Source organism: Pseudoalteromonas sp. SG43-3 (assembly GCF_014164385.1).
Lineage (GTDB): Bacteria > Pseudomonadota > Gammaproteobacteria > Enterobacterales > Alteromonadaceae > Pseudoalteromonas > Pseudoalteromonas distincta.
This window is the reverse complement of sequence record NZ_JACJFC010000002.1, coordinates 1-115,343: the sequence shown is the minus strand read 5'-3', so window position 1 is coordinate 115,343 and position 115,343 is coordinate 1. Positions and strand designations below refer to the sequence as shown.

The 115,343-nt window shown below is 39.1% G+C and carries 103 protein-coding genes and 2 pseudogenes (1 of these 105 running past the window's edge); 67 read left to right on the top strand and 38 right to left on the bottom strand.

The window, feature by feature from the left end; translation table 11 throughout:
- The 8 genes from H5157_RS02370 to H5157_RS02335 all read left to right on the top strand — a co-directional run.
- Positions 1 to 135 carry the 3' portion of a PAS domain-containing protein gene (locus H5157_RS02370; protein ID WP_182724042.1) on the top strand. 4,629 nt of this gene lie to the left of the window's left edge, so the window shows 135 of its 4,764 coding nt (coding positions 4,630–4,764); the start codon falls outside the window, past its left edge; the stop codon is at positions 133 to 135.
- A gap of 12 nt (positions 136 to 147) precedes the next feature.
- The gene (locus H5157_RS02365; RefSeq protein ID WP_002958990.1) at positions 148 to 630 is read left to right on the top strand and encodes a GNAT family N-acetyltransferase; all 483 of its coding nucleotides are present in this window, start codon (positions 148 to 150) and stop codon (positions 628 to 630) included.
- A 79-nt stretch (positions 631 to 709) separates the two neighbouring features.
- Complete coding sequence (locus H5157_RS02360) at positions 710 to 1,216, top strand: hypothetical protein (RefSeq protein ID WP_182724041.1); 507 nt, start codon at positions 710 to 712, stop codon at positions 1,214 to 1,216.
- A 22-nt stretch (positions 1,217 to 1,238) separates the two neighbouring features.
- Positions 1,239 to 1,850, top strand: a complete 612-nt coding sequence (locus H5157_RS02355) for a superoxide dismutase (protein WP_182712358.1) — start codon at positions 1,239 to 1,241, stop codon at positions 1,848 to 1,850.
- Positions 1,851 to 1,924: 74 nt separating this feature from the next.
- Positions 1,925 to 3,277 carry a DNA-3-methyladenine glycosylase 2 family protein gene (locus H5157_RS02350; protein WP_182712357.1) on the top strand — a complete coding sequence of 451 codons (1,353 nt, stop codon included), beginning with the start codon at positions 1,925 to 1,927 and terminating at the stop codon, positions 3,275 to 3,277.
- Entirely contained in the window at positions 3,277 to 3,747 is a 471-nt protein-coding gene (locus H5157_RS02345; RefSeq protein ID WP_182681574.1) for a methylated-DNA--[protein]-cysteine S-methyltransferase, read from the top strand. Before H5157_RS02350 ends, H5157_RS02345 begins: the two co-directional genes overlap by 1 nt.
- Before the next feature lie 72 nt (positions 3,748 to 3,819).
- Positions 3,820 to 4,614, top strand: coding sequence for an amino acid ABC transporter substrate-binding protein (locus tag H5157_RS02340; protein ID WP_182724040.1), 795 nt, complete (start codon positions 3,820 to 3,822; stop codon positions 4,612 to 4,614).
- Positions 4,615 to 4,707: 93 nt separating this feature from the next.
- The gene (locus H5157_RS02335) at positions 4,708 to 5,292 is read left to right on the top strand and encodes a thymidine kinase (protein ID WP_154902930.1); all 585 of its coding nucleotides are present in this window, start codon (positions 4,708 to 4,710) and stop codon (positions 5,290 to 5,292) included.
- Here H5157_RS02335 and ltaE read toward each other — a convergent pair.
- A complete protein-coding gene (ltaE, locus tag H5157_RS02330) occupies positions 5,275 to 6,279 on the bottom strand; it encodes a low-specificity L-threonine aldolase (RefSeq protein WP_182724039.1) in 1,005 nt (334 codons plus the stop codon). The two genes, H5157_RS02335 and ltaE, sit on opposite strands and share 18 nt — an antisense overlap.
- 40 nt (positions 6,280 to 6,319) lie before the next feature.
- A complete protein-coding gene (gene rlmF, locus H5157_RS02325) occupies positions 6,320 to 7,252 on the bottom strand; it encodes a 23S rRNA (adenine(1618)-N(6))-methyltransferase RlmF (protein ID WP_182724038.1) in 933 nt (310 codons plus the stop codon).
- 128 nt (positions 7,253 to 7,380) lie between these two features.
- Here rlmF and H5157_RS02320 point away from each other — a divergent pair, with 128 nt between their 5' ends.
- On the top strand, positions 7,381 to 8,283 hold the full coding sequence (locus H5157_RS02320) for an alpha/beta fold hydrolase (protein WP_182712354.1): 903 nt from the start codon (positions 7,381 to 7,383) through the stop codon (positions 8,281 to 8,283).
- A 267-nt stretch (positions 8,284 to 8,550) separates the two neighbouring features.
- Here the strand turns inward: H5157_RS02320 and H5157_RS02315 are convergent, their stop codons facing one another.
- The 3 genes from H5157_RS02315 to H5157_RS02305 all read right to left on the bottom strand — a co-directional run bounded on the left by H5157_RS02315 (position 8,551) and on the right by H5157_RS02305 (position 13,307).
- A complete protein-coding gene (locus H5157_RS02315; protein ID WP_154902926.1) occupies positions 8,551 to 9,984 on the bottom strand; it encodes a sulfotransferase in 1,434 nt (477 codons plus the stop codon).
- 249 nt (positions 9,985 to 10,233) lie between these two features.
- Entirely contained in the window at positions 10,234 to 12,816 is a 2,583-nt protein-coding gene (locus tag H5157_RS02310) for a TonB-dependent siderophore receptor (RefSeq protein WP_024595720.1), read from the bottom strand.
- Positions 12,817 to 13,133: 317 nt separating this feature from the next.
- Complete coding sequence (locus H5157_RS02305; protein ID WP_154902924.1) at positions 13,134 to 13,307, bottom strand: oxidoreductase-like domain-containing protein; 174 nt, start codon at positions 13,305 to 13,307, stop codon at positions 13,134 to 13,136.
- Between the two features lie 103 nt (positions 13,308 to 13,410).
- Here H5157_RS02305 and H5157_RS02300 point away from each other — a divergent pair, with 103 nt between their 5' ends.
- Complete coding sequence (locus H5157_RS02300; RefSeq protein ID WP_002959004.1) at positions 13,411 to 13,833, top strand: hypothetical protein; 423 nt, start codon at positions 13,411 to 13,413, stop codon at positions 13,831 to 13,833.
- An 87-nt stretch (positions 13,834 to 13,920) separates the two neighbouring features.
- The gene (locus tag H5157_RS02295) at positions 13,921 to 15,285 is read left to right on the top strand and encodes a M17 family metallopeptidase (RefSeq protein WP_154902923.1); all 1,365 of its coding nucleotides are present in this window, start codon (positions 13,921 to 13,923) and stop codon (positions 15,283 to 15,285) included.
- 34 nt (positions 15,286 to 15,319) lie between these two features.
- Here the strand turns inward: H5157_RS02295 and H5157_RS02290 are convergent, their stop codons facing one another.
- Together H5157_RS02290 and H5157_RS02285 are read right to left on the bottom strand one after the other, a co-directional pair.
- On the bottom strand, positions 15,320 to 15,706 hold the full coding sequence (locus H5157_RS02290) for a VOC family protein (protein ID WP_182724037.1): 387 nt from the start codon (positions 15,704 to 15,706) through the stop codon (positions 15,320 to 15,322).
- Positions 15,707 to 15,776: 70 nt separating this feature from the next.
- The gene (locus tag H5157_RS02285; protein ID WP_154902922.1) at positions 15,777 to 16,856 is read right to left on the bottom strand and encodes a ketoacyl-ACP synthase III; all 1,080 of its coding nucleotides are present in this window, start codon (positions 16,854 to 16,856) and stop codon (positions 15,777 to 15,779) included.
- 153 nt (positions 16,857 to 17,009) lie between these two features.
- On the opposite strand from H5157_RS02285, the gene H5157_RS02280 reads away from it, so the two are divergent.
- The 8 genes and pseudogenes from H5157_RS02280 to H5157_RS02245 form a co-directional block, all read left to right on the top strand.
- Positions 17,010 to 18,317, top strand: coding sequence for an amidohydrolase family protein (locus H5157_RS02280; protein WP_182724036.1), 1,308 nt, complete (start codon positions 17,010 to 17,012; stop codon positions 18,315 to 18,317).
- Between the two features lie 8 nt (positions 18,318 to 18,325).
- A complete protein-coding gene (locus tag H5157_RS02275) occupies positions 18,326 to 18,730 on the top strand; it encodes a DUF4440 domain-containing protein (RefSeq protein WP_024595765.1) in 405 nt (134 codons plus the stop codon).
- A 61-nt stretch (positions 18,731 to 18,791) separates the two neighbouring features.
- Complete coding sequence (locus H5157_RS02270) at positions 18,792 to 20,033, top strand: HAMP domain-containing sensor histidine kinase (RefSeq protein ID WP_182724035.1); 1,242 nt, start codon at positions 18,792 to 18,794, stop codon at positions 20,031 to 20,033.
- A complete protein-coding gene (locus H5157_RS02265; RefSeq protein ID WP_182724034.1) occupies positions 20,030 to 20,557 on the top strand; it encodes a response regulator transcription factor in 528 nt (175 codons plus the stop codon). Before H5157_RS02270 ends, H5157_RS02265 begins: the two co-directional genes overlap by 4 nt.
- 27 nt (positions 20,558 to 20,584) lie before the next feature.
- A complete protein-coding gene (locus H5157_RS02260) occupies positions 20,585 to 21,007 on the top strand; it encodes a thiol-disulfide oxidoreductase DCC family protein (protein WP_182724033.1) in 423 nt (140 codons plus the stop codon).
- A gap of 102 nt (positions 21,008 to 21,109) precedes the next feature.
- Positions 21,110 to 21,388, top strand: a complete 279-nt coding sequence (locus tag H5157_RS02255; RefSeq protein ID WP_002959014.1) for a peptidylprolyl isomerase — start codon at positions 21,110 to 21,112, stop codon at positions 21,386 to 21,388.
- Between the two features lie 355 nt (positions 21,389 to 21,743).
- Positions 21,744 to 22,136 carry an ankyrin repeat domain-containing protein gene (locus tag H5157_RS02250; RefSeq protein ID WP_033037352.1) on the top strand — a complete coding sequence of 131 codons (393 nt, stop codon included), beginning with the start codon at positions 21,744 to 21,746 and terminating at the stop codon, positions 22,134 to 22,136.
- 91 nt (positions 22,137 to 22,227) lie between these two features.
- Positions 22,228 to 22,332, top strand: a pseudogene (locus H5157_RS02245) (peptidylprolyl isomerase); the annotation flags it as partial.
- 80 nt (positions 22,333 to 22,412) lie between these two features.
- Here H5157_RS02245 and H5157_RS02240 read toward each other — a convergent pair.
- The 6 genes from H5157_RS02240 to H5157_RS02215 all read right to left on the bottom strand — a co-directional run bounded on the left by H5157_RS02240 (position 22,413) and on the right by H5157_RS02215 (position 26,759).
- A complete protein-coding gene (locus tag H5157_RS02240) occupies positions 22,413 to 22,760 on the bottom strand; it encodes an energy transducer TonB (protein WP_182681587.1) in 348 nt (115 codons plus the stop codon).
- A 167-nt stretch (positions 22,761 to 22,927) separates the two neighbouring features.
- Complete coding sequence (locus tag H5157_RS02235) at positions 22,928 to 23,587, bottom strand: DsbA family oxidoreductase (protein WP_182724032.1); 660 nt, start codon at positions 23,585 to 23,587, stop codon at positions 22,928 to 22,930.
- A 114-nt stretch (positions 23,588 to 23,701) separates the two neighbouring features.
- Positions 23,702 to 24,922 carry a Xaa-Pro peptidase family protein gene (locus H5157_RS02230; RefSeq protein ID WP_182724031.1) on the bottom strand — a complete coding sequence of 407 codons (1,221 nt, stop codon included), beginning with the start codon at positions 24,920 to 24,922 and terminating at the stop codon, positions 23,702 to 23,704.
- Between the two features lie 101 nt (positions 24,923 to 25,023).
- On the bottom strand, positions 25,024 to 25,632 hold the full coding sequence (locus H5157_RS02225; protein ID WP_182724030.1) for a flavin reductase family protein: 609 nt from the start codon (positions 25,630 to 25,632) through the stop codon (positions 25,024 to 25,026).
- Between the two features lie 9 nt (positions 25,633 to 25,641).
- A complete protein-coding gene (locus H5157_RS02220; RefSeq protein WP_182724029.1) occupies positions 25,642 to 26,364 on the bottom strand; it encodes an SDR family NAD(P)-dependent oxidoreductase in 723 nt (240 codons plus the stop codon).
- Entirely contained in the window at positions 26,361 to 26,759 is a 399-nt protein-coding gene (locus H5157_RS02215) for a thiol-disulfide oxidoreductase DCC family protein (protein WP_182724028.1), read from the bottom strand. The genes H5157_RS02220 and H5157_RS02215 overlap by 4 nt, the downstream gene beginning before the upstream one ends.
- Before the next feature lie 120 nt (positions 26,760 to 26,879).
- On the opposite strand from H5157_RS02215, the gene ppc reads away from it, so the two are divergent.
- Complete coding sequence (ppc, locus tag H5157_RS02210; protein WP_154902911.1) at positions 26,880 to 29,525, top strand: phosphoenolpyruvate carboxylase; 2,646 nt, start codon at positions 26,880 to 26,882, stop codon at positions 29,523 to 29,525.
- Positions 29,526 to 29,661: 136 nt separating this feature from the next.
- On the top strand, positions 29,662 to 30,588 hold the full coding sequence (gene cdd / locus H5157_RS02205; protein ID WP_182716333.1) for a cytidine deaminase: 927 nt from the start codon (positions 29,662 to 29,664) through the stop codon (positions 30,586 to 30,588).
- 94 nt (positions 30,589 to 30,682) lie between these two features.
- Here cdd and udp read toward each other — a convergent pair whose 3' ends face one another.
- Complete coding sequence (udp, locus tag H5157_RS02200; protein WP_007375563.1) at positions 30,683 to 31,438, bottom strand: uridine phosphorylase; 756 nt, start codon at positions 31,436 to 31,438, stop codon at positions 30,683 to 30,685.
- 454 nt (positions 31,439 to 31,892) lie between these two features.
- On the opposite strand from udp, the gene H5157_RS02195 reads away from it, so the two are divergent.
- The 7 genes from H5157_RS02195 (at position 31,893) to H5157_RS02165 (ending at position 42,032) form a co-directional block, all read left to right on the top strand.
- Complete coding sequence (locus tag H5157_RS02195; protein ID WP_024605708.1) at positions 31,893 to 33,002, top strand: arginase family protein; 1,110 nt, start codon at positions 31,893 to 31,895, stop codon at positions 33,000 to 33,002.
- 129 nt (positions 33,003 to 33,131) lie between these two features.
- Entirely contained in the window at positions 33,132 to 33,821 is a 690-nt protein-coding gene (locus tag H5157_RS02190; protein WP_039488472.1) for a transporter substrate-binding domain-containing protein, read from the top strand.
- Positions 33,822 to 33,968: 147 nt separating this feature from the next.
- Entirely contained in the window at positions 33,969 to 35,270 is a 1,302-nt protein-coding gene (locus tag H5157_RS02185) for a hemolysin family protein (RefSeq protein WP_002959027.1), read from the top strand.
- A gap of 307 nt (positions 35,271 to 35,577) precedes the next feature.
- A complete protein-coding gene (locus H5157_RS02180) occupies positions 35,578 to 36,747 on the top strand; it encodes an efflux RND transporter periplasmic adaptor subunit (protein WP_182716335.1) in 1,170 nt (389 codons plus the stop codon).
- A gap of 12 nt (positions 36,748 to 36,759) precedes the next feature.
- Positions 36,760 to 39,894: an efflux RND transporter permease subunit gene (locus tag H5157_RS02175; protein WP_182716336.1), complete on the top strand. Its 3,135-nt coding sequence runs from the start codon at positions 36,760 to 36,762 to the stop codon at positions 39,892 to 39,894.
- On the top strand, positions 39,891 to 41,309 hold the full coding sequence (locus tag H5157_RS02170) for an efflux transporter outer membrane subunit (RefSeq protein ID WP_182712339.1): 1,419 nt from the start codon (positions 39,891 to 39,893) through the stop codon (positions 41,307 to 41,309). Before H5157_RS02175 ends, H5157_RS02170 begins: the two co-directional genes overlap by 4 nt.
- Positions 41,310 to 41,405: 96 nt before the next feature.
- Positions 41,406 to 42,032: a TetR/AcrR family transcriptional regulator gene (locus H5157_RS02165; protein WP_002959031.1), complete on the top strand. Its 627-nt coding sequence runs from the start codon at positions 41,406 to 41,408 to the stop codon at positions 42,030 to 42,032.
- Positions 42,033 to 42,098: 66 nt separating this feature from the next.
- Here H5157_RS02165 and H5157_RS02160 read toward each other — a convergent pair whose 3' ends face one another.
- The 6 genes from H5157_RS02160 to H5157_RS02135 form a co-directional block, all read right to left on the bottom strand.
- Positions 42,099 to 43,211, bottom strand: coding sequence for a HupE/UreJ family protein (locus H5157_RS02160; RefSeq protein WP_182724027.1), 1,113 nt, complete (start codon positions 43,209 to 43,211; stop codon positions 42,099 to 42,101).
- Entirely contained in the window at positions 43,208 to 44,233 is a 1,026-nt protein-coding gene (locus H5157_RS02155) for a hypothetical protein (RefSeq protein WP_182720163.1), read from the bottom strand. Before H5157_RS02155 ends, H5157_RS02160 begins: the two co-directional genes overlap by 4 nt.
- Positions 44,234 to 44,287: 54 nt before the next feature.
- Complete coding sequence (locus H5157_RS02150; protein WP_024600513.1) at positions 44,288 to 44,797, bottom strand: Ig-like domain-containing protein; 510 nt, start codon at positions 44,795 to 44,797, stop codon at positions 44,288 to 44,290.
- A gap of 11 nt (positions 44,798 to 44,808) precedes the next feature.
- Positions 44,809 to 46,401, bottom strand: coding sequence for a DUF4331 domain-containing protein (locus H5157_RS02145; protein WP_154902904.1), 1,593 nt, complete (start codon positions 46,399 to 46,401; stop codon positions 44,809 to 44,811).
- Between the two features lie 158 nt (positions 46,402 to 46,559).
- The gene (locus H5157_RS02140; RefSeq protein WP_182724026.1) at positions 46,560 to 47,243 is read right to left on the bottom strand and encodes an anti-sigma factor domain-containing protein; all 684 of its coding nucleotides are present in this window, start codon (positions 47,241 to 47,243) and stop codon (positions 46,560 to 46,562) included.
- Positions 47,240 to 47,770: a sigma-70 family RNA polymerase sigma factor gene (locus tag H5157_RS02135; RefSeq protein ID WP_008171354.1), complete on the bottom strand. Its 531-nt coding sequence runs from the start codon at positions 47,768 to 47,770 to the stop codon at positions 47,240 to 47,242. The genes H5157_RS02140 and H5157_RS02135 overlap by 4 nt, the downstream gene beginning before the upstream one ends.
- Before the next feature lie 349 nt (positions 47,771 to 48,119).
- Between H5157_RS02135 and H5157_RS02130 the strand changes: the two genes are divergently transcribed.
- On the top strand, positions 48,120 to 49,739 hold the full coding sequence (locus H5157_RS02130; protein WP_182724025.1) for a diacylglycerol kinase family protein: 1,620 nt from the start codon (positions 48,120 to 48,122) through the stop codon (positions 49,737 to 49,739).
- A 51-nt stretch (positions 49,740 to 49,790) separates the two neighbouring features.
- Here the strand turns inward: H5157_RS02130 and H5157_RS02125 are convergent, their stop codons facing one another.
- Together H5157_RS02125 and H5157_RS02120 are read right to left on the bottom strand one after the other, a co-directional pair.
- A complete protein-coding gene (locus tag H5157_RS02125; RefSeq protein WP_024591820.1) occupies positions 49,791 to 50,099 on the bottom strand; it encodes a VF530 family DNA-binding protein in 309 nt (102 codons plus the stop codon).
- Between the two features lie 54 nt (positions 50,100 to 50,153).
- The gene (locus H5157_RS02120) at positions 50,154 to 50,456 is read right to left on the bottom strand and encodes a DUF1496 domain-containing protein (RefSeq protein ID WP_002959040.1); all 303 of its coding nucleotides are present in this window, start codon (positions 50,454 to 50,456) and stop codon (positions 50,154 to 50,156) included.
- 126 nt (positions 50,457 to 50,582) lie between these two features.
- Between H5157_RS02120 and H5157_RS02115 the strand changes: the two genes are divergently transcribed.
- Positions 50,583 to 50,816: a TIGR02647 family protein gene (locus H5157_RS02115; RefSeq protein ID WP_007375551.1), complete on the top strand. Its 234-nt coding sequence runs from the start codon at positions 50,583 to 50,585 to the stop codon at positions 50,814 to 50,816.
- 11 nt (positions 50,817 to 50,827) lie between these two features.
- On the opposite strand, the gene maiA is transcribed toward H5157_RS02115, so the two are convergent.
- Complete coding sequence (gene maiA, locus H5157_RS02110; RefSeq protein WP_182724024.1) at positions 50,828 to 51,457, bottom strand: maleylacetoacetate isomerase; 630 nt, start codon at positions 51,455 to 51,457, stop codon at positions 50,828 to 50,830.
- A gap of 2 nt (positions 51,458 to 51,459) precedes the next feature.
- Entirely contained in the window at positions 51,460 to 52,761 is a 1,302-nt protein-coding gene (gene hmgA, locus H5157_RS02105) for a homogentisate 1,2-dioxygenase (RefSeq protein WP_039488481.1), read from the bottom strand.
- Between the two features lie 151 nt (positions 52,762 to 52,912).
- Here hmgA and H5157_RS02100 point away from each other — a divergent pair, with 151 nt between their 5' ends.
- Positions 52,913 to 53,344, top strand: a complete 432-nt coding sequence (locus tag H5157_RS02100; protein ID WP_182720169.1) for a MarR family winged helix-turn-helix transcriptional regulator — start codon at positions 52,913 to 52,915, stop codon at positions 53,342 to 53,344.
- A 51-nt stretch (positions 53,345 to 53,395) separates the two neighbouring features.
- Here the strand turns inward: H5157_RS02100 and H5157_RS02095 are convergent, their stop codons facing one another.
- The 3 genes from H5157_RS02095 to H5157_RS02085 all read right to left on the bottom strand — a co-directional run bounded on the left by H5157_RS02095 (position 53,396) and on the right by H5157_RS02085 (position 60,953).
- Positions 53,396 to 56,512 carry a TonB-dependent receptor gene (locus tag H5157_RS02095; protein WP_182720170.1) on the bottom strand — a complete coding sequence of 1,039 codons (3,117 nt, stop codon included), beginning with the start codon at positions 56,510 to 56,512 and terminating at the stop codon, positions 53,396 to 53,398.
- A 336-nt stretch (positions 56,513 to 56,848) separates the two neighbouring features.
- Complete coding sequence (locus tag H5157_RS02090) at positions 56,849 to 60,055, bottom strand: TonB-dependent receptor (RefSeq protein WP_182724023.1); 3,207 nt, start codon at positions 60,053 to 60,055, stop codon at positions 56,849 to 56,851.
- A 43-nt stretch (positions 60,056 to 60,098) separates the two neighbouring features.
- Complete coding sequence (locus H5157_RS02085; RefSeq protein ID WP_024594577.1) at positions 60,099 to 60,953, bottom strand: S1/P1 nuclease; 855 nt, start codon at positions 60,951 to 60,953, stop codon at positions 60,099 to 60,101.
- Between the two features lie 251 nt (positions 60,954 to 61,204).
- On the opposite strand from H5157_RS02085, the gene H5157_RS02080 reads away from it, so the two are divergent.
- Both H5157_RS02080 and H5157_RS02075 read left to right on the top strand, forming a co-directional pair.
- A complete protein-coding gene (locus H5157_RS02080; RefSeq protein ID WP_084324632.1) occupies positions 61,205 to 62,071 on the top strand; it encodes a hypothetical protein in 867 nt (288 codons plus the stop codon).
- Entirely contained in the window at positions 62,064 to 63,008 is a 945-nt protein-coding gene (locus H5157_RS02075; protein ID WP_024594579.1) for a hypothetical protein, read from the top strand. Before H5157_RS02080 ends, H5157_RS02075 begins: the two co-directional genes overlap by 8 nt.
- A gap of 29 nt (positions 63,009 to 63,037) precedes the next feature.
- Here H5157_RS02075 and ushA read toward each other — a convergent pair whose 3' ends face one another.
- Positions 63,038 to 64,669, bottom strand: coding sequence for a bifunctional UDP-sugar hydrolase/5'-nucleotidase UshA (gene ushA, locus H5157_RS02070; RefSeq protein ID WP_024594580.1), 1,632 nt, complete (start codon positions 64,667 to 64,669; stop codon positions 63,038 to 63,040).
- Positions 64,670 to 64,756: 87 nt separating this feature from the next.
- Complete coding sequence (locus tag H5157_RS02065) at positions 64,757 to 64,942, bottom strand: hypothetical protein (RefSeq protein WP_024594581.1); 186 nt, start codon at positions 64,940 to 64,942, stop codon at positions 64,757 to 64,759.
- A gap of 250 nt (positions 64,943 to 65,192) precedes the next feature.
- Between H5157_RS02065 and H5157_RS02060 the strand changes: the two genes are divergently transcribed.
- A complete protein-coding gene (locus H5157_RS02060) occupies positions 65,193 to 65,942 on the top strand; it encodes a peptidylprolyl isomerase (RefSeq protein ID WP_182724022.1) in 750 nt (249 codons plus the stop codon).
- Between the two features lie 71 nt (positions 65,943 to 66,013).
- Here H5157_RS02060 and H5157_RS02055 read toward each other — a convergent pair whose 3' ends face one another.
- Positions 66,014 to 66,430: an MAPEG family protein gene (locus tag H5157_RS02055; protein ID WP_076925639.1), complete on the bottom strand. Its 417-nt coding sequence runs from the start codon at positions 66,428 to 66,430 to the stop codon at positions 66,014 to 66,016.
- Positions 66,431 to 66,666: 236 nt separating this feature from the next.
- On the opposite strand from H5157_RS02055, the gene H5157_RS02050 reads away from it, so the two are divergent.
- Entirely contained in the window at positions 66,667 to 69,549 is a 2,883-nt protein-coding gene (locus H5157_RS02050) for an insulinase family protein (protein ID WP_182724021.1), read from the top strand.
- Positions 69,550 to 69,796: 247 nt separating this feature from the next.
- Here the strand turns inward: H5157_RS02050 and H5157_RS02045 are convergent, their stop codons facing one another.
- Positions 69,797 to 71,179 (bottom strand): Na+/H+ antiporter NhaC family protein, encoded by a 1,383-nt coding sequence (locus H5157_RS02045; protein ID WP_182724020.1) that lies wholly within the window; start codon positions 71,177 to 71,179, stop codon positions 69,797 to 69,799.
- Between the two features lie 323 nt (positions 71,180 to 71,502).
- Between H5157_RS02045 and H5157_RS02040 the strand changes: the two genes are divergently transcribed.
- Complete coding sequence (locus H5157_RS02040) at positions 71,503 to 71,730, top strand: hypothetical protein (protein ID WP_370626123.1); 228 nt, start codon at positions 71,503 to 71,505, stop codon at positions 71,728 to 71,730.
- A gap of 200 nt (positions 71,731 to 71,930) precedes the next feature.
- Positions 71,931 to 72,272, top strand: a complete 342-nt coding sequence (locus tag H5157_RS02035; RefSeq protein ID WP_310736825.1) for a GNAT family N-acetyltransferase — start codon at positions 71,931 to 71,933, stop codon at positions 72,270 to 72,272.
- On the opposite strand, the gene H5157_RS02030 is transcribed toward H5157_RS02035, so the two are convergent.
- From H5157_RS02030 to H5157_RS02020, 3 genes are read right to left on the bottom strand one after another with little or no spacing between them, the layout of a single operon-like run.
- A complete protein-coding gene (locus H5157_RS02030) occupies positions 72,269 to 72,877 on the bottom strand; it encodes a PqiC family protein (RefSeq protein ID WP_024595769.1) in 609 nt (202 codons plus the stop codon). The genes H5157_RS02035 and H5157_RS02030 overlap by 4 nt on opposite strands.
- Positions 72,877 to 74,532, bottom strand: a complete 1,656-nt coding sequence (gene pqiB / locus H5157_RS02025) for an intermembrane transport protein PqiB (RefSeq protein ID WP_182695179.1) — start codon at positions 74,530 to 74,532, stop codon at positions 72,877 to 72,879. The genes H5157_RS02030 and pqiB overlap by 1 nt, the downstream gene beginning before the upstream one ends.
- Positions 74,529 to 75,695 (bottom strand): paraquat-inducible protein A, encoded by a 1,167-nt coding sequence (locus H5157_RS02020; protein WP_024595565.1) that lies wholly within the window; start codon positions 75,693 to 75,695, stop codon positions 74,529 to 74,531. Before H5157_RS02020 ends, pqiB begins: the two co-directional genes overlap by 4 nt.
- A 164-nt stretch (positions 75,696 to 75,859) precedes the next feature.
- Here H5157_RS02020 and H5157_RS02015 point away from each other — a divergent pair, with 164 nt between their 5' ends.
- Positions 75,860 to 76,606, top strand: a complete 747-nt coding sequence (locus H5157_RS02015) for an ABC transporter substrate-binding protein (RefSeq protein ID WP_182724019.1) — start codon at positions 75,860 to 75,862, stop codon at positions 76,604 to 76,606.
- Here the strand turns inward: H5157_RS02015 and H5157_RS02010 are convergent.
- A complete protein-coding gene (locus H5157_RS02010; protein ID WP_182724018.1) occupies positions 76,595 to 77,410 on the bottom strand; it encodes a thioesterase family protein in 816 nt (271 codons plus the stop codon). The genes H5157_RS02015 and H5157_RS02010 overlap by 12 nt on opposite strands.
- A gap of 241 nt (positions 77,411 to 77,651) precedes the next feature.
- Between H5157_RS02010 and dnaK the strand changes: the two genes are divergently transcribed.
- The 12 genes from dnaK (at position 77,652) to H5157_RS01950 (ending at position 90,974) form a co-directional block, all read left to right on the top strand.
- Complete coding sequence (gene dnaK, locus H5157_RS02005; protein WP_182724017.1) at positions 77,652 to 79,568, top strand: molecular chaperone DnaK; 1,917 nt, start codon at positions 77,652 to 77,654, stop codon at positions 79,566 to 79,568.
- 202 nt (positions 79,569 to 79,770) lie between these two features.
- Positions 79,771 to 80,910 (top strand): molecular chaperone DnaJ, encoded by a 1,140-nt coding sequence (dnaJ, locus tag H5157_RS02000; RefSeq protein ID WP_002959065.1) that lies wholly within the window; start codon positions 79,771 to 79,773, stop codon positions 80,908 to 80,910.
- A 101-nt stretch (positions 80,911 to 81,011) separates the two neighbouring features.
- Complete coding sequence (ybaK, locus tag H5157_RS01995; RefSeq protein ID WP_182716874.1) at positions 81,012 to 81,473, top strand: Cys-tRNA(Pro) deacylase; 462 nt, start codon at positions 81,012 to 81,014, stop codon at positions 81,471 to 81,473.
- Between the two features lie 150 nt (positions 81,474 to 81,623).
- Complete coding sequence (locus H5157_RS01990) at positions 81,624 to 82,028, top strand: DUF1761 domain-containing protein (RefSeq protein WP_002959069.1); 405 nt, start codon at positions 81,624 to 81,626, stop codon at positions 82,026 to 82,028.
- Between the two features lie 92 nt (positions 82,029 to 82,120).
- Entirely contained in the window at positions 82,121 to 82,489 is a 369-nt protein-coding gene (locus tag H5157_RS01985; protein WP_182724016.1) for a response regulator, read from the top strand.
- 303 nt (positions 82,490 to 82,792) lie between these two features.
- Positions 82,793 to 83,044, top strand: coding sequence for a hypothetical protein (locus tag H5157_RS01980; protein WP_024595559.1), 252 nt, complete (start codon positions 82,793 to 82,795; stop codon positions 83,042 to 83,044).
- 161 nt (positions 83,045 to 83,205) lie between these two features.
- Positions 83,206 to 83,469, top strand: coding sequence for a hypothetical protein (locus H5157_RS01975; protein WP_024595558.1), 264 nt, complete (start codon positions 83,206 to 83,208; stop codon positions 83,467 to 83,469).
- A 190-nt stretch (positions 83,470 to 83,659) separates the two neighbouring features.
- Positions 83,660 to 85,390, top strand: coding sequence for an ATP-binding protein (locus H5157_RS01970; RefSeq protein WP_182724015.1), 1,731 nt, complete (start codon positions 83,660 to 83,662; stop codon positions 85,388 to 85,390).
- Entirely contained in the window at positions 85,383 to 86,747 is a 1,365-nt protein-coding gene (locus H5157_RS01965) for a sigma-54 dependent transcriptional regulator (RefSeq protein ID WP_002959078.1), read from the top strand. The genes H5157_RS01970 and H5157_RS01965 overlap by 8 nt, the downstream gene beginning before the upstream one ends.
- Before the next feature lie 176 nt (positions 86,748 to 86,923).
- Positions 86,924 to 87,880, top strand: a complete 957-nt coding sequence (locus H5157_RS01960) for a porin (protein WP_182693761.1) — start codon at positions 86,924 to 86,926, stop codon at positions 87,878 to 87,880.
- A 9-nt stretch (positions 87,881 to 87,889) separates the two neighbouring features.
- Positions 87,890 to 89,365 carry an SLC13 family permease gene (locus H5157_RS01955; RefSeq protein WP_182695174.1) on the top strand — a complete coding sequence of 492 codons (1,476 nt, stop codon included), beginning with the start codon at positions 87,890 to 87,892 and terminating at the stop codon, positions 89,363 to 89,365.
- A gap of 214 nt (positions 89,366 to 89,579) precedes the next feature.
- A complete protein-coding gene (locus H5157_RS01950) occupies positions 89,580 to 90,974 on the top strand; it encodes a coniferyl aldehyde dehydrogenase (RefSeq protein ID WP_182716876.1) in 1,395 nt (464 codons plus the stop codon).
- Positions 90,975 to 91,110: 136 nt separating this feature from the next.
- Here H5157_RS01950 and H5157_RS01945 read toward each other — a convergent pair whose 3' ends face one another.
- Positions 91,111 to 91,836, bottom strand: a complete 726-nt coding sequence (locus H5157_RS01945) for a tetratricopeptide repeat protein (RefSeq protein WP_024595553.1) — start codon at positions 91,834 to 91,836, stop codon at positions 91,111 to 91,113.
- Between the two features lie 780 nt (positions 91,837 to 92,616).
- Here H5157_RS01945 and H5157_RS01940 point away from each other — a divergent pair.
- The 7 genes from H5157_RS01940 (at position 92,617) to H5157_RS01910 (ending at position 100,505) form a co-directional block, all read left to right on the top strand.
- A complete protein-coding gene (locus H5157_RS01940; protein WP_182724013.1) occupies positions 92,617 to 93,480 on the top strand; it encodes a DUF6279 family lipoprotein in 864 nt (287 codons plus the stop codon).
- A gap of 84 nt (positions 93,481 to 93,564) precedes the next feature.
- On the top strand, positions 93,565 to 94,593 hold the full coding sequence (locus H5157_RS01935) for an XdhC family protein (protein ID WP_182724012.1): 1,029 nt from the start codon (positions 93,565 to 93,567) through the stop codon (positions 94,591 to 94,593).
- Complete coding sequence (locus tag H5157_RS01930; protein ID WP_182724011.1) at positions 94,587 to 95,198, top strand: nucleotidyltransferase family protein; 612 nt, start codon at positions 94,587 to 94,589, stop codon at positions 95,196 to 95,198. The genes H5157_RS01935 and H5157_RS01930 overlap by 7 nt, the downstream gene beginning before the upstream one ends.
- A 171-nt stretch (positions 95,199 to 95,369) precedes the next feature.
- A complete protein-coding gene (locus tag H5157_RS01925) occupies positions 95,370 to 95,858 on the top strand; it encodes a (2Fe-2S)-binding protein (protein WP_007582016.1) in 489 nt (162 codons plus the stop codon).
- A gap of 12 nt (positions 95,859 to 95,870) precedes the next feature.
- On the top strand, positions 95,871 to 98,162 hold the full coding sequence (locus H5157_RS01920) for a xanthine dehydrogenase family protein molybdopterin-binding subunit (RefSeq protein WP_182724010.1): 2,292 nt from the start codon (positions 95,871 to 95,873) through the stop codon (positions 98,160 to 98,162).
- A gap of 186 nt (positions 98,163 to 98,348) precedes the next feature.
- Positions 98,349 to 99,320, top strand: coding sequence for a GTP 3',8-cyclase MoaA (moaA, locus tag H5157_RS01915; protein WP_024595548.1), 972 nt, complete (start codon positions 98,349 to 98,351; stop codon positions 99,318 to 99,320).
- 147 nt (positions 99,321 to 99,467) lie between these two features.
- Positions 99,468 to 100,505, top strand: coding sequence for a GGDEF domain-containing protein (locus H5157_RS01910; protein WP_182724009.1), 1,038 nt, complete (start codon positions 99,468 to 99,470; stop codon positions 100,503 to 100,505).
- Between the two features lie 10 nt (positions 100,506 to 100,515).
- On the opposite strand, the gene H5157_RS01905 is transcribed toward H5157_RS01910, so the two are convergent.
- The gene (locus H5157_RS01905) at positions 100,516 to 101,454 is read right to left on the bottom strand and encodes a LysR family transcriptional regulator (protein ID WP_002958690.1); all 939 of its coding nucleotides are present in this window, start codon (positions 101,452 to 101,454) and stop codon (positions 100,516 to 100,518) included.
- A 119-nt stretch (positions 101,455 to 101,573) separates the two neighbouring features.
- On the opposite strand from H5157_RS01905, the gene H5157_RS01900 reads away from it, so the two are divergent.
- From H5157_RS01900 to H5157_RS01880, 5 genes are all read left to right on the top strand, one after another.
- On the top strand, positions 101,574 to 102,743 hold the full coding sequence (locus H5157_RS01900; RefSeq protein WP_002958689.1) for an efflux RND transporter periplasmic adaptor subunit: 1,170 nt from the start codon (positions 101,574 to 101,576) through the stop codon (positions 102,741 to 102,743).
- A gap of 9 nt (positions 102,744 to 102,752) precedes the next feature.
- On the top strand, positions 102,753 to 105,905 hold the full coding sequence (locus H5157_RS01895; protein WP_182724008.1) for an efflux RND transporter permease subunit: 3,153 nt from the start codon (positions 102,753 to 102,755) through the stop codon (positions 105,903 to 105,905).
- The gene (locus H5157_RS01890) at positions 105,898 to 107,310 is read left to right on the top strand and encodes a TolC family protein (RefSeq protein WP_010553923.1); all 1,413 of its coding nucleotides are present in this window, start codon (positions 105,898 to 105,900) and stop codon (positions 107,308 to 107,310) included. The genes H5157_RS01895 and H5157_RS01890 overlap by 8 nt, the downstream gene beginning before the upstream one ends.
- Before the next feature lie 10 nt (positions 107,311 to 107,320).
- Positions 107,321 to 108,349: a zinc-binding dehydrogenase gene (locus tag H5157_RS01885; protein ID WP_182724007.1), complete on the top strand. Its 1,029-nt coding sequence runs from the start codon at positions 107,321 to 107,323 to the stop codon at positions 108,347 to 108,349.
- 652 nt (positions 108,350 to 109,001) lie between these two features.
- A complete protein-coding gene (locus tag H5157_RS01880) occupies positions 109,002 to 111,257 on the top strand; it encodes an acyl-CoA dehydrogenase (protein ID WP_149603631.1) in 2,256 nt (751 codons plus the stop codon).
- A gap of 192 nt (positions 111,258 to 111,449) precedes the next feature.
- Here the strand turns inward: H5157_RS01880 and H5157_RS01875 are convergent.
- Positions 111,450 to 112,417, bottom strand: a pseudogene (locus H5157_RS01875) (integron integrase).
- Positions 112,418 to 112,655: 238 nt separating this feature from the next.
- Between H5157_RS01875 and H5157_RS01870 the strand changes: the two are divergent.
- The 5 genes from H5157_RS01870 (at position 112,656) to H5157_RS01850 (ending at position 115,120) form a co-directional block, all read left to right on the top strand.
- Positions 112,656 to 113,042, top strand: coding sequence for a hypothetical protein (locus H5157_RS01870; RefSeq protein ID WP_182724006.1), 387 nt, complete (start codon positions 112,656 to 112,658; stop codon positions 113,040 to 113,042).
- A gap of 103 nt (positions 113,043 to 113,145) precedes the next feature.
- Complete coding sequence (locus tag H5157_RS01865; protein WP_259399341.1) at positions 113,146 to 113,472, top strand: low molecular weight protein tyrosine phosphatase family protein; 327 nt, start codon at positions 113,146 to 113,148, stop codon at positions 113,470 to 113,472.
- Positions 113,473 to 113,874: 402 nt separating this feature from the next.
- Entirely contained in the window at positions 113,875 to 114,105 is a 231-nt protein-coding gene (locus H5157_RS01860; RefSeq protein WP_131692412.1) for a hypothetical protein, read from the top strand.
- 120 nt (positions 114,106 to 114,225) lie between these two features.
- Positions 114,226 to 114,687 (top strand): hypothetical protein, encoded by a 462-nt coding sequence (locus H5157_RS01855; protein ID WP_182675886.1) that lies wholly within the window; start codon positions 114,226 to 114,228, stop codon positions 114,685 to 114,687.
- A gap of 85 nt (positions 114,688 to 114,772) precedes the next feature.
- Entirely contained in the window at positions 114,773 to 115,120 is a 348-nt protein-coding gene (locus H5157_RS01850; RefSeq protein ID WP_024597877.1) for a hypothetical protein, read from the top strand.
- Positions 115,121 to 115,343 lie beyond the last annotated feature (223 nt).

The window sequence follows — 115,343 nt, the reverse complement described above, 5'->3', positions numbered from 1 at the left end:
ATTAGGATCATTGCTATTACGGCTAACGCAATGGACTCTGATAAAGAGCGTTGTATAACCGCTGGAATGGATGACTACTTGAGCAAACCGATTCAATTAGATATTTTAAAAGATAAATTAGAGCAGTATATTTAAGGTAAAAATACAATGAGCCAACCCGTTATAATACGTGATGCAAAACCAAGTGATGCGAAAACAATTTTGCACTTTATTACCGAACTTGCCATATATGAAAAAGAACCGGATGCAGTTAAAACAGACGAACAGGCTATTTTAGATACGCTGTTTAGCGACGGTGCTACTGCGCACAGCATAATTTGTTTAGAAGGTGATGAGCCAATTGGTTTTGCGGTCTATTTTTATAATTACTCTACATGGTTAGGTAAAAATGGCCTATACCTTGAAGATTTATACGTAAGCCCAGATAGCCGTGGCAATGGTGCAGGTAAAGCCATTATGAAGCACTTAGCTAATAAGGCGATTAGTAATGACTGTGGTCGTTTTGAATGGGTAGTGCTTGATTGGAATAAACCCGCTATCGATTTTTACAATAGCATTGGTGCAAAGCCGCAAAACGAATGGATTATATATCGCTTAACAGGGCAGGAATTACTAGACTTTGCTAAATAGTTAATGAAAATCATTTGCATTTGGGTTTGTGGGTGTGTAAGTTAAGTACACGCCCATAAATAAACGTGCAGATGATTATATGATCTCAAATCAAAAACAATCCCACTCAGATTTACTTTGTCTTGATCAAGCATTAAGCCCTTGGCAGTCGAATATAATGCAAGGTAATTATGCATTTGAACAAGGTGCACTTCTCGAAGCCCGCGATAAATACTTATTAGCTAAAACACTTGCAGATCATCTTCTTCAGCAGTTTTTATATGCTCAGATTAATAACAATGTCATCCATGCTATTGAGCATTGCATACCTGCACTTGTTGTTGCGTCGCATAATTTAGCTGATACCTATATAGCTATGCAACAGCCTGAAAATGCATGCAAATGGCTATGCGAAGTACACTTAACACTCTGTTCGCTAATTAAGCATACTCATTACGATATACAAAAAGTGAGTAAGCATCATTACACTAAAACGTCCTCTGAACTTGTATTATTTGCAAGACGCTATCATTTTTTACCTGAGCTAATAGAGCAAGTGAATTTTTGCTTATGCTCAGAGAGCACTACAAACAATCAACTGCACTAATTTAAAAGAAAAAGGAGTATTTATGGCTTTTACTTTGCCTACACTTAACTATGAGTACGATGCGCTTGAGCCTCATATTGATGGTAAAACAATGCATATTCACCACACATTGCATCATCAAACGTATATCAATAAAGCCAATGCTGCTTTAGCAGATACTGTTTATGCAACCGCAAATGCTGAAAAATTACTTAAGGGAATAAACAGCCTGCCTAGTAATTTACAAAAAGCAGTACAAGAGCATGTAGGAGGGCATTTTAATCACAGCTTATTTTGGCAAGTAATGAGCCCTCAAGGAGGAGGTGAACCTGAAGGTAGTGTAGCTCAGGCAATAAATGAACAGTTTGGCAGTTTTGATAAGTTTAAAGACCAATTTACTGCTGCTGCAATTAGTCAATTTGGCAGTGGTTGGGCGTGGCTATGTGTGACCCCAGATAAAAAGTTGATTGTAGAAAATAGTGCTAATCAAGATTGCCCTTTAATGCAGGGAAATACCCCTATTTTGGGACTTGATGTATGGGAGCATGCCTATTATTTGAAGTATCAAAATAAGCGTCCTGACTATATTGCTGCTTTTTATAATGTAATTAATTGGACTGAAGTTGAAAAACGCTACCTAGCCGCAGTAAGTTGAGTGCCGAATATGGCTAGTAATGTGAGTTTTTTTGTATAAGCTAGGCTCTATTAGGTTAATTTATAGAGCCGTTTATGGACACTTCACATTGGCAAAAAGCACGTCAGAGTCGCGATCCTCGTTTTGACGGGCTTTTTTACGTAGCGGTAAGAAGTACCGGTATTTATTGCAGACCAATTTGCCCTGCACCAACGGCTCACGAAAAAAACGTTGCTTATTATCAGTTTGCCCATAACGCGGCGCAAGATGGTTTTAGACCCTGTATTCGTTGCAGGCCCGATAGTGCCCCTGGCAGCGCAGCATGGCAGGGTACAAAAACGACTGCACTTAGAGCAAAACAGTTAATAGATCAAAATGATGAACACGACTGCGAAAAATTAGCAGCTCGTTTAGGCGTAAGTAGTCGTTATTTAAGGCAGTTGTTTAAGCAGTATTTTGGCGTGTCGATTACGCAATATCGATTATTTAACCAATGCCACTTTGCTAAAAAACTGATTCAAGAAACACATTTACCCCTTACCGAAATAGCGTTTGCCGCAGGCTTTAAAAGCATTAGGCGTTTTAATGATGCATTTTTACAGCAGTTAAATATAGCTCCCTCGAAGCTGCGCAGTGGCGATAAAAAACCAACGTCAACACTCACTTTAACCCTGCCATTTAGGCCGCCTTATAATTGGCCTGCTTTGCAGGGCTTTTTACAAAGGCGCTTGATAAAACCAATGGAGTGGATAACACAAACGAGCTACGGGCGTACTTTTGCAACTGAGAAATATAAAGGAAGCTTTACCGCTGAATTTATAGCGAGTAAAAACCACTTTAGTGTGTCTATCAATATAGACAATACGGCGTACTTACAAACAGTTATAAATAATATACGCCGTGTGCTTGATTTAGATGCCGATATTAATTTAATTGAAACGCATTTAAGCGCCAATATAAACAATGCGTTTACAGTGTGCGAAGGGCTCAGACTTCCGGGGATTTGGTCAAGTTTTGAAGCCGGTATAAGAGCGGTACTTGGGCAACAAGTGAGTGTTACTGCAGCGCATAATTTAGTAACAAAGTTAGTTGATGAATTAGGCGAAAAAGAGGGCGATGCCGTTTATTTTCCTACGGCTAAAATTGTTGCTAATAGTGATTTTGCATTTTTTAAAATGCCACAAGCACGCAAAAATGCGCTACACAACTTAGCCCAATTTTGTGCACTAAATCCTGAAAATGACGATTTAGACGAATGGCTTAGCTTAAAGGGAATTGGTCCTTGGACAGTAAATTATGCAAAGCTGCGAGGACAAAGCCAACCCGATATATTACTTGATGGCGACTTAGGTGTTAAAAAAGCTCAAGCGGCGGCAAACCCTTTTGAGCCTGCTAATTGCGCTCCTTTTCGCTCTTACTTAACGTTTCAACTTTGGCAGCAATTATAATGATCATTCAAACATCAATTTCGAGCCCTATAGACGACATAATTATTCAAGCGACTGATAAAGGTGTGAGTTACGTTGGTTTTTATCCACCAGTTGAATACTCTTATACGCCGTTTGAGCAAGTTACTAACAAGGCGGTGCTTATTTGCGCTGCGCAGTTAAATGAGTACTTTGCAAAAAAACGCACTATGTTTGATGTACCACTTGATACAACCGGTACAGTATTTCAGCAAAGTGTATGGCAAGCACTATTAACGGTGCCTTTTGGACAATCGCAAACATACGGCTATATTGCTAACCAACTCAATAACCCAAAAGCAGTGAGGGCAGTAGGCGCTGCTAATGGTAAAAATCCGATTAGTATTATTGTACCGTGCCACCGCATTATTGGCGCAAATGCAAAGTTAACGGGTTATGCAGGTGGACTTGATAGAAAACTATGGTTGCTGAAACACGAAGGATTAATGTAAATTAATTGATAAAATATAGCCAGTCTGCTTAACTCAACCTATAATTTAAATAATCAACTAATAAAAATTATTATGCGTATTAATAGCTTAGTTTACTTTTTTATTGCCAGTTTAATGTTTAGCGCTACTGCGTTTAGCAAGCCGCAAAGTCTCGTGTTTTGTTACGAAGACAAAAATATAGCACCCATGTTTTTAGGTGATGGCCAAAATATACCAACAGATAAACCTGGTGCATCAATCGAAATACTTCAACAACTTGATTTAGCATTGCCCAATGTAGCAATATCATTTGTTAGAAAGCCATGGCGTAGATGCTTAAACGATTTAGAATTTAATCGAGTTAATGCTGTTATTGCAAGTTACCGCAAAGGGCGAGAAAACGTTGCTGTTTACCCTGTTGATGAGCAAGGTAAGTTACAAGATGACTACGCAGTAAGTGAATTTGGCAGCTGCCTTATAGGGCGTTATAAATTTCATAAGGAATGGGAGACTCGTGAAGTATTTCAAAATAAAGCATTTACGATAGCTATTCCTAATGGTTATGGGCTAAATAGCGCGTTAAAAGAAGAACCATTTTTTATTCATAATACGTTTTCTAAAAGCAAAGCTTTTGAGTTGCTAGATAAGGGGGTAGTGCAGGCGAGCGTTGATCTATGCCAAGTAGATGGCTTAAAAGTGTCGAGTTATCCGTATGAGGGTAATAATGTTAAACCTATTTATCCCCCTTACGAAACCAGCCATGGTTACCTTGTATTTTCAAAAAAATTCTATGAAGAAAATAATGCTCTAAGCTTGCAAATGTGGCAGTGGTTATCAAAATTTGAAAGTGCACCTGTGTATATTAAATACTTACAAACACTTAAATAAACAGGCCCTGACAAAATAAAATTCGCGTTTGTAAATTGGTATTAATTTAATATTAAGGTAGCATAAGCGCACTTTTTATAAAATGGCACCACAATGGCTCAATTATACTTTTACTACTCTGCAATGAATGCAGGTAAATCAACCACGTTATTACAATCTGCATTTAATTATAAAGAACGTGGCATGGAACCTGTGATCCTGACTGCTGCCATTGATGATAGACAAGGCGTGGGTAAAGTATCGTCTCGTATTGGCTTGCAAGCAGATGCGCATGTATTTGATGCTAGCAAAGATGTTTTTGATCTTATTCAATCACTCAACAATGATAAAAAACGCCATTGTGTGTTAGTTGACGAGTGCCAATTTTTATCAAAAGAACAAGTAATGCAATTAACCGATGTGGTTGATGAACTCGGTATACCTGTATTGTGTTATGGCCTGCGTAACGACTTTAGAGGCGAGCTATTTATAGGGTCGCAATATTTGCTTGCGTGGGCTGATAAGTTAGTTGAGCTTAAAACTGTTTGCCACTGTGGACGTAAAGCAAACCATGTACTGCGTACTGATGAAAATGGCGAAGCAATAGCCGATGGTAACCAAGTAGAAATTGGCGGCAATGACCGATATGTTTCGGTATGCCGCAAACATTATAAAGCCGCGTTAAATATGGGCCGATAAAGCATTTAAAAATGTATCAATATCTTCGCGGGTTATATCTAAATGCGTAACTAGCCTAAGCTGCTTGCTTGGACTAAATAATATGCCTTGTTGTTTAAGCGCTTCAGCAATATCTTTAATATTTATACTGCTACTGTATGTTGCGTAAACCATATTAGTGGTGTTAGTCATATCGACAGTAAAGCCACTGATTTCACTTAATTGTTGAGCCAAATAACGTGCATTTTCATGATCGTCTTTTAAGCGCTCTACATTGTGCTCAAGTGCAAATTGTCCAGCGGCTGCAAGCATTCCGGCTTGGCGCATACCGCCACCAAGTACTTTTCTCCATCGTCTTGCTTTATTAATAAGTGCTGGTGAGCCTAATAATAAAGAGCCTACGGGCGCCCCCAAACCTTTAGATAAACAAATAGAAACTGAATCAAAGTGTTTTGTAATTTCAGTGATATCAACATTTAGCTCAACAGCGGCATTAAAAGCACGTGCGCCGTCTAAGTGCAGCGCTAAACTATGCGTATTAACAAAGTCACGTGCTTGGGCTAAGTACTCAATCGGGAGTACTTTTCCGCCAATGGTATTTTCTAAGCTGAGCAATCGCGTTTTTGCAAAATGGCAATCGTCTGGTTTTATAGCCGTCGCTATTTTACTAAAAGGTATACTGCCATCAGCATCGTTTTCAATAGGCTGTGGTTGCACAGACCCTAAAACAGCTGCGCCACCACCTTCAAACTTATAATTGTGAGCATTTTGGCCACAAATGTATTCGTCACCTCGCTCACAGTGCGCCATTAACGCAAGTAAGTTGGCTTGTGTGCCTGAGCTACAATAAAGTGCGGCTTCAAAATTAAAACGCCTACACGCATAGGCTTCTAGTTGGTTAACGCTTTCATCATCACCATATACATCGTCACCAACCGGTGCGTTGTACATAATATCGCGCATTTCTTTTGTTGGTTTTGTAACTGTATCAGAGCGAAAATCTATCATGATTGCCTTATCCTTTTTATTATTTTTAATAAAATTGGTATTAATCAAGCTCGCTACAAATTTGCTCACGAGTGTCTTTATCAAAGTAGGTCCATGCAATAAAGCGGCTAATTTTTTGACCTTGTGCCATATCAACAATTTTATACTGTGCTATTGGGTGAGCTTTTAATACTTCTTCAAGGGCTGCAATATTATCTTTTTTAGAGACTAACGATGTAAACCACAGTACTTGCTCTGCAAAGTCTTCGCTTTCTTTAACCATATTAGAGATAAACTGTACTTCACCGCCTTCGCACCACAATTCATTATTATGACCACCAAAATTAAGCGTGCTACTGGGTGTTTTTCCTAAGTTTTTCCATTTACGTTCACTGCCTTTACTTGCCTCTTCTTCACTTGCATGAAACGGAGGGTTACAGAGCGTTAAATGGTATAGATCTTTTTGATTTATAACGCCTTCAAAAATATGTGATGCGTTTTTTTGATGTTTTAGGGTTATTTTTAAACCATTAAACTGGGCTATTTGCTTTGCTATTTTCACCGAGGCTGTATCAATATCAGTCCCAGTAAAATGCCATTTATATTCACTTGTACCAGTAAGCGGATAAACTAAGTTAGCGCCAGTGCCAATATCAAGCACTTTAATTTGCTTACCTAAAGGTATTTGTTGTTGATTATCATCACTTAATAGGTCGGCCAAGTAGTGAATGTAGTCAACACGCCCAGGTATAGGTGGGCATAAGTTGTGCTCGGGAATATCCCAAAAATCAATATTATAATGTGCTTTTAAAAGAGCTTGGTTAAGTGTTTTAACGGCCTTGTTGTCACTAAAATCAATGCTTTTAGTCCCTGCAGGTGTGGTTATAACAAAGGGCAGTAGAGCAGGATGCTCTGTTGTTAATAAATCGAAGTCGTACCCATTTTTATGTAGGTTACGAGGGTGTAATTTTGAACGTGCTTTATTTTCTTTCATGGCTTCATTTTAACAACAGATATGATGTGGTGATTGTAACAAATGCTGATGAGTAAAGTGCAGACATTTCCTTTGGTATATTTAATATTACTGGTAGGATGAGTTGAAAATAATAAAAAGGAATAACTGTGGCAATTTCTCAGCAATCAATAATTATTAATGTAGCTGATCAGCAAACACTTCATTTACGCCGTATTAGCGATGAAGATCAGCAAGGGCCTATCGTATTTTTTATGCATGGAGCAATAGAAAACGGTAAGATTTTTTACACGCACTCTAATAAAGGACTTGCCCCTTTTTTAGCTGAGCATGGGTATAGATGTTATGTGGCTGATTTACGTGGCCGAGGTGATAGTAAGCCAATCATTTCGAGCGAGTCCGAATATGGACAAACTGAGTCTATCCTAGAAGACATCCCTGCCTTTATTAAGCAAATAGAGTTGATTGAAGGCAAAAAGCCAGACTACTGGGTTGCTCACTCTTGGGGCGGGGTATTGATGAACAGCGCGTTTGCACGTTTTCCAGAATATATTAACGACGTTAAAGCATGTGTGTATTTTGGCTCTAAGCGTTCTTTATTTAATAATCATCCTCAAAAATTATTACAAGCCAATTTAATTTGGTATTTTATGGCGCCTTTACTTGCTAAAAAACATGGCTATTTAAATGCTAAAGGTTATAAGTGGGGCAGCGATAACGAAACTCAAAAGTCGCATTATCAAAGTATGCAATGGGCTAAAAAGAAGCCATGGATAGATTCTGATGATAATTTTGATTATGCAAAAGCGCTAAACAACCTGCATTTACCGCCAACGCTTCATATTGCTGCGGTAAAAGATAAAGCATTAGCGCAACCAATCGATATTCAAAAATTTATGGACGAATCGGGGCTAGGCATTCAACAAATGCAAATTTACGGTCGTAAACACGGGCATAATTTTGATTACGATCATATTAATATGCTTACCCACCCAAGTGCGCGTGATGATCAATTTAAAGATTTACTTAATTGGTTTAAAGCACATCCGTAAGGGCCTGTTGACCTTTCAGGATTAAAATTTGTTCAATCCAAGGAAGATTTAATCACGGCGCGAAGTTTGTAACCTAGTGGGCTAAGTAAAAACCGAGCAACAAAGAGTTAATCGTCCCTAGAGAGAACCCAAAGGGCAGTGGATGTTTGGTCTTTATGCTGCGTTATCGCCTATTTATGGGGAACAACCACACTACATAGGCTCTGCCTTGCCTAAATACCAAACAGCCTACTGCAAATTTAACCTCGAAAGATAAACAGGCCCTAATTAATTCTCATCAAGTAACTTTAGAAGAGGTGTTTTGTAACGCTCCCACTTAGCGATTGCGGCGTTATTAATAGGTTGGCGAATAGCATGTTTACTCAAGGTCGTTACCGGTGTTTTTTGTTTATAAAACGCTAAGCAGCGCTCTTCAAAACTACAGTTTAAAAAACCAAGTAACTGCGTTAGCTGCTCTTTTGGGTTACTCACTAAATCTTCGTAACTGACATCATAAATTGGCATCTCTTTAAAAGAGTGCCAATGGCTCATCAGTTTCTTATATAACTTATGATAAAGCTTAAACTCAGGTAGTGAGCAAAAGTAAGGCTCGTTTTCAGCAAAGTAATTAGTGAAGATAGAAAATGCAGTGGCATTAAAATCACGACTTAAATTTATAAATTTAGCATTTGGAAATAGAATATATATAAGTCCGAGCGACTGATAGTTACTCGGTAGTTTATTTATTATAAAAGGTCTGATGGGCGATGCTGTTTTTAATGTTGTGATATACAGCTCGCGGGCTTTTTTGATTAAATCCGGCGTTAAATGTGCTAAACATTGCGGGTAAGTCACTCCCGTTTTTTGTTCGATAAAAGCAACTGCGTTATTACTAATACTCGTGCTCTCTCCTAGGCTCGAAAACTGACTATGGCTTGCCAACATTTGCTCCACAAGGGTAGAGCCACTACGAGGCATGCCAATAATAAATACAGGCGTGATATTACCCGTAAATTTTTTATCGGCAGAGGCTATAAACTCCTCGGTGTTGTATTTTATTATTTCATCGTAAAAAGGGATTAAATCTCTAGTGTTAAATTCACTTAATTTTTTTTGTAATTTATTCGCCAATATAAAATAATTAAATGCTTGCTCGGTATCCTCAAGTGCATCGTAACTGTTTGCTAATGCGTAGTAACACACCATTTTTAAACGTAAATTACTAGTTTGAGTTAATAAGTGGTGCAAATTACTTACATAATTATGTTCTTTATCAAAGCGACCTAATTGTACAAGTTCAAATAAAATATAGGCTGTTACAGGGTATACACCAATGCTGAGTGCATGAGCAAAAGTTGTATGAGCTTTATCTAACTCGCCATGTGTTAAATAGTGCTGTGCTAAGTAATAATGAGGTTCTGGATTATGACTTGCTAATTTTTTTGCGTATTCAAGCACCGTTAGCGCATCGTTTGGCGAATGAACACCGTTAAAAGCATCAGCAAGGGCATGTAATGGTTCAAGCATATGAGGCAAGCGCTCACAGGCTTTTTGGAGTAGGTATACAGCAGCGTCGTAACGTTCTAGTCGTAAGGCAATTCTGCCTAAGCCAAATAAAGCCTCACCATTTTCAGGGTTACTATTTAAAATTGCTTTAAAATGGAACTCGGCTTCTTTGAGTTTATTTTGTTGCAGTAGTTGGTTGGCTTTTTCAAGTAGCATAGTTATACCAATTTTATTAAAAAATAATCATTCTATCGCATTAAATAGCGTACTCACTGCGTTAAAAATTATTCATATAGAGCAACTATATATCATAGTTTTCGCCTTGTTATTACGCTATTTTCTGAGCGCTATAATAGAACACTTATTCAATGCAATTGGTATTGTTCATTATTATTTTTATTAACTATAAAATTAAAAAGGCGAAATGTCTTTAACATTTCGCCTTTGGTTCTTCATGAAAATAGTTTAAAAAGTATATGTTGCTTTAGCGTAGTAAAAGCCACCGTTAATACCAAACGGAGATGTTTCGTAGAACTGACCACCCCAGTTGTTATTAGGGATGCCCGTTGCATCTGCAAAATCAAGTTTTTCAGCATCTTGGTCGAATAAGTTTTGAGCACCTACTGAGAAGCTAACTGATTCATTTAAGAAGTAAGTTACTTCAGCATCAATAGTGACTGCAGCATCTGCTGTTTTAGCTGTTGCATCATAATCAACGTGAACACCTTGGTATTCGCCGTAGTAGTTTGCACGAGCAAATGCAGAAACTGATTCCCATTGTTGAGACAATGTGAACGTTGCACGATGATTAGGTAAATCTTCTTCTAAACGCTTAACTTTAAACGCACCTGTAATTTCACTAAATTTAGTTACTTCAGTATCATTCCAGTTATATGCAAGGCTAAATGTAGAGCTACCGCCCATTAATTCGGCTGTATAGTTTGCAACTAAATCGATACCTTGTGTTGTTGTGTCAAAGTCGTTTGTAAAAAAGCTTACTTGAGCAAGACCTTGTACATTAGGTACTCCTGCTGCTGCAAGGGTATCTTTGTCTGCTTGGCTTAAGTTGATTTTATCTGATTGGCTAATACGGTCATCTACTTGGATGTTGTAGTAATCAAGCGTTAAAAATAATTCGCCAATTGTGTATACAGCACCAAGCGTATAACTTTGCGATTCTTCCGGCTCAAGCTCTGTACCACCTAATTGCACTGCAATTGGGTTTGTTGGTGGAAGAAGCGCTGAATCTTGTAATACACCGCCATCTAAACTTGTTTGTACATTACTTACGTTAGCTTGACCAACCGTTGGTGCACGGAAACCACTGCTTACAGAACCACGAATATTTAAATCTTCAGTTAAATGGTATTGAGCCATTACTTTGTAGTTAGTGGTAGTGCCAAAGCTGTCGTAGTCTTCAAATCGAAGTGCTACGCCCATTAAAAAGTCTTCAGTAAACGGTGCTTCAACATCAACATATGCTGCATAGTTACGGCGAGAAAATTCACCTGCTTGTGATGGTTTAAAACCAGGGAAACCATTAGAGCCAATACCAAAGCCTTGTTCTGTTAAAGGGCCTGCTGTGTAAGATGCTTCATCACCAGAGACGATAGTAAATGTTTCTTCATGCCACTCAAAACCACCGGCAATGTTTACATCATAAGCTAAACCAAAGTCGATACCTTTTGATAAATCAAAGTTAAAGTTTTTCTCTAGCTGTTCGTATTTACCCGGGCTGAAGTCTCGTGGTGTATCTGCACCTAAAGAGGCATTAACCGTGTCGTAAATAAAGTAACGTGATTCATTTAAGCCAACAGTACCGCTTAAGTCATAGTAAGTATCTTTTAAGAAGCCACCAGTGAATCGGCCTTTAGTACCAATAGTTAAAGAAGTATCAGTAATGTTGCCGCCAAAGTTAGGTGTAAAACCACCTGGAAGCATCTCATTAAAGGCAAAACAATCTGGGTTGTTTGCTACACCATTTATGTAAGCCGGATCATCTAGTACATTGCCGTCTGTTATTGTGATAGTTGGACAGTTAGCGCTCATATCAGGTGTTGTGTCGGCAACAAGTAATGTTTCGCCACCATCATTTGAGTAAACACCAGAACGTGTTTGCGGGTTACGGTAATAAAAACCGCCACGTACATCACGTTCAGAGTAGTTACCAAACATGTAAAATTCAGAGTCGTTTGTTAGCTCTAAACCCACATTACCAAAAATAGTAATATCGTCATCTACTTCTGGTGCACCCCATACTTGTGCAAGAGAAGATACATCAGGCACACCGGCAGCTGAAAGTGCTGCAGCATCGGCACGTTGAACTGAACGGCTTGTTGCATCAGCTGTTTTATATTGAAAGCTTAAATTAGCAAAACCATTGTCGGTAAACGGTAAACCTACGTTACCCGACACTTGTGTTGTATCGCCATCACCTTCATAAAATTGACCATGGCGGATTTCTAATTTACCACCTTCTGAAGCGTCTTTTAGTTGGAAATTCATTACACCGGCGATTGCATCAGAACCATACTGCGCAGCCGCGCCATCGCGAAGTACTTCTACTTGTTTAATCGCAATGCTTGGAATAACTGAAATATCAGCGCCTTGCGCGCCATCGTTAATACCACCGCCTAAAAATGCGATTACAGAAGCACGGTGACGACGTTTGCCGTTTAAAAGAACCAATGTGCTGTCTGACGGTAAACCACGTAAGTTAGCTGGACGAACAAGAGAAGCTGCATCACTGATAGGGTTTTGGTGTACGTTAAACGATGGTACTGCACCTTTTAAAAGTTCAAGCATGTCAGTGTTACCTGACTTTTCAAGCTCTTCGCCGCCAATAATGTCGATTGGAACCGGTGAGTCACCTATTGAACGAGGAGCTGAACGCGTACCTACTACGGCAATTTTCTCAACGTTTTTATTTACTTTAGTTTGTTCCTGCTCGTCTGCCGCAATAGCAGATCCAGAAATAAATAACCCTGCAGTGGTTGTAGCTAAAGCAAATTTGATTGCTTGGTTTAGCGCATTACTTTTTAATTTCATTCTAATTTTCCCCAGTTAGAATAATTCTTATTTTTGATGTGAATTTCACATCATTTGTTTTTAACTTAATTTTTTGTTTCACATAAGTTTGAGGTTTTAGCTCAAAAGCCTAATCAATTAAGCTTACTTTTTGTGAAGTCCTATCTACAGACTATAGATAAAAAACAGGAAGGGCAATTACTAATTAACCGTTTGATAACAAAAAGATTCAATTTAAGAAAAAATGCAACAGTGGTGCAAAGTAAAACTAAAATGAACTAAATAAGTGCAAATAAGGCTATTGAGGGGAATATTAATGCGCTAACTGCATTTAAATGTTATTTATTTGTATCTTTTTTTGTGGGGTTTTCAATGTTTTGTGCGTACCGCCAAGCTGCTAATTTTTCTTTGTATTCATCCCATACGCAGGGACAGCAACTGCCACCACCGCAACATTCATCCGATTTTGGTTTTTCAGGTTTTTGCGGTAATTGATTTGTTATATTCTGCATTGTTGTATGTATTTAATACTAATTTGGTGCAAAGGGTAAGTTAAAGGGTGTTGAAAGTAAATTATTCTTTGTGAACCTGTGCTGCTGTGTGAAAATAAAAGTTATGCGATTATATAAAGTTATTCACCGTGCACCTTGGCGGGTAGTTAAAATTAGTAAAAAACGCCAACAGCTGCGTTTTCGCCGTGCTATGGTGGCGCTTAAAATCGCACTCGCCCAAGAAAAACAAGAAACTAAAGAAATGCTCTCTATTTATAGGCGTTACACTCAAGGCCACACAAGTAAAGAAGAGTTAAAACGCGCAAATGAGCAATTTGTTGATATTTTAAAAGGGTTAGGGCTCGGTGTATTTGCTGTATTACCTTTTGCTCCGCTTACAATTCCTTTAGTTGTTAAATTAGGGAGTTTGGTGGGAGTTGATGTACTGCCAAGTTCGTTTAATATGAACAAATCTATTAAAGAACTAGATGCTAAAATAGATCAAGAAAATCAAAAGCAAGAATCTAAAAATAGCTTAAAAAAGTAGCTAAAATCCCTTCAAATTAGCGATACCTTTTAGGTGCGCTTATTGATATGCTCTTAAGTACCATTTTTATATTATATGAGCTTTTTAATGAGTGCATTACTACGTCATACATCTTCTGGTATTCCTTTATCTTTTATTCTTAAAAACGAATTATCTGACTGGCAAGCACAGCAGCCTGCATTTATACAAAATTGGTTAACTAATACAGGTTTTGAAAAGCAAGGTGTTGCTTTAATTCCTGATGCTAAAACGGGCGAGTTAAGCCAGGTATTTTGTTTAATGCAAAGCAGCGATGATTTTTGGGCTGCGGGTAATTTAGCAAATACACTTCCTACAGGTACTTATCAAATTCAAGGCGACAGCGCTTTTGTAGAGCAGGTTGCTTTAGGGTTTGTACTTGGTGGTTACGAATTTAGTGAATATAAAGAAAAGCCAACGGCAAAGGCGCAATTAGCCATTAGCGATAAAGCGTTATATGAACGCATTAGCCAACAAGCTGATGCCATTACACTTGCACGTGATTTAGTTAATACTCCAGCGGTAGATATGATGCCGCAACATTTATCGCAAGTTATGGAAGATTTAGCTGCAACTTACAATGGCGAATTTTCACAGTGGGTTGGCGATGAGTTACTAGAGCAAAACTACCCGACTATTCATATGGTGGGTCGTGCAAGCGAAAATAAACCGCGTTTACTTGATTTAAAATGGGGCGCGACAGATGCTCCATTAATTACGCTAGTCGGTAAGGGCGTATGTTTTGACTCAGGCGGACTTGATTTAAAACCAAGCTCTGGCATGCGTAACATGAAAAAAGACATGGGCGGCGCGGCGCACGTAATTGCACTAGCGCAGCTTATTATGGCAGCTAACTTACCAATTAGATTACGTGTACTTGTACCAGCGGTTGAAAATGCAGTATCGCGCAATGCATTTCGCCCAGGTGATGTTATTAAAACGCGCAAAGGTATTATGGTCGAAATTGATAATACCGACGCTGAAGGTCGCTTAGTATTATGTGATGCATTAAGCGAAGCGCAAAACGATAATCCTGAGCTAATTATTGATTTTGCTACCCTCACGGGTGCATGTCGTGTTGCACTGGGCACGGAGCTTCCGGGCTTTTTCTCAACAGAGCGCGATGTAGCAAATGGCATTATTGACGCCGGTTTAAGTGTACATGACCCTGTTTGGCAACTTCCGTTGTTTGAGCAATATAAAAGCTTACTAAAAAGTGATGTAGCCGATATGGCAAACTGCGCAAGTACACCGTTTGGTGGTGCTATTACTGCAGCGCTTTACTTAAAAGAATTTGTTGAACCAACAACACCGTGGGTACACTTTGATGTAATGGCATGGAACTTACGTGCATTACCAGGTCGTCCAACGGGTGGTGAAGCGTTAGGTATTCGTGCGGTGTTTAATTACCTACAAAATCGTTTTAATAAGTAAGTTATTGATTTAATAGTAAGAAATAACTTGAGTTTTAAACCTCATAAAGCTCAAGTGGCAAGTTATCTGGATCGGCAAAAAAGGTAAACTTTTTGCCGGTTATTTCATCCACTCTAATATCCTCAACTTTTACGTCGCACGATTCTAAATACGTTTTTGCAATCTGTACATCCACTACCTTAAAAGCTAAATGTCTTAAGCCTTGTGCTTCGGGATAGCTGGGTCTTTCGGGCGAACCATCAAACGAAAATAGCTCTATTTGGCTACCATCGGGCATGGCTAAATCTAATTTATATGAATTACGATCAGCTCTAAAGTGCTCATTAATAACGTTAAGTTTAAGTACATTGCTATAAAAGTATTTAGAACGTGCATAGTCACTACAAATTATAGCAGCGTGATGAATACCTAAAAGTTTCAAATTTAATTCCTTAAAAAGCAAAAACGCACTTAAATAAGTGCATTTTAAATGTGGCTTATTACATGTTGTGTTAGCTAGGCTCGGCTTCTTTACATGCTTTAACGGCCGGTGCTACAAGCTCTAAACCAGTTTTATCACACGGTGGTAAAGCAGCATCGCTTACACTAATAGGCGTTACACGTTCGCCCCATTTTATGTAACTTGCAGCCCACGTAAGGCCTGCACCAAATGCTGCAGACATAATGTTTGAATGCGGTTTAATTAACCCTTGCTCAACCGCTTCACATAACGCAATAGCAATAGTCGCAGCAGAGGTATTACCATAGTCACCAATGTTAACCATTACTTTTTCGTCAGGTACTTTTAAGCGATGCTGAATAGCCTGAATAATACGTAAGTTAGCTTGGTGTGGAACGAGTACATTAATGTCGTCAAGGCTTAAGTTGGCCTGTTGCAGTACGTCGTCGCAGGCTTCACTCATACCTTTTACAGCACGTTTAAAAATTTCACGACCTTCAAATAATAAATCAGAAGGACCAATTGGCTCATACTTATTTAAATCGCTACCAAAGTTGGTGATGTGTAAAATATCGCGGTCTTCGCTGTCACAACCGGTTTTGGTACCAAGTAAACCCGCTGGCGTATCGGCAGCTTCAAGTATTACTGCACCTGCGCCATCGCCAAATAAAACAGCGCTGTCGCGACGTGCCCAGTTTACGTACCAGGTCATACGTTCAGAGGCAATAACGACTGCTTTTTTAATCATACCCGCTTGAATTTGTGCTGTAGCAGCTTGCAACGCATATAAAAAGCCCGAACATGCCGCGTTTGTATCCATTGCGGCAGCGCCTGTTGCACCAATATTTTTTTGCACTTGTGAGGCGGTATTTGCCACAACAGTAGAAGGTGTACAGGTTGCTAATATCACTAAATCAATATCTTTAGGATCAATGCCTGCGCACGCAATAGCATGCTTAGCTGCAACGGTTGCCAGCTCAGCGGTACTTACATGACTCACTCGGCGAGATTTAATGCCAGTACGCGTGGTTATCCACTCGTCGGTGGTATCAACTATTTCACTAATTTCATCGTTGCTAATGCTTGCTGGTGGAATGCATTTACCCCAACCAGTGATATGTGCGTAAGGCATAGTATGTTCTCTTAAGGTGGTCTGACATGTGTTACTAATGGGGGAGTTATACCAAAAAACGGCTTTCAAGACTAGTTTATAGCATGTTTTGTATCGTAAATATTCGCAATTACAGGTTATTTAAGGTAATGCTAGTATAAAAAAGGGGCAAGTATGAAAACAACACTAATAACAACATTCACTTCAATAACGCTGGCATTAATAACAAATGGGGCTTTTGCTCAGCAGCATATAATTATTTATGCGGGCAGTTTACTTGCATCCGAAGATCAAAAAGTAAAAACAGAGCAAACGTTAGTCATAACAGATAATACAATAACAGCCATTAAAAACGGCTACCTCACAAAAGCAGAACTTAACCTACCTGATGCCGATATTATCAATCTTAAAAATCAATTTGTAATGCCTGGTCTTATCGATATGCATGTTCACGTTACGTTTGAGCGAGATTCAAAAGCAAACCCTCACCGCTGGGCTACAGAATATGATGCCGATTATGCTTTGCGCTCAATTAAATATTTACAACGTACGCTCGATGCGGGTTTTACATCAGTGCGTGATTTAGGTAGCGATCACAAAGTAATATTTCCGCTAAAGCGCGCTATTGAGCGAAATGATATTAACGGCCCTCGCATTTTTGCAGCGGGTAATACAATATCGCCTACCGGCGGACACGCAGATATGCACGGATATCGAAAAGATATTACAGATGCGGTTACAGGCGGGATTGGTATATGTAATGGCGCGGATGATTGTAGCCGTGCGGTACGCGAGGTAATTAAAAGTGGCGCTGATGTAATTAAAGTTACTGCCACGGGTGGAGTACTAAGTAATACCGCTGCTGGTGTTAACCAACAACTTACAGATGCAGAGCTGATTGCAATTGTTGATACGGCCCACCACTTAGGGCGTAAAGTTGCAGCCCATGCACACGGTACACAAGGTATAAAAGCGGCCTTAAAAGCCGGTGTAGATTCTATTGAGCATGGCTCTTATTTAGATAAAGAGGCAATAAAGTTATTTAAAAAAACGGGGGCTTATTTAGTACCGACGCTTTTAGCGGGGGCAACGGTAAGTGAAGAGGTGCTTACAAACCCAAATATGCCACCGGCAATAGCCGACAAAGTGCGTGAAGTGACTCCAAAAATGCAGGCTTCGTTTAAACTTGCATTGAAAAACAAGGTTAATATAGCTTTTGGAACAGACTCTGGGGTGTCGCGTCATGGGCTTAATGCTAACGAATTTAGTTTAATGGTAAACAATGGTATGAGCGAAGCCCAAGCTATTAAATCAGCAACCATACATGCAGCTAAACTGCTGGGTCAAAGCGCACTCATTGGCGACTTGAGTGTTGGTAAACAAGCAGATATTATCAGTGTGAATGGCTCACCGCTTAAAAATATCGACGTACTTAAAAACGTACAATTTGTTATGAAAGCTGGGCAAGTTTATAAACAATAGGGAAGGTTATGAGCAGCAAAATAAAAGTGTCGTTGTTTAATCATTTGATTGACGCTGAGCGCCAGTTACTAGACCCAGAAGTTCGCCAATCTGAGCGCGCATTAGATGCTTTACTCGATGATGAATTTATCGAAATTGCTGCCAATGGCACTACATTTAATAAATACCAAGTACTAACTCGTTTACCTACCGAGGTTGTGCCACAGTTTTATAATCAGCATTTTAAGGGCCGAATGCTGAGCGATGATGTAGTGCAACTTAGTTACCAAGCTGCTTTTAGGCGCTCTGCTCGCGCTGAGTTTAATTATTCATTGCGTATGTCGCTTTGGCGTAAAAGTAATGAACAATGGAAAATGGTGTTTCACCAAGGAACGCCTTGTGCGCCGTTTTCAATTTCGATGGATGATGATTAAAAATCATATAACCGTTAAAATAACCTTATTAAACATTTGATTGGGCAATAACCTGTTGTTAATGCGTACCGACCCCACCATTAGTCGATTATTAATGCTGCGAAGCGGCGCTATTGCCGTGCAATTAATTGCGGTACTTAGCGTTTATTTTTTACTAGAACATCAAATTGCATTACTGCCTTTACTTATTGTTATTGCCGTTGAGGCTGTGTTTCAGCTTATTAGCCTATTTGCTTATCGTAATGTGAGTCGCGCTAAACCTTTGGGTATGTTGATGCAGTTAACTGCAGACGTATTATTTTTAACGGTTTTACTATCGCTAAGCGGCGGTGCAACTAATGCATTTGTTTCGCTGTTATTGCTCCCGATAATGATAGCTGCTGTTACGCTGCGAGAAAAAGGATTAGCTTATATTGCGGTATTAGCCATTGCCGCATACAGTTTGCTACTTATAAAGATGCCCGATCACAGTATGCATCAAATGAATATGAGTGGTCATTTTATTGGCATGTGGGTTAATTTTGTTTTAAGTGCCAGCGTAATTGCACTTGTTATTGGCGCAATGAGCAGGGCACTTAAAGAGCGAGAGCGAATTATTGCAAACGTGCGTGAAAAACAATTGCGTAATGAACAGCTTGTTACCCTTGATGGGGCTGCTGCACAAATCACCCATCAACTAGCGACCCCAATTGCAAATTTACAGCTATTGTTTGAAGAGTTATTAGAAGAGCAACCAAACAACCCAATTGTTAAGCACATGCAAGCGCCGCTTACTCAGTGTAGTACGCAACTTAACGACTTTAGAAAACTCTCAGAGCAATTACGCCTTAAAAATTCACAAGAGCATACCACCGTAAAGCAACTGCAAACGCAAATTACAGATACGCTTTTACTGCAATACCCTGATCAGCACATTAAATGGATTACGCCACCTATTGCGGCAACGCTATTGAGTGATGCGATGTTATTGCCTGCTATTTTAAATTTATTGCAAAACGCCGCACTCGCTAATCAAAAACAAGGCCAAACTCAATTAGAGCTGAGTTGGCAGCAAGATAACTTACATAGTGAGTGCGTTTACTTGTTAATTCGCGATTTTGGCCCTGGCTTTTCATCATCGCAATTAGCAGAGCTTGGCGGGCAACTTATGCCAAGCGATCAAGGAATGGGGCTTGCTGTGCTTTTATCAAATGTTACTTTTGAGCGTTTAAATGGCTCACTTACCTTGTTTAACCATGCAGATGGCGGCGCTGTTGCCAAAGTTAAACTCGCTATTGTAAACATTGAGAATAACGCCTCATGAAGTTACTTATAATTGAAGACGACATTAATTTAGCCAGCACACTGGCAAGGCGCTTAACTAAACAAAGCTCTGCCTGCGAGGTGGCGCATAACCAAAGTGATGCGTTACTTGCTGCGCGTAAATTATTGCCCGACTTTGTTTTATTAGACATGAAACTAGGCGACGATAACGGACTTACACTCATAAAGCCGCTGCGTAGTTTGCTCCCCCAAGCTCATATTGTTTTACTAACCGGGTTTGCCAGTATAGCAACCGCAGTAGAGGCAATGCGTTTAGGCGCAAACGATTACCTTACTAAGCCGGTTGATATGGCAACGTTATTAAAAGCGCTTAACACCGATCCTGTGTCATCGACATCGAATGTTATTGATGATGCGGTTATGTCGCCGGAGCGCTTAGAGTGGGAGCATATTCAACAAGTATTACACAGTAATAATGGCAATGTGTCGGTTACCGCGCGGCAACTTAATATGCATAGACGTACTTTGCAGCGCAAGTTACAAAAAAAGCCGGTGCAGCAGTAATTTATTACTTAATTTAAGGAAAGTGTTATGAGCGATGATGCAGCTATATTAATGCAAAACCAAAAAATTATTTTATTTGATGCGCAATGTAAGCTTTGCAGCGCGTGGTGTAACTTTATTATTGCTCACGATAAAACTACTATTTTTAAATTATGCAGCGTGCAATCTCCAAAAGGAGAACTGTTGTTAACACACTTTGGTTTTTCAACCAGTGAATACGCTTCAATGGTGCTTGTTGAAAATGGTAAAGCATTTACACAAAGCCATGCTTTTTTTAATGTTGTTAAGCAGCTAGGTTACCCATACAAACTAGCAAACGTATTTAGTATTTTGCCAAATAGGTTTAATAATCGGTTATACGATAGGGTTGCTTTAAATAGGTATTCGTTATTTGGAAAATATCAGTATTGCAGAGTACCCAACCCAGAGGATGCTAAACATTATTTATAAATTAGGCGTTAATACACTGCAGTATAAGTAGATGATAGGTTTATGAGGTTGTGCTAAAATCGCCGCGTTTAATTTTAGCTAACGGTATAAAAGGCTTTTTTCATGGCAAACACAGCACATGCACTTCACATTTTGGTTAAGCACAAAGAAATTGCAGAAGATATTATTAAGCAATTAGGTAAAGGTGCAAAGTTTCAGACCTTAGCTAAAAAGTATTCGTCATGCCCATCGGGTAAAAAAGGCGGTGACTTAGGTGAATTTAGACGCGGACAAATGGTTCCACAGTTTGACAAAATTGCATTTAAAGGCGCAATTTTAGAGCCTCATCTAGTTAAAACTAAATTTGGCTGGCATGTAATTAAAGTACTTTATCGTACTTAGTTTATTTAAACTGTTTAATAATTGACGCGTCTTAGCAAGCGTCTATTTCATCACCTATCCTAAATTTACACTTTGACGAACTAAGAATTAGGATGGGTGTCATCTTAGTTTATTGCCTTAGGAACTTCAGCCACAGTTGTTACAAATCCTTCTGGATGGATAGGACACTTGGCCGGTGATTTATTAGGCTTGTCTGCGCCCACCTGTATACCAGTAAAGCATCAGTTCAAATACCACAGAATTACAGGAGTAAAGGTTGATTATATCCCTCGGTAACATACGATTAGTAAAATATATTGTCCCAATACTTTTACTGTGTGCAAATAATGTCTGGTCTTGCTCAAAGTATGCAGAGATGGTTCAAACGGCTGACTTGAGTGAGGTCGGTGAACTTGCCCGACGAGAATTGGGGCATGAACTTATGAGAGAGTATGATTTCCCGAGTAAGGTATTGAAGAGACTGATGAATAATGAAATGGAATTTGAAAAAAGTAATATCCTTCATAAATATGGGGATGTTTTGCTTGATATGGCTGTTTATCGTTCAAACTATGAAGGTGTCAGGTATTTGCTAAGTAACGACATATCCTTATTTTCAAAACGGAGATTTATAGAAAGCCCAATATTTGTTGCTACAAGTGCTAAGGACAAAAAAATGTTAAAGTTACTCTTAGAGATGACAAGCTCTGAACATACTCAATTGTTTAAAGTGGCAAATAAATATATTGATTGTGCTAACTCTTTGTAAGGTTAAGTAGGTTCATGAAAAATTAACGTGGCACCCACTTTAATTAGGATAGTTTTGCTTGTTAAAAATAGGTGCCTGTCTTGCTTAATATCTACCACAGTTCGATAAGGTTGCATTTAAAGGCGAAATTTTAGAGCCACACCTAGTTAAAACAAAATTTGGCTGGCATGTAATTAAAGTGCTTTATCGTACTTAGTTTATTTTTAAGTAAAGAAGTAACCTTCGCTGTATAGAAAAAGGCTGCAATGTGCAGCTTTTTTTAGTTTTAGTTAGTTATTATTTTGCCAAATTAAAATCTATAGTCATTTCTAAGTCTTCATCAACTACCGCAATACCATTAACTACTTTAGGTGCGTAACGCCATTTAGAAAGAGAGCGAATCGCTGCTTTATCAAAAATTTTCACAGGCTCAGCTTTAATCACTTTAATATTAACTGGCTTACCAGATGTATCTACATCAAAAGACATTGTCACACTACCTTCAATTTTTTCACGGACACTTTTAATTGGATACTCCGCAGGACTGGGCATTATCAGTGTAGCGTTAGGGCTATCAGGTAGATGTGTTGTCGAACAAGCGGTTAAAAGAAACAGTGACGTCAATGTTGTAATTATATATTTCATTATAAATCCCTTTGTAGGTATTATTATCGATTTGTTAGAGGTCGTTTCTATAATGACACCAAAAGAGATTCAAGGTAAATAATAAATTTGTATTGTTTTTGAACTGATGAATAAACAAGAAAGGCTGCAGTGTGCAGCCTTTCTTAATTTTAAACTTTATTTGTGTATTAAGCGTCTTGCTTAGCTTCTTCTTCACTAATTTGTTTTAGTGCTTGAATGAATGAGTCGCTTGGTTGTCCGCCAGTAAGTGCATACTTATCGTTTATGATAAACGTAGGTACTGACGTAATGCCCATTTGTTTAAAGTTGTCTTGCTCTTGGCGTACGTCTTGTACGTATTTATCTGAGTGTAAAATACTACGTGCCTCTTCTTTATCAAGGCCAACACTTGCTACTACATCAAGCAGAGCATCTTCTTGGTTTAAGTATTTTAAATCGGTGAAGTGCGCTTCAAAAAAGGCGAGTTTTAGCTTCGTTTGCTTACCTTCTTCACGTGCCCACATTAGTAAACGATGCAAATCAAAGCTGTTGATCATGATGCGTTTGCCATCAAAATTAAAGGTAAACCCAGCACGCTGACCGGCTTCGAACATGTTTTTACGATTTTCGTCGCCTTGCTCTTCAGTTAGGTTGTACTTTTGCATTAAGTGTTCGTTTAAGTCTTGACCTTCAATTGGCATATCTGGGTTTAGTTCAAAAGGATGCCACGTAATATCTGCGCTCATTTCGTCTTTGAGTTGCTCTAGTGCAGTTTCTAGATTTTTATAACCCACTACACACCAAGGGCACATTACGTCTGAAACGATATCAATTTTAAAGTTTTTCATATTTATCCTTTTGAGGATTGCTTTGGTATAACAGGGGATATTGGGATGAACTGCACTTTATCAATACCAAACTAAAAAGAGCAGCTAAGCAGCTGCTCTTGAAGGTATTCAGTTTTAAGCGTTAAGGCCAAATGGGTCGTCAATACTATAACTTGGTTGTGTAAACCAATGTGGGCCGTTGTCGGTCATGTAAAAATGATCTTCTAAACGCACGCCAAATTCATCGGGTATAACTAACATTGGCTCGTTACTAAAGCACATGCCTGGGGCAAGTGGGGTTTTATCACCGCCAACTAAATATGGCGATTCGTGAATATCTAGCCCAATGCCGTGACCAGTTCGATGCGGGCAACCCGGTGTTTGGTACTGCGGGCCTAACCCTTGCGCTGCTAAATAGTTACGTGCGCCCGCGTCAACGTCTTCGCACGTAGCACCAATTTTAGCTGCATTAAACGCGGCCATTTGCGCTGCTTTTTCATGATCCCAAAACATACGTTGGCGCATTGTTGGTTCGCCAAATACATAGGTACGGGTTATATCTGATAGGTAATCGTGTACTTTACAGCCAGTATCAATTAGTACCATATCGCCTTTTTTAAGTATTTGGGCATCTTTAACACCGTGCGGGAAAGACGTTGCAACACCAAATAAAACAATACAAAAATAGTTACCTGGCGCACCTACTTTTTGGTGTGCTTGCTTAATAAAAGCTTCTACTTCGGTGGTGGTTATTCCCTCATAAAGCATGCTTGCTGTGGCTTGATGCACGGCTAAGGTCATATCCATCGCGCGCTGCATTAAGCTAAGCTCATGAACTGACTTATGCATACGGCAATGCGCCGTTACAGGTTGTGCATTTATGAGGGTTAAACCCGTTTGTGCTTTATTAATGCCGTCGAATATAAAAAATTGTGCGCTTTCATCAATGCCAATGGTTGCGTTTTCATTAATGTTTAACTTTTTTAATACTTCGACAAAAAGTGCATAAGGATTTTCGTGCTCTTGCCACCCATGAATAGGCCCATCTATTACTTTAAACCCGTTTAGTGAACCAATTTCGAAATAAGGCGCAATGTATTGTACTTCACCAAGGGCGGGTAATATCGCGCCAACCATACGTTCGCTCGCGTACCATTTCATGCCTGTAAAGTAGGTAAGGTTGGTGCCAGCGTTTAAATAAATTGCATCTATGTTGTTTGCTAGCATATACGCTTGAGCCTTGGCTATGCGCTCTAAATGTTCGTCAGCTGCGATAGGGGTCAGCGTTTGCGTCATGTTACTTAGGCTTGCCAGCGCTTGCTCGCTTGATTGTGTACCAATACCGATGGTGGTCATATTTTTCTCCTTGGATTTTTAGCTAGTGTGATTAATACCAAGGTAAAATTCAATGTTATGCGATAAGAGGCTATTAGTTTATAGCCTCTTAAAATGGCATATTATTTTTTAGCGTAAGGTAAACGCGTGAGTTTATTACTTGTGTGGTAGCTATCAAGCCCGGTTACTGCCACCGTTTCAATAGCCTGTAAATCTAAAAAGCCATCACTTTGAAGTGCTACTTCATCTAAATACACATCAGTGATTTCACCTATTACAAGCTCTGTGCCATTGATGGCTAAATGTTGGTTTTCTACAAATTTAACCGAGTACTTTAAGCGGCTTTCTTTAACAAAAGGCGCTGCAAAGTCATTTAAATATTCGGGCGTTAAACCTGTCGCCGCAAATTCCGACTCGCCTTTGTCGTAGCGGGCTGATGTTTGATGAGCTTGCTTATAAATAGCTTTATTAACCTGGTTAATGGTGTAACTACCGGTTTCGATTATGTTTTCGAACGTATGTCGAGGCACGCTATTTGGGCGCATTATCATGCCAACTAGCGGCGGGTGAGCCCCTAAATGAATAACAGAGCTAACAATGGCGAGATTAGTATTGCCTTGTGGGTCTTGCGTGCCAATTAAGTTGGCGCTTTTAAAACCCGAAAGCGAATTAATTAAATGAGTACGAGTGTGTTTTTCAAGTGCGTTTATGCGCTCTTTAGTAAAATGCATTAAAGGTCCTTACCACGGTATGGTTTCGCCTTGCCAATCTAAGTAGGCAGGCTCACCATTGAGTTCTAAATGAGGGTTATTAAAAGTAAGTGTAAAAAGCTGCTTAGCTACAAATTCAGCTGTAAAGAGTTTTCCAGCGGGTACGTTTTTTTGAAATGGCTTTGAAAGCGCAGTATCAGTAGTCCCTGGGTGAAATAAAACGAGCTTGGTATTTTTAGCTCGGCGTGAAAGCTCAATCGCTGCGGTTTTAAATAGCATGTTAAGAGCTGCCTTAGAGGCGCGATACGTATACCAACCGCCTAATTTATTGTCGTTAATGCTGCCCACACGCGCACTGAGTGCTGTAATAGTACACTGCGTTTTATGTGTTAAGAGCGGCAAAATACTCTGCAAGCAAAGTAGGGGAGTTAGGGTGTTTGAATTGAGAAGTTGGCTAAAATATTCAGCGTCTAAATCCTCCAGCTTTTTTTCGGGCATATGGGTTTCGTTGTGCAGTGTACCATTGAATATAATAACTTGTTGTATATCGACACTTTGCTCTTTTAGGTAATTAGTAACGCGCGCTAAACTTTGTTTTGTGTAGTCAGTATGCAGGTGGACAACACTTGAGTCAGATTCAATACTTTTTGAACTAATACAAACTATCTGATGAGTAGGCGTGTTTATTTGTAGATGTTCTATATATGCATTTGCTATGGCACTGCTTGCGCCGAATAAAACAATGGTTTTCATTTATCACCTTTTGCTTTTAGTCCACATTCGCCGTTACTGCACTGAGTATTTGGCATTAAAAAGCGACTGATGGGGTGCCTATACTTAGCAAATAACAGGTATCCGCAGTCAGCGAAAAAGCGGATTATTGGCAAGCGAAAAATTTTCAACCAGCTATGTTTACCCACTATTTTCCATGCTTCGTACGTTACATCAAGCCCGTAAATCATTTCACCTGATTGCTTTTGGGCTTGCAGGTAGTTCATTGCTTTGTTTTTATCAATATACGAGTAGCGTTCACTAAAGTCGCTCGCGTTAAGATCTTCAAGCGTAATTAGATTTTTAGAGTCTGCGTGTTTTAGTTGCTGCATTTCGGTGCTGCAAAGAGGGCAGTTTCCATCGTAAAAAATGATCATGTAATTGCTTTGTGATTATTTTATATATACTTTTTTACGACAAGACATTGCAAATGGATCTATTAAATTTCTCTTCATGATGATATTAATAGTGTCCTACGAAACAAAGGAGAATGAGAAATGAGTGAACAATATGCCGCCTTGCGAGGTAATGTAAATTTACTTGGGCAATTACTAGGACAAACTATTAAGGATGCTCAAGGCCAAGCTATTTTAGATAAAGTAGAAGAAATTCGGGCTTTATCTAAATCATCTCGCAGTGGTAATGAAGACGACAGACAAGCGCTAATAGACGTTTTACATGCGCTTAGTGATGAAGAGCTTTTGCCGGTTGCCCGTTCATTTAATCATTTTTTAAACCTTGCTAATGTAGCAGAACAATTTCATACCGTTTCGCGTTTTAATGACGTTGGCCTTGGTCAACAAAACCCTCTCACTCAAACATTAAAAACGTTAGTTACAAAAGCAGAACAAGGCCAGCTAGATAGTAATCATTTGGCCGAAACACTCTCAAAACTCCACATAAACTTAGTATTAACCGCCCACCCAACCGAGGTGACGCGCCGTACTATTATTAACAAACATGTTGAACTAAGTGATTGCTTAGCGTCATTAGAGCGAAAAGATAACTTACCGCTAGAGCGAGATGCTATTTTAAATCGTATTGAACAGCTTATTAGCCAGGCTTGGCATACTGACGACATTCGTCGCTCTCGCCCAACGCCAGTTGATGAAGCTAAATGGGGTTATGCGGTAATCGAAAACAGTCTTTGGCACGCTGTTCCGCGTTTTTTACGTGAATTTTCAGCCAATGTTAAAGAGCAATTAAGTTTAGAGCTACCAAAAGATTACAGCCCGATTGAGTTCACATCTTGGATGGGTGGAGACCGTGATGGAAATCCATTTGTAACATCGCAGGTTACAGCAGAAGTGCTTGACCACGGTCGTTGGATGGCGCTTAACTTATATATTCAAGATTTAAAAACGTTATGCGCTGAACTCTCTATGTCAGATGCCAGTGATGAGCTTATTGAGTTGGCAGGTCAAGACTTTGAACCATACAGAGCGGTGATCAAAAAGCTTAAAAACCAAGTTGCAGAGACCGTGGCTCACTTGGGCGCTAAAATTAAAAATAAGCGTAGCGATTCACAAGATTTAATTACCGATATTAATCAGCTTAAGCACCCTATAGAGGTTTGCTACCGCTCGTTATTAAAGTGTAATATGAAAGTAGTTGCTGATGGCTTATTGCTTGATTTACTGTACCGTATTAATAGCTTTGGCTTGCGTTTAGCTAAACTCGATGTGCGCCAAGACTCGTCTCGTCACAGCGATGTTTTTTCTGAGCTGACTCGTTATTTAGGTTTAGGCGACTACAACCAATGGCAAGAGCAAGATAAACAAGCTTTTTTACTTACTGAACTTAACTCTCGCAGACCGCTTATTCCAAAACATTGGCAACCAAGCCCTGATGTTCAAGAAGTGCTAGACACCTTTGACGTTATTGCTAAGCAAGACGAACAAACATTTGGCTTGTATATTATTTCGATGGCGCGAACAGCATCAGACATTTTAGCAGTACAATTATTGCTAAAAGAAAGCGGCTGTAGCTTTGATTTACCAGTAGCACCGTTATTTGAAACACTCGACGATTTAAACGCAGGCAGTGATGTAATTACTACATTACTTGATAATGTTTGGTATCGCGGGCACATTAAAAACACCCAAAATGTAATGATTGGTTACTCTGATTCTGCTAAAGATGCCGGCATGATGGCAGCAGGTTGGGCGCAGTACGAAGCTATGGATAAACTAGTGCAGCTTGCTGATGAGCGTGGTATTGAACTTATTTTATTCCACGGACGTGGTGGCACAGTAGGGCGTGGTGGCGCACCTGCTGCACAAGCGCTGCATTCACAACCGCCAGGTTCGTTAAAAGGTGGTTTACGTGTAACCGAGCAAGGCGAGATGATCCGCTTTAAATTTGGTTTACCTGATGTAGCACTGCAAAGCTTAAATATTTACGCAGGCGCAGTACTACAAAGTAACTTATTACCGCCGCCGGAACCAAAACCGCAGTGGCGCGAAGTAATGAAGCTAATAAGTGAGGAGTCATGTGAACATTACCGTAATGTAGTTCGCCACGATGAAAACTTTGTACCTTACTTTAGAATGGCAACGCCTGAGCTTGAGCTGTCTAAGTTGCCGCTTGGATCGCGTCCTGCAAAACGTAATCCTAATGGTGGTGTTGAAAGCCTGCGTGCTATTCCATGGATTTTTGCGTGGAGCCAAAACCGTTTAATGCTTCCTGCATGGTTAGGTGCGTTAACTGGCTTAAAAGCTGCGCTTAATAAGTACGGCGCAGAAACCCTAAACGAAATGAGCCTACAGTGGCCATTCTTTAGATCGCGCCTAGAAATGCTAGAAATGGTATTTAGTAAAGCCGATTGCTGGTTGAGTGAGCATTACGATAATGCGCTGGTGGAAGATATGTACAAACCATTGGGTGTAACACTTCGTAAAGAGCTTCAAGAAGCGATTAGCTTGGTGCAATCACTTAGCCCACAAAAAAGCCTACTCGCCGAACAACCTTGGATTAAGGAGTCGATTAGTTTACGTAATCCGTACACCGATCCACTTAACCTATTACAGGTTGAGCTTTTACGCCGTGCTCGCTCAGAGGAAAAACGAAACGAAGGTGACATTGATAATGCGTTAATGATCACGATGACAGGTATAGCTGCAGGTATGCGTAATACCGGCTAACACTTTATTTTGTTAGGTATACCTATTGGTATTAAAAGGGAGCACGCGATGTGCTCCCTTTTTTTGCGTTAAATAGGCTGGTATTTAACATCCTAACCTTTTAAACTACTTAGCCATTGAATAATTAAAAAATATTATGGCTTCAGCAACTTTTACTGTACAGCAAGATACAGCACTTACAAATTCGCACTTCACATTAAGCGTAGCGCAAACAGCGTCATTACGTAGTCAATTAAAATCACAACGTGGCATATTAAATTCTAATAATATTAAAGCGTTATGCGCGCAACTCAATGTGTCTGATGATGTATTACTACAAGGTTTAGTACCTTTAGCTTCTGAGTATGCTGTTGCGCCAGTGTCAGATTTTCATGTAGGCGCAATTGTTAAAGCACTTGATGAAAAGCGTGAGGTAAACTTTTACTTTGGTGCAAATGTAGAGTTTGATCATCAAGCATTGAGTTTAGTGGTTCATGCAGAGCAATCGGCTATAAATAACGCATGGTTAAACGGCGCTAAAAAAATAGTTAAAATTGCTATTAGCGATGCGCCTTGTGGGTATTGTCGCCAGTTTATGAACGAACTCGCTGATGCGAAAGAGTTTGATATTTTACTTCCTGATCAGCAATTTAAACTTGCTGAATTACTGCCGCATTCATTTGGACCTACCGATTTAGGTAACGAATTTAGCTTGTTTAACCCAAAACCACAGCAAGGTAATTTTAGCGCTGAAGACCTTGATGAAACCCTTGCGCGTTTTGCACTTAATGCGTATGTGCCTTACAGCCACAACTTTAGCGCCGTAAAAATAAGTACATTTAGTGATGGTGACTTTTACGGAAGTTACGCCGAAAATGCAGCTTACAGTCCAAGTTTATCGCCACTACAAAGTGCACTAAGCCAGTTCTTTTTAGCTGGGCTTAGCTTTAACGAAAGTACGGTGAAGGGAATTACATTGCTCGAAACAGCGGGTCGTGAAAACCAGTCGCAAGTGGCAAAAGCTGTACTTGCCAGTTTTACGCATTTACCAGCACTTAAAGTAATTAGCGCACCACTTAAATAGTGGCTTGCATACAATAAAGCACAGCCGGAGCTGTGCTTTATTAAAGCGAGCCATTCTATCGAATTAACTCACTCACTGACTGCTATAACCTGTATTAATCAAGTAATACTTTAGCTGCTTCTAATACTACTGCTACAGATTTACGCTCAATTTCACCGTGGTCTACATTTGGTATTTCTTGGCGAGTACGGTTAACAAGTACGCCAGCTACACATGCTGCTTGTAATCCAAGGGCTGCACACATAGTAAATAATGTTGCCGATTCCATTTCGTAGTTCATCACGCCCAATTTTTGCCACTCTTCGCAGCTACCTTGTAGTGATTTAGGAACGTAACCAGAGTGCGTATCGTAACGCTCTTGCCCTGGGTAGAATGTATCGCTTGATGCAGTAATACCAATATGAAAATCGATATTTAGGTTTTTACATGCTTGTACCATAGCTTGTGTTGCATAAAAGTCAGATACAGCAGGGTAGCTAAGTGGTGCAAAATGTTGGCTAGCTCCATCTAAACGTACAGACGCTTGGCTAATTAAAATTTCGCCTTCGTTAATGTGTGGCTGAATTGCACCGGTTGTACCAATACGTAAAAATTTACGCACGCCAAGTTGTGCTAATTCTTCTACTGCAATCGACGTAGATGGACCACCAATACCTGTAGAACATATAACCACAGAGTGGCCGTTTAATTGACCTAAATAAACATGAAACTCGCGAGTTTGAGCAAGGCAGGTTGGGTTGTCTAGGAATTGTGAAATACGTGCTGCACGATCTGGATCGCCCGGTACAATCGCAAGTTTTGCACCTTTAAGATCGTCAATACATAGTCCTAAGTGAAATACCTTTTCCATAGCTAAGCCTTTTATAATAATTTGTTGTCAATCTAGCATGATTGCTAGAAACGTTTATCAAGTACAGGACGATTGTCCGTTTTATCTTAACTCTTCCAATAAAGCCTTAATAATTTTAAGGGCTAATTTGATTTATTCACCAACTATGAATATTCACTCAAGTACTTATATACGTAGCCTTGTTGCGCTGTTGACATGTTCAAGCAGACATAATAAGTATCACTCAAGCGCGTAACTACGATTAAATGAATGATTACAAATTTTCATTAATATCAAATAAATTCAATGACTTAAATTTGTAGTGAACACGTAAAAACTAACGTGTTTACTTATATTAAGCACTGACTTATTTAGCAAAGTGGCATTTATTTGAAGTTTAGGCATTTTTAGTGATTTTGCATAACTACTCAAAAGTAATTAGCTACGTACAGAATAAAAACCGAAGGAGTTTATTATGAGCACACAATTTGAAGCATTTAAAAACAAAGTTGAGCACTGTTTGTGCGCACCGGGCGATGGCGTATACACAGTAAATACTGCAAAAGAGCGCAAAGCCGCACTGCGTAATAAACTTTACGGACAAACTGAAAACGTTGATAACTTGTGGCGCGAGTCTTTAAACGAATTACCAAACTCACCACATAAAGCCGTTATGTTAGGTATTAGTTCAGACTGTGGCGGTGGGATATTACGCGGAGCAAACTGGGGGCCACTGTTTGTGCGCTCAGCTTTAATTGATCAGCAACCTCAGTGTCATTCGTTTGATTTAGGTGATGTACGTGTAATCCCACATTTACTTCATGACAAATACCTAAATGACGCAACCATTTCTAATTGCCAAAAAGCCTTATATGGTGATGAAGATAACGATTATTACGTAAGCCCGTTATCAATCACTGAAGATGTGTGCGACAGTTTTTACGCAACGTTTAAAGATAAAGGATTATTTGGTATTGGTGGCGATCACTCAATTAGTTACCCACTTACTAAAGCGTACTTAAAAGCAAAACGTGAGCAAGGTAAGCGCACGGCTATTATTCACTTTGACGCGCATACCGATTTACTTGTGGAGCGCTTAGGTATTGATTTATGTTTTGGCTCGTGGTGTACACATATATTAGAGTTTTTACCGGCGCCGCATCATTTAATACAATTTGGTATACGCTCAAGTGGCAAGCCTAAAGCGCATTGGGAAAATACTTTTGGTGTTAAACAGCACTGGGCACATGAAATCATTGAACGCGGCGCAGCAGCGGTTGCTGCCGACGCTATTGCACAGTTAAAAGCCGATAACGTTGATGAAATATACGTAAGCTTTGATATTGATGCACTTGATGCAGAGTTTGCATCTGCCACAGGTACGCCAGAGCATCACGGTTTAACGCCTCAGCATGCGCTTGATATTTTATCAGCCATTGCGGATGAGTTTCCTATTACGGGTGCAGATATGATGGAGATAGCGCCATTTACCGACAGCTCTTTAGTTGGCCAATCAAGCTCAGAAACTACACTTAGAGAAGGCGCTAAAATTTCAGCCTTTTTAATTAGTGCAATGAACAAGTAAGCTGTAGAAGCTATAAATACTAGCACTATCAGCGTATAAGTGTGCATCACATGACTAAAAACTAGCAGTTCATAAAGCCTCAGCTATATTTATTAAATACATATAATGAGTTAGTTGAGGCCTCGCTAGATGAAATTGTTGATCTTTTTATTGTTCATTAGCTGTATTAAAGTTGATGCAGCTGAAATTACAATAGTAACGGAAGTATTTCCGGACTTTCAGTATATTAATGAAGATAACAAACTCGTTGGCCGCTCTGTCGATAAAGTTCATAAAGCGCTAGAAGGTACAGGTATAAACTACACTATGTTGGCGCATAGTTGGGCCATATCCTACAATGCAGCGCTACGCGATAAAAACACCTGTATATTTTCGATTGTTCGATTACCTAATAGAGAAAGTAAGTTTAACTGGGTAGGCGAACTGGAAAGCTTTGACTCTGCCATTTATGGTCTAAAATCCAGAGGTATAAAGTTAAACACCCTCAATGATGCTAAAAAATACAAAATAGCAGTACTGCGTGATAACTTTAGTCATCATTATTTGCTTGAAAGGGGCTTTAGTGAAAGTAAGCATTTATTACTCATCGATAGCCTAGATAAAATAGATAAACTCATAAGCACTCGTCACCATATACTTGATTTTGTTATCCTCAACAAGAAGCAATTTAACTATCGAGTTAAAACAGAGCCTAAGCTTGAGTTACTAGAACCATTACTTGATTTAAACACAACTCAGTCTCCGTTATTTTTTGCCTGTAATATAAATATGGATCCGGCTTTAGTTTCTCAATTAAAAGTTGCCTTTAATAAAATTTAAGCACTTTAAACTCACTGTTTTACCTCTTAAATAATTGAAAATTAATAGCTTAAATATATTTCGTAAATATAAATTGCTGCGTTTAAAAAACCGATTATAATCCAGCTGCTTTTTGTTTAAAAAAGCGCTAACTTATTGGAGCGTTAAATGGGTGATTTAATCGGGATTAGCTTATTGATCTTGATCAGTGCGTTGTTTGCTATGTCAGAAATAGCAATTGCAGCGTCGCGTAAAATAAAACTGCGGGTAATGGCAGATGAAGGAAATATAAAAGCAGCAGCGGTATTAAAGCTACAAGAAAATCCAGGGGCTTTTTTTGCCATGATCCAAATTGCACTCAACGCGATTGCGATTTTGGGTGGTATTGTGGGCGAGCAGGCTTTATCGCCTTATGTTGAAAGTGTTTTAGTGCTTTTTTATCAAGGTGCACACTTAGAAAAAATTAGCTTTTTATTCTCATTTTTTACTATTACATCTCTGTTTATCTTGTTCGCCGATTTAATGCCAAAACGTTTAGCGATGATCATGCCAGAAGCTGTCGCTGTTAGAGTCGTTACAATAATGCGCTGGGTAACCTTTGCCTTAACTCCGCTAGTGATGTTTTTTAATGGGGTAACGAACTTTGTGCTGCGCTTATTTAAAGTGCCTGCTGAGCGAGAAGACAACGTTACAACTGAGGACATTGTTGCCATGATGGAAGCGGGTGCTGCATATGGTAGTTTGCAAAAGCAAGAGTATGAACTCATTGGTAATGTGTTTGACCTAGAAGCGCGGTTTTTATCAAGCGTAATGACGCCACGCGACCAAATTGTCTATTTTGATTTAAACGAATCTAGCCATGATATTGCGACCAAAATTATTGACCACCCTCATAATCACTTTTTAGTAGTGTCAGGAAATTTAGATAAATTGCATGGCTCTGTTGAATCTAAAGATATTTTACGACAAGTACTAAAAGGCGAAGCCGCCAATATAAACGATGAGCTGATTGATAAAGATGTTTTTTACTTACCGGAAACATTAAGCCTATCAGAAGCCTTAAATGCGTTTAAAAGCGCAGCAAAGCCATTTGCTGTTGTCGTAAACGAATACGCGCTTTCGGTAGGTATTGTAACGGTTAAAGACTTAATGAAAGGGTTTATGGGGGATTTAATTACTCATCAAGGTGATGAATTAATTATAGAGCGCGATAAAAATTCATGGCTTGTAGATGGGTTAACTCCAATTACCGATTTAGCAAAGGTACTTGATATAGAAGAATTTCCTGATCAGATGCACTATGAAACTGTCGCTGGATTTTTAATTTACAGTATGAAGCGAATCCCTAAACGTGCAGAGCATTTAACTTTTTCAGGCTTTAAGTTTGAAGTTGTTGATGTAGAGGGCATTAGGGTAGAGCAGTTGTTAGTTTCAAGAGTTATTAATCCACAGAACGACAACCCCCTTTAAAAAAGTAAGATAGTCGTTTATATAAATAGCCAAGCTGTTTTTGCTTGGCTTTTTTGTGCCTATTTAAAAGTTCTGTGCTTAAAATGAGTGGTTATTTCAATCTGTTTAATTGCTTTATTTTCAAACAGCTTTGATTCTATTTTCAAACAGCTTTGATTCTATTTTCATCAAATTAACATTAAATGCTACCTAAGGCGTATATTGTATTCAATAGTGTAAGTTTGTGTAAATTTCTCCTTATTAAGATTCATTATCAGCGCATTTTAATTTAGAATGATCGTTCACTCTAAACTAAAAGGTATTTAACATGCAGCGTTCCCGCATCGCTTTATTTGTATTGTCAGCCCTCGTCGGTTCTGTTGCTTTAACTGGTTGTGATCAGGCTGCTGAGCAGTCACAAGCTTCAGCTCCTAAAGCTGTCCCAGTGGGTGTAATTACAGTAAAAAGCCAAGCGCTTACTCTCAAAAAAGAACTTCCTGGTCGCATTAGTGCATTTCAAATTGCTGAAATTCGTCCACAAGTAAGTGGTATTGTACAATCTCGTTTATTTGTTGAAGGTAATGAGGTTAAACAAGGCCAAGCACTGTATCAAATAGACCCTGCTACATTTGAAGCAGACTTAGCAGCAAGTGAAGCAAGCGTAGCGCGCGCAGAGGCAAGCATTGCCAGCTCTAAATCAAAAGCATCGCGTTATAAAGAACTTTTAAAAATTAAAGCCGTGAGCCAACAAGATTTTGATGAAGCAGATGCCGCATATAAGCAAGCTAATGCTGAATTATTAACAGCTAAAGCGCAGTTAAAATCAGCGCAAATTAATCTCGATTACAGCCACGTCTCTTCTCCTATTAGTGGTCAAATTAGTAAATCAAGCGTAACAGTGGGTGCACTTGTAAGTGCCAATCAAAGTACAGCACTTGCTACAGTAACTCAGTTAGATCCAATTTATATCGATTTAACACAATCAAGTAATGAGCTTACCCAGCTTAAAAAAGCATTATCATCAGGTGCTCTAACTGTCGATTCGGCTAGTCAAACTGACGTTGAACTTATTATGGAAGATGGCTCTATTTATCCTCATAAAGGCACATTACAGTTTTCTGAAGTGACCGTTGATCCAAGTACTGGCTCAGTAACACTGCGTGCTAAATTTTCAAACCCAGAAAAATTATTACTGCCTGGCATGTATGCCCGAGCTTCTATTGTGGAAGGTGTTAAGGCGGGTGCTATTTTAGCTCCGCAACGTGGCGTTAGCCGTAATTCAAAAGGCGAACCAACAGCAATGGTTGTCAGTAAAGACAACACAGTAGAAAACCGCGTATTAAAAGTAGATAGAACTATTGGTTCTGATTGGCTTGTTACTGATGGCCTAAGTGATGGCGATAAGTTAATAGTTGAAGGTTTACAAAAAATCCGCCCTGGTGCACCTGTGAACCCATCTGAAATTCAATCGTCTGCTAAAGCCGATCAAGCTCAATAACGGAGAGTTTTAATGTCACGATTTTTTATCGATAGACCGATATTTGCTTGGGTACTCGCTATTGTAGTGATGCTTGCAGGTATTTTGGCGATTAGGAGTTTACCTATTTCGCAGTATCCTTCAATTGCACCACCTGCAGTGAGTATTACTGCAACGTACCCTGGTGCATCTGCACGAACACTTGAAGATACGGTAACGCAAGTTATTGAGCAAAAAATGAAAGGGCTTGATGGCTTGCTTTATATGTCATCTACGTCTGAGTCGAGTGGTTCTGCTACGCTTACACTTTCGTTTAGCGCTGAAACTGACCCTGATATTGCACAAGTTCAAGTGCAAAATAAACTAGCTACAGCAACTCCACTATTACCAGAAGCCGTACAAAGGCAAGGTGTGGTAGTTGCAAAATCAGCGCGTAACTTTTTAATGGTTTATGCTTTTGTGTCTAAAGATGGCAGCATGACTAATATTGATATTGGCGATTATGTTTCATCAAACGTGCAAGACATTGTCTCGCGTGTTGAAGGCGTAGGTGAAGTACAGCTGTTTGGTTCTCAGTACGCGATGCGTATTTGGTTAGACCCTACAAAGTTACAAAATTATAAGCTTACACCTGCTGATATTAGTGCATCAATTAGTGCGCAAAATGCACAAGTATCTGCCGGTCAACTTGGCGGTATGCCTGCCGTTGATGGTCAACAACTTAATGCAACAGTAACCGCGCAAAGCCGATTACAAACGCCAGAGCAATTTAAACAAATATTAGTTAAAACCAATCCAGATGGCTCTTTTGTACGTCTAGAGGACGTAGCTAAAGTAGAGCTTGGCGGTGAAAGCTACCGCGTTGTTGCTCGTTACGATGGGCAACCTGCATCAGGTTTAGGTATTAAATTAGCCAGTGGCGCTAACGCACTTGATACCGCAGAGGGAGTTAAAAAAGCAATTGAAGAGCTAAAACCGTTTTTCCCTGAAGGGTTAGATGCGGTAATACCTTACGATACAACGCCGTTCGTATCGTTATCTATCGAAAAAGTTATTCATACATTAATTGAAGCTGTTGTACTTGTTTTTGTAGTGATGTATTTGTTCCTACAAAACTTTAGGGCAACGCTTATTCCAACTATTGCCGTACCTGTAGTTTTACTAGGTACATTTGGTATTTTATACACCTTTGGTTATTCAATAAATACGCTAACGATGTTTGCGATGGTACTTGCCATAGGCTTATTGGTAGATGATGCAATCGTTGTTGTAGAAAATGTTGAGCGTTTAATGACCGAGGAAAAACTCTCGGCACTTGAAGCTACACGTAAATCTATGGATGAAATTAAAGGCGCGCTGGTAGGTATTGCCATGGTGCTTTCTGCGGTATTTATTCCAATGGCATTCTTTAGTGGCTCTACCGGTATAATTTATCGTCAGTTTTCTATAACACTCGTATCGGCGATGGGGTTATCTGTTTTAGTGGCTCTTATTTTAACGCCAGCATTGTGTGCAACGCTTTTAAAACCAAGCCATGTACATAACAATGACACGTTATTTGGTCGATTTTTTACAGGCTTTAACCGTGGTTTTGATAAAACAAATTCAGGTGCACAAAGCTTTGTAGGGCGCATGCTTACTCACTCTAAACGCTACTTACTTATTTATGGCGTGATTGTGGGCGGTATGGTTTATGTATTCTCAAGCTTGCCAACAGCATTTTTGCCTGACGAAGACCAAGGTATTTTGTTTAACCAAGTGTCATTACCAGCGGGTTCTACAACACAACAAACGCTTGAGGTTGTTAAAAAGGTAGAAAACCACTTTTTAAACGATCAATCTGAAGCAGTAAACGGTATCTTTACCGTGACTGGTTTTAGTTTTGCAGGTTCTGGCCAAAACTCAGCAATTGCCTTTGTAAATCTTAAACATTGGGATGAGCGTCAGCGTGACGAGTTATCTGTTCAAGGTGTTGCAGGTAAAGCGATGGGCTACTTTTCAACGATAAAAGAAGCATTTGTTTTTGCCTTTCCGCCACCTGCAATTGTTGAGCTGGGAACTGCTAATGGCTTTAATATTTTCTTACAAGACCGTGTAGGCCTTGGCCATGAGGCACTTTTAGCTGCACGAAATCAGTTATTAGGTTTAGCAAGCCAAAGTCCAATTTTAGCGGGCGTGCGTCCAAATGGACAAGAAGATATGCCAGAGCTACAACTTGATACAGATTTGGCAAAAGCCGAAGCGCTTGGCGTGTCGCAAAATGATATTAACAGTACACTTTCGACAGCATGGGGTAGTAGTTATGTGAATGACTTTATTGACCGTGGTCGAGTGAAAAAAGTGTATATGCAAGGTGATGCACAATCTCGCATGGTGCCTGAGGATCTAAATAAGTGGTATGTGCGCAATGATAATGGCGATATGGTGCCGTTTTCAGCGTTTGCTAGTGCCTACTGGACGTATGGTTCGCCACGTTTAGAGCGTTACAATGGTTTTTCAGCAATGGAAATTCAAGGTAGTGCAGCGCCAGGTTACAGTACAGGCCAAGCAATGGATGAAATGGAGCGCTTAGTTAAACAATTACCAAATGGTATTTCGTCTGAGTGGACCGGTATTTCATTCCAAGAGCGCTCTAGTAGCGGTCAAGCACCTCTACTATATGGCTTATCGCTGTTGTTTGTATTTTTATGTTTAGCCGCGCTTTATGAAAGTTGGTCGGTACCGTTTGCGGTAATGATGATTGTGCCACTGGGTATATTTGGTGCGATTATGGCAGCGCTTGGCGGTGGCTTATCTAACGATATTTACTTGCAGGTAGGCTTGTTGACAACCATTGGTTTGGCATCTAAAAATGCGATACTGATTGTAGAGTTTGCGATTCATAAAATGGAAGAAGGGCTTGGCTTAGTTGATGCGGCTATTGCAGCTGTTCGCCTACGTTTGCGTCCAATACTTATGACTTCGATGGCCTTTATTTGTGGTGTTATACCGCTTGCTATTGCCTCAAGCGCGGGTTCTGGTGCGCAAAATGCGTTAGGTATTTCGATTATTGGCGGCACACTTGCATCATCAATATTAGTTGTTGTTTTTGTACCGTTATTCTTTGTGTTAGTGCGCCGTGTATTTCCTGGCAAAGCTAACGAGACAACGAAGGAGAGCGCAGAATGAGCATTAAAACATTCAGCCTAAGTGCAATTGCTTTATTGGTGCTAAGTGGTTGCCAATTAGCGCCTGAGCAAAAAGACCTTGCTCTACCAGTATCTGATGCTTATGCATCAGATACTGGGAAAACCGCTGCGCAGCAATTAAATTGGCAGCAGTTTTTTAATGACGAAAAACTACAAACGTTAATTAGTCAAAGCCTTGAGCATAACAAAGACATGCAAATTGCAGTGCTTAATGTGCAGCGTGTGCGTGGTTTATATCAAATTGAAGACTCTGCTTTGTATCCATCCCTTGATTTAAATGCATCTGGTACGCGCCAGCGTTTACCGGCTGACTTATCAGGTACTGGCGATGCAGCTATTAGCTCGCAATACAGTGCAACAGTGGGTATTACCTCTTACGAGTTAGATATTTGGGGCAAAGTACGCAATCAATCAGCGCAAGCACTGCAAAACTTATACTCTACAGAGCTTAGCCAATACAGCACGCAGGTGTCTTTAATTTCAGAGTTGGCAAATGCGTGGCTAAATTATGCAACTGATTTGCAACTGCTAGAGCTTGCAAAAGAAACGCTTACCTCTCAGCAAGAGTCATTATCGCTTACGCAAAAAAGCTTTGATTTAGGTGCGACGTCTTCAATTACCCTTGAGCAGCTTAAAAGCACAGTTGCTACGGCAAAAGTAGACATAGCAACGTACAAACGTTTGTTAAAGCGTGATAAAAGTGCCTTAGATTTATTAGTAGGTAAATCTGTTTCAGCTGATTTACTGCCTAATAAAGACCTGACTAACTTGATCAGTATGCCAGAAGTACCCGTTGGTTTACCGTCTGATCTGCTATCACAGCGCCCTGATATTAAAGCCGCTGAGCATTTAATGCTTGCTGCTAATGCCAATATTGGTATTGCTCGAGCGGCGTTTTATCCAAGCATAAGCTTAACAGCCAACGCGGGGTCTGCTTCAAGTGACTTAAGTGGCTTGTTTGATTCAGGCTCTGGGACATGGAGTTTTGTGCCGACAATTAGCTTACCTATTTTTAATATGGGACGTAACCAAGCAAATCTTGATGTAGCAAAAGCAGATCAAGAAATTGCAGTGGCAACGTATCAGCAAAAAATTCAAAATGCGTTTCGCGAAGTTGCCGATGCACTTGCTGATAGAGAAGGTTACCAAGAGCAATTAAGTGCCCTTGATATGCTTATAAGTAGTCGACAAATCACGTTTGATTTATCAAAAATGCGTTACGAAAAAGGCGCAGATAGCTACTTGCAAGTACTTGATGCTCAGCGTACGTGGTACGGCGCGCAGCAGCAGTTAATTGCGGGTCAGCAAGCGTATCTTGCGAGTCAAATTAACTTGTACAAAGCGCTTGGTGGCGGATGGAATGTAGCCAGTGAAACAACTCAGGAAGAGAAATAATATTTGCGGCTTTTAAAGCCGCATTACATATTTATATGGCGAGACTATTTATAGCTCTTGCTTTACTGAGTTTATGACTTGGTAGTGGAGTTGAACATGAAGCCTAAAGCAAAAAGGCAAACAGATCCCGCGATAGCACTTGCTAGGCGTGAGCAAATTTTAACAGCTGCTGCAGAGTGTTTTCGCCGTAAAGGTTACCACGGTGCAGGTATGGCAGAAATATCTAAAACGGCAGGGATGAGTGCAGGGCATATTTATAATTACTTTGAAAGCAAAGAAGCGATTATAGAAAGCATTATTGAAAAAGACATGGAAGAAATGTTCTCTATCTTTCAAAAGTTTGAAGATCACCCTGGTGATGTTTTGGCGGCTCTTTTAGATGGCTTAAATATTGGCGTGCAAAGACACATGGATACAGGCTCGTGTGTTATTGATTTAGATATGATGGCAGAAGCGGGTCGTAATATTAAAGTTGCTACTCTTTTGCGTGAAACCGATATTCAAGCAAGAGGGCGCATGAGGCAGCTTTTAACAAGCGAGCGAAGTGCGCTCAAGGACATTGATGAGCGTGAACTTGAAAGCCGAATTAATGTTATTTTTTCGATGATGGCAGGGTTATTACTTAGAAAGTTACTTTACCCTGAGCTAACCGAAGAAACGGTACTCATAGCGCTTCGCCCTGCGATGAAAACATTACTGATGCCATTTGATAAAGCGCAGTAACGCTCAAAGTAAATAACTAAAAAGTAAGCTAGCCAATATTTTGGCTAGCTTTTTTATTTATACTATTTAAAAACGCTCGATTGACCACTGAAGTGCAACAATTGCGATAGCAACGGAGCCCATTGGCATTAACCATTTTTTATACCAAGTGTAGTGTCGTACATAAATGAGTATTGGTAAGGCTATCAGTAGTATACTAAGTTGACCGATTTCGACGCCTAAATTAAACGCCAAAATACTGAGCAGTTGATAGTCGCTCGACAGGCCAAGCTCGCCAAGTACGCTCGCAAATCCCATCCCATGTAGTAAACCAAAAGCAAAAGTAAGCCAACCTAAACGAAGTACCAACGGCCACACATTATTTAATGCTGCAAATAAAACCGATATAGCAATTCCAAGCTCTACCCAGCGACTATTTGGTGATACAAGGTTCATAGCGGTGGCGGTAAGCGTAATAGAATGCGCAAGCGTAAACGCGGTTACTATCCATGCTGTGTGTTTAATAATGTGTTTTTTAGAGCTAATACCTTGCCATGTTTTGTTACTACGTTTTAAAACACAGGTAAGTAATAGGGCGATTAAAAATAAAATATGATCAATACCTATCCAAATATGTAAAACACCTTGATAAACGTATTGATTGAACGTGCTTAAATAACTGGATTTTTCAAAGCTAAATGTTTGCTGAGCCTCGTTGATATTAAATACACGAGATACACCGTTTATATTTACGATAGATTTATGATTAGCATCGGTTTTAAAAAAAGCAGAATACGAAAGAGAGATTGTTTCACTATCATTGCAGCTAAACAGCAGCGGAATAACCAAATAAGGCTGGTTAAAATGGTTATCTAGCTGATAGATACCTTCACTTTTTAAAGGGCATGCTTGCGCGTTTTGCGTGATATTTAAACTTTCTGTAATGAAGTTATTAATTGAGCTGCGTTTTGCTTTTATTTCAGCCCACGAAATTTGCCCGTTTTTATCTAAATCTAGAGGCACTGCGTGCTCTAAGTCGGCGATATTAACTTGCCAGGTACCCGTGTATTGGCTTTTGTAGGTGTCGTTATCGTTCTTGCTATTTAGGGTTATATAACTTGTACTTAGTTGATGGGAAAAGCTGTAAGTTGAGAAAATACACAGCATTAAAGTGAGTATAAATAGATAAGGCGTTTTCATAGTGTATCTCGTTGCATCGCTTTTGCTTTAATAAGTAATTGCTCATCGGTGCTCATTTTAGCCTGTTGCCAATTAATATGAGCCCAGTAAAGTGCTTTTTCACGATTTGGTTGTACATCAAGGTAATATTTAGCTAAGTCACTCGCATGAAAAGAATCTTTACGAAGCTCTCTAAGTGTAACTCTTTTCGCCATTGTATTTTGCCATTTTTTATCGCGTTTATTTAGTTTTTTTTCTGCGATTGAAAGCCTTAGTAAAATAGCATCTTCTAAATTACTTTTATCTGGAAGCAGTACGCTTAATGTATTTAATACTTGTTGAGGTTGATTTAGCGCAATTTGAATATCGGCCCATAACACAATGAGGCTCACAGGAGCTTGAACTAAATCTACGCTTTGTAAGTGAGACAAAGCTTGCTTGTAGTTACTTAGACGGTAGCTCATTTCACTTAAAACATGGTTTGTAGCTAAACTAGTTTGGTTATTGTTTATAATTTTAACTAATGTTTGGTAGCTGTCTAAAACGCTTTCATGCTGGCTTTGTACGTCTAGTACACAAGTGCTAGCAGTAATGGTACTTACTTGACCAATCAAGGCAACACAGTGTTGTTTTGCCTTTGTAAATTCACCTTGGGTCATCAATATATTGGCCAGTAACAAATGGCTATTACTGTGCTTTGGCTCGGTAATCAAAACGTTGTTGGCAACGTTAATTGCTTCGTCAAAAAGGTGCTCTTTTTGTAAAACACGAGCATATAAGTAACCAATTTGAGATGAGGGTGTTTGTTTATATAGCTGGGCTAAACGGGTCTTAAGTAGCCCCTGTAAACGCTCTGTTTGGCCTACATATTGGCTGTTAGTGACTAATGTATTTATTTCCTCAACAGACAGAGAAGCACTAAGCGTTGAATTACTGTTAGCAATAACTGCGTCATCTTTTGGAGTATAAGGAGCCGCACTCACCGCGAAAGAGGTTAAGCAAATAGCAATAATAGTGAGGGGTTTAAGTACTGATAAATGCATTATAAATATCCTTTGAAAAAAAGCCATCCATGGCCTGTCAGCTTAATGACTTGGTTAGTTACCGCTTGTAGAAATTAATCCATCAACATCGGTATCAGTGTTTGTAAACACCCGACCATTAACAGTTAACGGCTCTGCATTTGGCGCTTGGTTAAATGCATCGGTTGCAAATTGAGCAAAGTCAACTTGCAGCGCCTCAATCGTAATACTTACTGTTGCAGTAACTTGCGAATTAACGCCATCACTTACACCAAACATAAAGCTATCTGAACCTGTTGCTTCTTTATTAGGTGTATAAGTAAAGTTACCATCACTGTCAACATTAACAGTACCGAGCATTGGCTCGCTTGTTAACGAGTAAGTAAGTGAGTCGCCATCATTATCGCTTGCGTTAAGCATATCGGTAATGCTTACTTCAGTTTGTGTTGTTAGCATTGCATCGCTTGCTGTAGGTGCGGTGTTTACAACCGGTGTAGGTTGTTTTTTATCATCATCGCTACTACATGCTCCCAATGTTAATGCACTGAGGAGAACACAAATATGGGTAGTTTTTAAATTACGCATTATTTTACTCCTTATTTAGAGCCAGCAAGTGGTGTTGCAAGGTATGGGAATGTTGAGTCCATCATTGTTGCATCAATAGGTGCGCCGTCTGTAAATGGCACTGTGCCTGTATTAGCATCCTCTGGTGCACAAAGTCCTAAATCAGTGTCTTCACCATTTACAGGAATCGGATGACATAAACGACCCATCACAACACGAAGTGCAATATCAACCACATCATCACCCGGGCGACGACCATTTGGGAAGCCGGCTAAATCATTACCCGCTACACCAAATGCAGATTGATCAGCTTGCGCTGTTGCTGCAATGCCTGTATTTAAACGCAGCATTTCTGAAGGTGTTACAGTTGCTTGCTGATTAACGCCTGCAAAACCCGTTAAAAATGCAGTGATTAAATCAGTACGCGGGAAGTTAGTGGGTGCCAGTGTTTCTAAGTTTGCGCCAAGGGTCGTATTAACAGCATCTTTAAACAAAATGTTTAATAACTCAGGTAGTGCTGGGTGAGATACATAATCTAAAAATTGTGCATCGTCTTTAGGGTGCGCAGTAGAAAATGTGTCTTTGTCTTTAATGCCAATTACAAGCTCATTTACAAGCGGGCTACCTAGGCGTGAAACCTGAGTTAATGCACCACCGTTTACCGCATTATTAGCAAATTTAGCATTGGGGTTTAATACACGTGCTTGAGGTAAGCTTGCTGTTGTCCACGAACCTATTACGCCGTTACCTTCACCGACAATACAGCTTTTAGGTATTTCGATAGCGATTGATGTTACGTTTTTATCTGCAAGGTCGTCATTATCAGCTGATTGCGTTATACCACCTGGAAAACCACCGCCGTCACCAGCACCAGGGGCGCTATCACCTTCTACAGGTACATAGTTTACTAAATCAAATGTTTTACCTAGGTTAACTACAAACGGGTCTTTACGCTGTCCTACAAAAACTTGTGCCATGCTCTCACAGTTAGGAATTGAAACCTGATACACAAATTGGTCAGCATAAGTTTGATAATCGCTCATTGAACCAAATGTTTTATTACCCACATAATCAAGCGGTTTAGAAAATGTGCTGGAGTTTGATGCAGTGTTATTTAATAGCGTTGTTTCGCCAGTACGCTGCGCGCCGCTTATCATGCTTACTGTGTATGATTCGCTAAAATTTGCAGCGCTGTTATCTCCGGCAGATACACCGCCTACATTTTTAAGCGGTACAGACACGGTGCGTTGATTACCTTCAGGTCCAACAGTTAATTGCACACCTTGGTTATCATTAGGAAGCATGCTTTTAAAGTTAAACGCAAATGTAATATCTTCAACAGCATCGCCGTCGTTATCTATATGAATGCTGTAAGTAGCATCTGGGTCCATTGCAAAGTAATTAGGACCGCCGTATGCATCTTGCAGCGGGATGTAATTAGCAATTAATGTGACGTAATCATCACGACCTTGCTCGTAACTATTAAATACATAAAAATCGGTAGAATCTAAAGTCGGGAAACGGCTTATATTTGGCGCTTCTCTGTGGCTAGACGCTTCACTTGGTGCACTTATAAACGTACTGCATACTACTACTGCGAGTATTGATGGAGTTAAAGCTTTCATGACTTTGTCCTTTAGTTTTGATTGAAGTCGTAGTTAATAACGGGTGAGAGTTCAGTATGGATGCAAAAAAGTTAAAATGTTTTTATTTTTTGTTAAAAACTTTAAGGAAAGATTAGCTGCTTAATGTAAGCAGCTAATAAAAGGCTATAAAAGTAGAGCTACAGGAGTATAAGTTCTGTAGTGTATAACACCTCGGTTGGTGATCCATTTGGTGAACCACCAATAGGTTCTAAACTCACTGCTAGTAATGCAATATCACTTGCGTTAAAACGGTTATCTTTTAATAATATCTTGCTACCTTGCTTGGGCAGTAAACCCAATGAAATAGGTGCATCTTGCCCTTTTAAAATCATCCACAGCTCGTAATCTTTATTGGTTTGGGCAACCAATTGGCTACTGACTTTAATTGAAAGCCCTTGCTCGCTTACATCAATAAACCACAATGATTGCTTGTCTTGATTTTGAACCAAGGCAATTTGTTGTGTTTGAACAACATTAGTAGAAGGTTGAATAATCAAAAAGGCTAAAACAATACATGCAGCTGTTGCAACAAAAGACCATGTACGCCAAATAGAAGGCTTAGTATGTATCACCGTTTTGGTGGGTTGTTTTTGGTTTTCAATACGCTGTAGTATATTTATCCATACATCGTCACGTGGCGTTTGTGGTGTAATAGCACTGGCCAAGTTATTTAGGTTTTGCTCCCACATAATTGTTGCTTCACGTGCTTGATTTGAGTTAAGTAACAGACGCTGAAAACGCTTACGGGCAAGCCCTCTAAGTGTGCCAAGCACGTACTGCCCAGCAAGCGCGTCTAATAGTTCGGGTTTATTATAATTCATAATGTTAAACACCTTTGTAGCTGCATAAGCCCACGCCTGATCCAGCTTTTAACTGTACCTAAAGGCGTTTCTATATGATCCACTAACTCGCTATGACTCAGCCCCTTATAATAAGCTAAGTGAATAGCTTGTTTTTGTTGCGGCTCAAGCTGTTCGATACAATTGACCAGTTTCGTTTCTTCATCGTAATTAACGTCAACACTTTCATTTTCATTTTCATATTCGTCATCGCCTAACGACTGCTCTTTTCGTACTTTGTGATAGCGCAGTGAGTCAAGACTTCTGTATCTGACTATACTTATCATCCAACTAATAACGGTGCCTTTAGAGGCGTTATATTCAGATGCGTTATGCCAAATTTTTATAAAAGCGTCTTGTAGTGCCTCTTCTGCATAAGCCCTGTTAGTGAGCATATTTAAGCTAATAGCAAAAAGTTTGCCGCTAGTTTGTTGATATAAACTTGAGAAAGCATTTTTGTCTCCTTGTGCTGTTGCGCACAAAAGAGGGAGTAAATCATCGTTATCCATAGGGGTCCTGTTTTTCTTATTATCATTGAGTAAACGGTTGAGGGTGTGATTTGGATGCAAAAAAATTTAATTGCCTTTTAGATTAGCTGCTTTATACGTAAGTACAAGCAATAATCGGTCAGTGTTTGAAATTTAGACGTGTAAGTATAATTTATTCACATGTTTGTAAAAAATGCACAAAGAGCGGTCTGTAGTAGATTTTAGTTTATTAATTACTATATATATCAATGGCCTATTGTTCGCGTTTGAATTTTAAATGGCATTTATATGGCGTGATATTTGCAAAAGACTACTTAAAGCCGTTTAAATTAAGATTATAAATCGGCATTATTTTCACAAAGGAGAGACTATGTGGGCTGCAATTAGTTATTTACTATTAGCACTACTGCTTATTTTTATTGGTTGGGAAGTGAACTCTGTCTATTTTGCTATTGTTTTTTATTGGACTGCGCTGTCACTTTTATTAGTGAGTACCGCGTATATTTTTAATACAGCAAAAATATTTAGAAAGCGTGAAAATGGGGTGATCCCATTTTATATACGGTGGGCGTTTGTGCCATTTTTATTCGGTGTGCAAATTTATAATGCCTGGTCACGTAAGCGCGATAAAGTGCCGCCCATTCAACAAATAAACGAAAACCTATTTTTAGCTTGCCGATTATTTCCCTCAGATATAGACACATTAAAAGATAACGGGATTACGGCGATTTTAGATGTTACGTGTGAATTCGACGGACTCGAGTGGAGTTCAACACAAGAGAATATTAATTATTTAAACATTCCGGTGCTCGATCATAGTATTCCTACCCATTCTCAGTTAAATCAGGCTATTAATTGGATTCATCACCATATTAAAGAAGACCATCGCGTAGTCGTTCATTGTGCTTTAGGGCGTGGGCGCTCTGTTTTTGTCATGGCGGCTTATTTACTGAGCCAAAACAAAAATGCAGATGTGCATGAAGTACTTGCACAAATAAAAGAAACCCGCGAAACCGCAAATTTAAATAAGCATCAACTTCGCCATTTAGCTAAGCGACATAAAAAAGGCGAATTACTGATTAAAAACAAAGCCGTTTTAATTGCAAACCCTGTATCTGGTACACGATTATGGGAAGAAAAAGAGCACTTAATTGTTGCGCGGCTATCGGATTATTTCGATCTGAAACTACTCACTACTACAAAAGAAGTTAACGGTATTGAGCTGGCTAAACAGGAAATTGCGCAAAATCCGGATATTATTATCGCATGCGGGGGAGATGGTACGGTGGCCGAAGTTGCAAGCGTACTTGTAAATACACAATGTAAACTAGGCATCATCCCTATGGGGACTGCAAACGCCCTTGCGCATGTATTGATGGGTATTACTTCTAAATTTATTCCTGTTGAACAGGCTTGTGACTTAATTATAGATGGTCAAACAAGCATAATAGATACTGCTTATTGTAATAATGAATTAGTACTACTGCTCGCGGGTATTGGTTTTGAGCAATCAATGATAGAAAAAGCAGATAGAGAGTCGAAAAATAAGTCGGGACAACTTGCCTATTTAAATGGTTTTTTTGAAGCGTTTGGCGAGCAAAAATCGCAGTTACTTAAAGTAAAACTCGATGATAATGAGCCAAAAGAAATATGTACTAATAGTTTTATTGTGGCCAATGCTGCGCCTTTTACAACGTTATTGGCTCAAGGTGGCGGGCAACCTGATCATAGTGACGGGCTACTCGATATAAATTGGTTAACACCAAATAATGAAGATTCAACCACAGTACTAAGTATTGCAGAGCTGATGTTTAGTAGCTTAACGCAAACACATTTAGCTATAAACTCTCATCATACAAATGCCAAAAGAGTAGAGGTTACAGGCGAAGGAGAGCTTAAGTACGTACTAGATGGTGAAGTTAAAACCGCTCAAAAACTAGTTATTACTATTGAGCCGGCTTCATTAAATGTGATTTGCAAAGAGCAATAAATCGCGTTAGTTATAATCAAAAAAGGAGCTAAATTAGCTCCTTTTTTTACATCACTTTTTAATTGATGGCCAAACAAACCCTGTTGTATCAGGCGCTTGAGAAGATGTTTCTCTTGGTGCACTTTTTGGTCTACGAATAGGCTTATTATTTATAGTGTGAATATAAAGTGCTTCCACTTTATCGCGAGCCCAAGGCGTTTTACGCAAAAACTTTAAACTCGATTTAATGCTGGGTTGATCAGTAAAACATTTAATTTTTACTTGCTCGCCCAGTGTTCTCCAGCCAAGTCGTTGTTCTAACTCAACAAGTATTTGTTCTAATGTTACCCCATGTAAAGGGTTTTTAGGTTGATTATTCATAGCCATACTACTTATTTAAACTGCATGCATTGTAGCTTAAATCAGCTTTTAGCGCTAATTCACAGTGATTGTTTTAGGAGCTGTTGGGTAAATAGCATTACCTTGCTTATCTATTTTAAGCCAAATGAGTTGGCTGTTACTGTGTTGGGGTGTTTTAGCACCACACAAAAGTGTAAAAGAGTGAACTTGTATTAATGCCCCTTCGCTATAGCGTTTGTTGTCGTACCAACAGTTAGCTTCTTCATTTACAAACTGGTTTGCATCAATAATTGAATGGGTTTTTAGCGTTGTTGCTTCACTAAGTATTGAATACGATAAGCTGCTAAAACAAAAGCATAGAATTAAAAAGTTACGCATTAGAGGCCTTTAAATAGGGAGGGTTAAAAATAATACATTAAGCTAAAAAACGTGCTAGTGTAAAGTACACAAAGTGATTTTAAGTATAAACTTAGTTATTCACAGAACAATAAAAAGGTGCACACAATGCAATTTAATCAAACAATGATCGAAGAATTCACACTATTAGCAAAGTTTCCTCGCGACAGTAAAATGCAGGGTATTAAATTACATTCAGACGCAGAGCCAAGCTTACTTAGCGCAGCGCAACGTTTATTTGAAAAAGGGATTATAGATAGCCCAGATGGCGGATATTTAACTGATCTGGGCTTAGATTTAATTGAGCACGTTACGGTTATTCATAGCGCGCTACAAAGTTAATCTAAATTAGCTTAATTTGCATCGGGTTGATTTTGTGGTGCAGCGTCATTAAATGCAGCTAATTTATTACAATGCTCGTAAATGGCTGCAATTTTTGGATAAGCGCTCATATCTACGTTAAAACGAATTGCATTAAATACTTGCGGCACTAAACAAATGTCAGCAAGTGTTGGTTGGTTACCAAAGCAGTAGTCATTATTTTCGTTTAGCATCAGTTCTATTTTTTCAAAACCCACTTCTATCCAATGTCGATACCATTTATTTTTAGCCTCGTTATCAACACCTAATTCGTTTGATAAATACTTCAGCACGCGTAAATTATTAACAGGATGAATATCGCAAGCAATGGCAAAGCTTAAGTTTCTTATTTGCGACTTTTGCCACGCAGTCCCTGTAATTAATGGCGATTGCGGATAAGTTTCATCAAGCCACTCAAGTATTGCAAGTGATTGTGCTAAAACACCATCATCGGTTTCAAGTGCAGGTAGTAAGCCTTGCGGATTAGTCGCTAAGTATTCCTTCCCAAGCTGCTCCGATTTTAAAAGGTTAACAATAGCAAGTTCATGATCGATTGCTTTTAAGTTAAGCGCTATACGCACTCTATAAGCCGCTGATGAGCGAAAGTAGCTGTATAATTTCATAATTAATCCTGTGAACCTGTAAATTGTTTTTTAATAGTACGCCAGCAATCGGTGTAATTTGGTTGGCGCTCTTTACCTTCTAATGCATATTTTGTCGGTGAAATTATATAGCGCGACTCAAACATAAAGGCCAATGTGTTTTCATATTTTTGTGGTGTAAGCTCAGCGTTTGAGGCTTTTTCAAATACGTCGGCTTCAGGTCCATGTGGCGACATACAATTGTGTAAACTTGCGCCACCAGGTACAAAACCATGCTCTTTTGCATCATACACACCTTCAATTAAGCCCATAAATTCACTCATAATATTGCGGTGATAATACGGTGGGCGAAATGTATTTTCGGCTACCATCCAACGCGGTGGAAATATCACAAAATCGACATTTGCCATACCCTCAGTAGCAGAAGGAGAGGTCAGTACAGTGAATATAGAAGGATCGGGGTGATCAAAGCTCACTGTATTCATTACATTGAAACGCGATAAGTCGTATTTATAGGGCGCACTATTACCCGTCCATGCAACCACATCAAAAGGAGAGTGCTTAATTTCACAGCTAAATAAATTACCGTTAAATTTAGAAACAAGCTCAAAGTCACCCTCTTTATCTTCAAAGGCCGCTACAGGGTATTGAAAGTCTCTGTCGTTGGCATAACCGTTTGCACCAACAGGTCCTCGCTCTGCAAGCTCTAACGCATGGCCATAATTTTCACAAATATAACCACGGGCTGTATTATCAATTAAGTCAACTGAGAACTTAATTCCTCTGGGAATTACAGCAATTTCACCTGGTTTAATGCTTAACTTACCGCACTCGGTGTGAATTAATAATTCACCATGCTGAGGGACAAACAACATTTCGCCATCAGCATTACAAAAGTAACGCCCTTGCATTGACTGATTAGCGACATATACATGAATGCCAATACCAGATTGCCCATTAGCACTGCCATTAGCAGCCATCGTTACTAACCCATCAATAAAATCAGTAGGCTGTGAAGGCATATCAATAGGATTCCAACGTAGCATTGTTGGTGGTGTTACGGCTTCAGTGATTGGGGCTGTTCTTATTAGGCCATTATCAATTGCTTGGTAATCACCTTGCACTACAGACGGACGAAGGCGGTAAAACCAAGTGCGACGATTTGAAGCGCGAGGAGCCGTAAATGCAGTCGAACTAAATTGCTCTGTGTATAAATCGTATTTAACTTTTTGTGGGCTAAATTGTCCTATTGGCAGTGCACCGGGTAGCGCTTGTGTTTCAAATTCATTACCAAAACCGGTCATATAACTTAATTGTGTCGCCATTACTGACTCCTGTGAGAGGGGGTTGGTTTAATATTATTTTTATTTCAGTTAAGATACTCTCAAGTGAGACTAATATCAAATGTGCAACTACGCATCCGTGTAAATATTAATGAACACTAAAGTAAGCCTTATAAAGCTGGGATAACTAAAAATGAAAATTGATTTAGCAACGTTTTTACCTTATCAATTAACGAATGTAGCAACACGTGTAAGTAATGACTTTGCCGAGGTTTATCAAACTAAATACGGTTTAAATATTCCGCAGTGGCGAATACTTGCTAATTTAGCGCAGTATGGTCAGAGCAACGCAAAGGATTTATGCACGCAAGCAAATATGGACAAGTCGACAGTGTCGCGTGCGGTAAAAGTACTAATAGACAAAGGCTTAGTGAGAAGTGAATTAAATAAGCAAGACAAACGCGCAGCATTACTTGTGCTGAGCCAAGCAGGTCAAAGCCTATATGAGCAAATAACACCCGATGCACTAAATTGGGAAAAACAATTACTGAGTACTTTAACCAACGAAGAATACGAAGTGCTAGTGAATATTTTTGAAAAGTTAAATAACAAATTAAAAGCATAAAAAAGCCCACAAAGTGGGCTTTTAAATAATGTTTTAGGTTACAGTTCTAAATTAGAAAGTGTAACGAACACCTACACGCATTTGCCATACAGATGCATCTGATTGTACAGATGTATTTGCATTATTCGCATTAAAGTCAGAGTAAACGTAACGACCCTGATCATCAAGTGATGTTGAAATCATGCTAGCACCAACGAAAGGACCTTTCTTAAGTACGCCCCAATCATCGTTTAACAGGTTAGTAAGGTTATCAATTACGAAGAATGCTTCACCTTTATGGCCTTCCATAAAGCCTGGAAGCTCTTGTGTAACTTTAAAGTTAAACTTAACAAACCAATCAGAGTTTTCTGCGTTACGGCTAGTCGTTTGACCACGTTCTAAACCATTTGATGCAATAAATTCATTGAATTCATTGATATCAGCAGCACTCATGTTGTAAACAACGTTTGGATCGTTTTCAAGTGGAACATACAATAGCTGGCGGTTACCATTCCAGTTGTTGTCACCAAAAGTACCATCACTTCCATCAAACGTGTAGCTGTATGGTAAGCCTTTATATGCTTCACCGAATAGATTAAAGCGAGTAGCAAAACCATCAACAAACTCATGAGTATAACCAAGAGTCATAGTGAAACGATGTGGAATTTCGTAATCAGATGAAGCAACACCTGGGTTACCTGGATCTGTTAGCGCAATGTTACCGTAGTTTGAACCAGCTACAGAGCTTGTCATTGGGTTAACATCATCAGAATCTGTGTAGGCATAACCAAAGTTAACGCTTACACCATTATCAAACATCTTGCTAACCGCTAATGAGATAACAGATGAATCACCGCTATCACCACTTACATTTGTTAGTAAGTATTCGTTTGAACGACCTTCAATTGATTCGTAAATAGGACGACCATCAAACGTTGTTTCGCCGCTATCTTGAAGTGCAATATCACGCATCAATGCAGCATCTTTCTTCTTCGAGTATAGGTAGTCTACAGAGATTACGTATTCGTCTTCAGTTGTGTATGTAGCACCAAGAGAGTATTTCCACTCTGAAGGAATTTCAAAATCTGGGTCTACAGCATTAACTGTTGCATCGCCTACACCAATTTCTGTATTTGCAACAATGTCAAACATACCTTGTGGTACGTCAAAACCAGGTGTACCGCCGTTTACGTTAGCTGTATTGAATAAATCTACACCACGGAACTGCGTACTAATGTTTGTAATACCATCGTTAGAGTATGAGTTAGACAGCCATACGTTCGGGTTACCACCAGAGAACAAGCCTAAGCCAGCACGTACTTCAAGTTCGTCAGTTGCATACCATTGGAATCCAACACGTGGCTGCAGTAAGTCAATACCGTCGAATGTAGACTGGTTGCTGAAACCGTAACGGTTAGTGAAGTTTTGGTTAAAGTTAGGAACGTCATCACTTGTGTACTTGTCGTAACGTAAACCAAACTGAATGGTTGCATCTAAGTCAGTGAATGCGTATTCATCTTGGACATAGAATGTATGCTGCGCATATTTAAAGCTTGCAGCCGCATCATTCGGGTTATTAGTACCTGCAGCATTGTTGTAGTAGATACGCGCTGCTTGACCTGCTTCAAAGTCGTCAATTGAGTCAAAGCGCCACTCACCTTCTGTTTGCTGTACGAACAAGTTAAAAACAGATAGCTCTTCAAACTCGTAACCAGCAGTAATTGTGTGTTGATCTAGGTAATAAGTACCAGCAACTTTAAATGTAGTTGTGTCGTAATCTAGATCGTTTGATTGACGAGAATCATCTGGACCAATGAATACAGTACCGCCATTATCAGTACGTATTTGCATTTCACCAAAGCTGCTTGCAGCATCTAATGACTGAACCGTTGCATCTAGCTCTGATTTACCTAAACGAACTTCAGTAGAGAAGTCATCTGACCAATCAGAGTAAACAGATGCAATGATTGAAGTGAATTCTGCACTTTGGTCATAAAAGTGGTTAGATAGTGATACACGGCTAGAGCCAGTATCAGACTGTGAAACAGTATTACCATCGTTGTAGTTATAGATTAAGTTTGCACGGTGATCTTCGTTGATGTTCCAATCTAGTTTAACTAAGATTTTTTCATCTTCAACAGGCATACTTGAAGGCATTCCGCCTACATCGTAACCATATACAGTTTGAGCAATGCTAGTGATACGCGAGATATCATCAGCAGTTACACTGCCACTGCTTAAGCCATCGTAGTTAAACTGTTGAACACCTTCAAGTTTTTCATATGAAGTGAATAAAAATAGTTTATCTTCAATTAGTGGAAGACCTACGTTGAAGCCGTAACGTTTTTCAGTATAGTTACCGTTATCAACGTCATCACCTTCAATTTTATCACCCTTGAAAGAGTCGCTAGTGTAATCGTAGAAAACAGCGCCATGAACATCGTTGCCACCAGATTTGGTTACAGCGTTAATGTTACATGATGTAAAACCACCGTATTGAACGTCAAACGGTGCAAGCTCAGCTGAAACTTGTTCAATTGAATCAAAAGAGAAAGGGGCGCGAATAGTAGGGTAACCATTTGAGCTTAAGCCGAAGTTATCGTTCATACGAACGCCGTCTAGCGTTAAGCTGTTGTAGCGAGGGTTACCACCACCACAGTTAATTGAACCACGGCTATCATCAATTGTGATACGTGGGTCGATACGGATAATGTCTTTTAAATCACGGTTAATAGCTGGTGTATTTTCAAGATCAGTTAGCGTAAATGTAGACGCCGGACCAGTACCACCAGACATAGCGCTAATTGGCGCGCCAGAAACTACAATTTGTTCCATGCTTGATTGTGACTCAAGAGAAACGTTTACTGGATAATCGTTACCAATATTAAGAATAATGTTATTGAATTCTTGGTCTGCATATACATCTGAATCAACAATTACTTTATAAGGACCGCCAACTCGCAGGCCTTTAGCTGTGAAATAACCAGCGTCATTTACTTCAGTTGTTTTTACTGATCCAGAAGGTACGTGTAAAATTGTTACTTTAGTGCCGGCTGCTGGGTTGCCGTTAGGCCCCATTACTTGACCTTTAATTGCAGAGGTCGTTTCGTTAGCCATTGCAGCGCCACTTACACCAACACATGCTGCAATAGCAAGTGAAAGAGCTGTTTTGCGTAATTGAGTTTTCATTTAATTTTCCCGTGTAGTTATTAATTAAATTTTTATATTTTTATTTTAAAATTTTTCAAAATAAACAGTTAAAGTTCATTTATTCAAAATCCGTTACTAGTGTACCTTATTTATTCGTTACAAATAAAATACAACTGCAATATATTTTTAATAAATAGTACTATTTTTGTCTATTTGAGTGTTTTTTTGAGCAATAACTCTATATCGGGGTATATATTACGTGGGCTTTATGACAAACATGTGAAATTGGGGTGCGAAAAACAAAAAACCCATCACAATTTTGCAATGGGTTTTGTTAACAAATAACTTAATGTGTTATTACTTACCTATTAAGACTTAAAACTTGTAGCTAATACCAACTTTAGCCTGCCAAGCTGATGAGCTAGTTTGGTATTGACTGTAGTTACGAACGTCAGCACCATTAAATTTGCCATCAATTATATAACGACCTTCATCATCTAACCCACCAAAATCATAAACAGCTTGATCAGAGAAACCTAAGCGTTTTTCAACACCCCAATCACTGTTTAGTAAGTTTGCGAAGTTATCAACCATGAAGTAAACCTCACCGCTGTGACCTTCAGCAAAACCTGGGATTTCTTGTTTGATACTTACATCCATCGTAGTAACCCAAGGTTGAGTACCTGAGTTACGGCCTAAAATTTCACCACGTTCTGAGATACCAGCACGATTTAGAAGCGTTTCTAATTCATTCCAAGATAAACCAGACTCATCCCAATTTACATTTGGATCATCAGCGCCAGTTGGAATGTAAGCTAGGTAAGCTGAGCTTGAGTAAAAGTCGCGTGTGTCACCTAGGTCACTATCTTGATACATACCCATAGTGTAGCTAAATGGACGACCAGAGCGGCGCTCAAAATACACGTTAAACTTAGTTGCATAGCCACTGAAAAATTCAGTGTTATACGCTAGGTTTACTTTAAAACTGTGCTCTACTTCGTATGAACCACGATCTGCAAAGTCTTCATTACGGTTACGTGTAATGTTGTATTGGTAGTTACTCTGAGCACGAGAAGATGAACCAGATGAGGCCTCAGTTACGTCTTGGTGTGCATAACTTGCAGAAACATACAGGCCATTTTCAAACTCTTTTGCAATGCCGGTAGAGATAATGATTGAACGTCCATCGTCAGATGAATTAGTCATTGCAATATCAAAGTTATCAGCAAGGTCGCCAGTATAAATACTTTCGTTGATTACACGCTCGCCATCAGCAGCAACACCAATTGGGTTTATAGCCGTGTTATGCCATACAGCTTCGTTTTCTTTTTTATGGTAAGCAATTTCAGCCTGCCATTTGAAGCCTTCGCCAAGTAATTCTGAGTCAAACTCGTACTCGAAACCAACTTGAGCTCGAATGCTTGATGGAAGCTCAAAATCAGGGTCTACATAGTTTGTGCTACCCGCACCTTGGACTAACGTGTTTTTAATAGCGTCAGGTACTTGCGTAATATCGGCTTGGTTGTTGGCGTAATAATCATTAATAGCACTTTGAGGTGCTTCAACAAATGTAATACCGTCATTTTGGAAAGAGTTATTGTACCAAACGTTTGGAATACCACCTTGGAATCGACCTATACCACCATTAATGGTTAATGCTTCAGTTGCATAATATTTAAAGCCAATACGCGGTAAAACTATATCTAAGCCATCAAGATTCTCTTGATTGCTAAAGCCGTAGGTATTTAAAAAGTTTTCGTTTAAAGTTGGTTTATCGTCTGATGATAAACGCTCATAACGAACGCCCGCTGTTACTTCTAAATCATCACCAACATAAAAAGTATCTTCAATATAAAGTGCTAACTGGTTACGTGTTGCATCGTATGCAGTATCATTTGGGTTATTTGTGTACGCGTTACTGTAAGAAAAGTCGTATGTACCTCTAAAGTTACCCACTTCACGGTTTGCAAAACCTTCGAAGTCATCAAATTCCCAAGAACCTAATGAGTTAGATGCAAATAAGTTATATAAATTTAGCGATTCATACTGCATACCAAAGTTAATTTCGTGCTCATCCATTAAGTAAGTGGCATCGAAAGTAAGCGTTAAGTTTTCAGTCGATGAGCTATTTGCATGGCGGAATTCATCTGTACCAAACTCATAAGCTGGACCACGGAAGTACTCTTCAACTTTCACAAAGCCAATATCAGAGTTAGTTAAGCTTCTTGATGATACATCTTTGTAAGCGATACCAATTTCAGTTGAGAAGTTTTCATTCCAGTCTGAATATAATTTTGTCGCAAAATTATTGAATTTAGTAGCGTAAGTATAACGGCTTGACGCTAAGCTTACTGTACTACCGCCAGTGCCGACATTTGTTTCGTCTTTATCGTCTTGCCATTGGTAAGTGAAATCTAAACGATGATCATCATTAATATTCCAACTTAATTTAACAAGCAATGATTCGTTTGTATCTTTAGGGTCACCACCTAGAGAATCGGTTAAGCCGTATTCATTATTTAAAATATTAATAAATTGGTTGTAGCTTTCTTCTGTTACATCATATTCATTCGTTGCACCAGAGCCTTCAAAACCGTAATCTAAATCAAGCTCACTTGTCCACTTGTTGTAGTTTACAAAGTAAAACAAAGTATCATCAATTAATGGTCCACCAACATTAAAACCATAACGCTTTTCAGTTTGAATAGGCTCAACTTGTTCAACAACGTAAGTACGGTGTCCATCTTCATCTAAAACAGGGCTACCATCAGCATATACTTGAGAAATACTATCTACATCACCAGCAATATCAGGAGTTGATGTTTCATAAAAGCCTGAAAATTTAAACTCATTAGTACCTGATTTTGTTACTGCATTAATGGTACCTCCCCCAAAGTTACCTTTAGAGGCTGAGAACGGAGATACATCAACAGAAATTTGCTCAATTGCATCAAGTGCTACTGGTGGCTGAGAAGTAGGGTAGCCGCCATAACTTAAACCAAAGTCATCATTTTGGCCAATGCCATCAACAGTTAAACCATTTGAACGTGGGTTACTACCTGCAAACGTTAGCTCACCACTACCATTAATGCTGGCGAGTGGATTTAAACGCGCAATATCTTTAATATCACGGTTAAAGCTTGGCATATTCTCAATAGTGTCAGAGCCAAATGTACTGCTAGAGCCACCTGATTGCTGAACAATCTTATAACCAGACACTTCAATCTTTTCGATGTTTAGCGGAGCAAGCTGCGAGCTTAAGCGGTAAGTTTCACCAAGGTTCAAGTAGATATTTTCAACAGTTGTATCGTTAAATTTATCAGAATCGATGATAACCATGTAAGGACCACCTACACGTAAGCCATTAGCGATAAACGTACCACTTTCGTTTGTAGTTAGTTCGCTAATAGTTCCCGTTGGTTGGTGAACTACTTTGATTTTAACGTTTGCAGCACTGCCACCTGAAGGCGTCGTAATTTTACCACGCATTGCAGATGAAGTATCAGCAGCCATTGCGCTTGTAGAAACACCTAGAGCTAAAATTACCGCTCCAGTTAATTTCGAAAGGCGAAGCTTAGTCATAATGTTGATTTCCCGTGTGTAGGTTATATAAATTTAATACTGTTTATTTATCAGTCGTCATTTTTAGTGCCGTATCTAACTCTTTTGCAGAAGGGTCAAATAAGGCGTTTAATAGTCCAGCTAGTCGAATACCCGCTTGTTGTAGGCGTGTTTTTACAATTGGAGTGTTGTTATAAATGTAGCTGTACCCAACTTCGTCGTTGGTGTACTTATAAATTTTTGTTGCTAAATTGTGTGATTCTTCAACCCAAGTTTTAGGTGAGCTTTGTAAATACTCAGCAATTAATTCGCTGTTATTTGTATCAATAAATTGAGCGTATTCAGTAAACGACAAGTTCTCGTTCTCAACTAACTTTGTATCCCAAAGGCTGTGAAGGTTTGTTTCTTCGTTAAAAAAAGAAACCTTAATACGGTTACCACCTCTGTCTTCACCTCGACCGGCATGAAATGGCTGATGGCTATCGCCTACTAAATGCACTAAAAAACGCAAACTGAACTGCTTAGCATCTAAGGTGCTATTTTTATCAGTGAGCGTTTGCATTGAATAGTGAATACCCTCGAGGATATTACTTACAGATTCTTTGTTTTTAGTATGATCGTGATTGAAGCTGAAAGATTTTCCTGGGGCTGCATTAATGTAATGCCAACGAGATGATTTCTTTTGCCAAAAGTCGCCAGGAGCAGAGCGCATTTCATCAGGCCACGTTGATATTTGCGCAAGTGACTCACCATCTAAATAAGGTTTAATTGCTGCTTTAGTTGTTTCGCTTATATGAGATTGTGCAATCTGCCCTACAATACGGTGGCCATTTTGACCCCAAGCGTGTGAGTTAGTGCTTGTGAATATCGCACTAATCAAAAGCGCAGAAGATATCGAGTACTTTATATTGTTATGCATTAAAACTTCCTAAATGAATATTTCATGGGGTTGCTATAAGCTAATGCGGTCAATTGTCCTCATTTTTAATGTTGATAGGAAGGACTTATTAAAATTCATAATTTCTTATTAAATTACGTTTAAAATCAGTATCTTATATTTAATAGGTAAAATTACTTGTTGTAATAGGTAAGCGAAATTGTTCAAATACCCTATATCGTCTATTTTTGGGTGGCATTGCTTTGAATTATAAAAATATTGTGTTGCACAAAATGTTAATTGTTACATTTTTGTTTCTATTATTGGTCGTTACGTGGGTTTGCGGTCAAGTTAGTGTATACAATGATGATTTACATTTTCCGGTTATGATCGAAACCTCAACAGAGTGTCAAACAACTGCTACAAGTAATAAAGACCAATTAATTGTTTTTACACAATCAAAAAAAATAGCCAAGTTATTAACACAAAAGTTATGCTCTGATAACGTAGTAGCTAAGCAATATGGCTCGGTAAAAGGGTATTGGGGATATAGAACGGCAGATAGCTTTGAGTTTGTTGGTAAAGGAATTGCTGACCTAATTTTGGCTAAAAGCAATATTATGGCTGCATTTAAAGCGGAGTCGACCTATAACTACCAACCCGTAGTTGGTTTTTCTGACTACACGGCATTTTTTATATCGTCTAAAGAAAAACCTCGAATTACTAAACAATATTTTTTAGATAAACGCATAGGTTTGCTTGATTATCCTACCAGCCGATCAGGGCATATTTTACCAAAGCAAATGTTTAAAGAACTGGATATAAATTTAGCTAATTTGAAAATCACTTATGCTAGTTCTCATAACGAATTACGCGATTTACTCGCCGACGGAAAAGTAGATATTATTGCTTCGTTTTGGAAAGAGAGTGACGAAAAACGTTTTTCAAAAAACTATATTACGCCTTTGAGTAATAATATTACTGGAACAAGATGGTATTTAAAAATGCAGCAAAATAATACTGATTTATTATGTGCAGTACAGGCAAATTTGCTTGATATGTCTAAAGATCAAAGTTTGCATTATTATCAAAATGCACAATCGTTTTGGAGTTGCGGTACTAGCTCAGTAAACTTAAAAGAGGAAGTTAGTGATGAGTAAATATAAACAACTACTTGTTTTACTATGCTTATTTTTAACTCTATCTTCTGTGTTTTATATTTCTGTAATTCAAAAAAGCCAGCAAGTAACTAAACAAAAAATAACGCAGATAGAAAGGCAAATAGCACTCGACTTACCATTACTTGATTTATCAAATGAGCTGCTAAAGCATTCGGGGAATAAAGATGCGGTTAATAGCTATATTAAAACCTTAAATAGCTACATTAATTCGAACGATCTTAAAGTTGTTGCTATTGCACCAAAAGGCGAAATGCTAGCACCTGTAAACTTACACCAAATAACACGTAGTTTGAGCACTAATAACGGACCTGTATTAGTTGTATTTAACGTTCAGCAAACCCACTTTACATTAAGCCATTTTATTTACTATTTTATATTTTTAGTATTAAGTGTGTTGATTAGTTTTTGGGTAAAATTTGCGTTTATTAAACAAAGTAATAAGCAGTTTAATAATGCGCAGCATCAGTCAATTACAGAGCCTACGCCGCTGATGCTTATAGTTGACCTTAACGATAAAACACTATCAAGTAGTTGTAGTGCAGAGCAAAAAGTGGGTTTAGCCAATAAGCCATTATGCTTTTATTTAGCACTTGTAGAGTATTGTACAAATAACGATGATGTAGCGCTTAGTCATAATAAAGATGTACCAGAGGAGCTTCTAGAGCTCGCTAACAAGTATTTTTATAGGTTGGTAGAGCTTGGTCATACGGTTAGAAAAAGGCCTAATTTTAATAATAGCCTAGAAAAAACCTTGAGTGAGATACGTGCGGCATTAGATGAAGTACTTAGCGAGTGTCCTGAAGAAAAAGAGTTATATTACCCACCTAAAGCCTATGGAGAAGGCTCTCGTTCTCGTTTGCATAGTTATGGGCTGGCAAATATTAAAAAAGGTAATATTGAAATAAGAGGAAAGTAACTAGATTACTTTCCTCATATTCTTAGAGGTTATTTAGGGGTAAATTCAGCCGCTTTGAGAGGGCTATTTTTTGAAATAAAGTCTTGAAGTGCTTTAGCATCTGTTTCGTCTGTACTTACAAAGCCTTTTTTATTTGTAAGTGCAGGATAACCATCACCGCCTGATGCGTTATAGCTATTTAGACTCATTCTGTATGTTTTATTTTTATTAAGCGGTTCGCCATTGATCAAAACATTAACCAACTGATTATTTTTACGCTCAAACGATATTTTATGGTATTGCAAATAAGCACCAGCATCCGGTGGGAAGCTCGTTACTGTATTTAAGTAATCCCATAAATCACTGCCTTGCCAATCCATATAAGTAATGCGGTTTTTAAAAGGATGTACTTTTAAAATATCTTTATAGCTTACTTTACCAGCCTCTATTGAGCTGCGAATACCACCGCCACTTATTAATCCAAAGTCTGCATTTACTACATCCATTTGAGCTTGAATAATTACACGTGCAAGGTTTGTTTGTTGGTAACGAACTTTGTTTCTGTCACCTTCTAAGCGAGCATCTACTTCACCAATGGTACCTTCAATTTGTTTAGCGCCTTTAGCTTGGTATACCGCTAAATAAGATTCAAGTTTAGGGTCTGGTTTAATGTACTCGTTTGCTAATACTGCTTTAGTAGAGCCATCAGCTTGAACTTTATCTACATACAAATTAACAGGCATGAGTTTGTAGTCTAGTAACGTTAATTTTCCGTTTTCAAGCTTAAACTCAGCTTTACCAACATACTTACCCCATTCATGGGCTTGCATAATGTAAGTACCGTTTTGCTGGTCTGGCTTACAGGCAAGGCCAGGTTTAAAGTTGTCGTCATTTACATTTGTATCACTCATACACACAGGTTCTTGTGAGTGCCCGCCAATGATCATATCAAGTGTGTTTGCAGGAAGTGAGCGAGCAAGTGTTACATCACCTGGTGCATTAATGCCAAAGCTAGCATCAACATAATGACCCATATGAGTCAGCGCAATGGTAATGTCAGGGTTGTACTTAGCTTTTATTTCTTTAGCTAGTTTTGCAGTAACGTCAACAGGGTCTTTAAACTCTAAGTGGCCAATATACTGAGGATTACCAATTTTAGCTGTGTCTGTTGTTGTTAATCCAATAACAGCAATAGTTAAGCCATTTTTTTTGAATATTTTATAGCTATCAAACGCATGTTCGCCTGATTCTTTTTCAAATATATTGGCTGATAGAAAAGGAAAGTTCACCCATTTTTGCTGTTGCTTCAAAACATCAATAGGATTATCGAATTCGTGATTGCCTAATGCCATTGCATCATAACCAATCAGCGACATACCTTTAAAGTCAGGTTCTGCTTTTTGTAAATCTGACTCAGGAATACCGGTATTAATGTCACCACCAGAGAGAAGTAAAACGGCATGACCTTGCTTTTGGGCGTCATTACGTAAAGAGTCAATTAACGTTTTGCGAGCGGCCATACCGTATTCGCCTTTTTCGTTTTGCCAAAAACGGCCGTGATTATCATTAGTATGAAGAACAGTTAAATATTCAGTAGGAGTACTGTTAGAGGTTGATTCAGGAGCAGGAGATGTACATCCAAGTACACTAAAAATAATCGAAAATAAAATAATTATACGCATAAAATACCTATGGATTAAGGTCTACTTAATTTATCAAGCGGGTAGTTTAAACTAGTTTTATGCTAAAAAAACGTACTTATTGACATTTTATTTAGAAGGTACAGTTAATCGATTTGTGGCGGCACTTTCGCGACGCTTTAACTCTGCATCCGCATATTCACGCTTAGTATGGTTTATACCTACCATCCACGTTAAAAAGCTCGCCGGTAGTTTTGTGTATGGTTCACCTTTGTGTAAACCAAAGTCGCAAATTGTTTGTTTAGTGTGTGGCATTGTTAGATCCTGTTGTTTGTGTTTTTTTAAGGTAACAAATAAGTGACCACACTTTTAAGATGATTTAATTTTAAATAGTCAGATTTATATAGCAAAAAAGAATATAAATAATGGCATATGTAATTAATTTGTTATCAACACGGTCTTAATTGTATCAACTCACACTTTAGAATCGATTTTAGTCGCCGATGGCATTAATGTGTTAACGCATTAACTAATTATTTAAAAAATATAACAACAGGAATAAAACATGAAAAAACTTTTACTTGGCTCAGCACTTGCTGCAGCAAGTTTTACAAGCACCGCTACTATAGTTGAAATGAACACGAGCCAAGGTGTCATAGAGATTAACCTATTTGATCAACAAACCCCCAAAACAGTCGCAAATTTTTTAAGTTACGTTCAAGACGATTCATATAACGAAACAGTAATTCACCGCTCTGTTAGTAACTTTGTTATTCAAGGTGGTGGATTTACATACTCAGATTCATTAGATGCGATTACTACAAAGCCAGCTGTAGAAAATGAGCCTGTTTTTTCAAACGTTAAAGGCACCATTGCAATGGCTAAATTATCAGGCAATGAAAATAGCGCTACAAGTCAGTGGTTTTTTAATATGGCTAATAATAGCGCAGGAAGTGCAGCGCTAGATACGCAAAATGGCGGTTTTACAGTGTTTGGACAAATTACTGCCGCGAGCCAATCAACCTTAGATAAAATTGCTGCTTTAGTGCATTGTGGTGATACACCGGTGGTTGGTATTACCACTGAGCAATGCTCAAGCAGTGATGTAGCAATTAGTAGTGCTAATTTGGTAACTATTCAAAGTGTAACTGTTATGGATGATGATCCTAATTCAGCCGTAGGCCTTACTGTAACTGAAAATACGTTAATTGACTCAGGTGCACCAATAGGTTCAGATAGTAGTTCTGGCGGTGGGCTAGGGTGGCTTTTAGGCGCTTTTTTACTTGTGTTTCCTCGTTTAAAACGTGCTAAATAATTAAATCTTATGTAATAGTAATGTGGCAGACGTAAATTACCTTTCACATTACTCTTATTAAACTTTGCTATTTAAAGTAATACTCGCCAAACCATAGCAAGCCAAATTGAAAATACACAAATACAACCTAGCAAAAATACTTTAAAACGTGCGCGTACGTTATTTTCACCTAAATGAATAACACTATGCACAATGCGTGTTGCTACAAATAAACAGGCCAGTATAGCCACAAGTGTACTGGCGCTATTTAGTTGTAGTGCAAGTAAACATCCCGCGTAAAAAAGTACAGGTATTTCAAACTGATTCGAAAAGTTTCTATCTGCCACCCTAATAGTGTCGCCAGCCTTATCTAACTGCATTGTTTTAAAATCACTTAAATCTAGTTGTTTATTTTTAGCTGCGGCAAAGCGCCTTTTACCCATAATGAGCATGACAACCAGTGAAAGCGTAACTTGTGCAAACATGGCAAGTATGATGATTTTTTCCATTGTTTTTCCTTATTATTTAGAATTTGCGTATTTTTTGATATTGAATGATTTTTAGTCTCGCAAGGTTGGCAGACTCCCAACTAATATCCAATTATGAAGACATTTTTCACAATGTGTTACACAAAATAGCGTTATTTTGTAGAAAGTTATTAATTGAAAATGTTAGTTTAGCTTAACTATATTGCTTTGAATTGGCGCACGCTATTTTGCGCAATACTTTTTAATGGAAAACAAAAATGAAAAAGATTATTGGTTTTAGTGCAATCGCACTTGCAGTTTTAAGTGGTTGTTCAAATACGGCTTCGGTTTCAGTGGCGCCTCAGGCCTCTTTACTATCAGATACGTTAGTCGTAAGTCCTAACGATAACCGCGAATATAAAACACTTAAGCTGGCAAACGACATTGAAGTAATTTTAGTGTCAGATCCAGGTGCTGAAAAATCTGCAGCGGCACTAAGCGTTGGTGTTGGTTTACTGCACGACCCAATGTCGCAACAAGGTATGGCGCATTATTTAGAGCACATGCTGTTTTTAGGCACAGATCGCTACCCAGACACAAAAGGGTATTCTGATTTTATGACCAAAAATGGTGGCGCGCACAATGCTTACACGTGGCTCGATATTACTAATTACATGTTTAAAATTAATAACGACGCGTTTGATGAAGGGCTAGACCGTTTTGCTGACTTTTTCAAAGCGCCTAAGTTATACCCAGAATACACAGATAAAGAAAAAAATGCAGTGAATGCAGAGTGGTCAATGCGCCGTGAAATGGACTTTTTTGGACAATTTAAACTCGCGCGTAAAATGATGGGCGATCACCCGGCTAATCGCTTTTTAATTGGTAACCTAGAAACCCTTGGCGATAAAGAAAACAGTTCACTTCATAAAGAAACGGTTGATTTTTATAATAAATACTACTCTTCAAATATTATGAAAGTTGCGCTTATTTCTAATTTACCTATTGCTGAAATGGAGCAAAAAGCGCAAAAATACTTTGCTGACATAAAAAATAAAAATATCGAAAAACCAACAGTGACTGCAAAACTTGATTTTGATAACGCTGGCGGAAAACGCGTGTTTTATGCACCAAATGAAGATGTAAAACAGCTGCAACTTGATTTCACCATTGCTAATAATAATAGCGAATTTGCACTTAAACCAAACCGATTTGTAGCGTATTTACTAAGTAATGAAATGCCGGGCAGCCCAGCGCAACTTCTTCGTGATAAAGGGTGGGTGTCTCAGCTTTCAGCTTCAGCTGCACCAAATCAATATGGCAACTACGGTTCGTTAAATGTAAATGTAGAGCTTACCGATGAAGGCATGAAAAATCGTGACGAAATAGTTGCGACTATTATGCAGTACATCGATTTAATTAAAAAAGAAGGCGTTGATAGCAAGTATTTCAACGAAATTCGTACTTCCCTTAATAACCAGTTTAAGTTTTTAGAAAAAGGTGATGAGTTTAATTATGTAAGCTCGCTTACGCAAAGCATGCAAGACTATCCGTTAAATCACGCTATTAATGCACCTTATTATTATGCAAAGTTTGACGCTGACGCTGTAAACAATGTGCTTGAGCAGTTAAATGCCGACACCCTTCGTATTTGGTATGTATCGCAGCAAGAAGAGACAGACTCACAACTACACTTTTACGACGGTAAATACCGCATCAGTGACATTAGCGATGATGAAATTGCCAGCTGGAAAAAACCAAGCGAATTTAAGTTAGCACTACCAACAGTAAACAATTTATTGCCTGAAAATTTTGCAATAAAAACGCAAGCATTTAAAGAGCAAAAACACCCAGAGCTTGCTTACGATAAAAATGGTGTAAAAGTATGGCGCCAAGCAAGTCAAAAATTTGCAGAGCAGCCAAAAGGGCTTGTTGAAGTTTATATAAATACTCAACCAGGTTTGAACGATATCAAAGCAGAAGTCCTTTATTCTGTTTGGGCTGATTTATATAATATTCAACAAAGTCAGTTAAGTACCGAAGCAGCAATCGCCGGTATGAGCGTAAGCTTAGCACCGAGTAATGGTCTTGTTTTATCTATGAGTGGTTTTACAGATAAGCAAGATGTATTGCTTAAACAAGCTTTAACCGGGTTAAAAGCCGATGAAACAGCACAAGCATTTAGCCAAGCGGTAGATCGCTTTAAACGTAATTTACTAAACCAACAAAAGCAGTTTCCGTATGCACAAGCATTTGGCGAGTATTCAAAACTAACCCGTACAGGTGGCTTTGATACAGATGCGCTTATTGAAGCCGCTGACTCACTGAGTGTTGCCGACTTAGCACAATTAAAAACAGCTACGTTTGCACAAAACGATTTACGTGTATTTAGTTACGGTAACTACGATCAGCAAGATATAGACGCGATTGCACAAGAGTTAAGTGCAACATTACCAAGTAATCATAAGCGCAGTGAATTTGCACGAAGCAAAGCGTGGTTGCCACAACCGGGCGAAACGCTGGTACTGCAAAAAGATATTGATGTAGCCGATGTAGCGGTGGTTGATATGACCGTTCATCCTGTTGCGGGTTACAAACAAAAAGCAGAAGCAGCTGTATTACAAAGCCATTTTAGAACAGTTGCGTTTGATAAAATGCGTACTGAGGAGCAACTTGCATACGCAGTAGGTGCGTTAGCTCGCCCAATTGAAGATTACTCAGCAATTGGTTTGTACATCCAAACACCGGTTAAAGGACCAAAAGAAATACAAGCTCGTTTTGATAAGTTTAAAAAAGAATACGCAGTTGAACTTGATAACATGAGCGAAGAGACTTTTGAGCAGCTTAAAAACTCTACCCTTGTATCACTTAAAGAGCAGCCTAAAAACTTAAGTGACGAAATGAGCCCACTTATAAACGATTGGTACCGTGAAAACTTTACCTTTGATTCTAAGCAAAAGCTGATTGATGAAGTTGAAAAAGTAACGCTTGCAGATATAAAAGACTACTATAAGCAAACAATGCTTAATCCTAATGCGGCACGTTTAAATGTGCAATTACGCGGGACTAAGTTTATAGAAAGTGACTTTGCCGATTTACCAAATCAAACTAAAATCACAACGCTTGATGCCTATTACAATGGTATTAAACTACAAAAATAAGCTTTATTTATGTAGCTAAAATAAACCCCAATGTATCACTACATTGGGGTTTATTATTTATCTCACTATATTTACCAATAATACTAATTCGCTTAATTAAGTGATCTATTTTGAGGATGGAAAAACGTGTTGATAGCTAGGCAAAAAATTCGCTATTTAGTTGTTCTAAATAAAAATTTTTTAACGCAGGTAGCGACTCGTTTAGCCCCGCAAAATGATTAAGTATTATTGCGGATTGGTATAGTATTTAAGCCATTATTAAAAAGCCTATAACAGCTAATGCCGCAGCAATTAGCGTGTATGGCAATTGTGTAACGGCATGGCTCATTAAATTACAACCAGAACCTTGCGCTGCGAGTACGGTTGAATCTGAGTAAAAACACGCTTGGCTACCAAAAGAAGAAGCCGATAATAGCGCCCCAATTACCAGTGGTATGTTTGCATCAACCGCATTAGCCAGTGGCATAACAATGGGAATTGATACAGCAAAAATACCCCAGCTAGACCCCGTTGCAAACGCTAAAATAGCCATTGAAATAAATACCACGGCTGGTAAGTATGCAGCGGTCATATAAGGGCTTAAGCTGCCAATAACAAACTGAGGCAAACCAATTAAGTCGCATACATCTTTAAATATAAACGCAGCTATAACAGTACCAATCGCGGGGATCATACTTTTAAAGCCATCAAGCATGCGTTCAATCATTTCACTTACGCTCATTAATTTTTGTAGAGCATAAAACGGGAGAGTGACCGCCATTGTTGCTAATAAGCCTTTGTATACGTCTATTTCAAAGTAAACAGTAAATGCAACCAGTAAAATAATCGGCGCCAAAAAGTTACGTAATTTACCTTTAGGATCAGCATCTTCAAAGTTCTCTTCTACGGCTTTTACTGCATATTCATCCGCTGTTTGAACATCATTGTATTGAGCAGGGTCGACTTGAGCTTGCTCAATTTGTGCCATTTGCTCTGCTTTTTTCATTGGACCAATCGCAGGAATAATACCCAGCACAACAAGTAAAACAACAAGCACTGCAAACCACGCATAAAACATATATGGTATGGCTTGGATATAAACCGCAATCCCTTTGCCTTCTTCAGCAATACCGTTATCTACGAGTAAGCCTCCAAAAAAAACCGCCCAGGTAGATAAAGGGACAAGTACACAAATTGGTGCAGCAGTAGAGTCTACAACATAGGCAAGCATCTCACGGCTCACTTTAAATTTATCGGTAATGCGTTTCATGGTTTCACCCACGGTAAGCGCATTTAAGTAGTCATCAATAAAAATAACTACACCCAAACAAAAGGTCATAAACAAAGATGAACGCTTACCTTTAGTGTATTTAAGGGCTAACTTGCCAAAAGCCGATGCGCCACCTGTGCGCACTAATAGCGCGATTAAAGCGCCAAAGCCACCACATACAAGTATTAGCCAGCCGATGGTTTCGTCTGTCATCACTTTTAGCGATGTACTCGCAAAGTTAGTAAGTACTTGTGCAGGATCGGCGATAACTAAACCAACTAAAGCACCAATAAGTAAAGATAAAATAGGGCGGCGTAATACAACAGCCAATACAACTACCACCAAAGGTGGCAGTAAACTTAACGCAGAAGGTTCAAGCATTTAAGTATTCACAAAATTAAAAGCATGTATAAAAATTACAATAGTATTAATTTTTAAACTGCTTATACAAAAACAAAGAAGATGATAAGTTTGTTGTAAAATCATCTTCCAAGTCACTGCTTTTGTACGCGAGGAAGGGACACATAAACAGTTATGTTAAATAGCAGCTTAAGTGAAACGCGTTGGCTTTGGCGCCAGACGGTGCAAGGAGTGCAAACCGCTATTGTTGTGCCTGTAAAAACATCGGCGCAAAAATAATCTGCTTTTTAATTTCAGTCAATAAAAAGTTACATGCAAAACAAAGTTTTTTAAAGGAGCTTACATTGAACGCTGTATTTAAAACAAATCGACTGTTGTTGCGCCATGCAAATGAGCTTGATGCAGCTATTTTACTTAAGCTAGTTAATCAGGCGAGTTTCATAGAGCATATTGGTGATAAAGCAATCTATACCCTTGATGATGCCAAGTCGTACATTATAGGGCCTGTTTATCTTTCGAGGTTAAATTTGCAGCAGTATGTTTGGTATTTAGGCAAGGCAGAGCCTATGTAGTGTGGTATTCCCCATAAATAGGCGATAACACAGCATAAATGCCAAACATGCGCTGCCCGAAGGGTTCTACCTAGGGGCAATTAACTCTTTGTTGCTCGGTTTTTACTTAGCCCACTAGGTTATAAACCTCACGCCGCGATTAAATCGCCCCTAGATTGAACAAATTTTAATCCTGAAAGGTCAACAGGCCCTAGTCATTTATTGCTTCTCATGTACGCCAAGGCTTTGGGCCTTACATTATTACTTTGCATAATGCTGTAGTGGTTGGCGTTGTTGGGTTTTATAAACGCGCCGCGTTACAACAACCTGATTTAGGTTTTGCACTTGTAAGCGTTTTTGAAAAAAAGGGTTATGTTTTTGAAGCGGCCAGCGCACTTTTGCAACATAAGCATGAATTTGGAATTACAAAACTGTGTGCAATAACATCACCAGATAATAGGGCATCGCAGAATGTGTTGTTAAAATTTGGTTTTAAAATAGAGGGCAAGGCGGTTATCAATGATGATAAAACCGCCGTGATTATATTGTCACTTAACGATTAAAGTCTTGCTTGTTCTATTTGTTTTGCAACATTTAGGTTTATATTTAGCCATGTTGCTTCAAGTGTTGAAACTAAACCGTCATAGCCATCATCATCAATAGGGACCAATTGCGAAAAATTATTAATACTTATAAGGCGTCGGCCTGTTTCAGGGTGTGTGTAATATAAACGCCAAAGCCCAGAAATATCAGCGTTACCTTGCATATCGCCATTAAAGTGGTGAATTTCGTATTCAAGCTCATAAAACGTTTGTTGATCAAGTTCAGTAATGACCGGTAAGCCTTTTATTACCATCCAGTTGGGCATAGCATTAAAAAGTGTTTGCTGGGCTGTTGCAGTAAGCATTACATCCGGCGATTCGCCCCACAGGTTATAATTTGCAGCATGAATTTGGTTGCTATCTATTTTCATAGCAATGCCCAAATTATTTAAAGCGCCTCTAAGTACAACAGTTTGTATTCTTAGTTGCGCATCTGTATCTGCAACGTTTCGAGACGATGCACCTATAGGCTGCTCAAACTGGTAATACTGTGTCGCAGTTTGTATTGATGAACTACAACCTGCCAATAGTAATAATAAACTTGCAGTTAAAAATAACGATTTCATTATTGCTTCCTTGGTTTTGGATCTGCTGGTAATGATTTATCAAAAATTAGCATATTAGGTTGCTCGTTTAATCCGCGAGTTAGAGGCTGTAGGCCCTCACTTAAACGTTTAAACTCTTTTAATGTTTGCTGTATTTGATGATGAAGTTCAGAACCGGCTTGGTAACTGGCCATGGTTTTATCAAATTGGCGCATAGTGACTTCAAACTGCTCCATGCTTTTTGTCATCTTTTCGAAGTTACGATTAAAGTCGCCTGGTAAGTTTTGTGTATCTTTTTGGCTTAGCAGCTCTCGCATTTCATTAGCAAGCGCTCGGTAATCGGTAAATGTAGCTTGCATTTGTGCCAAGCTATCTTCAACTTTTAAGTTATTTACTTTATTAAGTACGTCAGAGACTTGGTCTGCTAATACGGTTATGCCGCTAGAAATACTCGGAAAAACATCATACTGCACAAGTTTACCTAGGTGCGCTTCTGGCGCGTCGGGGTATATGTCAAAATCTACATACACAGCACCCGTTAATAAATTACCGGGCTTTAACGAGGCGCGCATACCACTTTCAATCCAGCCCTTTAAACTGCCTTGCCAATACTCTTTTGCTGAAGCACTGTCATGATACAAGCGTCCGTATTCTACTTTTATAAGCACTGGAACCGCCGTATTATGGTTTCTAAAGTGGGCAGGTTTACCGTCAATAATTACATTGGCAGGGGTTTCAACAACAGTACCTACACGCATACCTCTGTATTCGACAGGTGCACCTGTGCGTAGTCCTCGAACTGACTGTTCAAATTCAATTAGGTAGTAATCAAAATCATAAAAGCGCTCTTCTAACGCCTCTTTATAGCTTTGGCTTAATGAAAAGCTATGCCCATCTTGTGCTATTTCACCCGGGGCCTGTTGTTCAGGTAAACCAACCGAAATACCGCCTTTTAATAGTTTACTCAAAGAGCCCGTATTAATATTGATACCATCGGCAGATAGGTCAATTTCAATTCCTGCGTTCACCCAAAATATTGAGTTCATGGTGATCAGATTTTGATAAGGGGCTTTAATAAATACGCCATACTTCATTGCTTGGTTTTCCCAATCAAAAGTGGCGGTTTCTATTTGCCCTATTTTATAATTTTTGAAGAATATACCGGTGCTTACATCAAGTACTTCAGCGTTGTAACTCATTAATTTAAAACGACCACCTTTCACATCTTTACCAATGAGGGCGGGTTCATCTTGTAACTTAAAACGCTCTTTTAGTTCTTTACTTTCACCGGGTGAAAACTCTAAATATACACCAGACAATAACGTACTCATCCCGCTAATACCTGTTTCATCAATGCGTGGTTTTACGACCCAAATTTTGGCATCGTTAGTCAGTAGCTCGTTGTAATTTTTATCTATTTGCGCGCGAGCAATTACGCTGTCTTGCGTGTCGGATAGCCGAACATGATCAATTTGACCTATTTTTACACTGCGCACTTTTATTTCAGTCTTACCTGCAATAATACCTTCTGCTTGTGGCATTTCGATAAAAATAGTAGGGCCTTTATTAGCTTGGTATTGGTATAACATCCACATGCCCACTAACAGCGCAATTGCCGGAATGATCCAGATAGCGGAAATTTTCGGTTCTTTTGTTATTTCGGCGGTTTCGGTCATGCTTTGTTCTCTGATTTTTTGTTTTTAGGGGAATCCCACAATAAGCGTGGGTCAAAGGCATGGGCAGCCATCATTTGGCATATTACCATAACTGTAAAAAATACAATGCCTAATCCTGGCGTTACTGACATTAAATTACCCAGTTGAACTAAGGCCACTAAAATAGCAACCACGAATACATCTATCATCGACCATTTACCAATAAACTCAGTCAGTTGATAAATTCGGGTGTAACTTTTTGTATGTTTATTGGCAGGCCTTGTAACCATAAAGCATAAAAAGCTCAATACAAAAGCTTTAGCAAGTGGCACCACAACGCTGGCTAAAAATATAATAGCGGCAATAGGGTAGGAGCCACTTTTCCAAAGAGTAATAACACCACCAATTAAAGTCGAAGGGGATTCATCCCCAAGGCTAGTGGTGTGCATAATAGGTAAAACATTTGCTGGAATATAACAAACAACAGAAGTAATTAGCCAAGCTGCTGCTTTTTGTACGCTATAAGGATTTCTAACGTGTGTTTTTGTATGGCAACGCTGGCAAATATTACCGGTACATAGTTGATGGCACACATGGCAGGCTTTAATATTTTCATCTATTGCACGTTTAGCATGCTCTGCGCCTTCGAGTACTTTTACAGGCTTTATTTGAGCCCATAAGCGTGGGCGATTTAAGTGAACAAGTGCAGCTATGTATAAAATAACAAACCCCACATAAGCCCAAAAACTCGTGCCGAAGCTAATATCAGCCAGCGACATGATTTTAACCATACTAACAAGTACGCCAATTAAAAATATTTCCGACATAATCCAAGGCTCTAACGCCAAAGTGAACTTTAGTAGTCGCCTTGCAATGCTCTCTGGTAATGCTTTTAAAAGCCCAAGATGCAAAGGAATTAAAATAACAAGCAAACCCATGGGCAGGGCAATAATGCTCAAATCAATAAATAAGCCAAGTAGCTCACTATCATAATTAAACAAAATTCGAGCCGCGTCGGGCAGTGTAATAGTTTGAGTTATACCGCTACTACTAAATGAAATAAAAGGGTAAAACATACTGCTGAGCAACATTAATAGTGCGCTAAAGCTTAGTGCAACTATGCGACTGTCGTGATTAACATCGGCTTCGCAAAGTTTATGGTGACAATGTGGGCATATCGCCATTTGTTTTGCGATTATGCGAGGTATATCTATGATCAGATCGCAGCAGGGGCAGACAGTTTGCAATTTAATACCAAGCAAGAAGAATATTTCTTCAATTTTGCTATATTTAATACATTAATACAACGCGTTCTGCCATCAAGCTGCTCGTTATATAAAGGAAGCGTGTGAAATATTATTTGTACTGCATACTAATGTGGCTCTTTATTTGTTCGCAAAATGCTGTGGCTATTAATAAAGAGCGAGAAGTAATTATCGCCGCGAGCGCATCAATTCCGCCCTATGTTTTTGCAAAAACAGACTCGGGTATACACCTAGGTTTAATCAAAGCCGCGTTAAAGGCTAATGGTTTTGCCAATATTAATGTGCAATATATGTCGAATAAACGCGCTGAGCATCAATTGCATAATAAAGGAGTAGATATACTTTTAAATTATGCAGGAAGAAGTAGTCCATGTATTTACCCAAGTAAACCGGTACTTAGTTATGAAAATGTAGCCATCACACTCAAGCGAAATAAATATAATATTGATGAAATAGAAGGCATGTTTAATAAAAACGTCCTTGCTTTTCAAAATGCAACTGCATATCTGCCTTCTATATTTAAAAGTAATGTTAAACACTTTAGCTCATATCAAGAGGTTATTAATCAAAAGGCGCAGGTAGATAAGCTGTTAAAAGGTTGGGTGGATGTAATTGTGTTAGATAAGCGTATTTTTTACTATTACTACAATCAACATAAATCACCCGAAGCTGTGCAAATTTACACTTTATTTCCAAAAGCAGAGCGACCTGCTTATTTTAATAACCTCTCTTTAGCTACTGAGTTTGATATAGGTTTGGCGCTCATCAAGCAAAACGGTACTTATAAAAGAATTGTTGATGAAGGCCAAACCCATTCATCAATCAAATAACGCCACTGTTTGACGTGTAAGCGCTATTAGCTCACCGGATTGTGACCATATACAGCCATCTTCTAAACCATAGCCATCTTTTGAATGATGAGTGATTGCTTCAAAGCCAAGCCATTCGCCAGGTGATAAGTTTGGCTCTTGTACAAACTCTAAATACCATGACATGCTACTAGCTGGAGCGGGTTGTTTAAACATTTGTAATAACGTAGGTGGCCATGCATCTGTTAATGCAATTACATGCGCTTCAGTTATTTGTTCGGGCGTATGTTTAAAGCGCATCCATCCCCCTAAGTGAGACGTTTCTGCGCTGCTAAATGGCATGGCACCTTGTTGAGGGCATAAATCAACATGTTGAAAAAATTCAGGCATCTGGCCTTTAATAAAAGGTAGAGTATGGCGCTCGTCTACCGGTTTTAACCCTAAAGACTTTGAAACAGGCATATTTACACCCGACTCTCTACTTTTAGCAAAACACGCTTGTACAATTACACACACTTGTTCATTTTGAATGGCTTTGGCGAGTACCTGTGTGCTGCTTTTACCTTGTCGTAATATTTCTACCGATAACGAAAAAGGAGTATCAGCTAGTAATGGCCCTACAAAATTTGTACTGAGTGAGAGTAGGCGACGATCATTGGATACTTTTTCTCTGATAGCTTGATACAACAGTGCGGCTGAGAGCCCACCAAAAGCAGTTCTGCCTTGGCACCAGTTTTCTGGAAATTGCATTGTGCTAGTTAATTGTTCGGTATTGTCTGAACTTCCAATTTTTGCAGCTTGGAGAAGTAATTGTTCAAAATGCATGAAGATGTCCTTTTATAGTGCGATTTAATAAATTTATAACACAACCAAACTAGTCAGACCAGTAATTAAAAACGTCTCTGGCGGTGCAAAAATCACCATTCCTTACAATTATTAGGGTTATTTTGTAAATAAATCACAAAAAATGGATTTTTTTTCATTTTTACAGTTGAAATAAGTTTGGCGCATCCCTATTTACTATGTCATCGAACGTATTAACGAATATTGAAGTTGGAGAAGTTTCATGGGTAAAATTATTGGAATCGATTTAGGTACTACAAACTCTTGTGTTGCAGTACTTGATGGTGGCAAAGCACGTGTTATTGAAAACGCGGAAGGCGATCGCACAACCCCGTCTATTATTGCTTACACGCAAGACGGCGAAACATTAGTAGGTCAATCTGCTAAGCGTCAAGCGGTTACTAACCCGACAAACACATTATTTGCAATCAAGCGTTTAATTGGTCGTCGTTTTGAAGACGAAGAAGTACAACGCGATATCGGCATTATGCCGTTTAAAATCATCAAAGCTGATAACGGCGATGCATGGGTAGAAGCGGGTGGCGAAAAACGCGCTGCACCACAAATTTCTGCTGAAGTACTGAAAAAAATGAAGAAAACGGCAGAGGACTTCTTAGGTGAAGAAGTAACTGAAGCTGTAATCACAGTACCTGCATACTTTAACGATTCACAACGTCAAGCAACGAAAGATGCTGGCCGTATTGCGGGTCTTGAAGTTAAACGTATTATCAATGAGCCTACTGCTGCGGCACTTGCTTACGGTATGGATAAAAACCGTGGCGAAAACATCGTTGCAGTATATGACTTAGGTGGCGGTACTTTCGATTTATCAATCATTGAAATTGATGAAGTTGAAGGCGAGCACACTTTTGAAGTACTTGCTACAAACGGTGATACTCACTTAGGTGGTGAAGATTTCGATAACCGTGTAATCAACTACCTAGTAGCTGAATTCAAGAAAGATCAAGGTTTAGACTTAAAAACTGATCCTCTTGCAATGCAACGTGTTAAAGAAGCTGCTGAAAAAGCAAAAATTGAACTGTCATCTGCACAATCAACTGAAGTAAACCTTCCGTATGTAACTGCTGATGCATCTGGTCCTAAGCACATGAACGTGAAACTAACACGTGCTAAGCTTGAATCACTAGTTGAAGATTTAGTAACTAAATCTCTAGAGCCACTTAAACGTGCACTTGCTGATGCTGATTTATCAGTAAGCGACATCAACGATATTATTCTTGTTGGTGGCCAAACACGTATGCCTTTAGTACAAAAAACAGTTGCTGATTTCTTCGGTAAAGAACCACGTAAAGACGTAAACCCTGATGAAGCAGTTGCAGTAGGCGCAGCGATTCAAGGTGGTGTACTTGCTGGTGACGTCAAAGATGTACTATTACTAGACGTTTCTCCATTATCTCTTGGTATTGAGACAATGGGTTCAGTAATGACAGCATTAATTGAGAAAAACACGACGATTCCTACTAAGAAATCGCAAACATTCTCAACAGCTGAAGATAACCAATCTGCTGTAACAATTCACGTGTTACAAGGTGAGCGTAAACGTTCAAGCGACAATAAATCTCTAGGTCAATTTAACCTAGAAGGTATTCGCCCAGCACAACGTGGTACACCGCAAATCGAAGTAACATTCGATGTTGATGCCGATGGTATCTTACATGTATCTGCAAAAGATAAAGATACAGGTAAAGAGCAAAAAATCACAATTCAAGCATCTTCAGGCCTAAGCGATGAAGAAGTTGAAAAAATGGTTCGTGATGCAGAAGCACATGCTGAAGACGATAAAAAGTTTGAAGAACTTGTAGCTGCTCGTAACCAAGCTGATGCTCTAGTACACGGTACTCGTAAGCAAATTGAAGAAGCTGGCGATGCATTACCAAGCGAAGACAAAGAAGCGATTGAAGCGGCTGTTGTAGATTTAGAAGCTGCTATTAAGAGCGACAACAAAGAAGAGATTGAAGCTAAAACTCAAGCTCTTGCTGAAAAGTCTCAAAAACTAATGGAAATTGCACAAGCGAAAGCACAGCAAGGTTCAGCAGATGCAGGCGAGCAACAGAAATCAGCTAAGCAAGACGACGACGTTGTTGATGCAGAGTTCGAAGAAGTGAAAGACGACAAGTAATTGTTGCTAACGCTTCTCGCTAGCCAAAAACACTTAACTCAATCGAGTGTTTAGGTTAGGATGAACAATTGAGGCGCGCGAGCAATAGCTTGTCGCGCCTTTTGCATGTATTTAAGGTTTAAAAATTCAATGATAAATCGATGCGATTTATCGGTTTATCCAGCAGCTCACGCTGCAAACAGAAAAGAGTAGTGTGATAGATATGTCAAAACGCGATTATTACGAAGCCCTCGGCGTAAGCAAAGATGCGAGTGAGCGAGACATAAAAAAAGCGTATAAACGCTTAGCGATGAAATATCATCCAGATCGTACCGCAGGCGATAAAGAGCTTGAAACTAAATTTAAAGAAGTTAAAGAAGCTTACGAGATTTTAACCGATCCTCAAAAACGCCAAATGTATGACCAACATGGTCACGCGGCATTTGAGCAAGGCGGTGGCGGTGGTCATGGCGGCTTTGGTGGCGGTCATGGCGATTTTGGTGATGTATTTGGTGACGTATTTGGCGATATTTTTGGTGGCGGCGGTGGTCGACGTCAATCTCGTCAACAACGTGGTTCTGACTTACGTTACAACATGGACTTGAGCTTAGAAGAAGCGGTTCGTGGTAAAGAAGTTGAAATTAAAGTACCAACATGGGTGGGTTGTGAGCCATGTGATGGCAGTGGTGCTAAAGCAGGTTCTAAGCCTAAAACATGTACTACGTGTCATGGTGCTGGCCAAGTACAAATGCGCCAAGGTTTCTTTGCTGTTCAGCAAACGTGTCCAACGTGTCAGGGACAAGGTCAGATTATTTCAGACCCTTGTAACAAATGTCATGGTCAAGGCCGCGTAGAAAAAACTAAAACGCTTTCAGTTAAAATTCCAGCTGGCGTTGATACTGGAGACCGTATCCGCTTAACTGGTGAAGGTGAAGCCGGAATGCACGGCGCGCCATCTGGCGACTTGTACGTGCAAGTATCTGTTCGCGAACATGAAATATTTGTGCGTGAAGCAAATAATTTATACTGTGAAGTACCAATTAGCTTTACAACAGCAGGTCTTGGTGGCGAAATTCAGGTGCCAACACTTGATGGTCGTGCAAAACTTAAAATACCTTCTGAAACGCAAACGGGCAAAATGTTCCGTATGCGTGGCAAAGGCGTTAAGTCTGTTCGAAGTGGTGCCCAAGGCGATCTAATTTGTAAGGTAGTAATCGAAACGCCAGTTAATTTAAACGAGCGTCAACGTGAACTACTGCAAGAGTTAGATGAAAGTATGGGTACAGATAGCTCGAAAAATCGTCCTAAAGAGCAAGGCTTTTTTGACGGTGTTAAAAAGTTTTTTGATGATTTGACCAAGTAAATTTAAATTATTATTAATAATGAAACGGCGCTTTTTAGCGTCGTTTTTTTTGCTTTAAATTTTATTTTTGTTACTGTTAAAAAAAAACACGATTCAATAGTATGACCCCAGCAATCGAATTACTTAAAAAACAAAAAATCCCCTTTGAAGTACTCAGTTACGATCACGATGCAGGTAATAGTCAATATGGGCTTGAAGCTGTTGAAAAGTTAAATTTAGATAGCGCCCAAGTATATAAAACTCTCGTTCTTGAAACGCATGAAAGGCAGCTAATTGTTGCTGTTACTCCTGTGTCGCAACAAGTTAACTTAAAACAGTTGGCAAAATTATGTGGTGCCAAAAAAGTAGCAATGGCTGCCCCGCAAAAAGTTCAAGCTAGCACTGGTTATATTTTAGGTGGAGTAAGTCCACTTGGGCAAAAAAAACGCTTAGCTACGTTTATTCATAGTAGTGCTTCACTTTTTGATACTATTTATGTGAGCGCTGGAAAGCGAGGTTTAGAAATCGCACTCTCCCCAACTAATTTAGCGGCGTTAACTAGCGCTAAATTTGGCGATTTATAGCCTTTATTTTTAAAATTACTCTCCATAAAGGCAATTAACTCAAGTTAAGCAATTTGCTCAATACCTTATTTGTAACTACATTGAGAGTATCTTTATACCGTTAATATTTAATACCAAACGGTATTACACATTTTGTATACGGCTGTTTGTATGAACCTTTTAGATGTAGATTATTTTGCAATACTGGTGGCTGCACTGTCTTCTTTTATGCTTGGCGGCATATGGTACTCAAAAGCACTCTTTAAAAACGCTTGGCTAGAAAGTATTGGCTTAACTGACCTTGATTTACAATCAGCCAATCCTAAGTTGATATTTGGCGGCAGCTTCTTTTTAGTATTTATAGCGGCTTTAATGTTGTCTCTATTTTTAGGTAAAGACGCAAGCTTAGTTGAGTGTATAGGAACAGGCTTTGTAATCGGCTTTTTTTGGATCAGTAGTTCACTAGGATTAAGTTATATATTTGAGCAACGCCCTTTAAAGCTATTTTTAATTAATGGGAGTTACTGTATTTTACAGTTTTCGTTAATGGGGCTTATTTTAGGTATTTGGCCGTAAGGGTTGAGTAGCCGTTAATGCCCGGTTTGATTCTTACCTGAGAGTAGAGTAGGTTTATATAATCGTATTTACATGATTTGGTAGCGGTATTAATGAAAATATTAGTAGTTGATGATATGCCACTCATGCGTCATGTTTTAATTAATATGCTAAGAAAGTTGGAGTATTGCAATATCGTTGAAGCTACAGATGGATTACAAGCTTTGGCTTTATTACGTGACCAGCATTTCGATTTGGTTATTACAGATCTTCATATGCCAAAAATGGATGGCGTTGATTTACTCACAAACATTCGAAAAGACAGAGCCCTTGCCTATATTCCTGTGTTGATGGTTACCTGTGAGGATAGTACAGATAAAGTTAAGCAAGTTATTGCAGCTAAAGTATCGGGGTTTATAATCAAACCTTTTAATATGAATGTACTATCATCTCAATTAAACCGCTTCTTTTTCAAAGATTAGGTTATATTTTCATTATCATTAAATTATTATGAGCTCACTTTAGTATCCATACCGCGTAAAAATTTTAAAACCCAGTGGTCACCTTTACCCACTTAATACAAATGAGCAATAATACCTAATCATTTTGCGAGGCTAAATGTGTCGCTCCCTGTGTTAAAAAATTCTCATTTAGAACAGTTAAATAGCGAATTTTCGCCTAGCTATCAACACGTTTTTCTACCCTCAAATAGATCACTTAATTAAACGAATTACTATAAACTGGTATCATAAAGAATAATTTTTTATATAGTACTGAAGGACTTAATGGCAAAACCTAATAAAAAAGGCCCAACTAAAACGGTCGATATTTTTTGCTCTGCTTGTAAAGCTTCCTTATTTAAATATCGAAAAGGAGGCAAAGGAGCATTAGTTAAGTGTTTTAAAGAGCGTATTAGTCAAGACTTTACACAAGAGCCCTGTATTTGTCCTAACTGCAGTCGGCCTTTTGCCCGAGAAGCGATTATTCGTGGTGCACCTGCCTATAAAATAATTGGTGGCAAAGTAACGTTTAAATAATTCAGATACAGTAAAACTTCTTCATACGGACATATGGCCTTGTTAGAATTTACCATATTGATAGAATCGCCCGGTTTGCTGTTTCAATGAATGAAAAAATACCCTCCCCATGGATCGGGCCAGTTTATTGGGTTATTTAAAAATGGATAAAGGATAGTTTCGTGATAGCACTCTTATTTGACATCATAGGTATGACAGGTACTTTTTTAGTAGTTGGTTCATTTTTCTTACTGCAGCTAGGAAAAACGTCTCCATCTAGCCTAACGTATAATATGATGAATTTAACAGGGGCGATTTTGTTGTTAATTAGCCTTTGCTATAACTTTAATTTAGCGAGCTTTGTGATAGAAATATTTTGGATAGCTGCTTCATTAATTGGTTTATACAAATACCTAAAAAACAGATCAGCTTTAGCTACAAATTAATAACGTATTAATTTTGTTCTAAACCTTAAACACTGCAAGCACAACTGTTTGCGGTGTTTTTTGTTTTTAGGACTAACTTTAATTAACAAGTATAATTAAATTCATTTGTTAACAAAAAGTTTATATCCCTACCTCATATAAGTCGTTACACTAGCGACCTTAAATTTTTAGGCTATTTCTCGGGTAGGCCATGTTTACGTTTTCTAAAAAAATAATTACAGTATGTATATTATTAGTATTAATTTTGGTTGTTACATTTTGGGTAGGCCGCGCTCACGATATTGAAAAAGCAACAGCTCAAGCGCAGCGTCAGGTTACTCAATTAAATAATTACATTGATACTGAACTCGCTCGTTTTTCGGCTATTCCCCAGCTACTTACTTATAATCAGTTAATGATTGAATTTGCAAACGGCGACCAAGCCCATTACAACGCTATAAATAACTACTTAGCTGATATACAACAAGCCAGTGGTGCATCAGATATATTTGTACTGAATGCCCAAGGCGCAGTAACGGCAAGTAGTAACTGGCAAGCCGACTACACATTTTTAGGCAGTAACTTTGCCTTTAGACCTTACTTTAAGCGTGCATTTGCAGGTGAAAAAGTGGCCTACTTTGCACTAGGTATGCGTTCAAAAGAGCGTGGCATTTATTTTTCGCAGGCTGTTTATCACGACAACAAAGCGGTTGGTGTTGTTGTATTAAAAGTGAATGTAAGCAAATTTGAAAACGACAGAGAGCTTTTAAATACATCTAAAGGTAGCCATTTTTATTTAGAGCTTAGTGATAATGTAATTGCGATGTCTGATATGCAAACATGGCGTTTAAATAGCTTCAGTGAGTTTGATATAACAAAGCGACGTAATATAAAGTTACGCCGTGCTTATTTAGATCATCAACCTGTATATATTAAGCAATTTCAATATAAGAGCCAGGGTATTTCGCATTTCAGAATTAATAAAAACCTTTATGTGAGTGCGACAAAACCATTGCGTTACTTTAGTGCACATATGAACGTACTTGTTGATATTACAGAAGTAAATTCAGCTCAATTAATACGCTTGTTTTGGGCATTTAGTATTTATGCTTTAGTTATGATTGTTGGTTATAGTTTACTTGCTCGTTTTGCGGGTTATAAAAAGCTCGTTTACTCTAGGCATAGTCTTGAGCAAAAAGTGATTGAGCGCACACAAGAGCTTGAGAAAACGCAAGTTGCATTAGTTCAATCAGCAAAACTTGCAACAATTGGGCAGTTAAGCGCAGGTATTAATCACGAAATAAACCAGCCCCTTAGCGCTATGAATACTTACCTAGCAAGCGCCAAACGTTTACTCGCTAAGCAAAATTACACCGCACTTGGCGAAAGCATAACTGTGATTGAGGGGCTTGTAGGTCGCGTACACAAAATAGTGGGGCAGCTAAAACATTTTAGCAAACCATCACAAACTCAATTAAGACCTTATCCGTTAGCTGGTTTATTAAATAACGCCTTGATGATTGCCAGCTCACAACTAAAACAAGATAACGTACACGTAGAGCAGCCTAATTTAGATAGTGGGTTAATAGTGTGGGTTGATTCACTTAAATTTGAGCAAGTGTTGGTTAACTTAATAACTAACGCGAGCCAAGCTATGAATGGCGCAATAATACGTAAATTAAGTTTTAATGTTGAGTGCTTTGATAATCGAGTAAAACTCTCAATTTTAGATACAGGGCCTGGAATAGAGCAACATGCTTTTGGTAATATTTTCGAACCTTTTTATAGTACTAAAGAAAGTAACGGCTTAGGCCTTGGATTATCTATTTCAAAACAAATCATTGACTCGTTTAATGGCTCTTTAAGTGCGCACAATCGACTGCAAGGCGGGGCTGAGTTTATAATCAGTCTATCAAGCACGCAGGATAAAACAGATGATTGAAAACTCACCGTGTAAGCACATCATTGTAGTTGATGATGAAGCGATGATCAGAGATTCATTAAAACAATTACTTACCCTCGAAGGCTATACAGTTGAGTGCTTTAATGATGCAAGTACGGCTCTAACAAAGCTTAATCGACGTTTTATGGGCGTTGTACTGAGTGACATAAATATGCCTGCAATGGATGGGCTAACTTTGCTTGAGCAAGTCACGGCATTTGATAGTGAACTGCCGGTTATATTTTTAACAGGGTACGCCGATGTAACTATTGCTGTTAAAGCTATGCAATTAGGCGCGTATGACTTATTTGAAAAACCAGTAAACGAAACATTGCTTGATTGCATAGCAAGAGCATGCGACAAGCGTAGCTTAGTGATTCAAAATCGTGCACTAAAACTTGCTGTACAAAAAACCTCAGCGCCGGGTGTACGAATACTGGGTGATACTCCTAAAATGCAAGATATGATGCATTTACTCAATACGGTTATTGATACCCCAGCTGATGTAATGATTGAAGGTGAAACTGGCACGGGTAAAGAGCTTGTAGCGCGTTACTTACACGATCAAAGTATTCGCTCAGCAAGTAACTTTGTGGCTATAAATTGCGGCGCGGTGCCTGAGCAGTTGATAGAAAGTGAGTTATTTGGTGCTGCAAGCGGTGCCTATACCGGAGCAACTCACACTCGTAAGGGAAAGTTTGAATTCGCACAAGGTGGTACTGTTTTTTTAGATGAAATAGAAAGTACCCCAATGTCGTTGCAGGTTAAATTATTACGCGTATTAGAGGAGCGAAAAGTAACTCCAGTAGGTGATAATAAAGCAATTGAATTAGATATAAGAATTGTTGCAGCCACTAAAGTAGATTTGCTTTTATTAGTTGAAAAAGGTGAATTTAGAGCAGATTTATATTATCGACTAAGTTTGGTAAAAGTAGATATACCACCACTTAGAGCTCGCAAAGCAGATATAGTATTACTGTTTAAGCATTTTAGCTCTATTGCAGCAACACGCTATCACAAGCCGCCAGCACCTCTTAATAGCGAAATACAACAGCGACTCTTAGCGTACGACTGGCCTGGTAATGTAAGGGAGCTTAGAAACCAAGCTGAGCGCGCGGTTTTATTAGGAGTAGAACTTGCTTTTAGTGTTAGCAAAACGCAGGCTAAAGGTGAGCTTTCTCCCGATTTAAGCTTATCTGAAAAAGTTGCTTTTTATGAGCAGTCGTTAATAGAAGAAGCCCTAGAGCGTAACCATGGCAGTATTAAAAATACGATGGATACACTGCAAATCGCTCGTAAAACCCTTTACGATAAAATGAGTAAATACAATTTAAACCGTGATATGTTTATTGACTAAATTGTGTGGTTTATGTGACAACTTCGTTTTTATGGTGTGTGGGAAACCGCACATTTATTCTCTTTTTTATACGCAATACCCATTAACCTTATGAAATGTAATAGTATTTTACCATTGGCAGTAAAGTTGCCTTATTAGGTCTGACAACAAGTAGATTCTAATAATTAGGACACATAATGATAAAGTTTACACACTCTACTATTTTACTCACCTCAATAAGTAGCTTTGCTTTTTACTCGTACACGGCTTGCGCTACTGAATATGATGTTTATGGTAAAGCCGAAGTGCAAATTGCTAATACAGATACGGGTATTATGCGTTACGCAGAAGAAGGCACGCAGATTGAAGCGCCATTTTCGCGTATAGGTATTCAAGGGCAACACAAATTAAATGAATATTTAAACGTTGTTTTTAAATACGAAGTGCAAGTAAAAGGCTTTGAGCAAGATGACACCGAAGAGCCATTTAGTGCAAGGAATACATACCTTGGTTTAAAAGGTCAATTTGGCGAGCTTGTAGTGGGAAGAAATGATACTCGCTTTAAATACTCTGAAGGCAAAGTTGATAACTTTAATGAAACCCAAGGTGACATAGCTCAAGTTATTGCAGGACAAGATAGACTTGGTGATACGCTAACATACACTTCTAAGTATTGGCATAATACGCAATTTTCGTTTACTTATGCTCCAAAAGACGACAACAAAGATAACGAAGCTGGATTTGCAGCAACCTTTATTTATGGTGATCGAAGCTTAAAAAACACCTCATATTACTTATCATTAAGCCATGTTGATTCTCTTAATAATATTAATGCGAGCCGAATAGCAGCAGCCTATAAATTTGAACAATTACAGCTTGGTGCACTGTATCAGCATTCTGAATCAACAGATGGTATAAAATCAGGTAACGGTTATGTGTTAAGTGCAAGCTATACGCTTGATAAATGGGTACCTAAATTACAGTTTGCTAAAGATGACTCTTTACTTCGTCAAACTTCTGAGGCAACGCAATGGACTACGGGCCTTGACTATGTATTTGATAAGCAAACAACTGCTTACCTTTTATACACCGACCTTAATTTAGAAGAACAAGACGACAGCAGTGTTGCGCTTGGTCTTAAATACAAATTTTAGAGGCCTGCCATGACAGATAATATACTCACGCAAAAACCAGATAAGAAAAGACATTTCCAATGGCTTTTTTTGATACTAGGCCCTGTAGTAATGCTATTAACATGTTTACTCGATCCACCAACGGGTATGTCTGTAGCGGCATTTAAAACCGCAGGTTTAGCATTTTGGATGGCGTCGTGGTGGGTGAGCGAAGTAGTACCAATTCCAGCAACTGCTTTGCTCCCTCTGGTAATATCACCACTTGCTGATATAGCAGCAATTAAAAGCGTAGCTGCCCCGTATGCGCACCCGCTAATATTTTTATTTTTAGGTGGTTTTTTAATTTCTATTGCTATGGAGCGTTGGGGGTTACATAAACGTATTGCGCTAAGCACCATGTTATATGCGGGTAAAAAGCCAAGCTTGCAAATTTTAGCCATGATGCTGGTAACCGCATTTTTGTCGATGTGGATGTCTAATACCGCAACAGCTGTAATGATGCTGCCTATTGCGCTTTCAATTACTAATTTAGTTAAGCAATCAGACCCGAGTAATGAAGGTTTTGGTAAGGCTTTACTGTTATCAATCGCTTATGGTGCAAGTATTGGTGGTATTGCTACCTTAATCGGTACTCCGCCTAATGCTTTAATGGCTGCTTACTTGTCAGATAGTTACCAAATAGAAATTGGCTTTGCGCAATGGATGATTGTAGGCGTACCACTGTCTTTAGGCATGCTAATTATTAGCTGGGTTTGGCTTACTAAATTTGCGTATAAAGTAGATGCTAATATTAAAAACGATCAAAAAATTGATACAAAAGCGGTGTTTTCAACGCAGTTAAAAAGCCTAGGTATAATGCAGCGCGCCGAAAAAGGCGTGTTATTTGTGTTTGTTTTAGCAGCACTGTGTTGGATATTTAGACCTTTATTAGGTGATATAACAGGTCTTAATATTTCAGATACTACTATTGCAATTGCAGCGGCATTGCTGTTGTTTGTAATGCCAGCGAATAAAGGCAAAGATGAGCGTATCCTTGATTGGGAAAGCGCAGCTAAAGTGCCGTGGGGCGTTTTATTATTATTTGGTGGCGGGCTTACACTTGCATCTCAAATTAAGTCATCAGGGCTTGCTGAATTTATTGCTCACCTAATTGAAGGCGCCAGCACTATTCCACTTGTTATGAGTGTACTTGTTGTTGTGGCATTAATTACGTTTTTAACTGAGATCACAAGCAATACAGCAACTGCAGCTGGCTTTCTTCCTTTGTTAGGGCCCGTTGCAGAGTCTATAACAGGTTCACCATTGGTTTGGGTTATTCCTGCAGCTATAGCGTGTAGTTGTGCGTTTATGATGCCGGTAGCGACACCACCAAATGCTATTGTGTTTGGCTCAGGGCAAATTCAAATGCGCGACATGATAAGAGCGGGTTTTGTGCTAAACATTGTGGCTATTGTATTAATTACGCTGGTTACAATGACTATTGCAGCCCAAGTATTTGGCTTTTAAAGCTGAACTAAATTAGTTCCAACCAACCTATTCCAGAGTAGCTTTGTTTATATTTACAGTTTTAAACAAAACTACTCTTTATACTTATTTGTAGTACTCAAGAAGCTCTTTTTTAGATAATTAGTGTTATTGCTCGAAAAACAGAACAAGGTTATAGTCGTTAATAACTTTAAAAATTGAGTAACCTATTTTGAGCACTGAGACATCACAGGCAATGCCTTTAATTCCCCAGTTTGATGAATTGCAAAAAAGCTTTCTCGAAACGCCTTACTTGCCAATTGATAAACGTCTCGTTTTATTAAAAAAACTCCGTGTACGTATTGTTGAACTTGAGCAAGAGCTAGTGGATGCTGCTTCAAAAGACTTTGGTTACAGAACCGCTTTCGATACTCTACTTGGCGATATATTGCCTACGGTTCAAACACTCGCGCACATTATCAAAAAGCTACCAAAATGGGCAAAGCCAAGTAATCGCTCTGTGGGTTTAAGCTTGTGGCCTTCAAAAGTAAGTGTTAATTATCAGCCCAAAGGTGTGGTTGGTATTATTGCACCGTGGAATTACCCGATTCAGTTAGCGTTAGTACCTGTGCTTACCGCCATAGCTGCCGGTAATAGAGTGATGCTTAAATTAAGCGAATTCACACCTCATACAAACGCCGTTATCGAAAAAATATTTAAAGATGATCTGCAAGCTCATTGTAAAATAATACTAGGGGCGAGTGATGTTGCAGCACAGTTTTCATCACTGCCATTTGCTCATTTATTATTTACGGGTTCTACGAACGTAGGTAAATTAGTAATGGCGTCAGCTAGTCGTAATTTAACGCCGGTAACGCTTGAACTCGGTGGTAAATCGCCAGTTATTATTACGCAAAATGCCGATATTAAAAAAGCGGCACAAGCCTTACTGTTTGGTAAAATGGCCAACGCAGGGCAAATATGCGTTGCACCCGACTACGTATTTGTACCCAAAGAGCTTGAGCATCAGCTTATTCAGCAATTATGCGAGTTGTATAAAAAGCATTTTAAAGACGGTGTTGAAGGTAAAAACTTAACTTCTATCATTAGCGATGCGCATTATAAACGTTTGGCAACCTACTTAGAGCAAGCCCAAGAACTGGGTGCAAACATTATTAAGCCACTTGAACACAATCAGCAAGACGAAGAAAAGCATCGTATGGGGCTGCATTTAGTGACTCAAGTAACTGACGAAATGCAGCTTATGCAAGATGAGTTATTTGGTCCAATACTGCCAATAATGAGTTATGAAAAGCTCGACAGCGCAATTGACTATATTAAAGCTCATCACCACCCATTAGCGCTTTATATTTTAGGCCAAGATAAGCACGCTCAAGAATACATTATGAAGCAAACAATCAGTGGCACTGTGGCAATAAACGATACCTTAGTGCAAGTAACTGCTGACGATGCTCCTTTTGGTGGTGTAGGCCATTCAGGAATGGGGCATTATCATGGTATAGAAGGTTTTTTAACGTTTAGCCATGCTAAAAATACGTTAGTATCGGGCTCGTTTAATCCTCGCATTGTTATGCTACTAAAACAAAGCAAACTTATTATTAAGCTTCTAAAGTGGCTTTACATAAAATAATAGGGTGCTGATTTGGTAAAGTTGAATAGGTGTTAACTTGCTAATCAAGATATATTAAAAAGGCTGAATTACATTATGTAATTCAGCCTTTTTTAGATTAGTTTAAAGCTACGGTCTTAAACTCTAAAATAAGACTTTAAAATAAGCGACCTTCGCCAGCATAGGTACCCACTTGTATTTTTGCATAAATGGCATCGGCTTTTTCTTTAGCTGCTTCAATTTCTTTAGGCAGCATTTTACGCTCATCAAGTTTACGGCTATGACTCGCTTGCATATTACCGTTGTACTCAGCGATAGTATTCCAAATATATGACTTTTCAAGATCTTTTGGCATACCTAGTCCTTCAAAATACATGAGGGCTAAATTAAATTGCGCTAAAGAGTAATTGTTTGCAGCTGCTTTTTCGTACCAGTTACGTGCCGCTTCATAGTCTCGTGTAACACCCACGCCATTAGCGTACATTACGCCCAAATTAAATTGAGCTGCAGGTAAATTCTTCTTAGCTGCTTTTTCAAATAAGGTAACTGCCATTTGATGATCAAGTTTTACGCCTTTACCTTCATCGTATAAAACAGCTAGAGCAAACATCGAATCAGCATGGTTCTTTTTAACGCCTTGCTGATAAAGTGCAGCAGCTTTGCGGTAATCGCGTGTTACACCGTATCCACCTTCGTATAATTTGGCTAGTTCGTAAATTCCTGGCGCAAAACCTTTATCTGCTAGGTATTGGAATTCTTTTAGGGCGACTGCAAATTCACCTTCGTTAGCTGCTCTTATGCCATCTTCTAATGTTGCATGAGCGAAAGGGCTAGCAAGTAAAACGCCAGCAAGAATGAGTGCTTTTAAATTAAACTGTGACATATTAATGCCTCCAATTATTAATAGTTTCGATAGATTTTAGGGCCACTACATTTTTTAGATTAAACATCCACTGCTATTTAGGCTCGCCCTTGAGGCGGTTTGCTCTTTGTTGCTCGGTTTTTTAATGAGCTTACTAAGTTACAAACTTCGCGCGGCGATTAAATAGCGCCTAGATAGAACAGATTTAATCCTAAAAGGTCAACAGGCCATAGTTAAATGCTAATTTATTAAATTTTTGCACTATTTGCACATTATAAACGTTTAATACCCAATACATTTATGTAAAGACTAAATCGGTTACTATAAATAGATGCAAAAAGGGTGTCTACTGTTATGTTTTACGCCAGCTTTAGTGTAAACGCAATGCGGTACCTTATAAGATCGTGCGTATAAAATGTAAATAACACCGCGGTGGACTTTCAAGGTAAGTAAATGAGTTTAAGAAGTGTAAGATACAGATTTTATAGAAAATTTAAAGATATAAAAAAAGCCCGTTAGGGCTTTTTTGAGTCATATTAACCGTCACTAATATGAGCAATGTAGCAAGTAAATTTGATATTTGGTGTTATTACTTGGGTCGAGTAAGTAATACCACGAAGCGGCACGTTCTTCTTTTAATGTGTCAGCATCCTTGCTGAATATCCTTCCATAGGCACTGAGGTCGGTACACTTTGTTTCTGATAATGATTATTAGTTAGATTAGTGCGCAAGTCAATATTTAAATGATAATTATTATCAAATAAGATTTTCATGATTATAAAATTTAAAATAAGGAAAGTGATGCTTAATAATCTTAAAGCTAAAAAAGTGATAAATGCATGCTTTGCTATCAGCATGGTATTTTTGTGTAGCTGTTCAGCCTCATTCACTTATAACAACTTGAGCTGGCTTTCGTCATTTTGGGTAGATGATTATATTGATTTAAATAAAACACAAAATAAGCAGCTCAAACAGATTATTAACTCGACCCAAGCGTGGCATAGAAGTACGCAACTACCAGCCTACAAACAAGACATTCAAAATATTAAGGCACTTTTTAACACCACACTAAGCATTGATCAGTTAAAAGAGCAGGTGGTTTTTGCTAAAAAGCATTGGCAGAACCTACTTGAATACGCGCACATGCCTTTAGCTGAGCTTGGGGCAACCTTATCAAGTGAGCAAAGAGAAGAGCTTTTAAACAATATTCAGATAAAAATTAACGACGAACGTGAAGAGTTTAACGAACAAACCCCGCTTGAGCGAAAAAGTGAGCGTTTGGAAGAGCAATTTGAATACTACGAGCAGTGGATAGGCAAACTTAGTAAACAACAAAAAGCGCTGATTAAATCAACTAATGAGCAACATCAAGACTCAGGAGCGTTGTGGTTAGAGTACAAGCAAACCCGTTTGAATGCAGCCAAACAGGTATTTAAAAATGCTGAAATAACAAAAAAAGAATTTATAAATCAGTTGAGTACAGTTATTAAAGAGCGCGAACTATATATGAGCGACGCACTATTGAAAAGCAATGAAGCAAACTTAAATTTATATATAAATTTACTCTACGAATTAAACTCAACCTTAAATGATAAACAACGCCAAAGCGTTAATGATCAATTTGATGAGTTAATTGAGACCTTAAACGATATAATAGAAAATTAAATTGTGCGTGAATTATTAAGTTTTAAATTAGCTGTTTAGGCTGATTTGTTTTTAAACGCAAAAATGCTTTTTAAAGGGCAATATATGGTTACAGATTTGAAAAGTATCTTAAACACTTGGTATCCCAACAGGGATAACCAAGAATGGGTTTTAGCTACTTTGTACAAAATTGAAGGCTCTAGTTACAGAAAGCTAGGGGCTATGATGCTTATTTCGAGCCTAGGCGAGCGCTTGGGGATGCTTTCGGGTGGCTGTTTAGAAGCTGACATACAACGCCATGCTAAACAAGTAATGAGTAGTTTAAGCAGTAAAACCATTAGTTATGATGCCACCGATGAAGACGATTTTACATTTCAACTTGGCATTGGTTGTGGGGGCATAGTACATATTTTACTGCAGCCCATTCACAAAGCTAATGACTATTTACAGTTAGAGCTTGTATCTAAAGCACTTAATGAGAATAAACCAGGGCGATACCTTCAACAAGTAAGCCCGATTTTGCCAGCCGGCAGTGGTGTATTTACGCAAAATGATGAGTTGCATGGTTTATCAATGAACCGCAAAGCGCAATTGGTAGAATTACAAGGCGCTACGTGCTTGCAAACCTCTATTTATCCACCGCCCCATCTATTAATAGTAGGTGGCGGCGCAGATGCAGTTCCGGTTTATACATTTGCCAAACAACTTGGTTGGAGTGTAACTGTATGGGATACACGCGCGGCTAATGCAAAAAGACAATATTTTAAAAATGCAGATGCTATTTTGCGCATCACACCGAGTGAGTTAAAAGAATATTGCATAACTCATAAAGTCGATGCGACTATTTTAATGGCTCACAGCGTTGAACTTGACGCCAGTACGTTGGCTCAATTTAAAGATGTTCCGTTTAAATATATAGGATTATTGGGTCCTAAGCACAGACGTGAACAAGTTTTAGAGCACGCAAATACGCGTGTTTCACAAATTAAGTCTCCTGTTTTTGGGCCTGTCGGTTTAAATTTAGGGGGCGACTCGCCAGAGAGTATTGCACTATCGCTGATCAGCGAAATACATGCAGTGCTGTGTGATAAAGATGCCCAATCACTTAGCCATTGGGGGCAAGAGCCGTGCTGATTGCAAAAGTAGTGTTGGCAGCAGGTCAATCATCTCGTTTTGATGGTTGTAAGCTAATAGCCGATGTGGGCTTAGGGCAAACAATGATTGAGCGAGCGGTTGAAGTGCTGCAAGCGCTTGATGATTCACCCGTATATGTAGTTACAGGAAAGTGGCACGCAGAGGTAGTAAAAGCACTCAGCGGGCATTCAAATATACATATTATTGAAAACAAACGATGGGATGACGGCTTAGGTGTTTCAATTGCTGTCGCTTCGCAAGCGCTATCTAAACACCATGCTTATAATGGAATTTTATTTATGCTTGCCGATCAGGTTGAGCTTAAAACGCAAGATCTAGCTGCATTAGTTACAGGTTTCACACGTGAATCCTCGCGCTGGTGTGCAAACTATGGCGAGCGTTTAGGTGTACCCGCTATATTCCCAGCGGTTGATTTATCAAAGCTTACAAGCTTAACTTCTGATAAGGGGGCACAGCAATTACTGCGTTCCAGCAGTGAAGTCGTCAATACAATTAATTTAAGTAGTGCGAGTGTAGATATAGATACGCAACTGCAGCTGAGTAATTTTATAGCGAAGCATGAATTAAAAGTACACAAAAAGTAATTGAATTATATCAGTTGTAACTACGATTATGTTTAAAGTATTTAGCTGTGAGTACAATGGGTATTACACAGTAAATGATGTTTTTAGAGTGAGTAGTTACAACAATTTTAACGGTAAAAGCCAACGTATTAACTAATATTGGGGCTATAAAGCTTAATCAAGGGGCAAGCTATGGTGACGTTTACAATTAATGGCAAGGTGGTTGAATCACACGCAAGTGAAGATACACCATTGTTATGGGTTATTCGCGATGAAATTGGATTAAAAGGTACGAAGTTTGGTTGCGGTATTGCAATGTGTGGTGCGTGTACGGTGCATTTAGATGGGCAAGCAACTCGCTCATGTGTTTTACCAATTGGCGCAATTGCAGGAAAAAACATTACCACAATTGAAGGACTTAATAACGAACACCCACTTCAAAAAGCATGGGTTGAAGAGCAAGTACCACAGTGCGGTTATTGTCAGTCTGGGCAAATAATGCAAGCGGCTACATTACTGGCAGCTAACCCAAGTCCTTCAGATGAAGAGATAGTAAGCCATATGAATGGTAACTACTGTCGCTGTATGGCTTATAAACGTATTAAAACTGCTATTCAACGCGCTGCAGATGAGTCACAAAGTGTAGTAAATATATTTGATCCAAATGCACAAGACGCTTAACTGGAGCCGATAATGAAAAAATTATTTCAAAAAAATAGCGAAACCGTTAATTTAAATCGTCGCTCGTTTATGATTGGCACTGCTAGCGCAGGTTTAGTCATGGCGTTTGCCCCTGCGTTATTTTCGGGTTCGCTCAGTGCAAAAGAATCAATTGCGCAACAAGCTTTTTCACCCACCATTTGGTGGACTATGAGCACCGACGGCGCTGTAGAAGTAAGTATTGCAAAAGCTGAAATGGGTCAACATATCGGTACTGCTCTTGCGCGGATTGTGGCTGATGAACTTGAATGTGATTGGGATAAAGTATCAATTACCTACGTAGATACTCATGAAAAATGGGGCTTTATGGTAACGGGTGGTTCATGGTCTGTATTTCAAAGCTTTAAGCCATTATCTCAAGCCGGCGCTGCGGGTCGAATTGCATTAATAGAAGCAGGAGCGAAAATGCTCGGCGTGCCTGCAAGTAAATGTCGTGCTGAAAAGGGCTATATTATTTCAGGCGAAAAATCGGTTAGTTACGCAGACATAGTTAAAAAAGGCGAGTTTAATCGTACATTTACCAGTGATGAAGTTGCAAACCTTCCACTAAAACCTGCTAATAAACGTCATTTAACAGGGCTTAAACAAGACTTTAAAGCGCTTGATATACCAGCCAAAACAAATGGTACAGCAGTATATGGGATAGATGTAGAAGTTGAAGGCATGCTGTACGCGCGCCCAGTTATTCCACCAACTCGTTATGGCAGTACAGTAACAAATGTTGACGATAGTGCAGCAAAAGCAATTAAAGGTTACAAAGGCTATGAAATTTTAAATGACCCTAGTAACACAGTGCAAGGCTGGGTTGTTGTATTAGCTGATAGTTACCCAAGTGCCATTAAAGCAGTAGATGCTTTAAACGTGAGTTACAAAAAGGGTGAGTCGGCAAATATATCTGAAGCTGATATTCAAAAAGAAGGTAAGCGATTATGCGAGCAACGCGACTCGGGTACTTTGTTTGTTGATGAAGGCGATATAAAGAAAACCCAAGCAGACGCTAGTGAGTCGTTAGAATCAATGTATACCACAGCGACAGCGAGTCATTATCAGCTAGAGCCATTAAATGCGGTTGCAGAGTTTAAAGACGGAAATTGGATTATTCATACCGGTAACCAGTGGCAGTCACTTACGTTACCAGCGCTTGCTAAAGCACTCGATATAGAACAAAACAAAGTAATTATTCGTCCTTATTATTTAGGTGGTGGTTTTGGTCGTCGATTATTTGGTGATTGGACTGTGCCTGCGGCTCTAACTGCAAAAGCAGTAGGTAAACCAGTAAAACTGGTATTTACACGGGCAGATGATAGTTTATTCGATCAGTCTCGTTCTGCATCTGCTGCAAAAATGACGGCGTCGTTTGATAAAAATGGTACATTCACAGGAATGGAACATGCATTTGCTGCTGGTTGGCCTACTAAAGCTATGGCACCAGGGTTTTTATCACCGGGTGTTGATGGCAAAGGTAAATTTGATGCATTTTCGGCATCAGGCGCTGATCATTGGTACAGCATGAGCAGTCATCGTGCACGCGCTATTAATAACGAAGTTGCACAAAGCACCTTTAATCCAGGTTGGTTACGTTCAGTAGGGCCAGGTTGGATTGCATGGAGTCTTGAGTCGTTTATCGATGAAATTGCCCATAAGCAAGGCAAAGATCCTGTTCAATTTAGAATTGAAATGTTAGATGGTAAAGGCAAGCAAGCAGGTAAAGCACCTGAGAGCGTTGGCGGAGCACTGCGCTTACGTAATGTGCTTAAAACGGTGTCTGACAAAGTAGCTTCTGTAAAATTAGCGAAAGACGAAGGCATTGGTTTTTCTGTAAGCTCAGGGCAAGAACGTACCATGCCAGCATGGCTTGCAACCGCAGCGCATGTTCACGTTAACCGTGATAGTGGTAAAATAACGCTTAAAAAGCTTTATGTTGTTGTAGATGCGGGCTTAATAGTTCACCCAGATGGCGCACTGGCGCAAATTGAAGGGTCGTTACTATGGGGCAGCAGCCTTGCATTGCATGAATCAAATACGTATAAAGATGGGCAAATATCTGCGACTAACTTTAATACTTATTTACCGCTAAGAATGCAAGATGTGCCAGATATGGACATCGAGTTTTTACAAAGCGATGAGTTTCCAGTTGGTTTAGGTGAGCCTGGGGTGATAGGGGTCGCTCCTGCGATTGGTAATGCTGTATTTAATGCAGTAGGCGTGCGTTTACGTGACCTACCAATGAAGCCAAGCGAACTTAAAAAAGGCTTAGAAGCGTAAAACAAAAATAACTAAAGGGGTGTGCTTTAAGCTGCCCCTTTTAGTTATTAAATATATTTATGTAATTATTATTTATGTATCAATAAGTAGCGTTGTTTATACTAATTCGCTTAATTAAATGATTAAGTATTAGTGCAAATTGGTATTAGGTTGTTATTACGTGTTGATATTAGTTAAGGTTTATTTATGCTAATCGACCCAACAGGGCGAGAGTTTAGTTACTTACGTTTGTCTATTACGGATGTATGTAATTTTAAGTGTGTTTATTGTTTACCAGATGGTTATCAGGGCGGTCACGACCGTGGCTTCCTCACAATTGATGAAATTAGCAATACGCTTAAAGCGTTTGCACACCATGGTATTGAAAAAGTAAGGATCACTGGCGGAGAGCCAACCCTTAGAAAAGACTTTATAGATGTTGTTCGCGCGGCAAAAGATGTTGCGGGCATAAAAAAAATTGCAATGACCACCAATGGTTTTTCTCTTCATAAGAATATTCATGACTGGGTAGATGTAGGCTTAAACGCCATTAATGTAAGCATTGATAGTTTAGATTCGCGCATGTTTAACACCATTACTGGGCATGACAAATTTACCTCAGTAATGAAAGGTATTGATACTGCGCTTGAAACGGGTATTGATTCGGTAAAAATAAACAGCGTGCTGATGAAGCAATACAACGCAAAAGAGTTTGATACATTTTTAAATTGGGTTAAACACCGCCCCGTTACCATCCGCTTTATAGAATTGATGCAAACAAACGACAACAAAGCCTTTTTTGATGCTAACCATGTTTCTGGGCAAGTTTTAAAAACTCAGCTATTACAAACGGGTTGGCAGCAAGTTGCGCGTAGTGCATCAGCAGGTCCTGCTCAAGAGTTTGCCCACCCTGATTATCAAGGCAGAATTGGTTTAATAATGCCTTACAGCAATGATTTTTGTAGTACCTGTAATCGACTAAGGGTTACAGCAAAAGGAAATCTGCACTTGTGTTTGTTTTCTGAAGAGGGTATTTCGCTAAGAGAATATATGAACGACAGTTCAAACAGTGAATTAATGGCATTGTTATCTCGTTATATTAAAACTAAGAAGCCAACTCATCTTTTGCATCAAGGTAATACGGGCATCACCACTAATTTATCTATGTTAGGTGGTTAATTGTTAGAGCTAATTTGTAAACAAAAACATCAAACGTGTCCCTAAATCACCAATAAAAGGGTGTGTTTACATGGTTTTAGAGCAACAAAGCTTGTTAAATTGTATTTTCACGTTAAACTTACTTTTTATTTTTATTAAGTGATTAGAATGGATATCGCAGCCCTTAATAGCACTAAATCATTAAGAAAGGACGTTCTAAGAGGAATGTGCCTTTGTTTTGGTGTTTTATCGGTTGGATTTGCGGGATTTAATTTAACTGTAAATAACTTTCCATTGCTAGGCTATATCGAAATCTGTTTTTCTATTTATTGTATATTTACTTATATTTCACTTAAACGCCGTCCACTACAGTTTTGGCAATCCTTAATAATGTGTGCACTGGTAACGTTAATTATTATTATAGGTACATCCTTAGCAACGCCTAGTAATGGTGTGTTTGTATGGTCGTTTGCATTACCTATTTTGTACTACCTGTTACTAGGTAAACAATATGGTGTAATTTTCTCTGCAAATTTATTAGTTATCCAAGTGTTTATTTTAGGGAGTAAGTCTACACTTGCCCCCTTTGAAACTTTTAACTTATCTCTTAATCTACTCTGTGCTTATTTAAGTATTTGGGCGATTTCTCATGTTTTTGAAGGGAGCCGCTCACATTTTTCAAGGCGACTTAAAAATTTAGCGTTACTTGACCCACTAACGGGTGCAGGCAATCGCCTTTCAATGAACCACTACTTTGAAGTTGAACTACAAGATAAGTCACAGTTATATTTGTTTTTACTCGATTTAGACTTTTTTAAGCAGATAAATGATGAGCATGGCCATGGTGTCGGTGACCAAGTACTTATCGAAGTGGCCACTTTACTAAGGGTTGTGCTTGGTAGAGGGTATGTATTTAGAGTAGGCGGTGAAGAGTTTGCTTTATTTAGCTCTTTTGTAAATGAAGAGACTGCACTTAATACCGCTGAACAAATAAGAGCACGTTTTGAAAATACCACATTTGACATTGACGGCCTTGCAATCAATGTTACAACCAGTATTGGTGTCGCAAAATTTAAAAGTACCAATTCATTGGAAAGCTTTGTAAATCAAGCTGATAAACAGTTATACAAAGCAAAGCAATTTGGTCGCAATAAAGTGTATTGTAAGTTTAAAAAAGAAAATGATTACCAGGCAGTCGTTGCGTAAGTCGTGCTACTTAGTACATTTGTTCAAAGTTAGGGATCCCGTTTTCCCAAATCGGTTTATCTTTTCCTAAATGCTCGCGTACAGCATCAAAAAATAATCGGGTTCTTACTGGTAAATCTCGATGCGGATATACGGCATACATCGCGCTAAACTCCATCAGTTTTACATCGGTCAATAAAGGCACTAACTTACCTTGTATTATTTCATCACCAATAATAAATGCAGGTGCGACAAAGTAAGTTGTGCCCGACAATGTTTTCATTAACAATGATTCTGCATCATTTGCCCTAAACACACTTTTTATTTTTTGCTCGCAGCGCTCACCTTTACTATCGTAGTAATCTATAGCTTCTACTCGAATAGAATTACTGGCATAGCTTGCTGCTGGTAATTTCGCTAACTCTTCCATTGTTTTTGGCATACCATAAGTTTCAATAAACTGTGGCGCAGCTAAAATTAATAATCGATTTCGCGCTATTTTACGTGCAATAAGTGACGAGTCTTTAGGCTCTCCTACACGAAAAGCCAAATCAAATCCTTCAGAGACTATATCTACTAATCTGTCGTCTAAACGCAGTTCAACTTCTACTTGCGGAAAGCGTTTTTGAAAATCATTAAGTACAGGTTGTAAATAACGACGACCAATAAGTGTTGATGAAGTGATTTTTAAAACGCCGCGCGGCTCTAAATGGTAGTTTTCAGCCATGCGCACGGTTTCGCCGAGCAGCTCTCTAAGCTCAGCGGCTTTTTTGATCATTTCGGCGCCTGCCGCTGTGAGCGAAAATGAACGGGTAGTTCGGTTAAGTAACCTAACGCCTAACTCATCTTCTAAACGACTAATTTGCTTGGATATAACAGAGCGATCTATGTTGCGTATTTCTGCAGCTTTAGCAAAAGAGCCTTGCTCAACTACTTCAAGTAACATTAAAAGTCGACTTGTTGTATCCATTATTACACCTTAACCAATCTATTGATGCCATTTTGGCATTAATGAATTTAAAAATCTATGGTTTTTACACACGGGTTTAATCCGTATTATGCGAGGCTAATTAACAATGGAGCGTCTTCATGAACAAACATCTAATTGCTGCTGCACTTACTGCGGCATCTTTAACACTTGCGGGTTGTGCTGATGAGAGCACAGCTCAATCAGCACCTGCACAGCAACTTCAACCAATTGATGTAGCACAGGTGCTTGTTAAGCCGGTACAGAGCTGGCACACATATACAACTCGTTTAGAGTCTCCACAAGAAGTTGCTTTAATGCCGCGTGTATCAGGAATCATCGATAGCATTGAATTTAAAGAAGGCGACGTGGTTAAGCAAGGCGATGTTTTATTTCAATTAGATGCTCGCCCATTTGCAGCGGTTGTTGCAAGCTTAAAAGCGCAAATTAAAAGTGCAGAAGCCGCCTTAGAACAAGCTAAAAGTGAAGACAAACGTGCGGTACGCTTATTAGACCGTAAGGCAATCTCTACAGAGCAAGCACAAGCGCGCACTTCAACACTGCGCCAACGCGAAGCACAGCTTTCTGCACTGCAAGCACAACTTACTTCAGCAGAACTTGATTTAGAGTTTACGTCAGTAGTATCACCAATTGATGGCATTATTTCTCGTGCAAATATTACTAAAGGTAATAACGTACTTGCGGGTCAAAGCGTATTAACGTCAATTGTTTCAAACCAAGCTATGTACGCTTACTTTGATGTTGATGAGCGCACATGGAATAGCTCTTTTAATGATGTTACTGCTGCGAGCCACCAAACTGTTGTAATGCAAAAAGTCGGTCAAAGTGATTTTGCATACAAAGGCTACATTAACTTTATTGATAACCAAATTAATTCATCAACGGGCACATTACGTGTACGTGCGGTATTTAATGAAGACAACAACCAATTACGCGCAGGCTCGTTTGCACGTATCAAGCTTGCAGCCAATTCTATTAGTGACGCTATTATTATCCCAGAACGTGCAATTGGTACTGACTTAAAAAATCGCTTTGTACTAACCGTTGGCGAAAACAACGTACTTGAATACAAACTAATTACTATTGGTGAACGTTACGGTGCATTACGTGCGGTTACTTCAGGCCTTAACGAAGGTGATGTAATTGCTGTAAATGGTCCTGCTCGCGTAGGTCCTGGTATGCCAATCTCTCCGCAAACAGTAACAATTGATACAAGCGGTGTGGCATTTACATTGTCAAACGACAACGCACAACTTGTGGCTAAGCAATAAGGTTTATTGATGAAATTTTCGCATTTCTTTATACAGCGCCCAATATTTGCGGCTATGCTGTCGTTGGTTATTTTAATTGCTGGTGGCATATCACTATTCCAATTACCAGTAAGTGAATACCCAGAAGTAGTTCCTCCAACAGTTGTTGTTACCGCCAACTACCCAGGTGCTAACCCTACCGTTATTGCGCAAACAGTGGCAACACCGCTGGAGCAAGAAATTAACGGTACTGAAAACATGTTGTATATGTTTTCGCAAGGTACTAGCGATGGCCGTATGACTCTAACGGTAACATTTGCGTTAGGTACCGATTTAGACCGTGCTCAAGTACAAGTACAAAACCGTGTAAACAGTGCACTTCCGCGTTTGCCAGAAGAAGTACAACGTTTAGGTGTTGTGGCTGAAAAGTCATCACCCGATTTAACCATGGTAGTGCATTTATACTCACCTGAAAAAACGCACGACACAGCTTACTTATCTAACTATGCTGATTTAAACATTAAAGATGAAATTGCGCGCTTACCAGGCGTAGGTGATATTCGCATGTTTGGTGCTGGCAAATACTCAATGCGAGTATGGCTAAACCCAGATGCACTTGCTGCACGCGAATTAACAGCAACAGATGTAGTAACAGCACTTCGCTCGCAAAACCAGCAAGTTGCTGCAGGTAGCTTAGGTGCGCAACCAATTTCAAACGACAGTCAATTTCAAATACTGTTAAACGTTAAAGGTCGTTTAAACAGTATTGAAGAATTTGAACAAGTTATTATTAAAGTAGGCGACGAAGGTCAGTTAACGCGCTTATCTGATATAGCCCGTGTTGATTTAGGTCAAGACACTTACGCACTGCGTGCAGAGCTTGACAACCAACCAGCTCTTGCAATGCCAATATTTCAACGCCCAGGTTCAAACGCTATTGAGCTTTCTGATCAAGTACGCGAAACAATGGCGCGCTTATCAAAAGATTTCCCTACTGGTGTTGAATACGACATTGTGTACGACCCTACGGTATTCGTTCGCGGCTCAATTGACGCGGTAATTGCCACGTTGCTTGAAGCAATTGTACTGGTAGTTATTGTTGTTATTGTATTTTTACAAACGTGGCGAGCATCTATTATTCCGCTAATTGCTGTGCCTATTTCACTTATTGGTACATTTGCCGTAATGCAGTGGTTAGGTGTCTCAATTAATACCTTGTCGTTGTTTGGTTTAGTTTTGGCCATAGGTATTGTTGTAGATGATGCGATTGTAGTTGTTGAAAACGTAGAGCGTAATATCGAAAAAGGCTTATCGCCACTTGAAGCAACCCGCGTTGCAATGAGCGAAGTAACAGGCCCTATTATTGCCATTGCGCTAGTACTAAGTGCTGTATTTATTCCTACTGCGTTTATTACCGGTTTATCAGGTCAATTTTATAAGCAATTTGCACTTACAATTACAATTTCGACGATTATCTCAGCGTTTAATTCATTAACGTTATCGCCTGCGCTTGCTGCATTGTTATTAAAATCACACGATGCAAAACCAGATGCGTTCACGCGTTTACTTAATAAATTGTTTGGACGTTGGTTGTTTAAACCATTTAACCGCGTATTTAATCGTGGTGCTAAAGGGTACGAAAAACTGGTACAAAAACTAATCCGTATGACCGTTGTTGTAATGGTGGCTTATATTGCACTTGTTGGCGGCACAATTAAGTTATTTGATACCGTACCAGGTGGCTTTATTCCACAGCAAGACAAACAGTATTTAGTGGCTATTGCGCAGTTACCTGACGCATCAAGCCTTGATCGTACTGAAGACGTACTTGCTCAAATGCAGCAAATTGCATTAGAAGTCCCAGGCGTTGCACATACTGTTGCTTTTCCTGGCTTATCAGTGAACGGTTTTACAAATAGCCCTAACAGCGGCATTGTATTTACACCACTTGAAAGCTTTGACAAACGTACCGATCCGAGCCAATCAGCGATGGCGATAGCGGCGCAGTTGAATAAACGTTTTGCTGCCATTGATGAGGCATTTGTAGCGGTATTTCCACCGCCGCCAATTCAAGGTTTGGGCACTACAGGTGGTTTTAAACTGCAAATAGAAGACAGAGCTAATAAAGGATTTGAAGCACTATTTAATAGCCTGCAAGCCGTTATTGGTAAAGCGCAACAAGATCCTGCATTAATGGGCCTGTACTCAAGTTTCCGTATCCAAGTTCCACAAATGGATATTGATATTGACCGAGAGCAAGCGCTTATTCAAGGTATTCCACTTGATGAAGTATTTAATGCACTGCAAATTTACTTAGGCTCTGTGTACGTAAATGACTTTAATATGTTTGGTCGTACATACCAAGTAAATGCACAGGCTGATGCTGACTACCGCTTAGACCCTGATCAAATACTTAATTTAAAAGTACGTAACCGCTCAGGTAATATGGTGCCACTAGGCTCTGTATTAACAGTAACACCAACAATTGGTCCTGACCGTGTTATGCATTACAACGGATACCCAAGTGCAGAACTAAATGGTAGCCCAGCGCCAGGTTATAGCTCTGATCAAGCACAAGTTGCTATTGAAAAAGTACTCGCAGACACACTACCAACAGGTATTGAATATGAGTGGACTGAAGTAACGTTCCAACAAGTACTTGCCGGTAACACCATGGTTTATGTATTCCCGTTAGTTGTATTACTAGTATTTATGGTACTTGCAGCGCAGTACGAGAGCTTACGTCTACCACTGGCAATTATATTAATTGTACCAATGACTATTTTCTCAGCCTTGTTAGGTGTGTGGTTTGTTGGCTCTGACAACAACATATTTACCCAAATAGCGTTAATAGTGCTGGTCGCGTTGGCTTCTAAAAATGCAATATTGATGGTTGAGTTTGCAAAAGATAGACACGACTCAGGCTTATCGCACTTAGAGGCAATACTTGAGGCATGTCGTATGCGCTTGCGCCCAATATTAATGACGTCGATTGCATTTACAGCAGGTGTTGTACCGTTAGTACTTGCCACCGGTGCGGGCGCCGAAATGCGACACGCAATGGGTAACGCCGTATTCTCAGGCATGATAGGTGTAACCGTGTTTGGTCTATTGTTTACGCCGGTATTTTATATGTTAGTGACTAACAAAAAAGAGAAAGCGCAGGAGAATACTCATGACTAAATTAATGCAAAAAAGGCTTAAAACAAGTCTAACTGTCAGTGCGGTATTAGTCGCTGCGTTTTTAGCCGGGTGTGCGAGTAAAATAGACACCATGAGTGAGCAAAAAGCCGTTAACGAATTTGTTGCTAAAGCTAATATTGCTAGTAACGTTAGCGTTGCTGATGAAACAAACTGGTGGAAAAAGCTTAATTCTGATCAACTAAATGAGCTTGTTACTGGTGCGCTTGCAAATAACTATAATTTGCAAACAAGCCAGTTAACACTTAAAAGTGCATTAGCGCGATTAGGAGAGCAAAAAGCTCAATACCTACCACAAGGTGGCGTAAATGTTGGTGCAGCTCGAAGCGATGCACCAAGCGTGTTTGACCGTCAATCAAGTGCAAACGTTGCACTTGATTGGCAACTAGATTTATTTGGTCGCATAACGGCGTTGGTTGATGCTGCAAATGCATCGGCCATGAGCCAAGCAGAGCAAGTACGTTTACTGCAAATTGAAGTAGTATCGTCAGTTGTTAAAGGCTTTGTAAGTTATCAAGGTAATGTTGAAAAACAACACATTGTTACACTTCAAATTGAAGCGCTTGAGCAAAGTATTGACGTTCTTCAAGCCCGTGTTGACGAAGGTGTTGCAAACGAGCTTGATTTAAACCGTACTATGGCGCAGCTTAGGCAGCAACAAGCACTCATGCCTGCCATTGAGTATGCAAAATACAGCGATTTATCTGCTCTTGCAGTACTAAGCGGTAAGTTAGCGCAAAATATTGCTATTGAAAACGAGCAAGGCGTGCTTGAACGTGACTTTAGCGTAGCATTAAAAAACGCTAATAATGCCATTGCCTTACGTCCTGATATTAGCCGTGCACTGTTTGACTTTAGCCAAGCAAATAGTTTAAGTGTTGCAGCTAGCAAAGCGTTATTACCAGATATTAGCTTATCTGCATTTGCAGGGGTTGTGAGTATAGACAGCACAGGCTTAAAAAATACCGATCAGCAGTGGCAAGTAGCGCCGCAGTTACAATGGTCGTTATTAAGTTACCCAGCATTATTAGCACAGCGCGACGCGCAGCAGTTTTTAAGTGAAGCCGCATACAGCGATTATCAACAAGTGGTATTAACTGCACTAAGTGAAAGTGAACTTTCACTGCAATTGTTGGTCAATCAGGCACAGCAAAAACGCTTTGCAGATGAGCGCTATGACTTTGCTAATAAAGCATTTTTACAAGCCCAAGCAATGTATGAAGAAGGCCAAATTCCTTACCTTGAGTTGTTAGATGCGCGTCAGGATGTTTTAATAGCACAAGAAAATGCTGTTGAAACAACAATTTCTTCACTGCTTGCCAAAGTAAATGCTTACCAGTCATTTAATGGCCAATGGAGTTATGCGTTAAACGACACTAATAAGTAGAGTTATATTGATGCCAAATACTGAAAATTTACATGAATACATTATCCCGCAAACGATGCGCGCTATTGTACTGCCAGAACCAAATGAAGCAATTGACTTAGCAGATGCTGAGCTGCCTGTTCCAGACTGTGCAGATAACGAGCTGCTTGTAAAAGTAGAGTACGTTGGTTTAAATCCAGTTGATGGTCAATTTGCTAAAACAGGCTTTTGTAAGTGGCAGTATCCACACATTTTAGGCTTAGATGCTGTAGGTGTTGTGGTTAAAGCTAATAAAGGTGTGTTTCCAAATGTTGGCCAGCGGGTTATGTGGCATGCCAACATTGGTGAGCAAGGTGCTTTGAGCGAATACACCAAAGTACCTAACTTTGCAGTGTCGGTTGTGCCAAGCGGTTTAAATCCGGCCATAGCAGCAACACTTCCATGCGCCGGTATGGCAGCACTTATCAGCTTAGATAAAATAGGCATTAGTGAAGGCGATACTATTTTTATTGAAGGCGGAGCCGGAGCGGTAGGGCAGTTTGCTATTCAATATGCAAAACAGCGTGGTGCAGATGTATTTACCACCGCATCAAAGCGTAACCATAAATTGGTTAAGCAGCTAGGCGCTGATGTGGTTTTTGACTATAGCGATAAAAAGCTATGCGAAAAAATCCGCAGAGAACTTGGCCCGCAAGGCTTTGATGCGGTTATTGATACGATAGGTGGAGAGTGTACTCAGCGTAATATTGAGTTAATGCGTTTTTGCGGACGTATTGCCTGCTTAAATCCGCTACCTTATTTTGATCAAGACTTAATGTATCACCGAGCGCCGAATATTAGCGTTGTATCGATTGGTGGTGCATGGCTTGCTAATAGTTTATGTGCACAACAACGCTTGAGCTTTATGGGCAACCTGTTACTTGAAGGAGCTGTTAGTGGCGACATTAAACACCCAGAAATAACGCCCGTAGACTTTAGTGCTGAGTCAGTATCGCAAGCGCTTAATCAACAACTTGCTGGTGGTTTTACCGGCAAGCAAGTTGTTAAAGTTGCTAAGTGAAGCGCTTATACAATTTGATTTAAATTTAAGTAGTTTTAGTTAGATTAACTGATAATGTAGCCTCTATAAATTGAATAAAAACGTAGCCTATTTGTGCTGCGTTTTTTTATGCCCATCAAAAAATAGATACAGCGCTAGGGTCTGTTGATCTTTCAAGGTTGAATTTGCAGCAGTCTGTTTGGTATTTAGGCAAGGCAGAGCCTATGTAGTGTGGTTATTCCCCATAAATGGGCGATAACGTAGCATTAATGCCAAACAGGCGCTGCCCAAAGGGTTCTTCCTAGGGGCTATTTACTCTTTGTTGCCTACATGGATGTAGGTAAGGGGCGTGAGCAGGACGCGGAAGCTTTGCTCGGTTTTTACTTAGCCCACTAGGTTACAAACCTCGCGCCGCGATTAAATAGCCCCTAGTTTGAACAAATTTTAATCCGCAAAGATCAACAGACCCTAGAGCTTTTGCTGTTTTATTCATCATTTTAGTTAAAATACTTTTTTTCAGCGTACAGCTGTAAGCCTTTGTGTTTCAACAGTTTACGTTCAGGTAAAGAAAATAAATTGAAAAAACTGTTAATTAATTGAATAGAGTAATTGATCTAAACGATTTTTTATGACGTAATGTAGGTATTATTTAGCTGGTCGGATGAGTTCAATCATGAGTTTACGTACAAAACTAAAAAAAGTATTACCAAGTATTTCTATCACAGAACAAGAAGCGCTAGACGCGGGTGATGTATGGCTTGAAGGTTCTATCTACCAAGGTAAACCTGATTTCAGTGCACTTCGCGACGTACCTGCTGCTACATTAAGTGCAGACGAGCAAGCATTCTTAGACGGTCCAGTAAAAGAGTTATTGGGCATGATTGACGATTCAGTGATTCAAAACGGCATTCATTTACCAAATGACATCTTAGAATTTTTGAAAAAAGAGCGTTTTTTCTCGCTTATCATTCCTAAGTCGTTTGGTGGTTTAGAGTTTAGCCCTTATGCAAACTCTACCATTGTTGGCACAATTGCGACTAAAAGCTCAGCAGTTGCGGTAACCGTAATGGTTCCTAACTCGTTAGGCCCGGGTGAGTTATTACTTCACTTTGGTACGCAAGAACAACAAGCGCATTATTTACCACGCCTAGCAAATGGTACAGATATTCCATGTTTTGCATTAACAAGCCCAGAAGCGGGTTCTGATGCAGGTGGTATTCCTGATGTTGGTAAAGTAACTAAAGGTATGTACAACGGCGAAGAAGTCCTTGGTTTAGAAATTACTTGGGACAAGCGCTACATTACACTTGCACCTATTGCTACCGTACTTGGTTTAGCATTTAAAGTAGTTGACCCTGATGGTCTGCTAGGTGGTAAAGAAAACCTAGGCATTACCTGTGCACTTATTCCTAAAGAGCACCCAGGTGTAGAGCTTGGTAATCGCCACGACCCAATGGGTATTCGTTTTTACAACGGTACTACACGTGGTAACAAAGTATTTGTACCAATGGATTTTGTTATTGGTGGACAGAAAAACATCGGCCGTGGTTGGCAAATGCTGGTTAGCTGTTTAGGTGCTGGCCGTGGTATTTCATTACCTGCGCTAGGTGTTAGTACAGCACAAGTTGCATTTAAATCAGCATCTGAATATGCAGCAGTGCGTGAACAGTTTGGTTTAGCCATTGGCCAGTTTGAAGGTATTCAAGAAAAACTAGCTGACATTGCAGGTAAAACATACCTACAAGAAGCAATGCGCGTACTTACAACTGAAGGCTTAGGCATGGGCTTAAAACCATCAGTTGTTACAGCAATCGCTAAATACCATATGACAGAGCTTGGTCGCGACGTACTTGATTCAGCAATGGATATTCAAGCGGGTAAAGCGATTCAAAACGGTCCACAAAATACATTAGCAAGTGGTTATGTTGCTCAGCCGATTGCCATTACGGTAGAAGGCGCGAACATTCTTACACGTAACCTAATGATCTTTGGTCAAGGTGTTATGCGTTGTCACCCATATTTACAATCTATGGTTGAGTCAATTCACAGTGAAGACAAAGGCGCAGATAAAGAATTTAACGGCATTTTACGTAAAACAATTGGCTACAGCACAGCAAACAGCTTACGTGCTTTCCGCCTTGGTGTTTTACCATTTACAGCAAGTGCTAATTCTGAATTACCAGAAGTACGTGACTACGAAAAAGCAGTACATAAATTATCTGCAAAACTTGCAGTGTACGCAGACTTTTCGTTACTTGTACTTGGTGGTAAGTTAAAACAAGCAGAAATGCTATCGGCACGTTTAGGTGATGTAATGAGCTTCTTATATGCAGCTATGGCATCAATTAAATACTACGAGCAAAAAGTATCAAGTAGTGACCGTGAGCAAGCAGCGCCGTATTTCCATTACGCGACTCGTTTTGCACTACAAAGTGCTGAAGAAGCATTGCATAAGTTTTTAGATAACTTCCCTGCAAGTGGTACACGTAAGTTTATTCGTTTCATTACAATGAACTACTCAACTAAAATGCCAAAAATTAGCGACGATTTAATCCGCGAACTAGCTAAGCAAGCTCAGCTAGATACCGCATTTAAAGCGCAAATCACGCATTTAGTTAAACCAGTAGTGGGCGATGGCCATCATATTAATGAGCAAGCTTACAAAGCTAAAATGGCATCACTTGGCGAGCTGGCTAAAGTTAAAAAAGCACTACGTGCTAAAGTAATTAAACCAGGTGCACGTTTTAACATTACGCTTGATAACGCACTAGCGGCAAACGTAATCACCCAAGCTGAGCACGTTCAGTTAATTGATTACAACATCAAACGTGAAAAGGCGATTCGTGTAGATGAGTTCGATTTTGATATGAACATACTAGACGATAACGCACAGCCAATTAACCCGCTTAAAAGCGTAGTTAATCAGTAAGTTAAAGTAATTAAATTCAATGATGCAAAGCGCCCGCAGTATCGGCGCTTTTATTTTTGAGTAAATAATTAGTGTGGGGCCCCGCTTGTGTAAAAACAAGCGGGGCTTTTTTATGTGTTATTTAAAGTAGAAATAGATGACGGTATTGGTTTGAAAGTGAATATGTATCTGTAGAGGATTAAAAAGAGACGCTTATAATCTTGAAAAAGGGCTAACAACCCCGTTAGCACCTTGCTGTAGTACATGGGTATAAATTTGTGTAGTTTTAACATCAGAATGGCCAAGCTGAGCTTGAACAGTTCTTATATCGGCGCCACTTTGCAGTAGATGAGTAGCAAAAGAGTGTCTCAATGTATGAGGTGTTATTATTTTTGTTAACCCTGATTTTTGGACGGCTTTTTTAATCTCTTTTCTAATACAAGAGTGATGAAAATGATGTCGCCTTATTTCACCACTTTGAGGATCTGAACTTAATATATGAGAAGGAAATAAATATTGCCACGCAAGCGATTTTGCGGCACTTGGATATTTTTTTGTTAAAGCATATGGCATCCATACACCAGAATATTCCGTATTATTTAAATCCAGTTTTAAATAGTCATCAACGTTCAAAATTTGATTTCTCAGCATAGGAATTAGCTCTGTGGCCAGCGTAACAATGCGGTGTTTATTACCTTTTCCATTCCATACTTGAATGCATTTATAATCAAAATCAATATCTTTTACTCTTAATTGCACCGCTTCCATTACTCTTAAGCCACTTCCATACATAAGGGCTGCAATTAAATAATAGCGCTTATTTAAATGAGCCATCAACATTTTAACTTCCTCTGGGGTCATCACTGCAGGGAGCTTTGCTTGTTTTTTACTACGGGCAAAATTTAAATTTAATGAGAGTTCTTTTTTATTATGTGCTTGTATAAAAATGACAATGAATTGAGTGCGGTGGCTTGCGTACGTGGTGCAACGTTTTGCTTTAACACTAAATGTTCTAAGTAGCGTTCGACTTCATTGTCCCCCATTGAGGCGGGATGGCGTTTATTATGAAAATGGATATAAGATGCAATCCATCTTAGGTAGGTATCTACGGTGCGTAATGAATACTGACGTACCAACATATAATCGGCTATATAATTTAAAAATGGGGAACGTGTTTTCATACTATTACCAATAATGGTGCTGTTTTTATATACAGTATAGTTGTGATGCACACATATTCAAGAAAATGAGCGGCGAGCGCATTTTGTCTTTTATTGAGAGTTTGAATGCTAATAAAAATTATATATAGCAATGTGTTAAGTTATTTGGTAAAAATGATTTATAAAATACATGAGCGTATCGTTGGCAGAAATATGCGCGATGAGCGCACTATTAAATTGTTAGAGTTTGGAGTTTTCATTGGCGAATAAATATCGTTATAAATTAAACTTTATAGGCCCTGACTCTGGAATTAATAAGTGTTCAACCATAATTGGTGGCGTTGGTATTTTATTAGGACTGTGGTCGCTAGCTTTTTTTGGTCATGCTGAAATTCACGGTTTAACTCTAACTTATGTGTTTTTTCTAGTTGCTCTTAATTTCTTAACTTATCACTTTGGTTTTCTGAGAAAAGTTATAGCTGTGTTTTCTGGGGGTATCGCTATTTTCTTTTTCATATATTCATTTCCCGATTTTATATCTAGTGATATGTTACGTTCACAATCTGGTTTATATTTTATGCTTGTAGGTTTATATTCAGCTGCTGTATGCTTTTGCCAATGTAAGGCGCTGTCAAAAAAACTCTAACAAGAACATTAAACGGAAAAATTACAGTTGGCTGTTTTTCGTTCCTCAAACATTATAGCCAACTATAATTTTCCGCTTATGTAAGCGTTATGTGGTGTGAAGTATGATGACTAAAGTTCTCTTTGTATGCAGTCAAAATAAATTACGCTCTCCAACAGCTGAGGCCATTTTTTCTGGGGAGCCTAATTTGGAAGTTAGATCTGCAGGTCTAAATAACAATGCGGAAATCCCGCTTGGTGCCGAGGACGTGCAATGGGCAGAAATAATATTTGTTATGGAGCAAGCACAGAAAAGTAAACTTAAGAAAAAATATAAAGATATCCTCGATAAGCAGCGTGTTATTTGTTTGGGTATACCAGACAACTATGATTATATGGATCCAAAGCTAATTAAAATTTTTGAAAATAATGTTCCACAATTTTTGCCATAAATCATTTCTAACAAAGCCGAGGGCTCGTACTCTCAAGAGTCACTCCCAACTATTTTTAATGAGTTATTTTCGGGTTCGCGAGCGCATAATGTTTGATTCCCGCTGGTCAGCTTCAGTTGTTGTTTGGGATTCAAACGAGTATATTTTTACCTAAATAGTTAACGCAAGGAGGCATCAATTGTTTAATCAAATCCCCAATAACATTGGGCAACATAACAAACGCATCAACTCGCTCCCGTTGGTCGCTGGGACAAGTTTACGGGCGCATTTCGCTTTGCTCAAAAGCTGCACCCGCAAACTTGCCCGTTATGCGGGGTGTTATGTGCTAGGGAGTTAGTATTGGTCAAAATAGTAGAAGAACTAATTGTTAGCGGGAAATGGCTCTATGATGAAGCTGTAGATATGGAGGCTCATATTATTAAAACTAATTTCAAGCCTGGTTCTGGCGACCACGAAGATGAACCTGTCGTTAGAGAGGATCGTTTTGGTGAGTTTTATGGTCTTCATATTGGCGCATACTCAAATACTTCTACTTTTCAGGGAGGAGCATATTCGTCAATTGAAGAAGCACAAAAATATGCGTCAACGGTGTGTCCATCACTAGTATGGAACAAGCGTGAGCCTCGCACATAACAAACAGCTCAATCCGACCTCCACTGCGTTGCTCGTTTTGTGCTTTTCCGCTACGCTCGCACAAAACAATCAACTCCGTTCCGGCGGCTTAGCTGGGCGTTATATTTCAGGGAGAGTCACATGAAGTTTTTAGTAGTCTTATTCACATTGTTGTTTTTACTTGGGTGCTCTTCTACTGGCCGAAATGCTAATTTGTATTCTCCACCACTAGAGACCGTTCCAAGTGTCGTTTTTTGGGGTGAAGATAGTCCTGGGAAGTTCCTGGGGAAAGGACATGAAAAAGTCTATTTATGTCGAGTCGATGGTGCCTTCCAAAACAGTTTTACTTTTGATAAACCGACGAGAGTTGAATTGGGGGAGAGGGAAATAAGCATTTGTTACAATGAAGGAGCAAACCACGCTGAGGCTCCCATCAAAGCAACTTTTGATAGGAAAGCTGAATACCAAATAAAATTAGGCGAACATAGTTGGACAGAAGTTAACTTTTCTGTCGTAGATAAGAACACTGGAGAGTTGGTTATAGGGCCAATTAGTGTACCCAAAGTAGCTGGTGATATCCCCTTATTGATATTCGCGCAATGAAATATAACAAATACATGAACCGGATTTTGGCAAGAGCAGCCAAAACCGGTTATGTGGGGTGTTATAAGCCAAAGGAAGTTCGGTGATGAAATCGATAATTGGAAAACTTGATGTGTTAAGCGTGTTTGCAGCGTGGACACTTTTAATAGTTTTCTTTGTATCTCTGGCTTATGGGAAAATGTTTTCTGAACCTAACGCTAGTGCTAGTCATTTAGTTTATTTGTTTGGGGCATTCTTTTGCACAGTTTTAATTCATATTGTTTTGGCATTTTTTAACCGTTGCCCACATTGCGATAAATGTTTAACTGTTCAAGGTTTTAAAAAGCCTCATCCAGCATCAAGTGGTAGCTGGGATAAAGTTGTTTGGCGCTGGTTTTCTGGTTCAATTGTTTGTATCCATTGCGGGCAAAGAGTGGCAACTAATGGCTTATAACAAGTTGCTCAAGTTCGTTCGTAAACTCACTGGGACAATTAACAGTTGGCTTGGCGCTTCGCGCAAGTTTAGCCAACAGTCAATTGCCCCTTAGCAAAGCGTTGGTATGACTCCCACTGTCAAGTTAAGCACACTGATCCTTGCTTCACTTTTTAAGCCATAATTACTTCAGCTCGAATTAGAGCGAGTTAATACATAGGATGAAGCAAGTAATTTCGTCGGT

Bases quoted from the DNA above. Each gene is read 5' to 3' on its own strand.
- H5157_RS02365 (WP_002958990.1), top strand. From the start codon at position 148: ATGAGCCAACCCGTTATAATACGTGATGCAAAACCAAGTGATGCGAAA.
- H5157_RS02360 (WP_182724041.1), top strand. From the start codon at position 710: ATGATCTCAAATCAAAAACAATCCCACTCAGATTTACTTTGTCTTGAT.
- H5157_RS02355 (WP_182712358.1), top strand. From the start codon at position 1,239: ATGGCTTTTACTTTGCCTACACTTAACTATGAGTACGATGCGCTTGAG.
- H5157_RS02350 (WP_182712357.1), top strand. From the start codon at position 1,925: ATGGACACTTCACATTGGCAAAAAGCACGTCAGAGTCGCGATCCTCGT.
- H5157_RS02345 (WP_182681574.1), top strand. From the start codon at position 3,277: ATGATCATTCAAACATCAATTTCGAGCCCTATAGACGACATAATTATT.
- H5157_RS02340 (WP_182724040.1), top strand. From the start codon at position 3,820: ATGCGTATTAATAGCTTAGTTTACTTTTTTATTGCCAGTTTAATGTTT.
- H5157_RS02335 (WP_154902930.1), top strand. From the start codon at position 4,708: ATGGCTCAATTATACTTTTACTACTCTGCAATGAATGCAGGTAAATCA.
- ltaE (WP_182724039.1), bottom strand. From the start codon at position 6,279: ATGATAGATTTTCGCTCTGATACAGTTACAAAACCAACAAAAGAAATG.
- rlmF (WP_182724038.1), bottom strand. From the start codon at position 7,252: ATGAAAGAAAATAAAGCACGTTCAAAATTACACCCTCGTAACCTACAT.
- H5157_RS02315 (WP_154902926.1), bottom strand. From the start codon at position 9,984: ATGCTACTTGAAAAAGCCAACCAACTACTGCAACAAAATAAACTCAAA.
- H5157_RS02310 (WP_024595720.1), bottom strand. From the start codon at position 12,816: ATGAAATTAAAAAGTAATGCGCTAAACCAAGCAATCAAATTTGCTTTA.
- H5157_RS02305 (WP_154902924.1), bottom strand. From the start codon at position 13,307: ATGCAGAATATAACAAATCAATTACCGCAAAAACCTGAAAAACCAAAA.
- H5157_RS02300 (WP_002959004.1), top strand. From the start codon at position 13,411: ATGCGATTATATAAAGTTATTCACCGTGCACCTTGGCGGGTAGTTAAA.
- H5157_RS02295 (WP_154902923.1), top strand. From the start codon at position 13,921: ATGAGTGCATTACTACGTCATACATCTTCTGGTATTCCTTTATCTTTT.
- H5157_RS02285 (WP_154902922.1), bottom strand. From the start codon at position 16,856: ATGCCTTACGCACATATCACTGGTTGGGGTAAATGCATTCCACCAGCA.
- H5157_RS02280 (WP_182724036.1), top strand. From the start codon at position 17,010: ATGAAAACAACACTAATAACAACATTCACTTCAATAACGCTGGCATTA.
- H5157_RS02275 (WP_024595765.1), top strand. From the start codon at position 18,326: ATGAGCAGCAAAATAAAAGTGTCGTTGTTTAATCATTTGATTGACGCT.
- H5157_RS02270 (WP_182724035.1), top strand. From the start codon at position 18,792: ATGCGTACCGACCCCACCATTAGTCGATTATTAATGCTGCGAAGCGGC.
- H5157_RS02265 (WP_182724034.1), top strand. From the start codon at position 20,030: ATGAAGTTACTTATAATTGAAGACGACATTAATTTAGCCAGCACACTG.
- H5157_RS02260 (WP_182724033.1), top strand. From the start codon at position 20,585: ATGAGCGATGATGCAGCTATATTAATGCAAAACCAAAAAATTATTTTA.
- H5157_RS02255 (WP_002959014.1), top strand. From the start codon at position 21,110: ATGGCAAACACAGCACATGCACTTCACATTTTGGTTAAGCACAAAGAA.
- H5157_RS02250 (WP_033037352.1), top strand. From the start codon at position 21,744: ATGGTTCAAACGGCTGACTTGAGTGAGGTCGGTGAACTTGCCCGACGA.
- H5157_RS02240 (WP_182681587.1), bottom strand. From the start codon at position 22,760: ATGAAATATATAATTACAACATTGACGTCACTGTTTCTTTTAACCGCT.
- H5157_RS02235 (WP_182724032.1), bottom strand. From the start codon at position 23,587: ATGAAAAACTTTAAAATTGATATCGTTTCAGACGTAATGTGCCCTTGG.
- H5157_RS02230 (WP_182724031.1), bottom strand. From the start codon at position 24,922: ATGACCACCATCGGTATTGGTACACAATCAAGCGAGCAAGCGCTGGCA.
- H5157_RS02225 (WP_182724030.1), bottom strand. From the start codon at position 25,632: ATGCATTTTACTAAAGAGCGCATAAACGCACTTGAAAAACACACTCGT.
- H5157_RS02220 (WP_182724029.1), bottom strand. From the start codon at position 26,364: ATGAAAACCATTGTTTTATTCGGCGCAAGCAGTGCCATAGCAAATGCA.
- H5157_RS02215 (WP_182724028.1), bottom strand. From the start codon at position 26,759: ATGATCATTTTTTACGATGGAAACTGCCCTCTTTGCAGCACCGAAATG.
- ppc (WP_154902911.1), top strand. From the start codon at position 26,880: ATGAGTGAACAATATGCCGCCTTGCGAGGTAATGTAAATTTACTTGGG.
- cdd (WP_182716333.1), top strand. From the start codon at position 29,662: ATGGCTTCAGCAACTTTTACTGTACAGCAAGATACAGCACTTACAAAT.
- udp (WP_007375563.1), bottom strand. From the start codon at position 31,438: ATGGAAAAGGTATTTCACTTAGGACTATGTATTGACGATCTTAAAGGT.
- H5157_RS02195 (WP_024605708.1), top strand. From the start codon at position 31,893: ATGAGCACACAATTTGAAGCATTTAAAAACAAAGTTGAGCACTGTTTG.
- H5157_RS02190 (WP_039488472.1), top strand. From the start codon at position 33,132: ATGAAATTGTTGATCTTTTTATTGTTCATTAGCTGTATTAAAGTTGAT.
- H5157_RS02185 (WP_002959027.1), top strand. From the start codon at position 33,969: ATGGGTGATTTAATCGGGATTAGCTTATTGATCTTGATCAGTGCGTTG.
- H5157_RS02180 (WP_182716335.1), top strand. From the start codon at position 35,578: ATGCAGCGTTCCCGCATCGCTTTATTTGTATTGTCAGCCCTCGTCGGT.
- H5157_RS02175 (WP_182716336.1), top strand. From the start codon at position 36,760: ATGTCACGATTTTTTATCGATAGACCGATATTTGCTTGGGTACTCGCT.
- H5157_RS02170 (WP_182712339.1), top strand. From the start codon at position 39,891: ATGAGCATTAAAACATTCAGCCTAAGTGCAATTGCTTTATTGGTGCTA.
- H5157_RS02165 (WP_002959031.1), top strand. From the start codon at position 41,406: ATGAAGCCTAAAGCAAAAAGGCAAACAGATCCCGCGATAGCACTTGCT.
- H5157_RS02160 (WP_182724027.1), bottom strand. From the start codon at position 43,211: ATGAAAACGCCTTATCTATTTATACTCACTTTAATGCTGTGTATTTTC.
- H5157_RS02155 (WP_182720163.1), bottom strand. From the start codon at position 44,233: ATGCATTTATCAGTACTTAAACCCCTCACTATTATTGCTATTTGCTTA.
- H5157_RS02150 (WP_024600513.1), bottom strand. From the start codon at position 44,797: ATGCGTAATTTAAAAACTACCCATATTTGTGTTCTCCTCAGTGCATTA.
- H5157_RS02145 (WP_154902904.1), bottom strand. From the start codon at position 46,401: ATGAAAGCTTTAACTCCATCAATACTCGCAGTAGTAGTATGCAGTACG.
- H5157_RS02140 (WP_182724026.1), bottom strand. From the start codon at position 47,243: ATGAATTATAATAAACCCGAACTATTAGACGCGCTTGCTGGGCAGTAC.
- H5157_RS02135 (WP_008171354.1), bottom strand. From the start codon at position 47,770: ATGGATAACGATGATTTACTCCCTCTTTTGTGCGCAACAGCACAAGGA.
- H5157_RS02130 (WP_182724025.1), top strand. From the start codon at position 48,120: ATGTGGGCTGCAATTAGTTATTTACTATTAGCACTACTGCTTATTTTT.
- H5157_RS02125 (WP_024591820.1), bottom strand. From the start codon at position 50,099: ATGAATAATCAACCTAAAAACCCTTTACATGGGGTAACATTAGAACAA.
- H5157_RS02120 (WP_002959040.1), bottom strand. From the start codon at position 50,456: ATGCGTAACTTTTTAATTCTATGCTTTTGTTTTAGCAGCTTATCGTAT.
- H5157_RS02115 (WP_007375551.1), top strand. From the start codon at position 50,583: ATGCAATTTAATCAAACAATGATCGAAGAATTCACACTATTAGCAAAG.
- maiA (WP_182724024.1), bottom strand. From the start codon at position 51,457: ATGAAATTATACAGCTACTTTCGCTCATCAGCGGCTTATAGAGTGCGT.
- hmgA (WP_039488481.1), bottom strand. From the start codon at position 52,761: ATGGCGACACAATTAAGTTATATGACCGGTTTTGGTAATGAATTTGAA.
- H5157_RS02100 (WP_182720169.1), top strand. From the start codon at position 52,913: ATGAAAATTGATTTAGCAACGTTTTTACCTTATCAATTAACGAATGTA.
- H5157_RS02095 (WP_182720170.1), bottom strand. From the start codon at position 56,512: ATGAAAACTCAATTACGCAAAACAGCTCTTTCACTTGCTATTGCAGCA.
- H5157_RS02090 (WP_182724023.1), bottom strand. From the start codon at position 60,055: ATGACTAAGCTTCGCCTTTCGAAATTAACTGGAGCGGTAATTTTAGCT.
- H5157_RS02085 (WP_024594577.1), bottom strand. From the start codon at position 60,953: ATGCATAACAATATAAAGTACTCGATATCTTCTGCGCTTTTGATTAGT.
- H5157_RS02080 (WP_084324632.1), top strand. From the start codon at position 61,205: ATGTTAATTGTTACATTTTTGTTTCTATTATTGGTCGTTACGTGGGTT.
- H5157_RS02075 (WP_024594579.1), top strand. From the start codon at position 62,064: ATGAGTAAATATAAACAACTACTTGTTTTACTATGCTTATTTTTAACT.
- ushA (WP_024594580.1), bottom strand. From the start codon at position 64,669: ATGCGTATAATTATTTTATTTTCGATTATTTTTAGTGTACTTGGATGT.
- H5157_RS02065 (WP_024594581.1), bottom strand. From the start codon at position 64,942: ATGCCACACACTAAACAAACAATTTGCGACTTTGGTTTACACAAAGGT.
- H5157_RS02060 (WP_182724022.1), top strand. From the start codon at position 65,193: ATGAAAAAACTTTTACTTGGCTCAGCACTTGCTGCAGCAAGTTTTACA.
- H5157_RS02055 (WP_076925639.1), bottom strand. From the start codon at position 66,430: ATGGAAAAAATCATCATACTTGCCATGTTTGCACAAGTTACGCTTTCA.
- H5157_RS02050 (WP_182724021.1), top strand. From the start codon at position 66,667: ATGAAAAAGATTATTGGTTTTAGTGCAATCGCACTTGCAGTTTTAAGT.
- H5157_RS02045 (WP_182724020.1), bottom strand. From the start codon at position 71,179: ATGCTTGAACCTTCTGCGTTAAGTTTACTGCCACCTTTGGTGGTAGTT.
- H5157_RS02030 (WP_024595769.1), bottom strand. From the start codon at position 72,877: ATGAAATCGTTATTTTTAACTGCAAGTTTATTATTACTATTGGCAGGT.
- pqiB (WP_182695179.1), bottom strand. From the start codon at position 74,532: ATGACCGAAACCGCCGAAATAACAAAAGAACCGAAAATTTCCGCTATC.
- H5157_RS02020 (WP_024595565.1), bottom strand. From the start codon at position 75,695: ATGGCGATATGCCCACATTGTCACCATAAACTTTGCGAAGCCGATGTT.
- H5157_RS02010 (WP_182724018.1), bottom strand. From the start codon at position 77,410: ATGCATTTTGAACAATTACTTCTCCAAGCTGCAAAAATTGGAAGTTCA.
- dnaK (WP_182724017.1), top strand. From the start codon at position 77,652: ATGGGTAAAATTATTGGAATCGATTTAGGTACTACAAACTCTTGTGTT.
- dnaJ (WP_002959065.1), top strand. From the start codon at position 79,771: ATGTCAAAACGCGATTATTACGAAGCCCTCGGCGTAAGCAAAGATGCG.
- ybaK (WP_182716874.1), top strand. From the start codon at position 81,012: ATGACCCCAGCAATCGAATTACTTAAAAAACAAAAAATCCCCTTTGAA.
- H5157_RS01990 (WP_002959069.1), top strand. From the start codon at position 81,624: ATGAACCTTTTAGATGTAGATTATTTTGCAATACTGGTGGCTGCACTG.
- H5157_RS01985 (WP_182724016.1), top strand. From the start codon at position 82,121: ATGAAAATATTAGTAGTTGATGATATGCCACTCATGCGTCATGTTTTA.
- H5157_RS01980 (WP_024595559.1), top strand. From the start codon at position 82,793: ATGGCAAAACCTAATAAAAAAGGCCCAACTAAAACGGTCGATATTTTT.
- H5157_RS01970 (WP_182724015.1), top strand. From the start codon at position 83,660: ATGTTTACGTTTTCTAAAAAAATAATTACAGTATGTATATTATTAGTA.
- H5157_RS01965 (WP_002959078.1), top strand. From the start codon at position 85,383: ATGATTGAAAACTCACCGTGTAAGCACATCATTGTAGTTGATGATGAA.
- H5157_RS01960 (WP_182693761.1), top strand. From the start codon at position 86,924: ATGATAAAGTTTACACACTCTACTATTTTACTCACCTCAATAAGTAGC.
- H5157_RS01955 (WP_182695174.1), top strand. From the start codon at position 87,890: ATGACAGATAATATACTCACGCAAAAACCAGATAAGAAAAGACATTTC.
- H5157_RS01950 (WP_182716876.1), top strand. From the start codon at position 89,580: ATGCCTTTAATTCCCCAGTTTGATGAATTGCAAAAAAGCTTTCTCGAA.
- H5157_RS01945 (WP_024595553.1), bottom strand. From the start codon at position 91,836: ATGTCACAGTTTAATTTAAAAGCACTCATTCTTGCTGGCGTTTTACTT.
- H5157_RS01940 (WP_182724013.1), top strand. From the start codon at position 92,617: ATGCTTAATAATCTTAAAGCTAAAAAAGTGATAAATGCATGCTTTGCT.
- H5157_RS01935 (WP_182724012.1), top strand. From the start codon at position 93,565: ATGGTTACAGATTTGAAAAGTATCTTAAACACTTGGTATCCCAACAGG.
- H5157_RS01925 (WP_007582016.1), top strand. From the start codon at position 95,370: ATGGTGACGTTTACAATTAATGGCAAGGTGGTTGAATCACACGCAAGT.
- H5157_RS01920 (WP_182724010.1), top strand. From the start codon at position 95,871: ATGAAAAAATTATTTCAAAAAAATAGCGAAACCGTTAATTTAAATCGT.
- moaA (WP_024595548.1), top strand. From the start codon at position 98,349: ATGCTAATCGACCCAACAGGGCGAGAGTTTAGTTACTTACGTTTGTCT.
- H5157_RS01910 (WP_182724009.1), top strand. From the start codon at position 99,468: ATGGATATCGCAGCCCTTAATAGCACTAAATCATTAAGAAAGGACGTT.
- H5157_RS01905 (WP_002958690.1), bottom strand. From the start codon at position 101,454: ATGGATACAACAAGTCGACTTTTAATGTTACTTGAAGTAGTTGAGCAA.
- H5157_RS01900 (WP_002958689.1), top strand. From the start codon at position 101,574: ATGAACAAACATCTAATTGCTGCTGCACTTACTGCGGCATCTTTAACA.
- H5157_RS01895 (WP_182724008.1), top strand. From the start codon at position 102,753: ATGAAATTTTCGCATTTCTTTATACAGCGCCCAATATTTGCGGCTATG.
- H5157_RS01890 (WP_010553923.1), top strand. From the start codon at position 105,898: ATGACTAAATTAATGCAAAAAAGGCTTAAAACAAGTCTAACTGTCAGT.
- H5157_RS01885 (WP_182724007.1), top strand. From the start codon at position 107,321: ATGCCAAATACTGAAAATTTACATGAATACATTATCCCGCAAACGATG.
- H5157_RS01880 (WP_149603631.1), top strand. From the start codon at position 109,002: ATGAGTTTACGTACAAAACTAAAAAAAGTATTACCAAGTATTTCTATC.
- H5157_RS01865 (WP_259399341.1), top strand. From the start codon at position 113,146: ATGATGACTAAAGTTCTCTTTGTATGCAGTCAAAATAAATTACGCTCT.
- H5157_RS01860 (WP_131692412.1), top strand. From the start codon at position 113,875: ATGGAGGCTCATATTATTAAAACTAATTTCAAGCCTGGTTCTGGCGAC.
- H5157_RS01855 (WP_182675886.1), top strand. From the start codon at position 114,226: ATGAAGTTTTTAGTAGTCTTATTCACATTGTTGTTTTTACTTGGGTGC.
- H5157_RS01850 (WP_024597877.1), top strand. From the start codon at position 114,773: ATGAAATCGATAATTGGAAAACTTGATGTGTTAAGCGTGTTTGCAGCG.